Here is a 98,396-nt window from a genome sequence, read left to right as displayed (position 1 = left end):
GCTTAAAATGAGTAATTAATAATTCTGGTAATAAAATCTTAAGTAAGTCAATATAGGGCCTCCAATACTTTTAATTTAAGAAAACAAAAATCAACCTATTATTTCAATTCGCACACAACTTTTGAGATTTATCCCTAAAGACCGTATTTCTGCTGAAGATATTGTGCAACAGAGTTTTATCAAGCTTTGGGGAAAAAGAAAAGAATTGCCAAGTGATACTATTATTTCAGCATTTCTTTTTACTGTTTCTCGAAATCTATTTATAGATATTTATCGTAAAGAGCGTAGAAAAATTTCGATATCAGATGAAATTCATTTAGAAGCTGTTTTAGATGGAGAATCAGAAAGTAGCGAAACACTTAATATAAGACGACAAAAATTAAAAATTGCAGTTGAAAATCTGCCAGCTAAATGTAAAGAGGTATTTAAGCTGCGTCAAAAAGATAATCTTAAAATAAAGAAATTGCCTTATTTTCAGGTATTTCTGAAAAAACTGTTGAAGATCATATGTCAAGAGCATTACGATTGCTTAGGGAGCAACTTTTAATTGCTTTTATGTTCTTTGTTATGAATTAATTAGCGATTTGGCTAAATCTATATTTCATAACTTTTGCCTGTTAATTTACAGTAGTATTGAATGATATTTTAAAGCTAACCCTAAATTTAAAAACTTCGTTTTATCCCTATGATTTTTTTCAATAGCTATTTTAATTAACTCTTAATGAGTCTTAGTTAGATTTGAAAAGTATACTATTTTTTAATAGCTAAATTTCCATAAAATGAGAGTAGAGCGTAGAATGCTTTCTATAATTAATCAAGCATTATTCTAATTCGTACATAACCTTAGAGAATGATCCGCTTATATTGTAGAACATAAGCATATTTTGGTAAAAGCTTAAATTGCCTAAATCGTCTTCAAGACAAGATTTTAAAAATTCTTCAAAATTTTTATAGTTAACAATAACATTTGCGTATTGCGCTTTTTTAACCATAAGTTTTAAGTGAATTTCTTGATTAGGTTTGTCTATCTTTACTTCTACTGCTGCGAAATATTTTTTTATAAGAGCTTCTTGAAATTTTTCGAGTTGTTGATTATTTTCGGTACAACTAAAATGAATTAGGTTATTCATTTCTTGAATAATCTCTTGATTGTCGTAAGTAGTTTTCATGGTTAGAGAATTAATAATTCTTTTTAAATTTAAACTATAGTTTGTTAAATAAGTTATAATAAAATATTGATTAGTAAATAATTAACTTCTATTTTAGGAAAATTGGCTTAATTGGTGAAGTTTAGTGTTATAGGCATGTTAATGAAGTTTAGGTCTTTAAAAAAAGAAGTAGCATTAATGTAGGTAGTGTATTGAAGTTTTACTGTTCCGTAGTTTTCGTGCAAATGACCAAATACATGAACTTTTGGTTTTTTGTTCAAAATTTCTTTTGCTAATGCTGGACAACCAATTTCTACTTGACGATTGGTTTCATCTAAAATACCTTTAGGTGGGGTATGAGTGATGAGAATATCAACATTATCAGGAATTTTTTCCCAATGTGCTTCCATTTTATTTACTGGTTTGGTAAATGCCCATTTATCTTGAGACGGGATGTATGGTGATCCCCAAAATTTAACACCTTCTATCGTAATTCCGTTATCTTTAAGATAGGTTACGTTTTTAGGGATTAATCTGTGAAGTTCTGGGGCAGAAATGTTTTCTAGAAAAAAATCATGATTGCCAGCTATAAATATTTTGTGCTTAAATGGTAATGCAGAAAACCATTTCAGAAAATTTTTAAGTTCTCTTTTGGTTCCGCCTTCGGTGCTGTCTCCAGCATGAATAATTACATCTCCTTCAGTAGGTAGAATAATTTTTTCGTGAAGATTGTGAGTATCTGAGACACAGGTGATTTTCATAAATTAGCAGGAAATATGATCTATGGTGAATATACTTAATCTTATGCTTCTTTAATTTTAGATCTTCTTTTCACTATTTTATTTCTTTTATCATCCTCAGGAAGCAGTTTATTAGATATTTTTATAACTATCGTGCAAACAATAAATGCACTTAATATAAAAAATAAAAACCTAGCTAATAAACTCTCGCTAATAGCCAAGCTGTAAATGCCTAGGGTGATTTCGGCAATAATAAACAGAGAGAAAAGTAAAAACTTGGCGATCATATAATTTTTTGGTTTTCACAAATATAATATGAATGTCAAGTGAAATTTCTGCATTTATTATATTTAGCTAAAATTTAACCTCTGATCTTAAAATTTTGCTGTTTTTAAGTTAAAAACTCCTAAACAAAATGCCTTTATTGAAAAAGTATAATACATTACTCTTTTAAATATATTATAATGAAAAAAACTTTTATAGTTATCATTTGTTTTTTTGTTGTTTTAGTAGTGGGGTATTTTGTAGCCCAAGAAATCACTATAAATAAAATAGAAAATATATTAGCTTCAGAAATTAAATTTGAAGAAGTTGAGCTTAGTCTCATCTCTTGCTCTGCAAGTATAATTGAACCTATTTTCGATAAAAGAGGAAAGTTTTTTTCGGCAAAAAAAGTACAAATTTCAGGGATTAATTATTGGAAACTTTTGTGGAATGGTAAGGTTGAAATAAATAAAGCAGTTGTTAAAAATGCTAACGCTAGGTTAGAAAAGTTGTCTAATGGCCAAAACAAATCAAATCCACAATCTCCAAAAAAGAAATTTGATAAAGACATTCTGGTTAATAAAGTTGAATTGGACGGTAGTTTTGTTTTTGAGCAAGATTCGTTAAGAATATTAAAGTTAGAAAAGTTTAATATTGAAATAGATTCTGTTGGTGTTACTAGTAAAACCTTAACAAATAAAATACCTTTTGAGTATAAAAAATTTAATATTCAACTTTCGGGTATTTCTTACCGCGTAAGTAAACTGCAAGAACTTCAGGTTGAGAAAATGTTACTTCAGCCTAATTTAATCGAGTTGAATAATCTGGTCTATTTGCCTAAATTTTCTAGAAAAGATTATGTGAATGTAATTCCGTATGAAAAAGATTTAATGGATTTAAAGTTGAAAAATCTAAAAATTAATAACTATTCTTTTGATTTAAATAAAAGCCAAAATTCTTTTTCCAGCAATTTTGTAGAGTTGAATGACATGAATTTTTCTATTTACAGAGACAAATCTGTAAAAGATGATACGCGTAAAAAGCATCTCTACAGTAAAATGCTTAGAGATATGAATTTAAAGCTCGATATAGATAGTTTAGCCATAAAAAATATGCATCTAGAATATGAAGAGCTTATTAATAAAGATAGGGAGCCTGGCAGAATTGCATTTGAAAATCTTTCGATGAAAGCTTATAATATCACCAATGTAGATTTAGACAAAGCAAATTTTCCTGAGACAAAAGTAAATATAGAAACCCAATTTATGGGCAAGTCTAAGCTTAGCGTAGATTGGCGATTTAAAGTAAATAATAAGAGAGACCTTTTTACGATAAAAGGTAGTGTGTTTAAAATACCTGAAAGCTCTATAAATTCGTTTTTTGTGCCAGCTTTTGGTATGCGAACCTTAGGCGAGGTTGAAGAGTTGTATTTTAATTTTAAAGGAGACAAAGACCAAGCTCGTGGAGAACTCAAAATTGCATATAATGATTTTAAAGTTGAGGTTCTGAAAAAAGACAGCGCACAAAAAAATAACTTTTTAAGCGCGCTGGTAAATGTTGTGGTGAAGAAAAACTCTAGAAAGAATGGAGAAACCATTACAAATCCTAAAAACATAGAAAGAAATAAAACAAAATCTTTTTGGAATTACTTCTGGACATGCTTGCAAGCTGGTCTTCGTGAAGCGATTACTGTATTTTAAAGGTAACGACTGCTTTCTTAGAGTGATTAACTAAATCTTCACTTACGCTTCCGTTTAGAAAATGAGCAAGTCCCTTTCTTCCGTGAGTACTAATGCCAATTATCCCTGCCTTTTTTAAAGCAGCAAATTTTAAGATCCCTTTCTCTATAGATTCTGCATTATAAATGTTTAGAGTATAATTAGAAAACTCTACATTATCTACAAATGCTTTCATTTTTTTATCTAAATGCTCTGTAGTTTTAAACTTATTGGCAGTATTAATGTATACTAAGTGCATTTTAGCACCTATGGTTTCTGCAAATTTAGTTGCTTCAATGAATGATTTTTTTACATGTGGTACAAAATCACTAGCGAAAACAAAATCTTTATTTTCAAAAATAGACTTATTGTCTTTAATTACTAATACTGGTACCTCTGAGTTTCTAACCACTTTTTCTGTATTAGAGCCAATAAAAACATCTTTAAGGCCTTCAGCACCATGAGACCCCATAACGATTAGATCACAATCATTCTTTTTTGCAACTTCCATAATACCGCTAAAAGCGCCATGAAACATGACAGTTTCATATACTGGAATACCTGTTAAGAAGTCTTTATTTTTAATATTCTCAAATCTTTCGTGAGCTTTTTTCATAAAGTAAATTGCCTCTGGTACTTGATTGTCGCTTGCTCCAGCAAGATCTATAAGTTGAGTAGGAAGCTCTAACATATGTAACAGGTAAATTTCACTTTGGTATTTTTTAGCTAACTCTGCAGCTACTTTTAATGCATTATTAGCTTGTTCTGAAAAGTCCGTTGGGACTAAGATTTTTTTCATTTTAAATGAATTTTATTGGTTGTTTTTCCTATATATATTAAAGTTACAAATAATTTAGTTCAGAATCAGATTTCTAAACTCAAAAATTATTATTATATTTGCAATCAGAAGTTAAAGATTGTTGGAGGGGACGTAAAGTCCCCTCTTTTTATAAAAGTTTTCATGCTATACGAAGAAGTTAAACGATTAATAGAGGAAGCCTTAGAAGAAAATCCATCTTTGTTTTTAATACAATTTGAAATCAAAGAGGATAATCAAATTCTAGTGGTGATTGATGGTGATCAGGGCGTTTCAGTGAATGATTGTATTGCAGTCAGTAGAAAAATTGAGCACAATTTAGATCGTGATGAGCAAGATTTTTCATTAGAAGTGACCTCTGCTGGTGCAGCTTCTCCTTTAGAATTACCAAGACAATTCAAAAAAAATATAGGAAGAAAGTTAAGTGTGAAAACTCAAGAGCAGCAATTTGAAGCTAAGCTTGAAGAGGTGACTGATGAAGAAGTGACCTTGCGATGGAAAGCTAGAGAGCCTAAACCAGTAGGTAAAGGTAAAGTTACAGTAAATAAAGAGGCTGTGTTGAAATACGCAGATATTGTAGAAGCAAAAGTGATGATAACATTTTAATCTTTTTTTGACATGGAGAATATCGACCTAATTAATTCTTTTTCAGAATTTAAAGACGATAAATATATTGATCGTGTAACGTTAATGGCGATTTTGGAAGATGTATTTAGAAATGCATTGAAAAAGAAGTTTGGAGAAGATGATAATTTTGATATAATTATAAATCCAGATAAAGGCGATTTAGAGATTTGGAGAAATAGAGTAGTAGTTGCCGATGGTGAAGTAGAAGATGAGAATCAAGAAATTTCATTAACTGCAGCTCGAAAAATTGAGCCAGATTTTGAAGTTGGAGAAGATGTTTCTGAAGAGGTGAAGTTAATAGATTTAGGGCGTAGAGCTATTTTAGCATTACGACAAAATCTAATTTCAAAAATTCATGAACACGATAATACTAACATTTATAAACAATTTAAAGAGCTTGAAGGTGAAATTTATGCTGCAGAAGTGCATCATATTCGTCATAGAGCTGTAATTTTGTTAGATGATGAAGGTAACGAGTTGGTAATGCCTAAAGATAGACAGATTCCTTCAGACTTTTTTAGAAAAGGAGAGAATGTTAAAGGTGTTATTGAAAGTGTGGAGTTAAAAGGGAATAAGCCTGTTATTATTCTTTCGAGAACAGCTCCTGTTTTCTTAGAGAAGTTGTTTGAGCAAGAAATACCAGAAGTTTTCGATGGTTTAATTACGGTTAAAAAAGTAGTGAGAATTCCTGGGGAAAAAGCAAAAGTAGCGGTAGATTCTTATGATGATAGAATTGACCCTGTTGGAGCTTGCGTGGGGATGAAAGGTTCTCGTATTCACGGGATTGTTCGTGAATTAGGAAATGAAAATATAGATGTTATTAATTATACGACTAATAATCAGTTGTTAATTACAAGAGCATTAAGTCCTGCTAAAGTAATGTCAATAAAAATTGACGATGAAAACAAGACTGCTCAAGTAATGTTGAAACCAGAAGAGGTTTCTAAAGCAATTGGTAGAGGTGGGCATAATATTAGATTGGCAGGTCAGTTAACAGGTTATGAGATAGACGTTTATAGAGACGGTCAATCAGATGAAGATGTTGAGCTTAAAGAATTTGCAGACGAAATTGAAGACTGGGTAATTGAAGAATTATCAAGAATAGGTTTAGATACTGCAAAAAGTGTGCTTGAAAAAGATGTTAGTGATTTAGTTAAAATTACAGACTTAGAAGAAGAAACTATAAAAAGTGTAATTCGGGTCTTAAAAGAAGAATTTGAAGATTAATTGTTTTGTAAATGATGAAATAGTTAGTCAAATAATTAAAGAATAAGAGGTTAATTTAGAGGCAATTTATGGCTGAAGCAAAAAAAATGCGATTAAATAAAGTATTACGTGAATTTAATATTTCATTAGATCGTGCTGTAGAATTTCTAACAGCACAGGGACATGATATTGATGCGCGTCCTACTACAAAAATTTCAGATGAAGTCTACCAAATCTTGTTTGATAAATTTCAGACAGATAAAAGTAAAAAAGTGGCTTCAAAAGAAGTAAGTGAAGAGCGCAAAAAGGAAAAAGAAGAACTTCGTTTAGCTCGAGAAAAAGAACAGCAAGAAAAACTTGTGAAGTTAGAAGAAGAGCGAAAGAAAGAAGAGCTTAAGAAGAAGGAAGAGGAAGAGAGAATTGTGAAGGCTAAGAATAAATTAGAAGGCCCTAAGCAAGTAGGAAAAATTGATCTTGATAAAGGTAAAAAGTCAAGTCAAGCTAAAAAAGAAAACCCTGCCGAGAAGAAACCTGCTGAAAAAGCTAAGGAATCAGACCAAAAGCAAGCCTCTAAACCTGCTCCCCAAAAACCTGTAGTTTCTTCAGATAAAAATAATGAAGAGAAAGAGAAATCTACTTCAGAGCAACCACAAGAAGAAGATCGTTTAGAGACCAAATATCAAAAATTAAATGGTCCTAACTTTACTGGTGAAAAAATTGATCTTAGTAAGTTCAAAAAACCAGTTAAGAAAAAAGACGATAAGAAAGACGATAAATCTGCGGCTAGTGCCAATAAGAAAAAACGTCGAAGAAGAATAAATAAAGACGGTAGTGCTTCTCCAGGTCCTAGAGCTAATGTTAAAAAGGCGAATTACAACAAAGGTAATAGTCGTCGTAGACCGGTGGCTGCCGTTAAAAAAGAAGATCCTACAGAGGAAGAAGTACAAAAGCAAGTAAGAGAAACTTTAGAAAAACTTCAAGGGAAGTCATCTAAAGGTAAAGGTGCTAAGTACAGAAGAGATAAAAGAGATCAGCACCGTCAAAAAACAGAAGTAGAGCAGGCAGAACAAGAACAACAAAGTAAGACTTTAAAAGTAACTGAATTTGTTACAGTTAGTGAAGTTGCTACGATGATGGATGTTCCTGTAACTAAAGTAATTTCTGCTTGTATGTCTCTAGGAATGATGGTGACAATGAATCAGCGTTTAGATGCAGAGACATTAAGTATCGTTGCAGATGAATTTGGTTATGAAGTAGATTTTGTTACTGCAGATATAGAAGAAACTGTAGAAGAGATTCCTGATGCTCCAGAAGATTTAATTACACGTGCTCCTATCGTTACAGTAATGGGTCACGTAGATCACGGTAAAACGTCATTGCTGGATTATATTCGTAAAGAAAATGTAATCGCAGGTGAAAGCGGGGGTATTACTCAGCATATTGGAGCCTATGCAGTTAAATTGGATAATGGAGAGAAAATATCTTTCTTAGATACACCAGGTCACGAAGCCTTTACGGCAATGAGAGCTCGTGGGGCGCAAGTTACAGATATCGCAGTAATTGTAATTGCAGCAGATGATGATGTGATGCCTCAAACTAAAGAGGCTATCTCTCACGCACAAGCTGCAGGGGTGCCAATTATATTCGCAATTAACAAGGTTGACTTGCAAACTGCGAATCCTGAAAAGATTAAAGAAAAACTGGCTGCGATGAATCTCTTAGTTGAAGATTGGGGTGGTAAAGTTCAATCTCAAGATATTTCAGCTAAAAAAGGAGACGGTGTAAAAGAATTATTAGAGAAAATTTTATTAGAAGCTGAAATTTTAGAATTAAAAGCTAACCCAGAACGATTGGCTAATGGTGCTGTAGTAGAAGCATTCTTGGACAAAGGTAGGGGTTATGTTTCTACTATTTTAGTACAAACAGGTACGCTTAAGATAGGTGATTATGTGTTAGCGGGTACCACTAGTGGTAAGATTAAAGCGATGCATGATGAGCGTGGAAATAATATTAAAGAAGCTGGCCCATCGACTCCTGTTTCTATTTTAGGGTTAGACGGCGCGCCACAAGCAGGTGATAAATTCAAGGTAATGGATGATGAACGTGAAGCGAAAGATATTGCTTCTAAGCGTACACAACTTCAGCGTGAACAAAGTGTGAGAACACAGCGTCATATTACATTAGATGAAATTGGAAGACGTATTGCTTTAGGAGACTTTAAAGAATTAAATATTATCTTGAAAGGTGATGTTGATGGTTCTGTAGAAGCTTTAACAGATAGTTTCCAAAAACTTTCAACTGAAGAGATTCAAGTGAATATTATCCATAAAGGAGTTGGTGCCATTACAGAAAGTGATGTGTTATTAGCTTCGGCATCAGATGCAATTATTATAGGGTTTAATGTAAGGCCAGCTGGTAATGCAAGTCAAGTTGCTGATCGTGAAGAAATAGATATTAGAACTTATTCTATTATTTATGCTGCGATTAATGATCTTAAAGATGCGATGGAAGGTATGCTTTCGCCAGAACTTAGAGAAGAGGTGACAGGTAATGCAGAGATTAGAGAAACCTTTAAGATTTCTAAAATTGGTACTATTGCTGGTTGTATGGTAACTAGCGGTAAGATCTATAGAAATAGTAATATTAGATTGATTAGAGAAGGAGTGGTTGTGTATACTGGAACTCTATCTTCTTTAAAACGATTTAAAGACGATGTGAGAGAAGTTGCTAAAGGATATGATTGTGGTATTCAAGTTAAAAACTACAATGATATTAAAGAAGGTGATGTAATCGAAGCATTCCAGGAAGTAGAAGTAAAAAAGAAATTGAAATAAAATAAATTTCAATTGAACATAAAAAAAGCGGCTTGTTTTAACAAGCCGCTTTTTTGGTTTTAAATCTTACATTAAGGTTTAAATATAATAGCACTTTTAAAATATTTTTTAAGCTTTATAAATGCTCTCTCTGCTTCTAAACGAGTTCTAAAATCTCCAATCCAGACTTTATAATTCGGGGTCTCAAAAACAATGTCAGAAGGCCACTCATTAAATTTGCTTTCAAATTCGTTTCTAATTTTATTAGCTTCACTAAGGTTTATGCCGTAAAATAACTGAACCTTGTAGCGCTCGTTTAATTCATTGTTTTCTGTCATTTTTGCTTTCAATATGACGAGTTCTTGAACTAGCGGATCAACTTCTATCGAACTTTGAGCAACTGACTGATTAATGCTGAAAAAATAACAACATGTCATAATAAGTAAAGATGCTATGACTCTAATTTTCTTTTTCATTTCAAAAATTTTTTTATGCAAAAATAGAACTTATTATTAAGACCAAATCACTAATTTTTATTTAGAAATATTATAAATTAGCTATTAACAATACTGTAACATTCCTAAAATCATCTTTAAGTATTACTTTTGCTGTGGAAATTTACGGGATTTTAGGGGTTTGTTGAGCTAACTTATTCATTATAAAAACCGTACCAAACTAAGAAGATAATTCAGCTGTAATATGGAAAAGGTGAATACCCGCCATTCAATTTTAAGATTACTACTAATTTCGATAGTAGTTCTATTTTCGTTTTCTCAAAATTTACTCGCACAGGATGAAGCTGCTCCGGCTGATCAAGAAGAATCAGCTGATGCGAAAGCTGCTGCTAGTTCTGCAGGTGGTGATGCTGCTAAGGGTAAAGAATTGTTTAATTCGCTTTGTGCATCATGTCATAAAAGATATAAGAGATCTACAGGTCCTGCGTTAAACGGAGTGACTAGTAGACACGATAAAGATTGGCTTTATCGTTGGGTGAAAAATAGTCAAGCCTTAATTGCGGCAGGTGATGCTGAGGCAGTGGCTATATATGAAGAATTTAATGAAACGGCAATGACTCCATTTCCTCAGCTTTCAAATGAGGATATTGATAATATACTCGCTTATGTTGAGCAGCCTAAGCCGGAGCCTACTGCGAATGTGCAGGCTAATGCTGGTGGAGGTGAGTCTTCAGGCGGCGGGGTTTCTAGTGATATTATTTTAGGGGTGCTTGCATTTGTGTTATTGCTTTTAGTGGTTGTTCTTGTCTTAGTGAATAAGACATTGAATAGATTTGCTGCTGCAAGCGGAGTTCAGGTTCAGGAAAAAGAATCAAGAAAGCCAATTTGGAAAGCTTTTGTAGAGAATCAATTTTTAGTGATTGTTACTGCAGTGTTTTTATTGTTGGCAGGTGGATATTTTGTGTATGGATATTTAATGCAGGTTGGGGTAGATCAAGGTTATGCTCCAGTGCAGCCAATACATTATTCGCATAGAATTCATGCTGGAGATAATGAAATTGAGTGTAAATATTGTCACTCTTCAGCTCGTGTGAGTAAAACTTCTGGAGTGCCGTCGTTGAATGTTTGTATGAACTGTCACAAATCAATAAGTGAGGTTGCAGATGCTTCAAGTCCTAATACATCGGTGACAGAGGAGTATTCTAAAGAGTTTTATGATGGTGAGATTGCTAAGCTCTACGATGCTGTAGGTTGGGATCCGTCTACGCAATCTTATACGGGTGAGTCTAAGCCAGTAAAATGGGTGAGAATACATAATCTACCAGACTTTGCATACTTTAATCACTCTCAGCACGTAAGTGTTGCTGGTGTAATGTGTCAAGAATGTCATGGTCCAGTAGAAGAAATGGAAATTATGAGACAGTACGCTCCGTTAACTATGGGGTGGTGTATTAACTGTCATAGAAAGACAAATGTGAAAATGGAGGGTAATGAATATTACGAGAAGATTCACGATGAATTGTCTAAAAAATATGGTGTAGAAACATTAACTGCTGCTCAAATGGGAGCGACAGAATGTGGTAAGTGTCATTATTAATTTATTAAGAAGCTAATTTTATTTATATATGTCATCAAACAAAAAATACTGGAAGAGTGTTGAGGAGCTAAACGAAAATAGCCCTGTTGTTGAGAAGCTTCGACAGAATGAATTTGTGGAAGAAATTCCTACAGATAAATTTTTGGGAGATAAGGATTCTCTAGAGAGTTCAGCTACTTCGAGAAGAGATTTTTTGAAATTTGTCGGGTTTAGTACTGCTGCAGCTTCATTGGCAGCTTGTGAAGGACCTGTAACTAAAACAATTCCTTATGTGGTTCAGCCAGAACGTATCGTTCCTGGTGTAGCAAACTACTATGCGACAACAATGGCAGATGGTTTTGATTTTGCTAGTGTTTTAGTTAAAACTAGAGAAGGAAGACCTATTAAAATTGAAAGTAATAAACTAGCTAAAGCTTCATTAGGGGCTAATGCGAGAGTTCATGCTTCAGTTTTATCATTGTATGATAATAAAAGATTAAAGCGTCCTCAGATTGATGGTGAAGATGTTTCTTGGGAAGAGTTAGATCGTCAAGTAGGTGGTGCTTTGCGGAGTGTGGGTGGTCAAAAAGTGTTGTTAACATCAACAATGGCAAGTCCTTCTACTTCTAAATTGATAAATGAATTTTCAGCTAAATATGCTAATGTTAAGCATGTGGTTTATGATGCGATTTCTGAAGATGCTGCATTAGATGCTTATCAGATGAAATACGGAACACGTGCGTTGGCAAATTATGATTTTTCTAAGGCTGGTGTTATTGTTTCTGTAGGAGCAGATTTTCTGGCAGATTGGCAAGCAGGTGGAAATGATGTGAGTTATGCTAAAAGTCGTATTCCTAAAAATGGAAAAATGTCCCGTCATATTCAATTTGAAGGAAATATGACTCAGACTGGAGCTAAAGCAGATAAGCGTGTTCCTGTAAAACCATCTCAGCAGAAAGCTGTACTTGCTGCTATCTACGGTTATATTGTGGGTGGGGCAAAAAGCAATCTTTCTCCTAGATTAGATGATATTGTTGTTAAAGCTGTACGTCAATTAAGAGATGCTGGTTCTAAAGCGGTTGTTGTTTCTGGAATTACAGATGTTAATGCTCAACTATTGGTTCTTGCTATAAATGATGCCTTAGGAAGTGAAGTGATGGATAAAAGCAATCCAAAACTGGTACGTCAAGGTAATGCAAAGCAAGTTCAGCAATTAATTAAAGATATGAATGCGGGTAATGTTGGAGCCTTGATGGTTGCTGGTGTTAACCCTGCTTATAGTTTACCTAATGTAGAGGCTTTTAAAGCAGGTTTAAGGAAAGTTGATGTTTCTATTGCTTTTTCAATGAAAAAAGACGAAACAGCAAAACTTTGTAAATATATAGCGGCTACTTCTCATTATCTAGAAAATTGGGGAGATGTGCAATTAACTAAGAAAGATTTTAGTTTAATGCAGCCTACTATTCGTCCGTTATTTGATACGAGACAATTTCAGGATACTTTATTAAAATGGAGTGGTTCAGAAACAAATTATAGAGATTATATTAAACAAACATGGTCAGGTAGTATTTCATCTTGGAATGAAGCTCTTCATGACGGTGTGTTCGAGGCGTCTTCTCCTGTAGTTTCAGAAGAAGAATTAGGTGCTGTAGCGACTCCAAATTATTCAACAGCACTTCGTGACCTTGCAACTTCAGAAGAAAGTGAGTTTGAGCTTACTTTATATACAAAAGTTGGTATGGGTGATGGTCAACAGGCTAATAACCCTTGGTTGCAGGAGTTTCCAGATCCGTTAACGCGAGTTTCTTGGGATAACTATTTAGTCATTTCTAAAGCAGATGCAGATAAGTTAGATTTAGAAAATCCGACTGTTTCTAATGGAGCTTTAAATGGAAGTTATGTTAACTTAAAGGTTGGTGATAACGTAGTTAAAAATGTACCAATTCTTATTCAGCCAGGTCAGGCAAAAGGTGCGGTAGGTTTAGCGCTAGGATACGGGAAGAAAGAAGCAGTTCAAAAAGAAATGCAGGTAGGAGTAAATGCTTACCCTTTATATAAAGATTTTAATGCTTTTCAGAATGTAACTATTGAAAAAGCAGATGGAATACATGAGTTTGCTTGTGTGCAGTTACAGAGCACAATGGCCGGTAGAGATGATATCGTTAAAGAAACAACTTTAGAGATATTTAATACAGAAGATAAACATCATTGGAATCCTACTCCTGAAGTAGATTACGATCACAATGAAATTTCAGTAAGAGAAGAAAAAGCTAGTCTTTGGAATGAATTTGATAGAGAAATTGGTCATCATTTTAACCTATCTATCGATTTAAATGCATGTACAGGTTGTGGAGCTTGTGTGATTGCTTGTCATTCTGAAAACAATGTTCCTGTAGTAGGTAAAGACGAAGTGAGAAAATTTAGAGATATGCACTGGTTGCGTGTCGATCGTTATTACTCTTCTGCAGATACATTTAAACAAGAGCAGAAAGATTTAGAAGATTTACCAGCATTCGAAACTTACGACAAGATAGAAAATGCTTCTTACGATAATCCAGAAGTTGCATTTCAGCCGGTTATGTGTCAGCACTGTAATCACGCTCCATGTGAAACAGTTTGTCCAGTAGCGGCAACTTCTCACGGTCGTCAAGGTCAAAACCATATGGCGTATAACAGATGTGTGGGTACAAGATATTGTGCTAACAACTGTCCTTACAAAGTGCGTCGTTTTAACTGGTTCTTGTATAATGAGAATGAAGAGTTTGATTATCACATGAATAATGACTTAGGTAGAATGGTGTTAAACCCAGATGTAACCGTAAGATCACGTGGAGTTATGGAGAAGTGTTCTATGTGTATTCAAATTACGCAGAAAACAATACTTGATGCTAAACGCGATGGTAGAGTAGTTGGGGATGATGAGTTCTTTACTGCTTGTTCTAGAGCATGTGATCAAGGCGCAATGACCTTTGGTGATATAAATAATAAAAACTCCGAAATAGTTGAGAAGAAGAACGATGAGCGTATGTATCATTTGTTGGAAAGTATAGGTACAAAACCAAATGTGATGTATCAGACTTTAGTGAAGAACACAGGAGATTTATAAAATTAGTTAAAGAATCAATTATTAATTAAGAATATGTCGTCACATTACGAAGCACCCATAAGAGAACCTTTAGTTACTGGTAATAAGTCTTATCACGATGTAACTGTAGATGTAGCAGCTCCTGTAGAAGGAAAAGCAAACAAGTCTTGGTGGCTTGTTTTCTCTATCGCCCTAGTGGCATTTTTATGGGGATTAGGTTGTATTATATATACTGTTTCTACCGGGATTGGATCTTGGGGTCTAAACAAAACCATTGGTTGGGCCTGGGATATTACTAATTTTGTTTGGTGGGTAGGTATTGGTCACGCTGGAACATTAATTTCTGCTGTATTATTACTTTTCCGTCAAAAATGGAGAATGGCAGTAAACCGTTCTGCAGAAGCAATGACAATTTTTGCGGTAGTTCAAGCGGGACTTTTCCCAATTATTCACATGGGGCGTCCTTGGTTGGCTTATTGGGTGTTACCTATACCAAACCAATTTGGTTCATTGTGGGTAAACTTTAATTCGCCACTACTTTGGGATGTGTTCGCAATTTCTACTTACTTATCTGTTTCATTAGTTTTCTGGTGGACAGGTTTGCTTCCTGATTTTGCAATGATTCGAGATCGTGCTACAAAGCCTTTTCAGAAGAAAATATACGGTATTTTAAGTTTTGGTTGGAGTGGTCGTGCTAAAGACTGGCAACGTTTTGAAGAAGTCTCTTTGGTGCTTGCAGGTTTAGCAACTCCATTGGTATTGTCAGTGCATACTATTGTATCTTTTGACTTTGCTACATCATTAGTTCCTGGTTGGCACTCTACGATATTCCCTCCATACTTCGTGGCTGGAGCGATTTTTTCTGGTTTCGCTATGGTACAAACGCTTCTTATTACGATGAGAAAAGTTATTAATCTAGAAAATTACATTACCATACTTCATATTGAATATATGAACAAAGTAATTGTGTTAACTGGAGGTATTGTAAGTGTTGCCTATATTACAGAGTATTTTATCGGATGGTATTCAGGAATCTCTTATGAGAATTATACATACCTATCTTTTGGTGCAGCTACGGGTCCTTATGCATGGGCTTTTTGGGCACTAATTACTTGTAACTTTATTGTGCCCCTAACATTATGGATTAAGAAATTAAGAAGAAATATTGTTTGGACATTCTTTGTTGCTTTGGTAATTAATATAGGAATGTGGTTTGAGCGTTTTGATATTATTGTAATATGTCTAAGTAAGGGTAGAACACCTTCTTCTTGGGCAATGTTCTCTCCAACATTTATAGATATTGGTACATTTGTAGGAACTATAGGTTTTTTCTTTGTATTGTTTTTATTATATGCGAGAACTTTTCCTGTAATTGCACAAGCCGAAGTAAAAACGATCTTAAAATCTTCTGGAGATAAGTATAAGAAACTTAGAGAAGAACATGTAAGTGATGATCATATTGGTGAGGTAGAAGAGTTTCCTGCTTCTGGAGGTCCAGCAGCAAATACAGAGGCTCATGAAGGTGAAGATGATTTAAATTCAGAAGATAAAAACAATAAAAATAACTAGTATGTCAGCAAAAGTTATTCAGGCTATCTATAATGATGACGATTTAGTTTTACAAGCTGTAAAACAAATAAGAGAAGAGAATTATTATGTATCTGAAGTTTTCTCTCCTTTTCCTATTCATGGGTTAGATAAAGCTATGGGCTTAGCGCCTACTAGGTTAGCAATAACTTCATTTTTGTACGGTCTTACCGGATTAACGGTTGCTATAACAATGATGAACTTTATGATGATACAGGATTGGCCTCAAAATATTGGGGGTAAACCAAGTTTTAGTTTCTTTGATAATATGCCTACATTTATTCCTATTATGTTTGAGTTAACTGTATTTTTTGCAGCTCACTTAATGGTGATTACTTTTTATATGAGAAGTAAAATATGGCCGTTTAAAAAAGCTGAGAATCCAGATCCTCGTACTACAGATGATCATTTTTGTGTTGAAATTGAAGTTGCAAACCATAGTGAAGAAGCTTTAGTTAAGTTTATTAAAGATACAGGAGCTTCTGAAGTAAAATTAATAGATTAATAAATCCATGAAAAGTTTATTTCGCATAATAACATTAATCGCTGTTTCTTTAGTTGCAGTTTCATGCTTTCAGGAAAAAGGTAGAAATTACCAATATTTTCCTAATATGTATAAGTCTGCTAGTTACGAAACGTATTTAGAGTACGATGGCGATTTATTTGAAAACGGTCAAGAAGCAAAGTTGCCTGTCGAAGGAACCGTCTCTAGAGGATGGATGCCTTATGAATATGAAGATTCTAACGAAGGCTATCAAAACGCAAAAGCTAATTTATCAAATCCACTTCCTTATACAGAAGACAATGTTAATGAAGGTAAGGCCTTGTATACCATTTACTGTGCTATTTGTCATGGTGATAAAGGTGATGGTAAAGGAACCTTGGCACAAAGAGAAAAAATATTAGGGATTCCTGCATACAATGATGCTGGAAGAGCAATTACAGAAGGTAGTATTTATCACGTGATGTTTTACGGTTTAAATAATATGGGATCTTATGCTGTTCAAACCAATGAGTTTGAGCGTTGGCAAATCGCACATTATGTATTAGATCTTAAGCGTAACCTTAACGGTGAGCCACAGCGTGAATTTGAAGATGCTGAAATAGAAAATGCATCAAGTATGAAAAAAGGAATTGCATTACGTGATGCTCAAGTTGAGCATTCTAATGAGAAAGATTCTTTAGCTAAAGGTCAAGATGAAAACTCTGCCTCTGCAACGGATGATCATGAAGCCTCAGAAATGAGTAATCATGAAACTTCAGAAAATAATTAATTAAGATTAAACTGCATTATATTTTTAGATATGTACAAGCAATCTGGTAAAGTAAAATTAATTTCTATTATTCTAATCGTTTTAGGCGCATTAGGAATAGGTTATGGTTTTATAACTGCTCCTTCTACGATAGATGAAGCCAAAGAAATTTTAGCTGCTGAACATGGCGGCCACGGTGAAGATCATTCTGCAACAGCTAATGAAGATCATCACACAGCAGAAATCAATTCTGCTGGTCACGTTAAACATGTTGAAAAGTCTGAAGCTCACGGTGAAGAAGTTCATAGTGAATCTCACGAGGATGAACATTTAGAGCATGTCTTACATCAATTACAAACAAAGCCATGGTCTGCTACTTTTGTTGCTGGCTTTTTCTTTTTAATGATTGCTTTGGGAGTATTGGTTTTTTACGCTATCCAATTTGTAGCTCAGGTAGGCTGGTCACCAGTTTTATTTAGAGTAATGGAAGGGATTACGGCGTATATTTTACCCGGTTCTATTATAGTAGTTTTAATAGTTCTTTTTGCTGGAGAACATTTTTATCCTTGGCAGAACCATGAGCTGGTCGCTGGAGATAAAATATTACAAGGAAAATCAGGTTATTTAAATTTTCCATTTTTTGTAATAAGAGCAATTGTATATCTTTTAATTTGGAATACCTATAGATTCTTTGCTGTTAAAAACTCTAGAGATCAAGATGATTCTGTAGCGATTAAGCCTTATAGAAAAAACTTTAAATTTTCTGTAATCTTTTTATTGTTCTTTATGATTACAGAATCTACAATGGCATGGGATTGGTTTATGTCTATGACACCACACTGGTATAGTACATTATTTGCTTGGTATATTTTTGCAACAATGATAGTTTCAGCATTAACAGTAATAGCAATCACGACCATTATTTTAAAGAAATTAGGACACTTGCCATTTGTAAATAATAGTCACTTACACGATGTTGCTAAATTTATGTTCGGCTTCAGTATATTTTGGACTTACCTTTGGTTTAGTCAATTTATGCTTATTTGGTACGCAAATATTCCAGAAGAGGTTACCTATTTTACATTAAGAATGGAAGAATATAATTTGCTATTCTTCGGAATGGTAGTTATTAACTTTGTATTTCCTATTCTAATATTGATGAATAGTGATTTTAAACGTATACCTTGGTTTGTAGTTATTGCAGGTTGTTTTATTTTAGTAGGACACTACATAGATGTTTACTTATTAGTAATGCCTTCTACTGTAGGATCTCATTGGTCTTTTGGAATCACTGAATTTGCTGCAATATTATTTTTCTTAGGCTTGTTTTTATTAGTTGTTGGCTTTGGTTTAGGTAAAGCGCCACTTAAAATTAAAAACAATCCATTCTTAAAGGAAAGTGAAAATTACCATTACTAAATAAATTATTTAAAGAAGATAATATCACAATGACTGTATTTTTAATCATAGTAGTTATAGCGCTGTTGGGAGTAACTTTCTGGCAGATGTCTAAAATTCTAAACTTGTCTAAATCTGGACACGAAGATGCTAGCCAGATAGCAAACGATAATGATAATAAAAATCAAGCTTACATTATGTTTGGTTTTGTTATCGCTCTTTACATGTTCATGTTCTATAGTTTTGTTGAATGGGGAGATTTATACCTCCCAGAAGCCGCTTCAGAACATGGTGCAGATTACGATAAACTAATGTTTATCTCTGTAGCATTAATTATGACGGTTCAGTTAATCACGCAATTTTTACTTTTCTTTTTCGCCTACAAGTATCGTGGGGTAAAGGGTAAAAAAGCTTTGTTCTACGCAGATAATGATAAATTAGAATTTATTTGGACAATTATTCCAGTAATTGTTTTAGCAGGTTTAATTATCTATGGTCTATTTACATGGTCTGATATCATGAATATTGATGAAGATGAAGATACTTTAGTTGTTGAAATTTATGCTTATCAATTTGGTTGGAAAGCTAGATACGCTGGTGAAGATAATACTTTAGGTCAAGCTAACGTGCGTTTCATTCAAGGTACTAATACAGTTGGGCTAGATGAAAGTGATGGTTATGGTATGGATGATAAAATAACTACTGAACTTCACCTTCCAGTAGATCGCCCAGTTTTATTTAAATTTAGATCACAAGACGTACTTCACTCTGCTTACTTTCCGTTTTTTAGAGCTCAAATGAATGTCGTTCCAGGAATGGTAACTCAGTTTAGTTTTACACCTACAATCACCACAGAAAAGATGAGAACATCAGAATTTATGGTGGAGAAAGTAGACGAGCTAAATAGAATCAGAAAAGAACGTAGTAAAGAATTAGAAGCTAAAGGAGATGTAGCTCTGGATCCTTACGAGTTTGAATATTACCTTTTATGTAATAAAATTTGTGGTATCTCTCACTTCAATATGCAAATGAAAATTGTAGTAGAAGAAGAACAAGAATTTAATTCTTGGATTAGCGAACAAGGCACATTTGGAGAGACACTTAAGAAAGAAGAAGAGTAGAAAGTAATAAGCATTAATTAAAGCAATATAATACTAGATATGTCAGCAATAGCAAACGCAACAGTAGCTCACGATCATCACGATGATCATGGACATCATCATAAAGAGACTTTTATTACCAAGTACATTTTTAGTCAAGATCATAAGATGATTGGTAAGCAGTTCCTAATTACCGGTTTGATAATGGGAGCTATAGGTATTTTAATGTCTATTTTATTTAGAATTCAATTAGCTTGGCCAGAAGAAGCTTCTTGGGTTTTCGAATTATTTTTAGGAGATAAATATGCTACCGATGGAGTGATGAATCCAGATGCTTATTTAGCATTGGTTACCATTCACGGTACTATTATGGTTTTCTTTGTACTTACTGCAGGTTTAAGTGGTACGTTTAGTAATTTACTTATTCCATTGCAAATAGGAGCACGTGATATGGCTTCAGGATTTATGAACATGCTTTCTTACTGGATTTTCTTTTTATCTAGTGTGATTATGTTAAGTTCATTATTTGTAGAATCAGGACCAGCATCTGCAGGTTGGACAATTTACCCTCCATTAAGTGCGTTACCCGAAGCTATTCCAGGTTCAGGAACAGGAATGACTTTATGGTTAATAGCCATGGCTCTTTTTATTGCACAGTCACTAATGGGATCTCTTAACTATATTGTTACCGTAATTAACTTGAGAACAGAAGGAATGTCTATGACAAGACTTCCACTTACAATTTGGGCGTTGTTTGTAACTGCTATTATTGGTGTGGTTTCTTTCCCTGTTCTTTTATCAGCAGCATTAATGCTTATTATGGATAGAAGTTTTGGTACTTCTTTCTTCTTAAGTGATATTTATATAAAAGGTGAGGTATTAGCACATCAAGGTGGTTCTCCGGTATTGTTTGAGCACTTATTTTGGTTTTTAGGTCACCCAGAAGTTTATATTGTAATTCTTCCAGCAATGGGGTTAGTTTCAGAAGTAATGGCTGCAAACTCACGTAAACCTATTTTTGGATACCGTGCCATGATTGCTTCTATTTTAGCAATTGCATTTTTATCTACTATTGTTTGGGGGCATCACATGTTTGTATCTGGTATGAATCCTTTCTTAGGTTCTGTATTTACATTTACAACCTTATTAATTGCGATACCTTCTGCAGTTAAAGCATTTAACTGGATTACGACCTTATGGAAAGGTAACCTTCAAATGAATACAGGAATGTTGTTCTCTATAGGTTTTGTATCTACGTTCATTACGGGAGGTTTAACAGGAATTATTTTAGGAGATAGTACCTTAGATATTAATGTTCACGATACTTACTTTGTAATTGCTCACTTTCACTTAGTAATGGGTATATCTGCACTTTATGGTTTATTTGCGGGTGTTTATCATTGGTTCCCAAAAATGTTTGGTAGAATGATGAATAAGAAACTTGGTTTTGTTCATTTTTGGATTACAATTATAGGTTCTTATGGCGTATTTTTTCCGATGCACTTTATAGGTTTGGCAGGTTTACCAAGGCGTTATTACACCAATACAAATTTTCCTTACTTTGACGATTTAGCAGATGTAAATGTATTAATTACTGTTTTTGCAATTATTACAGCTTTAGTACAATTAGTGTTTATTTATAACTTTATTCACTCTATTTTCTTCGGAAAAAGAGCAACACAAAACCCTTGGAACGCAAATACTTTAGAGTGGACAACTCCAGTAGAACACGTTCATGGTAACTGGCCGGGTGCAATTCCTTCAGTATACCGTTGGTCTTATGATTATAGTAAATTAAATAATGATGAAACAGATTATGTGATACCGGGGCAAGATTTTATCCCTCAAAATGTTCCTCTTCAAGAAAATGAAGAAGAAATGAATCACTAAGATTTTTCAATCAACATATAGAAAAGCCTTTCCAATTCGGAAAGGCTTTTTCTTTATATTTGTTTTATGAATGAAAACCTAGATGCTACCGGAGAAAATTTTACTCCAGAAGAATTTGATATAGAAAGAGCTTTGCGGCCGTTAAGTTTTGATGATTTTGCGGGTCAAGACCAAGTATTAGAAAATCTCCAGATATTTGTGAAAGCAGCAAACCTTAGAGATGAAGCTTTAGATCATACTTTATTTCACGGTCCTCCGGGTTTAGGAAAAACAACTTTAGCCCACATTTTGGCTAATGAACTAAATGCAGGGATAAAAGTTACCTCAGGTCCTGTATTAGATAAACCAGGAGACTTGGCAGGGTTGTTAACTAATCTCGATGAACGTGATGTTTTATTTATAGATGAAATACATCGGCTAAGTCCTGTTATTGAAGAGTATTTATATTCTGCCATGGAAGATTTTAAGATCGATATTATGATCGAATCTGGACCTAATGCACGTTCTGTTCAGATCAATTTAAATCCGTTTACGTTAGTAGGAGCTACTACGCGTTCAGGATTGTTAACAGCACCAATGCGAGCAAGATTCGGAATATCAAGTCGGCTGCAATATTATACCACAGAGCTGCTATCAGATATTCTTCAGCGTAGTGCACATATTTTAAAAGTACCTATGACGATGGAAGCTGCTATAGAGATAGCGGGTAGAAGTAGAGGTACACCGCGTATTGCAAATGCCTTATTGCGTCGTGTTCGTGATTTTGCACAAATTAAAGGGAATGGTAAAATAGATATAGAAATTTCTCGCTACAGCCTTAAAGCGTTAAATGTAGATGCAAATGGTTTAGATGAAATGGATAATAAGATTTTAACCACCATCATCGAAAAGTTTAAAGGTGGCCCAGTCGGGATTACAACACTCTCTACAGCGGTAAGTGAAAGCGCAGAAACTATAGAAGAAGTGTATGAGCCATTTTTAATTCAGCAAGGTTTTATTGTAAGAACACCACGCGGACGAGAAGTAACCGAAGCGGCATACAGACATTTAGGTAAAACTAAACACAACTCGCAAGGAGGTTTGTTTTGAAAAAGTCACAAAAAATACCAGAAGTTTCCGTGTTTAAGTTTTTAAAACACGCTACACAAATTGTCGAAAATCCACTTCCTTTTCATTTGAATAATTTTCAAAAGTTGGGAGACATTTTTAGACTCAATTTGGGTTTCGGAAAATCGGTCATCTTTTCTAGAGATCCTGTAATTGCACAGCATTTGCTTCAAAAAAATCAAAAAAATTACCATAAGTCTCCAATACAAGCTAAAGATTTAGCTAAATATGTAGGTCAAGGATTGTTAACCACCAATGGTGAGCATTGGCAAAAACAAAGAAAATTAATTCAGCCAGCTTTTCATAAAAAGCAATTGGAAAAACTAATGGGAACGGTTCATTTGGCTATTCAAAAAGAATTGGATAAGATTAAAACCGATAGAGAATTTGATATTTTTCCTATTTTCAACGATTTGGCTTTTCAGACGGTGGTCAAATCTTTATTTAGCAGTGCGATAGGTGAAAAAGAAATTAACCGTTTACAATACATTACAGAGGCTGCTCAAAAAATGTTAGTGAGTGAGTTGCGACAACCTTATAGAAACTGGTGGTTTAGGTTAAGTGGTAAAATTCAGCAACATTTAGATCTAACTCAAGAAGCCCGACAAATTTTAAAAGCTATTGTAGAAAAGCGTAAAAATTCTTTACAACGAGAAGACGATTTACTTGATATGCTACTGGATGCTCGTTATGATGATGCTACCGCCATGGATGAAGAGCAACTTATCGATGAGATTTTAATTCTTTTTACCGCAGGTCACGAGACTACATCTAATGCGCTTACGTTTACCTGCGAATTGTTAGCAAGACATCCTAAAATTCAACAAAAATTATATGAAGATATTCTTCTGGCAAAAGAAAATTCTAGCAACTTAATGCAATTTCTTCAGCAATCAGCTTATGCTAATTTGGTAATAAGTGAGTCGATGCGCTTGTATCCGCCAGCATATTTTATAGACCGTATTAGTCTTGCAGCAGACGAAGTAGCAGGAGTGAAAATTGGAAGTGACGAAAGTTTGTTGTTGTCTATTTATGAGATTCATCGTCATAAAGATCATTGGGAACAACCAGAACAGTTTATACCAGAACGCTTTGCCGAAGGCAAACAGCGTAAAAATATAGCTTATTATCCGTTTGGCGCCGGACCCCGAAAATGCATTGGTAATAATTTTGCGATGTATGAAATGATTTTGGCTGTTTCAGAAGTAATGCTTAAGTTCAAAATTAAACCTAAAAAAGCACCAATTCAAATTTTACCTTTAATTACACTAAAACCGAGAAACGCCTTTTTAAATTTTACCAAGCGCTAGTATGTTTAATAATGCTGAGAAATACACAAAGCTTATCAAAGATGAAGCTGCTCGTTTGGGCTTTATGTCTTGCGGAATTAGTAAAGCTGAATTTTTAGAAGACGAGGCACCTCGTTTAGAAAAATGGCTTCATGAAAATCGAAATGGTGAAATGAGTTATATGGAAAATCATTTTGATAAGCGCTTAGATCCCACGCTTTTGGTTCCTGATGCTAAAAGTGTAGTATCTTTATTATTAAATTATTATCCACACGAAGTGCAGCAAGATAATTCATACAAACTCAGTAAGTACGCTTACGGTAGAGATTATCATTTTGTAATTAAAGATAAATTGAAAAATTTGCTTCACTTTATTCAAGAAGAAATAGGAGAAGTAGGTGGTCGGGCTTTTGTAGATTCTGCACCTGTGTTAGATAAAGCATGGGCTGCCAAAAGCGGTTTGGGCTGGATAGGTAAAAACTCTAATTTACTTTCTAAAAAAACAGGATCTTTCTTTTTTATTGCTGAATTAATTATCGATTTAGATTTAGAATACGATACGCCAGTGACCGATCATTGCGGGACTTGTACCGCTTGTTTAGATGCTTGCCCTACAGATGCCATTTACGAACCTTATAAAGTAGATGGGAGCAAATGTATTTCATATTACACCATCGAGTTAAAAGATAGTATTCCAAGTTCAGAAAGAGGAAAGTTTGAAGATTGGATGTTTGGTTGTGATATCTGTCAAGACGTTTGCCCTTGGAATAGGTTTTCTAAACCTCATAACGAACCATTATTCGATCCGCATCCAGATTTATTACAAATGACCAAACACGATTGGGAAGAAATTACCCGAGAAACTTTTAATGAAATTTTTAGAAAATCTGCCGTAAAAAGAACCAAATATCAAGGATTAAAAAGAAACATCAACTTTTTAGATTAGTTATTTTTCTATTGTAAATGGTTAACTACCTTTGCTACTCATCTAAACTATAAACGATGAGTAACGAACGTAAAAGAAGAGAAGCATTAGTATACCACGCAAAGCCAAAACCTGGTAAAATAGAAGTAAGGCCTACTAAAAAATACAGTACTCAACGTGATTTATCGTTGGCGTATTCTCCAGGTGTGGCACAACCTTGTTTAGAAATAGCTAAAAACAAAGAGAATGTTTATAAATATACCACTAAAGGAAATTTAGTGGCAGTAATTTCTAACGGAACTGCGGTTCTGGGTTTAGGCGATATTGGTCCCGAAGCTTCGAAGCCTGTGATGGAGGGAAAAGGTTTGTTGTTTAAAATATTTGCAGATATAGATGTGTTTGATATTGAGGTAGATACTAAAAACATTGATGATTTTGTAAATACGGTTAAAAATATTGCTCCCACTTTTGGAGGGATTAATTTAGAAGATATAAAAGCTCCAGAAGCTTTTGAAATCGAAAGAAGACTAAAGAAAGAATTAGATATCCCAGTCATGCACGATGATCAGCACGGGACAGCAATTATTTCTTCTGCAGCATTATTAAACGCATTAGAGCTTGCTGAAAAAGATATAAAAAAAGTAAAAATAGTGGTTTCAGGTGCAGGTTCTGCTGCGATGGCTTGTGTTTCTTTATATTGTTCTTTAGGAGTGAAAAAAGAAAACATCGTCATGTTTGATGTAAAAGGAGTGCTTCATAAAGACCGTGAAGATTTAGCTGAAATACAAAAAGAATTTGCGGTTAGCAAAAACTATAATTCGTTAGCAGATGGAGTAAAAGATGCCGATGTATTTTTAGGGCTTTCTGTGGGTGATGTATTAACGCCACAAATGCTAAAAACGATGAATGATAATCCTATTGTTTTCGCAATGGCTAATCCTGTATCAGAAATAGATTACGATTTAGCGATGAAAACGCGTGATGATATCATTATGGCGACAGGAAGAAGTGATCATCCTAATCAGGTAAATAATGTACTTGGTTTTCCTTATATTTTTAGAGGAGCTTTAGATGTTAGAGCCACCGCAATTAATGAAGAAATGAAAATGGCAGCTGTTCGTGCATTGGCTAATTTAGCAAAACAAAATGTACCAGAGCAAGTAAACATTGCCTATGGAGAAACGAAATTAAATTTTGGTAGGGATTATATTATCCCTAAACCTTTCGATTCTAGGTTGCTAACAGAGGTTCCGCCGGCAGTAGCTAAAGCGGCAATAGAAACTGGTGTAGCTAAAGAACCAATTTATGATTGGGCACGTTACGAAGAAGAACTTTACGAGCGAATGGGGAATGATAATAAAATAACACGCTTGTTAATTAATCGTGCTAAAACGAATCCAAAACGTGTTGTATTTGCAGAAGCAGACCATTTAGATGTATTAAAAGCAGCTCAAATAGTTAATGATGAAGGAATAGGAAAACCCATACTTTTAGGAAGAAAAGATGTTATCCTAGAGCTAATGGACGAGCTGGAGTTTGATAGTGAAGGTGTAGAAATTATAGATCCTAAATCTGACGATCAAAAAGACAATACCGTAAAATATGGAGACGTATTCTGGAAATCACGTCAGCGTAACGGAGTAACACAATTAGATGCTCATAAACTTATGCGTCAGCGTAATTACTTTGCGGCTATGATGGTAAATGAAGGAGATGCTGATGCTTTATTAACAGGATATTCTAGGGCTTATCCTGGCGTGGTAAGGCCTATGTTAGATTTGATAGGTATGGAAAAAGGAGTTTCTAGAATTGCAGCGACTAATCTTATGAATACTTCACGCGGACCTTTATTTATAAGTGATACCTCTATAAATATAGATCCAGATGCTAAAGATTTAGCAAGAATTACCCAAATGACAGCCCATACCGTTAAAATGTTTGGAATGGAGCCTGTTGTGGGTATGATTTCTTACGCCAATTTTGGATCTTCAAAAAATCCTAGTGCAAAAAAAGTGAAAGATGCAGTGGCTATTTTACATGAGCATAGTCCAGAAATTACTGTAGATGGAGAGTTGCAGGTAGATTTTGCATTGAATAAGAATATGTTACAAAGCAAATTTCCTTTTTCAAAATTAGCAGGAAGAAAGGTAAATACATTAATTTTCCCTAACCTCGATTCTGCAAATTCAACTTATAAATTAATTAAAGAACTCAATAATACAGATTCTATAGGTCCTATTATGATGGGTTTAAGAAAACCAGCACATATTTTACAGTTAGGAGCAAGCGTAGAAGAAATGGTGAATATGGCTGCAGTAGCTGTAGTAGATGCGCAAGGAAAAGAAAAAAAGAACGCAATTCCTGTAACGCTATAAAAATTGAACGTGTTAAACTAAAGAAGTGAATTTTGGTATGTAAATAATTTTCCTACATTTGAGGGATTTTAACTTTTACTTAACCAATGATTGCACACTTAAGAGGTAAGCTAGTTGAAAAAAATCCAACAGATATTACAGTAGAATGTGGTGGTGTTGGATATTTTTTAAATATCTCATTACACACATTTTCTCAAATTGCTGCGGAAGAAAGTATTTTTATTTATACCTATCTACAAGTGCGAGAAGATGCACAAATCTTATTTGGATTTATGCAGAAATCTGAACGAGAGATATTTAAAAAGTTAATTTCTGTTTCGGGTATTGGGGCAAGTACCGCCAGAACTATGCTGTCATCTTTAACCCCGGGGCAAGTAGTAGAGGCGATCACGCAAGAAGATGTGGCAGTGATTCAGAGTGTAAAAGGTATTGGTGCTAAAACAGCACAAAGAGTTATTATAGATCTTAAAGATAAATTATCAGAATTTACTGAAGATGTTAATGAAATTATAACGTCTTCACGCAATACCTATAAAGATGAAGCGTTATCTGCTTTAGAAACCTTAGGTTATACCAGAAAGCAATCTGAAAAAGTTGTCACTAGAATTATTAAAAATGATGCGGAAGCTTCTGTAGAAACAATTATAAAGCTTGCTTTAAAAAATCTTTAATATCTTGAGAAAAAATAACTTCTTCAATTTTAATTTTTCTTTTTTTGCGATTACCTTTTTTATGGCAACCGTTGGTGTTTTTTCTCAGGAGGAAGAAAATAGCACAGCGCAAGATTCAACTAAAACAGGATATAAATTAGGGCAAATTAAAATGCAAAACCCTAATAGTATTGTTAGTAAATATACTTATGATCCTACTTTAGACCGTTATTTATATACCGAAATGATAGGTGATGTAAATGTTTCTTACCCTATGGTGCTAACTCGAGAAGAGTTTCAAGAGTTAGTATTAGAGCAGCAAATGAAAGATTATTTTAAACAAAAATCTAATGCGGTTTCTGGTAGAGATGAAGATGCTGAAGAACAACAACGAAATTTATTACCTATTTTTTATGTAGATAATCAGTTTTTTGAATCTGTATTTGGAGGCTCTGAGATTGAGTTAATTCCGCAAGGTTCTGTAGAAGTAGATCTAGGGTTATTATATTCAAAACAAGATAATCCATCACTTTCTCCAAGAAATAGGCAAAGTTTAACTTTCGATTTTGAACAGCGTATAAGTTTGAGTATGTTGGGAAAAGTAGGGAAACGCTTACAGGTCGCATTTAATTACGATACAGAATCTACCTTCGATTTTCAAAATCAGATTAAATTAGAATACACACCAACCGAAGATGATATTGTTAGAAAAATAGAGGTGGGTAACGTAAGTATGCCTATCAATAATTCATTAATACAAGGATCTCAGAGTTTATTTGGTGTTAAAACACAATTGCAGTTTGGTAAAACGACTATTACTGGTGTTTTTTCTGAGCAGAATTCTGAGCGTCAAACTACAAATATTCAAGGTGGTGGTGCAGTGCAAGAATTTGAAAAGTTTATTTTAGATTATGATGAAAATAAACATTTCTTTTTATCACATTATTTTAGAGATCATTATAATGAAGCCTTGCAAAATTATCCGTTTATTACGAGTAATATTCAGGTAACTAGAGTTCAGATTTGGGTTACCAATAGAACTAATAATACACAGGCTTTAACTAACGCTAGAAATATTGTTGCTATTCAAGATTTAGGTGAATCTACACCTGAGAATGTGGGAGTTTTGCGAGATGCAGATGGTAACCCTAGTAATAACCCTGCCTTTTCTGGATTTCTTAATGTAACTGCAGGTGCTTATCCAAGTAATGCCAATAACGATTTTAACCCCTTAGGAATAAATGGTCCTCAACAAACTGTTTTAACTGCTGCAATTAGAGATATCTCTACGGTAGATCAAGGTTTTGGTTTAAATTCTAGCGATGTTGATGAAGGCGTAGATTATGCTAAATTAGAGAATGCGAGACAACTTCAACCTACAGAATATACGTTACACCCACAACTAGGGTATATTTCATTACAACAACGTATTACTAATGATGAGATTTTAGCAATAGCATACCAATACACAGTAAATGGTCAAGTGTTTCAGGTTGGTGAATTTGCGAATGACGGAGTAGAGGCGACTACAAGTCGACAAGGTGCAGACCCAAATAATGTTAACGATCAAGTGGCGGTTAATCAAAACTTGGTAGTGAAAATGCTCAAAAGCCCAGTCACTAACGTTAATGAGCCAATTTGGGATTTGATGATGAAAAACATCTATAGTTTAGGAGCGTATCAATTAGAGCGAGAAGATTTTAGGTTTAATATTCTTTATACAGATCCGCAACCTTTAAACTATATTTCTTCTGCTGAAGGAAGCGCTACTCCTTTGCCTGGTGATGTAGAGCAAACCAACCTTTTACGAGTCTTTAATTTGGATAACTTAAACTTAAATAATGATCCCGTTGTTGGAGGAGATGGCTTTTTCGATTTTGTTCCACAACAAACTATTGATGTAGAAAACGGACGTATAATCTTCACCACAGTAGAGCCTTTTGGAGAATATTTATTTAATAAATTAGATAATAATCCTAACGGAGGAACAGAAGATTATAACAATCCAAATACTTATAACGATAACCAAACAAAATATGTATTTAGGTCGTTATATAAAACAACCAAAACACAGGCAGAACAAGAGCAAGCCCAGAAGAATAAATTTCAATTAAAAGGAAGTTATAAATCTTCAGGTCAAGATGGGATTCCTATTGGAGCGTTTAATGTTCCGCAAGGTTCGGTAACCGTTACTGCAGGTGGGCGTGTACTTCAAGAGGGAGTGGATTTTACGGTAGATTATCAGCTAGGTAGAGTTAAGATTTTAAATGAAGCATTATTAGCTTCAGATACACCTATACAAGTTTCCACAGAAAACAATGCAATGTTTGGGCAACAAACCAAACGTTTTACGGGTATTGATATTCAGCATCAATTCAATGAGAATTTCTTGATTGGAGCTACGTATGTAAATCTAAATGAAAGACCGTTAACTCAAAAAGCAAATTATAGTTATGAGCCTATTAATAACTCTATTTATGGGTTTAATTTAAATTATTCAACAGAGGTTCCTTTTTTTACAAGATTAGTGAATAAGTTACCTAATATAGATACCGATGTAGAGTCTAATTTTTCTGTACGTGGTGAATTTGCTTTTCTTCAGCCAGGTTCTCCAAAAGCAGATAATTTTAACGGAAAAGCCACCAGTTACATAGATGATTTTGAGGCATCGCAAACTTCAATATCTGTGTTAACGCCTTTGTCTTGGTCATTGTCTAGTGCTCCCTTAGGGTTTGGAGGTGAATTAACAAATAACGATTTAGCGTCAGGTTATAAAAGAGCGCATTTAAACTGGTATACAATAGATCCAATTTTTTATACCAGCCAGCGCCCCAGTGGTTTGAGTGATCAAGATTTATCTACTTACGCCACACGACGTGTGTTTATCGATGAAATTTATCCAAATACAGATATTGTTCAAGGCCAACCTCAGGTAATCTATACCTTAGATATGGCGTATTATCCAGGACAGCGAGGTCAATATAATTTTAATCCAGCAGCAGCTGGAGGAAATACATTGCCTAGTCCAGAAGATAATTTCGGGGGAATTATGCGTGGAATAACCACTACAAATTTTGAACAATCTAATGTCGAATTTATCGAGTTTTGGGTGATGGATCCGTTTATCTATGATGAAAATTTAAATATAGATGAAGGTAGAATAACATTCAATTTAGGAAGTATTTCTGAAGATGTCTTAAAAGATGGAAGAAAGCAATATGAAAATGGATTGCCAGCTAATGGTTCTGCAGAAGGAACTTTAGAAACCGCTTTTGGTCGAGTACCTTCTAATCAGTCTTTAGTATATGCTTTTGATTCTGAAGGGCAAGAACGAACAAATCAAGATATAGGCTTAGATGGTTTGAGCGATGAAGATGAGAGTCTCCTGTTTCCAAATTTCGCAGGCCTCGAAGACCCTTCTAACGATAATTATGAATATTATTTAGCTCGAGATGGTGGTATTTTAGAAAGGTATCTACTTTATAATGGTACCCAGGGCAATTCACCTACAGAAGTAGGTCAAAATAATAGAGGGAATAGTACAGTTCCTTCTGTTGAAGATGTAAATAGAGATAACACCATGAATACTATTGATAGTTACTTTGAATATGAGGTTCCTGTCTTTAGAGATATGAGTGTAGATAACAATACAAGTTCAATTGCAGGGATTAATGAAGATTATATTACCGATGTAAAAACATTAAATACAACCATGCAAAACGGACAGGAAATTCCAGTAAGATGGGTTCAATATAAAGTGCCATTAAGAACAGATAGTGAGTTTGCTGTAAATGGTATTGCAGATTTACGTTCTGTAAGATTTATGAGAATGTTTCTTTCTGGTTTTGAAGATGATGTAGTATTACGTTTTGGGGCATTAAACTTAGTAAGAGGTGATTATCGAAGATACAATCAGGCTTTGTTGCCTGACGGTTCAGATCCAGATAATACGCCAGGAACAGTATTAGAGGTTACAGCGGTGAGTACAGAACAAACTTCAGATTATGTGACGCCTCCAGGAGTTGTGAGAGAAGAATTGGTGAATAATAATCAAACCATTAGAGAAGATGAGCAGTCTCTATCTTTAACAGTAAAAGGACTAAGACCTAACGATTCCCGTGCGGTTTATAAAAACTTTCAAGTAGATATGCGTCAGTATGAAAACTTAGAAATGTTTTTGCATGCAGAAAGTTTACCAGCACCAACAGCTAATATTCAAGATGGAGAGCTTACGGCCTTTATAAGAATGGGAACCGATGTAACTGATAACTTTTATCAAATAGAAATTCCTTTAGCGGTAAGTGATTTAAATACAAATAACCCACGAGATGTTTGGCCAGAGGTTAATGATTTAAACCTACCCTTGTCACTTCTGCAAGAAATTAAATCTATAATTATAGGTAATAATAGTTATAATAGTGGCGATTTAAACTTTTTTACTTCAGACTTACAACCTTCAAATACCAGTAATACAGGTGAGTTGAGAGTAGGTATTAAAGGAAATCCTAGTTTTGGGAATATACGTCTTATGATGCTGGGTGTTAAAAATTCAGGAACAACCAATGCATCTGGAGAAGTTTGGTTTAATGAGTTACGCTTATCAGAGCTTAAAAATCAAGGAGGTTGGGCAGCAGTTGTAAATATGGATACTAATCTTGCCGATTTTGCTAATCTTTCAGCAACCGGTAGAAGAAGCACCGTTGGCTTTGGTTCTATTGAGCAAGGACCTAACCAGCGAAGTAGAGAAGACTTAAAACAATATGATATAGCGACAAATGTAAACGTAGGGCAGTTACTACCCAAAAATTGGGGCGTAAATGTTCCTTTAAGCTATAGTAGAGGGGAAGAATTAATTACGCCACAATATGATCCTGAATATCTAGATCTAGAGTTAGAAACTTTACTTGATAATACACAAAGTGAAGCCCGAAAAGATGAATTAAGAGAACGCGCAGAAGATTATACTCGAAGACAGAGTGTAAGTGTTATAGGTTTAAGAAAAGATAGGGTGACGCCAGAAAACCAAGAAGAAAGAAAACCAATGCCATATGATGTTGAAAACTTTGCTTTTTCGGGAACATATAATCAGGTAGATCACCGTGATTTTAAAATTGAAGAGGCGCTAGATCAAAATGTGAATGTGGGGGCAACTTACGATTATGGTTTTAGACCATTTAAATTAGAGCCATTTAAGAATATTAAATATTTAGATAGTAGTGAGTATTTTAGAGCTATTAAAGATTTCAATTTAAATTTATTACCTACAAGTCTTTCAGCAAGCTCTAACATTACCAGACAATATAATGAACAGGTTTATCGAGAGATTAATTTACCACCGGGTTCATTAGGTTTACCTAAATTATATCAGAGAAATTATACGTTTGATTGGCAATATACAGTAAATCATAATCTAACGGAATCACTGAGATTTACATTTAATTCTGCTAACAATCGTATTGTTAGAAATTATATAAATGATGAAAATGAGCAAGACAATTCCATAGGGGTTTGGGATGGTTTTTTTGATATGGGGCAGCCTAATCAACACTATCAGAGTTTACAGTTAAACTATGATGTGCCTTTTGATAAGATACCTGTTTTAAAATTTCTGCGTACACAATATTCGTATACAGGTAATTTTCAATGGCAAAAAGGTTCTGAAATTAGAAGAAGTTTACCAAATATTCCAGATTTAGGTAACGATATTCAAAATTCTAATACTCATCAAATTAATGGAACCCTAGAAATGGGGACGCTCTATAATTATATAGGTTTAAAGAAAAAAGGTAAGCCTAAGAATAGATTGTCGAGGTCAGTAAATAATGGAAATAGACTTGGTTTTTCTAGAAATGATAATTCATTAAGCGATAATCAAGAAAAAAAGCCGATAGGTAATTCAGATAAATTATCAGCATTAGATAAGACTACCAACACTCTAATAGGTTTGGCTACGGCTGTAAAAAGATTAACTGTAAATTATCAAGAAACCAACGGTATGTATTTACCTGGCTATACTAACGATGTTGGTTTCGCAGGAACATTAAAGCCAACTACAGGGTTTACATTTGGGAGCCAGTCTGATGTAAGAGAGATTGCAGCTAGAAATGGCTGGTTAACGCTCTACCAAGAATTTAATGAGCAGTATACCGAAAATGAAATGCGTACACTAACGCTGCAAGCTCAACTAGACCTATTGCCAGATCTAACTATAGATTTAAACGCAAACAGGACATATTCTGAAACCTATACAGAGAATTATCGTATAAACCCGCAAGATTTACAATATAGATCGCTAACGCCAAATTCTTACGGTAATTTTAGTATTACTAATGTGATGATAGGTACTGCGTTTAGTGAGAGTACACAAGAGTTTTCAGAAGTTTTTGATCAATTTAGAAATAACAGATTAACGGTTGCTAATAGGCTGGCGCAAGAAGCAGGTATAGATACAAATAATCCCGATAATTTAGATGCAGAAGGTTACCCTGAAGGATTTGGTAAAAATAGTCAAGCAGTATTACTGCCATCATTTGTTTCAGCCTATACAAATCAAGATCCAACGAAGGTTGGTTTAGGCATTACTAAAAGTACGCCTTTGCCTAATTGGAATTTAAAATATACGGGTCTAATGAGAATAGGCTGGTTTAAAGAACGCTTTAAAAGGTTTAGTTTGCAGCATGGCTATTCTTCAATTTATAATGTAAACCAGTTTCAAAGTAACTTAGATTATAATAGAACCGCACCTTATAGTGAAATTAATAAAGACCAATCTGGTAACTTTAAAAATGAATACTTTATTTCAACTGTAAATTTAGTAGAGCAATTTTCTCCGTTAATTAAAGTAGATATGGAGTTAAAAAGTTCTGTAAAAATTCTTGCAGAAATTAGAAAAGATAGAGCACTGTCTTTAAGCTTTAGTAATAATTTATTAACTGAAACTCAAGGAAATCAATATACTTTTGGACTTGGCTATAGAATCAAAGATTTAAAAATAGCAACGCGTTTAGCAGGGCAGCCAAGAATACTAAGTAGCGATTTAAACTTTAAAGCTGATATTTCCCTTAGGAGAAATGAAACAATAATACGATATTTGGACCTTAATAATAGTCAGACCACGGCGGGTCAAGATATTTGGACAATAAATTTCACAGCAGATTACGCTTTATCTAAAAATTTGACAGCTATTTTCTATTATGATCATACCTTTGCAGAATATGCAATTTCAACAGCATTTCCGCAAACAACCATTAGGTCAGGAATTACGTTGAGATATAACTTTGGAAATTAATAAATAACAACTAATAGATATAAAATATGGGAGCTCCTAACGATTTAAAGTATACTAAAGACCACGAGTGGGTTAAAATTGAAGGAGATGTAGCTACTGTTGGTATTACCAACTTTGCGCAAAGCGAATTAGGCGACATCGTTTATGTAGAAGTAGAAACTTTAGATGAAACATTAAACAGAGAAGAGGTTTTTGGTACAGTTGAAGCTGTAAAAACCGTTTCAGATTTATATTTGCCTCTATCAGGAGAAGTAATTGAATTTAATGAGTCGTTAGAAGACGAACCTGAAAATGTAAATACAGATCCGTATGGTGAAGGTTGGATGATTAAAATAAAAATTTCTAATCCCTCAGAAATAGATGATCTTTTAGATGAAGCAGCTTATAAAGCACTTATTGGATCCTAAGCTATCGCTTTTATATGCTTTAGCTTATACTCTTTTTATTTTTGTATTTTCTCTTATTAATTTAAAAGATGTGCCTACTCCAAAATTCGATAACTCAGATAAAGTTATGCATTTAGTAGCTTATTTCGGAATTATGATTTTATGGAGTTTATACTATTTTAGTAAAAAAGATTGGAAAAAAGTACAAATGAAGTCTTTAACTATAATTTGTTTGTTAATTATAGCCTTTGGCATTTTTATTGAAGTGTTACAAGGAACCTTGACAAATTACAGATCTATGGATAGTCTAGATGTTCTAGCAAATTCTATAGGTGTTTTTAGTGGTTTTTTATTAATTTTATCAATGAGAAAACGACTAGAAAAAGTTAAAAGCATATTATAATTTAATTTTTTATAAAAAATAATTACTTTAGCAATCCGATAATAACAATTTATGGAACCAAAGAAAAATCCTAAAAAAGACATGAGAAAGAATAGCGTGCTATACTTTCAACTTGGTCTTGCTCTAATGCTCCTTCTCGTATGGAGAGCAATTGAATGGAAAACATACGAAAAAGAAGAGATACAACAAGAAGTTGTTCAGTTTGATCAACTTTCTGAAGAAGAAGAAGTAACCATGGTGATGCCGCCAAACACACCACCGCCACCACCGCCACCGCCACCAGCTCCAGAAGTTATTGAAGTGGTAGAGGATGATGTAGAGATAGAAGAAGAGGTGATAGAGTCTACAGAGGTTACAGAAGAGCCTCCTGAGATCGTTGAGGTTTCTGAAGTAGCTGAAGCCCCTAGTGAAGAGCCAATTGCAGACGTTCCTTTTACCGCAATTGAAGATGTGCCTATCTTTCCAGGTTGTGAGAAATATAAAACTAATGACGAGCGTAAAGCTTGTATGAGTGAGAAAATTAAAGACTTTGTAAACAATAAGTTTAATACAGATCTTGGTTCAGAATTAGGATTAAGTGGTGTGAATAGAGTTTATGTAAGATTTAAAATTGATAACAAAGGAAATATTGTAGGAGTACAAGCAAGAGCACCTCACCCTAGACTTCAAAGGGAAGCAGAGCGTGTAGTGAAAATGTTACCAAGTATGATTCCGGGTAAACAACGAGGTAAAGCTGTTGGAGTTTTGTATTCTTTACCTATTGTTTTTCAAGTTCAAGATTAGCTATAAGTTATTATATAGTTTCAAAAAAGCCTTCAAGTTTACTTGAAGGCTTTTTTAATTATTAAAATTGGCACAATAACTGATATTCTTCATAATTTTAAACTTTAAAACTTATAATTATGAAGAATTTTAACAAAAAACCTACTTTAAAAAGCAATTCCGTATATCTTCAAATCGGGCTTATTGTAGCATTAGTATTAGCGCTATTTTTTATAGAACATACTACAGAAATAAAATCTTATAAAGCGCAGAAAGTTGATGATGATGTCTTTCAGCTGGAAGAAAATTTTAGCCAAACTGTTGTTATTGAAAAAGAAAAAAAAGTGAAGAAGGCGAAGGTTAAACTGCCTGAAACTCCATCGCTGCCAACAGAACCTAACGATAATTTAAATGAAGATGAATTATTTAAAACTTCAGAATCTAAAAAAAATCTAGAAGGAGAAATAACTTTAGAAGATCCCAGTGACGGTGAAATTGATTTTGAACCTGAAAATAATAATCCAGTAGGAATTAATTTTGTTTCGGAAGTTCCTGTGTTTCCTGGTTGTGAAATTTATAAAACACGAGATGAAAAAGTAAATTGTTTTTCAGATAAAATTAAACAATTAGTACAACGAAAGTTTGATCATGGTTTAGGGTCAGAATTAGGATTGCATGGCGAACAAAGAATTTATGTGAATTTCACGGTAAACAAAGATGGTAAAATTATAGATGTGGTTGCACGGTCTAAAAGTATACAACTCCAAAAAGAGGCGGTTAGGGTTGCAAAATTATTACCAACAATGAAACCTGGGAAACAAAATGGTAAAAGTGTAAAGGTGAACTACTCTTTGCTTATAGTTTTAAATATACAATAATCTACAATTAATAACTGTAGGCTTTAAAACACTCATAATATTATAACCTTGTGATAATTTGAGTGTTGTGGTATTGTAAAGCAATTTAATCCAGATAAGAAGCTGGATTTGTAAATCTCATTTTATCTTTAAAAAGTTAAATAGAATAATATCCTGAATTTCTGCCTTGTAAAAAGTGTTTTTAACCCTATCTTTGCAGGCGCAAAATAGATATCTATTGAATAAGGTTTTGACTGAAAGCACTCCTGTAAATTTAACTTCAGATTTTAAAGAAATCACTAAGATGCGTCTTGCAGTTAGTGTTGTATTTTCTTCTGTGGCAGGATATTTTTTGGGCGCAGATGTAGTAGATTTTGTAACCGTTCTGCTTTTGGCTATTGGTGGCTATTTAATGGTGGGGGCTTCTAACGCTTTTAATCAAGTGATTGAGAAAGACTTAGATGCTTTAATGAATAGAACAAAAAATCGTCCTATTCCTGCGGGTAGAATGTCTGTTACCAAAGCTTTAATTATTGCGATCTTGTTTACGGTAGTAGGAGTGGGAGTTTTGTATTTTATAAACCCAGTTACTGCTATGTTTGGTGCCGTCTCTATCGTGCTTTATGTTGCTGTTTATACTCCATTAAAGACAAGAACTCCTTTGTCTGTATTTGTGGGAGCTTTTCCTGGGGCTATTCCTTTTATGTTAGGCTGGGTCGCTGCAACCAATCATTTTAGCATCGAACCTGGAACTTTATTTATGATTCAGTTTTTTTGGCAGTTTCCTCATTTTTGGGCATTGGGTTGGTGGTTGTATGATGACTATGAACGCGGTGGTTTTTTTATGCTTCCCACAGGAAAAAGAGATAAAGGGACTGCGGTTCAAATTATACTATATACCATTTGGACTATTATTATTTCTTTAGTTCCGGTAACGGGAGCTACAGGCTCTTTGTATTTAACACCTATATCTGGAGTGCTAATTTTCTTGTTGGGGCTGCTTATGCTTAAGTATGCTGTTCAACTTTACAAAAAAAGAGATGAAAAAACAGCAAAACAATTAATGTTTGCAAGTGTTACATATATTACTTTACTACAAATTATTTACGTTTTAGATAAATTTATTAGGACATGGATTTAACCAAAGGTACGGGAGAAGAAAAAATTAAACGCTCTAAAAAAATGATGCTTTGGTTTGCTATCATTAGCATGGGGATGATGTTTGCAGGTATCACAAGTGCCTACATCGTAAGTAGAAATAGACCAGATTGGATTAATGATTTTCAATTGCCATCTTCATTTCTTTGGAGTACGGTAGTAATTCTATTGAGTAGTATTTGTATGTATGCTGTGAAGCCTTTAATGATTAAAGGTAAACGAACAAATGCTACAGTAATGTTATTGCTTACTTTTATACTTGGAGCTTTGTTTATTGGTTTACAGTTTCATGGCTTTAAACAAATTTTAGCTGAAGGCTATTATTTTACAGGAAGCGCAAGTTCAATTAATACAACTTTCGTTTATTTAATTGTTGTTGCTCATATTGTGCATGTTGCAGCAGGATTAATTGTGCTTTCAATATTAATTTATAATCATTTTAAACAACGCTATAAAGTAGGACAAATGCTTGGATTAGAACTCGGTGCAACATTTTGGCATTTTGTAGATGTTCTATGGATTGTGTTGTTTTTATTTTTATATTTTATTAGATAATAAAAATAACTATTTTTGCTTAATATTTAACAATAATTTCTTTTTATGGAAGCTACTGTTGTAAGAACAGGTACCGAGGGTAAGACTTGGGGTGGAGGTTCTAAATCTCCGTTAAAAGCTAGCTATGGTAAAATGATGATGTGGTATTTTATCACTTCTGATGCTTTAACATTTTCAGCTTTTCTTGCTGCCTACGGTTTTTCAAGATTTAAATTTGAAGACTCTTGGCCAATCGCAGATGAAGTGTTTAGTCACTTTCCATTTTTACATGGGGTAGATGCTCCTATGTATTATGTGGCATTAATGACTTTTATACTTATTTTTTCTTCTGTAACTATGGTTTTAGCTGTAGATGCAGGACATCATATGAAAAAAGGTAAAGTAACTCTTTATATGTTTCTCACTATTATTGGTGGGATGATATTTGTTGGTTCTCAGGCTTGGGAATGGAAAAATTTCATTCAAGGTGAATATGGAGCGGTGGAGACAAGAGGCGGAAATATAATTCAATTTGTAGATAAAGAAGGAGAGCGTGTAGCGTTAAGTGATATCGCTAAAGTTTTACCACAAGAACGTGTTGAACACGAGAGTAAAAACGGCTTATGGTTTGTTGAAGATGATAGCTCATTACCTACTTATTCTTTAGAAGAAATTAAAAAAGGTTTTCAGGAAAGTGATTATTTAGTGAGAACGCAAAAGTTAAATAAAGACGGCGCAAAAACTATACTTTCAAGAGCAGAATCACTTGCTGTAATTAATAATCAAACAGTGAGAGTTGTTGAGGGAGCTAATCTTACACGTAATGAGTATGGTAGACCTCTATTTGCAGATTTCTTTTTCTTTATCACAGGTTTTCACGGTTTTCACGTGTTTAGTGGGGTGATTATCAATATTATCATTTTTATTAATGTAATATTAGGTACCTATGAAAGAAGAAGAAGTTATGAAATGGTAGAGAAAGTAGGTCTATACTGGCACTTTGTAGATTTAGTATGGGTTTTTGTATTCACATTCTTCTATTTAGTTTAATTCAAAGAATTTAAAGAAATGGCAAACGAAGCTTCAACACATGGGCATCATTCCGCAACAAAGAGAATTTGGACAGTATTTGTAATTCTGTCTGTAATAACTCTTGTAGAAGTAATTTTAGGAATTATAAAACCTAAAATTTTAATAGAAACTACATTCATCTATTTACACCTTTTAAATTGGATATTTATTGTTTTAACCATTGTTAAAGCTTATTATATTACTTGGGCTTTTATGCATATGGAACAAGAAGCTAAAGGGTTGAGAAGGTCTGTAGTTTGGACAGTGGTATTCTTAATTGCTTACTTAGTTTTTATTTTACTTACTGAAGGAGATTACATTTATGAAGTTTACAACAACGGCTATGTTACTTGGGATTTCTAAAAAATATATTAGTTAAAAGTTAAGAAAAGACGGTTTTTTGAACCGTCTTTTTTATTTTTGTACCTCAATTACAATTTAAGGTAATGAAGAAGTTTTTAGTTTTAGGAGTGCTTTTTATCCTTCCAATCGTAGCTTATCTTTTCTTTGCATCGGGAGTAAATAATTTCGCAAAATTGCCAGTACTAACTCCAGCAATTTCAGATGTTACTAATTTTAAATCTTTATCGGAAGAAAATGTCTCTTTAGAAGGAAAAATAACCGTGCTTTCTATTTACGGTGATAATGTAGAAGGTCGCGAAGGAAATGCTTTTAATCTAAATGAAAAAATTTACGATAAGAATTACAATTTTAAAGATTTTCAGTTAGTAGTTATAGCACAAGATGGGCAACAAGAGCAGGTGAAAAGTTTATTAAACGAATTATCTAGCACTATAGATATAAAGAAGTGGAAGTTTGTTTTTGGTAGCAAAGAAGAGATCATTAAATTTTATAAAAGTTTAGATACAAATTTAAAGCTTGATAAGCATTTAAGTACTTCTCACGCATTTATTATCGATAAAAATAAAAGCCTAAGAGGTCGTCAAGAAAATAACAATGAAGAAGTTCGTTATGGTTACGACACCTCTTCTGTAGCAGATCTAACAAATGCTATGGTAGACGATGTAAAAGTTATTTTAGCTGAATATAGATTAGCATTAAAAAAATATAATAAAAAAGAAGGTTTAAAGTGAAACGTAAATATTCTTACATAGGGTTGGCGGTAATTATTCTTGTTTTCGGAGTTATTGTAATTCCAAAAATTGTAGAAAGGACTGCTCATAATCAAGTTGTTAAAAATGATAGGTTAAATAATAATCCATCTGCTGCAGATGAGAGTTTGTCTTATATTGTTTTAAATAATGAAAAAGCTAAAGTACCCAATTTTAAATTTGTAGATCAACATCGAGATACAATTACCAATGCAAGTTTAAAAGGAAAAGTATATGTAGTAGATTTTTTCTTTACAACTTGTCCAACCATCTGTCCAAAAATGACAGCAAACATGATGCGTTTACAAAAGAAATTTAGAGCGAATCCAAATTTTGCTGTAGCTTCTTTTAGTATAAATCCAGAAGATGATACTCCTAAAGTTTTAAAAGACTATGCAGATGAATATAATGTGAAAAATCCAAATTGGCATTTTTTAACTGGAGAACGAAAGAAAATTTATGATTTAGCAAATCAGGGATTTAATTTATATGTCGCAGAAGACGATGCTGCAAAAGGAAATTTTCAGCACTCAGGGTATTTCGCTTTAGTAGATGAAGAAGGTTACCTGCGTTCTAGACTCGATCAGTTTGGTAATCCGATTATTGCTTATAATGGTTTAGAAGAAGACGATTTGAAAATGTTAAAAGAAGACATCAATCAATTATTAAAAAATGACTGAATTAAGAAAAGATAAAGTAGCTGTTCCTATAATCGTGATACTTTCGGTTTTAGTGCCGATAATTGTTTTAGTATTAATGAATTTGCCAGAACGGTATAATTTTTTAGGAATAGAGTTAGGTACATTTCCTCTCTTTCATGCCATTTTGAATGCGCTAACAGCAATTTTATTAATGATGGGTTTTTTCTTTATTCGAAAAGGAAATATGAAAATGCATAGAAACTCTATGATCTCAGCATTTTGTTTGTCTGCTATATTTTTAGTGAGTTATGTTATTTCAAAAATAAGTAACGATCCTGTTCCTTTTGGCGGTGAAGGTTTTTTAAGACCTCTTTATTTCTTTATATTAATTACTCATATAGCACTTTCTGCTATTATTGTTCCTTTAGTGCTGTTCACTATGTATAGAGGTTTAACTAAAGAATATGAAAAGCATAGAAAAATTGCACGTTGGACATTTCCTGTTTGGTTGTATGTTGCAATTACTGGAGTATTAGTATATTTGTTTATGATGCCTTATTATTAAGATGAAATTATTTCAAAAAATATCGTTTTTGTTTCTTTTAAGTCTTGTGCCACAACTAACAACAGCACAATGCGCGATGTGTAGAGCGGTGCTAGAAAGTGAAGCAGATGGTGGTGCTGCAGAAGCTATAAATGATGGAATTGTTTACTTAATGGTATGGCCTTATATACTCATAGGCGGGGTTGCGTTTTTTATCTATAGAATGCTGAAAAAAGCTTCTTAAATTAAAAATGTTAATTTTAACATATACTAATGTAACAATAAGCAAATTTTATAGTCATATGTGTAAATACTTCCGTTAAGTAAAATTTACGCATTTATGATTGAAATAAAAGACCTTCACAAATCTTATAAAACAGGAGCAAGTTCGCTTCACGTATTAAAAGGAATTAACTTCAGTGTAAAAGAAGGAGAATTGGTTTCAATTATGGGCTCTTCAGGTTCAGGTAAATCTACATTGTTAAATATTCTGGGAATGTTAGATGAAGCCGATGAAGGCACATATACCTTAGATAATTTCCCTATTAAAAACTTAAATGAAAAAGTTGCGGCCAAGTACCGGAATAAATTTTTGGGTTTTATTTTTCAGTCTTTCAATCTTATAAATTATAAATCTGCTTTAGATAACGTTGCCCTTCCTCTATATTATCAGGGAGTAGGTAGGAAAGAACGTATGGATAAGTCTTTTGCTTATTTAGAAAAAGTAGGTTTAGCAGATTGGGCAAATCACTTGCCTAATGAACTTTCTGGTGGTCAAAAGCAAAGAGTTGCCATAGCGCGAGCTTTAGCTAGTGAGCCTAAAGTTTTACTAGCAGATGAGCCTACGGGAGCCTTAGATACAAAAACTTCTTACGAGGTGATGGACTTGATACAGGGCATTAATGATGAAGGAAAAACTATCTTGGTGGTAACCCACGAAGATGATATTGCCCATATGACAAAGCGAATCGTAAACCTAAAAGACGGATTGATTATAGACGATTCATACGTAAATCAAGTTAGAGCTATAGAGAATGTTTAATCTAGAACGCTGGGAAGAAATATTTGAAACCATTAGAAAAAATAAGCTAAGAACTTTCTTAACAGGAGTTTCTGTAGCTTCAGGTATTTTTATTTTGGTTATACTCTTAGGTGTAAGTACAGGAATGCAAAATGGGGTACAGCAACAATTTCAAAGAGATGCAGCTAATAGAATATCTGTATGGACGGGCGCTACCTCTATAGAATATAAAGGCTTAAATCCAGGCCGAGATATTCAATTAACAAATAATGATTACGATTTAATAGATAGAAAATATCAAGATCAATTAGAGTATAAATCTAGTATATATAGAATATGGGGTGGTTTAGTTAATTATAAAAATGAATCTGGTAGCTATCGCGTAGAAGGCGTTTTGCCAGATTATCAGTTTTTAGAAAGTGCAACCCTTACAGATGGTAGGTTTATAAATTATGCAGATAATAAACGCTACGAAAAAATAGCTGTGATTGGCTTAAAAGTCTATAAAGATTTATTTAAAGATAAAAAATCTGCCATAGGTAAAAGTATAGAAGTTCAAGGTATTTTATTTAAAGTTGTGGGTGTTTATACAGATCCGGGAGGAGAAAGAGAAGAATCGAGGGTATTTGTTCCGTTAAGTACAGCTCAAAAAGTATTTGGAGCAGGTCAAGATGTAGGTAGTTTAGCTTTCACTTTGCCACAAGAAGATAATTTTGAACAAGCAGTAAAAACATCTAAAGCATTTACAGATAAATTAGAAAAGCAATTAAAAGAAGCACATACTATTGCACCAGAAGATGAGAGCGCTATCGATATTAATAACTCATTAGAAAACATGAAAAATGTTTATGATATGATGCGTAATATCAGGTTGTTTTTCTGGTTTGTAGGGATTGCTACCATATTAGCAGGAGTTGTTGGAGTAAGTAATATTATGCTTATTATCGTAAAAGAACGTACCAAAGAAATAGGAATTAGAAAAGCTTTAGGGGCACAACCACTTTCTGTAGTGGGAATGATTTTACATGAGTCTGTGTTTGTAACTACTATTGCAGGCTTTTTTGGTTTGCTTTTTGGAATGCTTTTATTAGAATTTGTTGGACCTATGGTAGAAACAGATTTTATTAGCAATCCTACTGTAAATTTTCAAGTAGCAGTTTCAACAGTTTTTATTTTAATTTTTGCAGGAGCAATTGCTGGTTTTTTTCCAGCGTGGAGAGCTTCTAGAATAAAGCCAATTGTAGCATTAAGAGACGAGTAATATGTTTAGCAGAGATACTTGGAATGAAATATTAGAATCGTTAAGTGCCAATTGGTTTAGAACGTTGATGACTTCTTTTGGAGTGCTTTGGGGTATCTTCATTTTGGTAATCTTGTTAGCGGCAGGAAAAGGCTTAGAGAACGGAATTAAACAAGGGTTTGGTGGTATGGCTACTAACTCTATGTTTATGTGGGCTCAGTCTACTTCTAAGTCGTATAAAGGTATGCCTAAAGGAAGAAGTTATAATTTTAAAAAAGGTGATGTTCAGGCTATTAAAGATAATGTAAATGGATTGCGATTTGTTTCTCCAAGAAACCAGTTAGGTGGTTTTGGAGGTAATAATAACGTAGTGAGAGGTTTAAAATCTGGTGCGTTTAATGTTTATGGCGATTATCCAGAAATTATTAATCAGCAACCCATGAATATTACTTCTGGTAGATTTTTAAATCAGAATGATCTTAAAGAAAAACGGAAAGTAGCTGTTATTGGAGAATCTGTAAAAAGTACCATGTATGATGCTCATGAAGAAGTTTTAGGTTCTTACATTAAAGTAAACGGAGTTAACTTTCAAGTAATAGGCACTTACTCTAAAAAAGGTGGCGGTGGCGGTAGTGTAGAAGAAGCGCAAAAAGAAATCTATGTACCTTTCACGACATTTTCTCAAGCATTTAATATGGGAGATGTCGTAGGTTGGATGGCCATTACCGCAGACGACAATCATTCTATTACCAGTTTAAAATCAGAAGTTTTCAATGTAATAAAAAAGCGTCATAACATAGATCCTAAAGACGATAGAGCGGTTGGTAACTTTGATTTATACCAAGAGTTTAATAAAATTACAGGCTTATTTACAGCTTTAAATGCTGTTGCTTATTTTGTAGGGGTTTTAGTGTTGCTTTCTGGTATAATAGGCATTAGTAATATTATGCTTATTGTCGTAAAAGAACGTACTAATGAGATAGGAGTGAGAAGAGCTTTGGGGGCAACTCCAGGAACAATCAGAGGGCAAATTTTAATGGAATCTATTGTGCTAACCATAATTTCAGGTATGGCAGGTATTATATTCGCAACACTAGTGTTGTGGGGAGTAAATACATTATTAGACTCTATAGATTCTTCAAAAATGATGTTTGTTAACCCGAGTGTGAATATAGGTGTAATTATAATAGCGTTATTAATATTGGTTATTTCAGGTTTATTAGCAGGATTAATACCTGCGCAAAATGCCATTAGAATTAAGCCTGTAGATGCTTTAAGAACAGAATAAAATTAGAACATAATTCAATCAAAATAGAGATGAAAAGAGTTTTTACCGTAATCATTTTACTTGTTATCGTTATCGGTTTTGGAGGTGCTTTATACTACGTGTATCAAAAAAATCAAGAAAATCCAGTGGTTTATCAAACCGAAAAACCAACTACTCAAACCATAGTGAAGCAAACGGTTGCTACGGGTAGCATTGTGCCTAAAGAAGAAATTTTAATTAAGCCAAATATTCCTGGTATTATCGATAAAATTTATATTGAAGCAGGAGATCAAATTAAAGTTAATGATCTTATTGCTCAGTTAAAAGTGGTGCCTAATGTATCTAATTTAGCGAGTAGTAAAAATCAAATAACTTCAGCTAAAATCGCTTTAGATAATCAAACTAAAATGTACAATCGTCAAAAAGAACTTTTTGATAAAGGCGTCATTTCTGCCAATGATTTTGATCAAGCTGAAGTAGCTTACAAACAAGCACAGCAAACCTACGATGCAGCGAGACAAACTTATGAAATTGTAAAAACAGGAACGGCTAGTGGTGTAGGAGCTACCGCTAACACACAAATTAAAGCTACAATTTCTGGGATGGTTTTAGATGTTCCAGTAAAAGAAGGAAATCAAGTTATAGAATCTAATAACTTTAATGAAGGAACTACAATTGCTACTTTAGCCAATACAGATAAAATGATTTTTAAAGGTAAAGTAGATGAATCTGAAGTGGGGAAAATTACAGAAGATTTGCCACTAGAAATCACCATCGGAGCAATTGAAGATAAGAAATTTGATGCAGTACTCGATTATATTGCTCCTAAAGGAATTGATGAAAACGGAGCTATTCAGTTTGAAATTGAAGGAACTCTAAAAAACAAGGACAGTATATTTATTCGTTCAGGTTTAAGTGCAAATGCATCTATTATTTTAGATCGCGCTGACGATGTTTTAGCGGTAAAAGAATCTTTATTACAGTTTGACTCAAAAACACAAGAACCTTATGTAGAGGTGAAAGTTGGTGAACAAAAATTTGAAAGAAGAGAAGTAGAATTAGGCTTAAGTGATGGAATTTATGTTGAAATAAAAAGCGGAATTTCTAAAGATGATGAAATCAAGGTTTGGAATGAAGTGAAACCAGTTAAAAACTTTGATAAATAATCTTTGCTAAATTCGAGTAGCACTACAAATTAGAAATACATCAATCTGATGAAAAAAATAACAATCATAGCCTTAGTTTTTGGTTTTGTCTTTTCAGCTTCAGCGCAAGAAGCTAAAAAGTGGACTTTAGAAGAATGTGTCACCTACGCTTTAGAGCATAATATTTCTGTAAAACAGTCGCAGTTAGATGTAGCCTCAGCAGATTTAGATAAAATGGATGCGATAGGTAATTTAATTCCTAGTTTAAACGGTTCAGCCTCTTATACTACAAATACGGGTTCTAGTATTAACCCAACCACCAACCAGTTTGAAAACGACATATTTTCTTCTTTTACCACTGGAGTGTCTTCTAATTTAACGCTTTTTAATGGCCTTAGAAATGTTAGGCAACTGCAAAGAGCTAAGTTATCCCAATTGGCTAGCCAATATAAATTAGAGAAAATGGAGAGTGATATCGCATTGGCGGTAGCTAATTCTTACCTGCAAGTACTCTTGAACAAAGCAAATCTAAAATCTATAAAATCTCAAAATGAAATCACTAATAAACAGTTAACACGTACACAAGATTTAGTAGATGCGGGAACATTACCGCAGGGAGATTTATTAGAAATTAAAGCCACTAATGCTAATGAGCGACAACAAATTTTAGTTGCAGAAAACAATGTAAAAATTTCACTCATCAGTCTAGCGCAATTATTATTAGTAAAAGAGTATGAAAATTTTCAAATTGTAGATGAAGGTTATGAAATTATTTCTACAGATATAGCTAATTTATCTCCGCAAGAAATTATACAAAAAGCTCAACAAGAACGTCCAGAAGTTAAAATCGCAGAAAAAAATGTTGAATTAGCAAAGAAAGATGTACAAATAGCTAAAGGCTCTTATTACCCAACTTTATCTGCTTTTTTTAATTACAATACCAGGTATTCTGATAATGACTTCTTAAATAGAAATTTTACAGATCAATTATGGCAAAATGATGGTTTAGGTTATGGCTTGCAACTAAGCGTTCCTATTTTTAATGGACTTTCTGTGAGAACAAATGTAAAAAGAAATAGAATTAATTTTGAACGTTCAGAATACCAATTAGAGCAAGCAAAGCTAGATTTAGAGTCTAATGTTTATCAAGCTTATGTAGATGCAAAAGGATCTGCAGAAGCCTATGAGGCAGCTTTATCTGCTTTAGAATCTCAAAAACTTGCTTTTGAATATGCAACCGACAGATACGAGGTAGGCTTAACTAATGCGTTTGATTTTAGTCAATCTAAACAACGCTTAGATAACACTAAAGTAAATGTGAATCAAGCTAAATACGATTATATTTTTAAATTAAAAGTATTAGAATTGTATTTTGGAGTAAATCCCGAAGATCTTAAATTATAAAATATTCATTTAAATAAATAAATTTTGGCTACCATATTAAGTTTAGAGACAACTACGACTAATTGTTCTGTTGCGTTAGGGATTAATGGAGAAATTGTAGCGATAAAAGAAGATAAAAAAGGAGGTTATTCACATGCTGAAAAACTTCATGTATTTATAAATGAAGTTTTAACTGAAGCAAAATTAGCGCTGAAAGATTTAGATGCGGTTTCAGTAAGTAAAGGTCCTGGTTCTTACACGGGTTTACGTATTGGTGTTTCTGCGGCAAAAGGCTTGTGTTACAATTTAGATATTCCATTATTAGCGATTTCAACCTTAGAAGCTTTAGCACATCAAGTACAAGCAAAGGCAGAAGAGGTAATTGTGCCTATGTTAGATGCAAGAAGAATGGAAGTTTATATGGCTGTTTATTCTTCAGAAAAGCAACTAATATCACCTGTTGAAGCCAAGGTCTTAGAAGAAAATTCTTTTGAAAGTTACTTTAGTAATTTTTACCCAGTTTATTTTATAGGAAATGGCGTCGAGAAATTTAAAGAAATTTGTTCGGTAAAAAATGCTTTTTTTATAGATACTTTGCCTTCTGCAAAAGAAATGGTAAAGTTAGCAGAGCATAAATATAAAATAAGCGACACCGAAGATGTCGCTTATTTTGAGCCTTATTATTTAAAAGACTTTGTTGTTAATCGTAAGTAATTAAAGCGTATTGTAATACTCAACCAATTTAATTAGATCTGATTCTTCATCATTACCTCTAAATTTTATTTTATTATCTTTAATGTATTTATCAAGTTTACTATTATGATTAGGGAAAGCATCGGCAGCTTTCTTTCTATTCGGTTCTATTTGTAAAATTTTATCATCTATTGCTATAAAATAATACTCTTCATTAACTAATCTAGATTTAGAATTAGAATAACTATTAGCCTTCTTTTTTGCTTCAATATATTGTTGTATGATTCTTTTATATAGAACTACGCCGTCTTTAGGGTCATTATTATTAGATAAAATTAATACATAACCATTATAAACACCTTTCATTTTTATTGGAAAATTTTCCACAAATACGAAGGATTTATTATTTATTTTAATTGAATAATTTTTTGATCTTTTTAATACTGATAATTCTTCTGAATCTGAGTTGGCTTGTATTTCGAACATATCATCAAATATTCTATACCTTAAATTCGTTGTTATAATTTTATCATTTTGTAAGTTTTTTATAGCTCCATTTTTAAATTTATCTTCTAAATACGGAGATCCTTGAATTACTGAAGTGTTAACGAATTTACCATCAACCATTAGTTTGTCTCTTTCCGCATTCATATTGGAAAATATAGCTAAATCTTGATGGTTCTCTAATGACATCACTTGACAGTCAGCTGAATTACTTAAAATTAAAATGGCTGTAAATATAGATAATAGGTGTATATGTTTCATAATATTGTTTTTATTAAAAATAATTTGTATATCCGTTTAATGTCCAGTTGCTGTAATGCTTGCTATGACTAACCTGTCAAATATTTTATCCCCAAAATACCGTCTATTTAACTTATAAACGAACTCATTGAGATATAATTGCAGGTATTTCTTCTTGATTTTATGGTAGGTTCCAGCGAAATTACGCTTTGCATTACTAATGGCAATGTGTACCCATTTAAGTGTTTCTTTGGTGATTTTCTCGTTTGATTTTTCAGTAATATGTAGTTCTACATAATCTGCTATATCAAGATAGGAGGTGCTTTTATGTGTAAAAACAATAACTTGTTCTTCATCAATTGCCTGTTTCAATGTGTGGTCAGTTCCTTCAGCTTTGTGATCCTCCAGGACTTTTGCCTTAAAATACCTGCTTTGCCTATCAACTTTACCAGTATCGATATCCTTGAGTACAGTACTTTCAGCCAATACCATAACATTGGATTTTGTTTTGCTGCCACGGCCGGCTTTCTGAGTTTTGTGCTCGTGCTTGCTTGCCTCAATGGTAAAATAACCTTCATCCATTTCAATCATACCTTCCAAGGTATAGCGTTCATCTCTTTTTCCCATTGCTTTTCGGAGTTTATGAACCATTGCCCATACCGGCTCGTAACGCTTCAGGCCAAGTTGCCGTTGGATCTCCTTACTGGAAAACCCTTTTTTTGTAGTGCTTAAAAGAAAAATGGTTTTATACCAGATCATAAAGGATAACTTGGAACTCTCCAGGACAGTGCCACTTCGCAAAGAAATCCTAGCCGCACAAGACTTACACTGGTAGCTCCATTTATTTTGAAGCCAATAATGATCGGTAGATCCACATCGATTGCATAACACCCCTTCTTTGTCTCGCTGCTCTTTAAAATGCAACCGACAACTTTTTTCGTCTGTAAAGTGAACTCCAAATGAAAATATATCCATGGTTAAACTAGTTAAGGTATTCAAATATAGGGTATTTTCCATTAATTAGGAATATTTACGGACATGCAAAAAATAATAAATTGAATTTTTAAATGTAAAGAATTAAGCTTCTTTTTTATTCTCTTTCTCTACCGTTCCGTTCATTTTTGTTTGGTCATAGAAATAAACATCTCGTTGTGGGTAAGGTATCGTCATCCCAGCTTCTTCTAATCTTAATTTTCCTTGTTCAATCATATTCCAGTGAATGTCCCAAAACTTATCATTAGAAGCAAAATAACGTACAGAGAAATTAACAGAGCTATCGGCTAATTCTGCAACTAAAACTTGCGGAGCTGGATCTTCCATGATTCCATCTTGGTCTTTTACGAGTTGCATAAGTATCTCTTTAGCTTTTTTAATATCATCATCATAAGAGATACCAAAAGATAAGTTTTCTCTACGCTTACCATTAACGGTGTAATTTATAATATTATCATTAGCTAAGCTTCCATTAGGAATAACCGCTTCTTGATTGCCAAAAGTATCTATTTTGGTATAGAAAAGACTAACTTCTTTTACACTACCAGAAACACCTTGTGCTTCAATCCAGTCACCAATTCTAAAAGGCTTTAAAATGATGATTAAAACACCACCAGCAAAATTAGCTAAAGAACCTTGTAGGGCTAAACCAATAGCTAAACCAGCGGCACCTAAAACAGCAACTAAAGAGGTAGTTTCAATACCTACCTGAGATATAGCTACAATAATAACAAGTATTTTTAAAGTCCACGTAATTAAAGTACTTAAAAAATCTTCTAAAGCTTTGTCATAATCTCTTTTGGCCAAAGCCTTTTTCATGTAGCTAACTACTTTTTTTACAATCCAAAAGCCGACTATAAGTATTAAAACTGCAGCAATAAGATCGGGTAAAAAATCAATAAATTTTTTAATGTATTCTTGAGCTAACTCAGAAAGGTCGTTAAATTTGTCCATTTATTATGTTTTATTAAGCTAATTAGCAAAAAAATAAAAAAATGTTAATATTTTGTCTTTTTCTTAGTTTAAATTTTGTTAAAATTCATTTTTAAGCTTACTAATAACTTCATTTGTATTTTTTAGCGGAGCTTCACAGTAATTCTCTTTACATATATAAAAGCTGATGGTGTTGGAAGTTTTGCCTTCGGTTAAACTAATTTTTGAAGACGGTCGGGCAATAATTGAATTAGCTAGATGTAAACTTTGTAATTCTTTAATTTCCTGCTCAGCTTTTTCTCCAGTAATAACAACTTCATAAAAAGGATAGACATTTTTTAAATATAACGATAACCAATTGCTATAATTAGAAGGGTAATCTTTGATGTGAGGTTCAATGGTTTTTAGCATATCTTTAGAAATAGTAAGCCATTCTTTTTGAAGAAAATACTTTCCTAAAAAGAAAAAGTTTTTCGCCATTACAGAGTTTGAAGACGGAATGACATTATCTTGAGTTTCTATACTTCGCTGAATTAATTTTACATATTTTGATGTGTAAAAGAAAAGGCCGCTCTTTTCATCGTAAAAATCAACAATTACTTTTTCTGTTAGTTTTTTTGCTAATACGAGCAGTTCTTCTTTAAAATTAGCCTGATAAAGTTCAATTAAAGCGGCTATAAAAAGTGCGTAGTCTTCAAGACACGCTTCATTTTTTTTATACTTTTTAAAATTTCTGTAAAGCTTATGATGATCGTCAAATAAATTTTTAATAATAAAATCTGTAGCAAACTCTGCCGTTTTTAAATAGCTGTTTTTTTTAAATATGCGGTAAGCTTTAGCGTAGGCTTTAATCATTAAAGCGTTCCAAGAGGTAATACATTTATCATCTAGACTTGGGTAAGCTCTTTGTTGGCGATGCTGAAATAATTTATTTTTTGATTGCTCAATACGTTCTTTAAGCTCTTTTACAGAAATATTGAATTGATGAGCAATAGTTTCTTCGGTTTCAGTTTGAAAGAGTATATAGTGGTTGTTTTCCCAATAACCTTTGGTGTTAATGTTGAAAAATGCTGAAAAAACATCAAAATCATCTTTTAAGATAGACTGAAGCTCTTCTTTTGTCCACCTATAAAAAGCACCTTCTTCTTTTTCATGATTATCATTTAGGCTATCAGCATCTAAAGCCGAAAAGAAATAACCTTTTTGATGTGTAAGTTCATTTTCTATAAACGATAATGTTTCTCCAACAACTTGCTTAAATTTTTCATGATTAAATACCGTGAAAGCATCACTATAAAGGTCTACAAGTTGGGCATTATCATAAAGCATTTTTTCAAAATGTGGGATGTGCCATTTTTCATCTACAGCATACCTAGAAAAGCCTCCGCCAATTTGATCGTAAATTCCTCTTTGTGCCATTTGAAGTAATGAGAATTCTACAAAATTTAAAACTTCATCATTTTTTTGTTGCACCGCATATTCTAATAAGAAAGATAAATTGTTGGGCATCATAAATTTAGGTGCGCTTTTAAAACCGCCATTGGTTAGATCAAATTTATTTTTCCAAGAGTTTACGAGTGATGTGATCTGGTCTTTATGAAAAACTTGTTTACTGGAATCATTTTTCACAATACTATTGAGTTGTTGCATTCCTGTTGAAAGCTTTTCTGCATAATCTTCTATGTGTTCGGGAGCTTTTATATATAGATCTTTTAGTTGGTTTAGCGATCCCATCCATTTTTTTTTGGGTAGATACGTGGCACCCCAAACTGGCCTACCGTCGGGAAGAGCAACAATATTTAATGGCCAGCCTCCGTGACCTGTCATAATCTGTAAGGCACTCATGTAAATTTGATCTATATCGGGGCGTTCTTCTCTATCTATTTTTATGTTTATAAAATTTTGATTCATTAGCGAGGCAACCTCTTGATCTTCAAAACACTCTTTTTCCATCACATGGCACCAATGACATGCAGAATATCCTATACTTATGAGTAAAAGTTTATTATTATCTTTACTAAATTGTAGGGTAGAATCACTCCAAGGCTGCCAGTGTACTGGGTTTTTAGCATGTTGTAATAAATAGGGGCTAGTTTCTTTTGAAAGTAGATTTTCTAGTTGTCTCATAAATCTGTAATATTGGCGTCAGTAATCATAAAAAATACAAGGTAAAAATTAATAATTTGTGTAGCTTCAATTTAATGTTTTGATAACAATAGAAGTCTGAAAATTCCGAATTATTGAAACATTTTTGCAGATTGTAAAAAAGAATATTTATGGAGAATATTTATATTGTAATGCTTGTAGTACTTTTTGCTCTTGCCATTACAGATTTAATAGTAGGGGTTAGTAATGATGCTGTTAATTTCTTAAACTCTGCTATTGGGTCTAAGGCTATTTCTCTTAGAACCATTATGATCGTGGCTAGTTTAGGGGTTGCTGTAGGAGCAATTTTTTCTAGCGGTTTAATGGAAGTAGCAAGAAAAGGTATTTTTATGCCTAGTCAATTCTATTTTGATGAAATCATGATCATCTTTATGGCGGTTATGATAACCGATGTTTTACTATTAGATTTCTTTAATAGTTTAGGCTTGCCTACTTCTACAACTGTTTCAATAGTTTTTGAATTATTAGGGGCAGCAGTCAGTATTGCTGTGATTAAACTTTATACGCAAGGAGAAGATTTATCTCTTTTAACAAATTATATTAATACCTCAAAAGCCACAGAAATTGTTTTAGGTATTTTGCTGTCGGTGGTCGTCGCTTTCAGTATTGGTGCTTTTGTGCAATATATTTCTAGGTTAATATTTACTTTTCAGTATGAAAAGAAACTTAAATATGTAGGAGCTGTATTTGGCGGAGTATCATTAACAGCAATCACTTACTTTATTTTTATAAAAGGAATGAAGAGTATCTCATTTCTTCCAGAAGGCTTTAAAATCTTTGTAGATGAACATACTTGGCTAATTATTTTAATAAGTTTAGTGTTTTGGGGAATTATCTCACAACTTTTAATGTCTGTTTTTAAAACTAACATTTTAAAAGCTATAATTCTTGTCGGTACTTTTGCTTTAGCACTTGCTTTTGCGGGGAATGATTTGGTAAATTTTATAGGAGTGCCTATTGCAGCTTGGCAATCTTTTGGGTTGTGGCAAACAGCTTATCAAGCCACTGGAGTTTTACCTTCAGAATTTACCATGAATGGTTTAGCTGGAAGCGTACAAACTCCCGAATTTTTATTAATTATTGCAGGTGGAGTTATGGTACTTACTCTTTGGCTTTCTAGTAAAGCTAGAGCTGTTGTAGATACAGGTGTTAATTTAGCGAGACAAGGAGATGGAGCAGAGCGTTTTGAGCCTAATACATTAGCGAGAGTGTTGGTGAGATATTCGGTAGTGGTGAGTAATGTGTTAACCAGTATTTTACCAGGTCGTGTAAAAAACAAAATTGAATCCAAGTTTGAAAAACCTAACAGCGCTCTAGCAGATCGTAGAGTAGACGCACCAGCCTTTGATACGGTAAGAGCTTCAGTAAATTTGGTAGTAGCAAGTATATTAATATCTATAGGTACAAATTTAAAATTACCATTATCAACAACATATGTAACTTTTATGGTTGCAATGGGGTCATCTTTAGCAGATAGGGCTTGGGATCGTGAAAGTGCAGTATACCGTGTAGCAGGTGTTGTAAACGTAGTGGGAGGTTGGTTTGTTACTGCAGGTGTAGCTTTTTTAGCAGCAGCGATTTTTGCAGCTATAATTTGGTATGGCGGAATGATAGCTTTAGCTGTTTTGATCGTTGTAGCTATAGGATTGATTATAAGAAGTGCGATTATTCACTCTAAAAAAGTAAAAGAAGAGAAAAGTAAAAAGCGTTTTAATAGGCACGATATTATTACTATAAATGAAATTACCATTGAAACTTCTCAGAATATCTCCAGTGTAATCAAGGGTATTAATAAAAGGTATAGCAAAACGATAGACCATTTAGGTTATCATGATCTTGGAAAACTTAGAAAAGATTCAAAAAAATTAAATGATCTTGAAGATGAGGTAGATGAGTTAAAAGATAATGTCTTTTATTTTATAAAATCATTAGAAGATAATTCTGTAGAAGCAAGTAAGTTTTATATTTTATTTCTGGATACGCTGCAAGATATGGTTCAATCTATTGCACAGATTACAAGATCTAGTTATAAGCATGTTAATAACAATCATAAGAATTTAAAATTCAATCAAATTAGAGATTTAAAAAGTATAGATCGTGAGATGCAGGTACTTTTTGATGAAATTATAGAAACTTTTGATAATCATTCTTTTGCAAGAATAGATCAAATTTTAAATGACAAGCAAACGCTTTTAGATAAAGTTTCAGGATTAATTCAGAAACAGATTGAACGTATTAGAACTTCAGAAACAAGCCCTAAAAATACTAAATTGTATTTTGGTTTACTCTTAGAAACTAAAGATTTAGTAACATCGACAATGAGCTTATTGCAGTTGTTTAAAGAGTATTATGAAGATGCTAAGCGTGAGTTTTAATTAAATATACCATAGTATATAAAACCAAAAAGGAGAATCTAAACGATTCTCCTTTTTGGTTTTGTCAATCAATTAAATTTAGTTGAAGTGTCTATCCGTTAATAGCTTCTACACTTTCTACTTTTCCGTGAAGCATATCTTTTAACATTGTTTCAATTCCGCTTTTAAGGGTAAATGTAGAAGATGGGCAACCACTGCAAGCACCTTGTAAAATAACACTTACTTTTTTGGTTTCAGGATCGTACGAATTAAACATAATATTGCCTCCGTCGCTAGCAACAGCAGGTTTAATATATTCATCTAAAATTGCTACAATTTGTTTTGAGATATCATCTAAATTATCAAATTCACTGGATGTAGCGTTTTCTTCACTTTTAGTAGAAGTTGGTGTTGCGCTTTCTTCAGTAATAATAACATTTCCTTCTTGAATATAATTTCTAATAAATTCTCTAATCTCCATAGTGATTTCTTCCCATTCCGCAATGTCAAATTTGGTAATAGAAATATAATTCTCATCAAAAAAAACTTCTTTTACAAATGGAAAGTGAAAAAGTTTTTGTGCTAAAGGAGCATTTTTAGCTTCATCTATATTTTTAAATTCTGTAGTGTTGATCACTAATTTTTTATTAGCAACAAACTTCATCACTTTTGGATTAGGAGTACTTTCGGCATAAACAGTTACTGGAATCGTTTTTTTGCTTTCAGCTTCTGCTTTCACTACTTCTTTACCAGAATTTAAAAAAGTAGTAATCTGTGCAGCTACTTCTTCTTCAACTTCTTCCCATTTTACAATGTTAAATTTTTCTATAGCCACAAAATTTTGTGAGATATATATTGTTTTAACGAAAGGCAGATAGAATAATTCTTGCGCTATAGGCGACTTTGAAGCCTCGTCAATATTAGTAAATTCGTAGCCTTCACCTCGAATTAAAAATGAATTGGCTTCAAATTTTCGGATAGATTCATTATTGGTAGCCTTTATTTCGATAGAATATTTACTCATAGCATAAATTTTCTGCAAAAATACTAAAAGAAATACAATGAAATGAATATATTTACGCCCAATATTTGATTAGTAAATTTGTTAAAACCTTTATTTATCTACTTTTAACTAAGAAGACAACCTAATATTCTTAAATATTTTATGCTTGTTTGTTTAACATTTTTTAAACAAATTTTGCAAAGCTTATATTAAAGTTTATTTTAGTGATGAAATAACCATTGAACACTCATGAAAAAAAATAACTCCTTATTAATACTTTTATTTCTATTTATATCTGCTAACTTTTATGCTCAAGAAAGAGGTATTCCTGTTTATACAGATTATTTAACAGATAACTTGTATTTATTACATCCTTCTATGGCTGGGGCTGCTAGTCAAACCAAATTGCGTTTAACCGGAAGAAGACAATGGTTTGGTGTTAATGATGCACCTGCATTAGAAACTGTGAGTTTAAATGGAAGAGTGGGAGATAAAGTTGGTTTAGGAGGAATTTTTTATAATGATAGCAATGGTCGTTTTTCACAACAAGGAGTTTATGCAACATTTGCTTATCACTTATTGCTTTCTAGAAATACCATAGATTTAAATCAATTGTCTTTTGGTTTAAGTGTGGGGGTGATGCAAGAAAAATTAGATGAAACTCAATTGATAGGTGGTCCTAATCCAAATGATCCAAATATTTCTGGAGTAGAACAGCGTGATTCTTTCTTCAATATAGATTTTGGAATGTCTTATTACTTATTTGAATTTTATACGCATTTCACAGTTAAAAACTTAATACCCCAACAACGAGATATTTTTTCTCAACAGTTTGAGACTGACAACCAACGACAATATTTACTTTCTGCGGGTTATATTATAGCTCCTTATGGCTCAGAATGGTCTTACGAGCCTTCTATAATGTTTCAAATGAAAGAAGAAACTTCTGAAGCTTCTATAGATGTAAATGCTAAAGTTTACAGAGATTTTGATTTTGGTAAATTATGGGGCGGCCTTTCTTATAGAAGAAGTTTTGATGGGGCCGAATATACTACAGACGGAGCATCTTCTGTTTCTAATCAAAAACTACAATACCTTTCTCCTTTTATAGGTATAAATTATAAAAACTTTATGTTTGCTTATACTTACGCTTATCAAGCTAACTCTATTGTCTTAGCAAATTCAGGCTTTCATCAAATTACTTTAGGGTATAATTTTGGAGAAAATAAAGAGCCGTACGAGTGTAATTGTCCGGCAATTAATTATTAAAAGTCTAAATAACTAACTTTAAATTCAGGAACGAATTTTTTTAAAATATTCTCGCTTCTATTGGTGTAAAATCTAATAGAAGCTTTTTTTTGGTCTTTTTCAAGTAAACCTAAGCTATGAAGTATAAATTTAGTTTGCTTAGCTACAGCTTTTCCTGAATCTATAATAACAATATATTTAGGTAAGATTTGTTTTAAAAGTGGTATTAAATAGGGGTAATGACTGCATCCTAACACCAAATAGTCTATGTTTTTGTCTAACATAGGCTGTACGAGTTGCCTTACTAATTTTTTTGTTGAAGTATTTTCTATTTCACCGGCTTCAATGGCTTCTACTAAACCTGCGCCGATAACTTCGACTATGGCTGTATTTTTTGCAAAAATTTCAGAGGTCTTAGCAAATAATTCACTAGATAGAGTTCCTTTTGTAGCTAAAATGCCTATAGCTTTGTTTTTAGACATTAACGCTGCTGGTTTAATAGCTGGTTCAATTCCTATAAAAGGTATACTATACGTTTCTCTTAGGGTTTCTATGGCGTTTGTTGTGGCTGTATTACAAGCGACAATAATTAGTTTACAGTTTTGGGCTAAAAGAAGTTCTGTATTTTTTTTGCATAAAGCGGTAATCTCTTCTTTAGATTTATAGCCATAAGGTGCATTTTTGCTGTCTGCTAAATAAATAATATCTTCATGAGGTAAAAGGGAATGTACTTCTTTAAAAATAGAAGTGCCGCCAATACCAGAATCAAAAATGCCAATGGGTTGTGAAGGATTGTTGTTCATATAAAATAAAAAAGCACTTTCAAAATTAATGAAAGTGCTTCAATATATAATAAGTTTAGAGAGCTTAAATTCCTAAGTCTTTCTTAACATCTGTCATTAAACTATAACCGTCTGCTAAGATTACTCCTCCAGCTCCTGTTGTAGAGTCTAAAACATAATCATAACCCTTTGCTCTAGCAACTTTTTGGATAGAGGTACGTGCTTTTTCGTAAACAGGTTTTAATAAATCACTTTCTTTTTTCTGAAGTTCTTTTTGAGCATTTTGTTGAAATTGAACAATCTTTTGTTGTTGTTGTTGTAGCTCTTGTGCTCTTTTAGCGTTTTCTTCTTCAGTTTGGTTTACAGCTTCTTGTTGGTAACGTTGGTTTTTACTTTGCGCTTCTTTATACATATCATCGATGTCTGCTCTATACGTACTTTCAAGTTTTTCAAGTTGTGACATTGCAGATTTATATGCTGGCATAGATTCAATTAACTCTTGTGTGTTAATGTGAGCCACTTTAGAAGTTTGTGCTTGAGTTAAAGCTACTGTCCCAAAAACGAATGATAGTGCTATTAATACGGTCTTAAATTGTTTCATTTTGTTTAAATTAAGGTAATTAGATTATTGTAATTGATTATTTAAAATTATTTATTATTTCGTGCTTCTCTTATGTTTCGTAAAGAATCTCTTGTTTTTGCTTGCTGTTCTCTTTCTTTTAAAAGTTTAGCTCTGCGTTCTTCAAATTTTTGTTGACGTACATCTCTAATAGAATCTCTTCTTCTTTGACGTTCATTAAGTAGTTGCTCTCTTTCATTAACTTGTGCTTGTCTTTTAGCTTCTCTTTCTACAGTTTCTTGCTTGTCTTTTGCTGCTTTCTCTACAGATTTGTATGGTTCAGTAGCAACTTCTTCTTGTTTTGCTTTTTGATCTCTTCTGTTTTCTAATTCTAATTTTCTAGAAGAACGTTGAATGATCGACAAAACTTGGTCGCTAATATCGTGCCTTTCTGCGGAATATAGCAAGAGTGCGTCTGCAGAATTTTCAAAAATAAAGTCATATTGTCTTTTTTCTCCAATTTCTTGAACAGCGTTGAATACTTGATCTTGCACAGGCTGAATTAGTTGTCTCTTCTGAACAATAAACTGACCTTGTGGTCCAAATTTTTCTTGTTGATAGTCTAAAATCGCTTTTTCTTCATAGCTGATTTCTTCTTCTCTTTCTTCAATTAATTCTTTAGTTAAAAGTGCTCGTTCATTTTCTAAATTTTGCTTCATGTCTTCTACATGCTGCATTTTACCTTCTACCTCTGCTCTCCACTTTTGTGTTCTTGATTCAAGTTGCTGGCTGGCCTCTTTATATTCAGAAACATTGTCTAAAATGTATTCCATGTCAATATAAGCTACCTTAATTCCTCTCTGCGCTTGAAGGTTAACCGCGGTAATTAAAAGAAATGATAGGTATAAAAATACTTTTTTCATCATATATTTTGTTTATAGAAAATATCGTGCCAAACCAAAATTTTTAGAATTGTTGACCTATAATAAAGTGTGTTTCCCAACCGTTTGGTCCTGTGTTTGTTCCTGGAATGGGGTCGAAACCATAACCAAAATCAATTCCTAACAATCCAAATGCTGGCATAAATATACGAACACCAAAACCGGCAGATCTATTCAATTGAAAAGGATTAAAATCTTTAAAGCCATCATAAGATGCTCCTCCTTCAGCAAAAGTAAGGGCATATATAGAAGCCGATGGCTTTAAGGTAATCGGGTATCTTAATTCTAGACTGTATTTATTATAAATGGTTGCTCCGTCATTTCTTGTTACCCCAGCGGTACTTGCTGTGTAATTTCTATCTATAGGAACTAAAGATTGATTAGGGTAACCTCTTAATCTAATCGTTTCACGACCATCTAAGCTGTAACCACCAAGACCATCACCACCTAAATAAAATCTTTCAAAAGGTGGGATACCTCTGTCGTTATTGTAAGCTCCTAAGAAACCATATTCTACATTTGTTCTTAGAACAAATTTATCGATGATTTGATTGTACCAATCTCCATTAAATTTTAATTTATAATATTCTAACCAATTGAAACGCTGTTGATCGATTTTGGCTAAATCTGCATCACCATTTTCGTCTTGATAAGCGGGTTTGTTTTTTAAATCTGCATAATCTATACCATTCCAAGCTGAATATGGTGGAGTGAATTTAGCGGTAATACTAAATTTAGATCCTCCCATTGGGTAAATAGGGTTAGTAAATGTATTATCACGACTTATACCAAGTGTTATAGCAAAATTATTGGCGTGACCATTAGGGAAATTAAATAACCCAATGTTATAATTTTTTAGGTTATAATGCTGAAAGCTCACTGCCGATGAAAGCGTAAAGTAATCATCTGGTATGGTTAAACGTTTTGCTAAACCAATAGAACCTCCTGTAATTAAAAACTTTCTATCTTTATTAGCTTCTCTAGCATATGCATCATAATAATATTGTACTGTATGAGATAAAGAAGTTGTAAGTCTAATTGGTTTTTTACCTCCTAACCAAGGTTCTGAAAATGATAAGCTGAAAGTCCTGTAAAACGTAGAGGCTTGTAGTCTTAACGATAAAGTTTGACCGTCACCCATAGGTAGGGGTTTGTATGCTTCTTTATCAAAAATTCCTTTTAAAGAGAAATTATTAAAAGATAGACCTAGAGTACCAACAAAACCTCCGCCGCCATAACCACCTTGTAGTTCAATTTGGCTTGCACCACTTTCTACAACGTTATATTCTAAATCTAACGTTCCGTCGTTTGGATTTACATTTTTAAATTCAGGAGAAAGACGTTCTGCGTCAAAGAAACCTAATTGCCCTAATTCACGAACGGTTCTTACAACATCTTCTTTGCTGTATTTTTGTCCAGGTTTTGTTCTTAAGTTTCTGTAGATAACATGGTCATTAGTTTTGTCATTTCCGTTAATGACGATGTTATCAAAATAAGCAACTTTTCCTTCGACAATTCTTATTTCAAAATCAATAGTGTCATTGTAAACTCTTGTTTCTACAGGGTTGATTTGAGAGAATAAATAACCGTTGTTTTGGTATAAATTTGTTAAATCATTTGCATCTGGCCTCTCGTTATCTGCAATTTTTTTCTTCAGAAGTATTCCGTTATAAACGTCGCCTTTGTTAATGCCTAATACTTGTTTTAATTGCTGATCTGTGTAAACGCTATTTCCTAAGAAATTAATGTTTCCGAAGTAATATTTGTCACCTTCTTCTAGATTAAGGTTAATCGCTATATTTTTATCATTTTTTTTGATGATTGAATCTGAAACAATTCGTGCATCACGAAACCCTTTTTCTTTGTATTTCTTTATGATCTCTGTTTTATCATTTTCGTAATCTTCTTCTATAAACTTAGATCGTTTCCAGAGGCGTAAAAAGTTTTTACGCTTGGTTTTCATTTGTCTTCTTACTTTAGCATCAGAAAACACATTGTTTCCTTCAATGTTGATAGAAGAAATTTTTACTTTCTCTCCTTTATTGATTTTCAAAATCATATCCACCTTAGAGGTTTCAGAAGAAATGCTGTCTTTTATTTCACGTGTTCTAATGTCTACACTAGCGTTTAAAAAACCTTCACTGGTGTAGTCTTCTTTTATATTTGCGCGTGTTTTAGCGATTAAGTTTTCGGTAACTTTTGTTCCTGCTTTAAGTTTATTGTTTTTAATAATCTCCTCGCGGCGTTTTTTCTTTTTTAGACCACTAATGGTTACTTCATGAAGTTCTGGTACTTCTTGTATTTCTAGTTCTAAATAAGCTTGATTTCCTTCAATTTTGGTAATATAGAAGTTAATGTCGCTAAAAAGACCTAGGTCCCAAAGCTTTTTAATGACGTTACTCATTCTATCTCCTGGGATGAATATTTGATCTCCTTCTTTAAGTCCTGTAAAAGCAATTACGGTCTGTTCGTTATAATTAGAGGTGCCTGTTACATTTATTTCTGCAATAGTATATTCTTTACTATTAGCAATAGGAATATCATTTTGGGCTATACCTTTAAAACCAAATGTAATGGTGCATAATAAAATTAAAAATAGTTGTTTGTTCATCATTACATTAACTAAGTTGCTCACTTGTTTTTCCAAATCTTCTTTCTCTGTTTTGATAATTTAATATGGCTTCAAATAAATTTTCTTTTCTAAAATCTGGCCATAGGGTTGGGGTGAAATATAATTCTGCATAGGCAATTTGCCAAAGCAAGAAGTTGCTAATTCTTTGTTCCCCGCTTGTTCTAATTAATAAATCTACATCTGGCAAATTATGCGTATATAGATTTTTATTGACAATATCGTCGTTTATTTCTTCTATTGTTAATTCTTCTTGCTGTACTTTTTTGGCAATAGATTTTATGGTGTTCACCAATTCTTCTCTAGAACCATAACTTAGCGCTAAAGTAAGTGTCATTAAAGAATTTGAAGAGGTTTTCTCGATGACTTCTTGAAGTTCTTTTTTTGCTTTGTTAGGTAAATTATCAAGGCACCCAATAGCATTAAGTTTAATGTTATTTTTCATTAATGTATTAATTTCTTTTTTTAAAGAAGAAACTAAAAGATTCATTAATGTTTTAACTTCAAGTTTTGGTCTATTCCAATTTTCTGTAGAAAAAGCAAATAGGGTTAAATTCTTGATACCTATTTCTGCACAAGTTTCTACTGTTTCTCTTACCGCTTTAGAACCTCTTTCATGACCTTTTACTCTTAAAAAGCCTTGCTTTTTTGCCCACCTCCCATTACCATCCATAATGATCGCAAGATGCTGAGGTAATTGTGTATTATTTATTTGTTGTTTTAAATTCATTAAAAATTACAATAACAAGGTTTTCTCCCAAAGGTATATGTTAAGGTAATACCAGTAAACATATACCAGTCATTGGTATTTGGATTTCCAAAGGAAGTTAAATTTTTTCCATCATCAAACTCTTCGGGGTTACTTCCGTCTAAATTATCTGTAAAAGTGTATCTAGCGCCAATTTCTGCAGCAAGAATAAGATCTGTAGTCAGCGTATATTTAGCTCCAAAAACCATGGGGATGGCGAAGTCTAATTTCCTTTTTTGGGTGCTAATTTCTCCGTTACTGTTTAGTCCCATGTCATGGGCTAAAAAGCCAGTGATACCAGTATATAAATAAGGAGTAAATTGTTTTTTAAACGTATGTAAATTCCATTCTTTAAAGGTGAATTCTAACCCTAACGAGCCTTCTATCATCGAATTGTCAAAAGAATAACCTCGTTGTTTTCTTCTAGCTTCATCTGAATCTGCATCATTAGCACTAAGTTGCGTATATAATAAGCTAGCTCTAAATGAATGTCTGTCGCTACGGTTCCATTTTGCAATTCCGCCTATAGCTAATTTGTTAGGAGAGATATAGTTGGTCTTGCCTACATCACCTATGTAATTAATTCCACCAAACATCACACCTATTTCATAGGTTTGTGCTTCTAATGTGTTGTTGAGTAGGACCATTATTATAACTGCCGTTAAATACCTCATAAATTTCTAAAAGTTTGCAAATATATGAATTAAGTTATCACTCACTTAATTATATAGGTGTATTTGGTATAAAAACACTTTTCAGCAAATTTTATTGTTTTTGATTACGCTTATCTTCACCCCAAAGTAATTTTTGGCGAAGGGTTTGAATAAAACTGTCTTCTTTTAAAGAAACAATGCCAATTTTAAAGGGCGCCTTCTCTATGTAAATTGTTGTATCTTCTTTTAAAGTAGAGAGTCTAGAGTCTAATGAAACCAAATATTCTCCGGCTCTACCCGAAACTTCTAGCTTAATCTTAGTTTTGTTGGGGATAACTAGAGGTCTAGCATTTAAATTATGCGGTGCTATTGGGGTTAATGCTAACGCATTTGTTTCGGGAGTTATTACGGGGCCACCACAGCTTAATGAGTATCCTGTAGAGCCTGTTGGTGTGGTAATAATTAGACCATCTGCCCAATAGGCAGTAAGGTATTTATCATCTAACCAAGTCTTAATAGTGATCATAGATGTCGTGTTTTTTCGGCTAACTGTAATTTCATTTAAAGCGAAATTGACATCAGAAAGACTTTTGTAATTTGGAGTTGTTGCAATGCATAGCAATTCTCTTTCAGAAATAGTGTAATTTTTTTGAAGTATAGAAGAAATGGTTTCTGAAATTTCTTCTTTTTGTATGGTCGCTAGAAAACCTAATCTACCCGTATTTATGCCTACGATTGGGATGTCTAAATCTTTAACATAGTAAACACTTTTTAAAATAGTACCGTCACCACCAATGCTAAAAAAAAGATCGTAAGAGTTATCGAGTTGAGAAAAAGTTTTAAACTGATTGTATTCTTTTTTGATTACTTCGTTTTCTCTAATAATTTCTAGAAACTGTTCTTCTATAAATACCGTGATATTTTTTCTCTCTAATGCGTCCAATAATTGCTGAACGTATTTTTCTGAGTTTTGGTGGTAAAATTGACCATAGATGGCTACTTTCATAACTATATATTGAGGTATTTATCTAAATAATCAGATCTTTCCTTTAAGTTTTTAAGAAAGACATCTTCTTGGTGTGTACTCACTACTTTATAACTATATCTTCTAAATGTTTGTATAATTTCATTTAAGCCTAATAAGCCAATTTTAATGGTTATTTGTGCGATATCATTATCTATATTGCTAACAAATGCACCAAGAAGCCTACCTTCATTAGATTCTACAATTTGACATAGTTCACTAAAAGCATAATCTTTTAAGCCTTTTTCTACCACTACAATAGCTCCAGGAGAATCCATAAATGGGGTTTCGCTAAAATAAGATAGTACATCACTTATTTCAAGGTAGCCTAAATAGTTATTCTCTTCAGTAGAAAGAACAGGCATTAAATTGGTGTTGTTATTGGTGAATGTCTCTAATACATCTAACCAGTTATCTGTTTCTCTAACAAAAAAGGTTTCTAGAGAATACTCATATTCCGTCAAAGGCTTATTGTTCTCAAAACAACGCACATCATTTTCTGCAATACAGCCCATAAAAATTCCGTTTTTTGAAATAGGAATATGAGTGTATGTTAATTCATTAAAAAGTTTTTTTAATGTTTCAATTTTTTCTGTAACAGATTGAATAGCTACATCATTGATAATGTAATGAGTAATATTCATAGCAATGGGTTTTTCTGCAAATTAAGGAAAATATAGCATAAGAAAGCTTTTCTACTTTGTATTTTTGTGACTTAAATATACAGAAATGACAAAATTAAGCGTAAATATTAATAAAATAGCCACTTTAAGAAATTCTAGAGGGGGTGATGTACCTAACGTTTTAAAAACAGCTGCAGCAATAGAAGGCTTTGGAGCGCAAGGAATTACTGTTCATCCAAGACCAGACGAGAGACATATTACCTATCAAGATGTTCGCGATTTAGCACCTGCTGTAACTACAGAATTTAATATAGAAGGTAATCCTATTCCACAATTTATAGATTTAGTATTAGAAAATAAGCCTACGCAGGTGACATTAGTGCCAGATGCTGAAGATGCTATTACTTCTAATGCGGGTTGGGATACGGTAAAACATAAAGATTTTCTAGTAGAAGTGATACAAGAATTTAAGCAAAACAATATTAGAACTTCTATTTTTATAGACCCTAACCCAAAAATGATTGAGGCGGCCCAATATACGGGTGCAGATAGAATTGAATTATATACAGAAGCTTACGCGGAAAATTATGCGAATGGTAATAAAGATGGTATTCTGCCTTATGTAGAATGTGCTAAAATAGCCAAAGAGGTAGGTTTAGGTTTAAATGCAGGTCATGATCTATCGCTTCAGAATATTCAATTTTTCAAAGAAAATATTCCTGCTTTAGCCGAAGTTTCTATAGGGCATGCGTTAATTGCAGAGTCTTTATATGAAGGTTTAGAAACTGTGATAAAAAAATACCTTTCACTTTTAAAATAAAATATAAAATGGAATTATATGCTAACGTACTAGGAGGAGGAAAACCTTTTTTAATTTTACATGGTTTTTTAGGAATGAGTGATAACTGGAAAACTCTTGGAGCTAAATTTTCAGAGGCTGGTTATCAAGTTCATCTTATAGATCAGCGCAATCACGGTAGAAGTCCGCATACAGATGAGTTTAACTATCAGGTTATGGCGAAAGATATTAACGAATACTGCAAAAAAAATAAACTTGAAAATATTATCCTTTTAGGACATTCTATGGGTGGGAAAACCGCTATGAAAACGGCTTGTGAATTTCCACAATTAATAGAAAAACTAGTAGTTGCAGATATAGCGCCCAAATATTATGCGCCACATCATCAAACCATTTTAGATGGATTAACCATGTTGAGTAATTCAGAATTAACAAGCCGTGGTCAAGCAGATGAAAAGTTAAAAGAATATATTGAAGAATGGGGTGTTCGTCAATTTTTGTTGAAAAATCTTTATTGGAAAGAAAAGGGTAAGTTGGCTTTAAGAATGAATTTAGAAGTATTAAAAGATAAAGTAAATGAGATAGGACAGGCATTAACTTCTGAAGAAATATTTAAAGGGGATACTTTATTTTTAAACGGAGGAAATTCAAAATATATACAGGAAGGCGATAAAGATTTACTAAAAGAACATTTTCCTACATCAGAGTTAATCACAATCAAAGGCGTTGGACATTGGTTGCACGCAGAAAAACCAGATGAGTTTTATCAAACAGTAATAAATTTCATTAATAAATAACTAAAAAAATGCTATGCTAGCATAATATTTCGTAATTTTAGTTGTATTAAATTATTATTCTATTAAATTTGTGTATATAATTGTTAGAATAATATAATCAACTTTAATTATGAAGAAACTTTCAATAGCAGTGATGCTCTTGTTTTGTGCAGCTGCAACTTACGCTGGCGGGTATCGTGTAAGTACACAGGGACAAAGAGCTTTAGCGATGGGTCATGCCGGTGTGGCTGTAGTGAATAGCGCAGAATTAGCATTTTTTAATCCCGCAGGATTGGTTTATTTAGAAAATAAACTAAATATTTCTGCCGGAGTAACAGGGGTAATATCAAATGTAAAATGGCAAAATGAAACGACTGGAGGTTTTGCTAAAACAGATAGCGGGGTAAGTACACCATTTTATTTGTACGCTTCATATAGACTTTCAGAACAATTAGCCTTAGGCTTAAGTATTTATACACCATACGGAAGTAATGTAGAATGGCCAACAGACTGGAAAGGGTCACATTTAATTAATAATATAGATTTACAAGCAATTTATATTCAGCCTTTAATTTCTTATAAAATTGCAGATAACTTAAGCGTTGGTGGTGGGCCAATTTTTGTTACGGGTTCTGTAAACTTTAATAGAAATCTCAATAGAACGCTTACGAATGAAGAAGGTGATCGCTCAAATGTTGAGGTAGATGCTAGTGGTGTGAACAGTTGGGGCTGGTCTGCTAGTGCGATGTATACGCCTATCGAAAATCTTAGAATAGGGGTTAATTACAGGTCAGAAATTATTTTAGAAGCTGAAGATGGCGATGCTACTTTTAGAAATGTTCCTAATTCACCTTTAGCTCCTGTTTCTAACGGAGTAGTCGCATTTGATGCCGAATTACCTATGCCAGCAGAATTAACTATTGGTGCTTCTTATACTTATAATAAGTGGTTGTTTGCTTTTGACTATAACAGAGCTTTTTGGGGCGTTTATGAGTCTTTAGATATAGATTTTGCTCCAGATAATATTCCAACATCAGTAAATCCTAGAAATTACAAAGACGCTTCAACCTATAGATTCGGAGTTCAATATTCAGCTTTAAGCAATTTAGATGTACGTGTTGGTTATTATTTTGACGAGTCTCCAGTTCAGTCGGGTTATTTTGCTCCAGAAACTCCGCGTAACGATTCACATGGTTTTACAACAGGTTTTTCTTATCAAATTTCTAAAAGCGTAGCTATAGATGCTTCATTTGCTTACTTAAAATTTAAAGAAGTAAAAGAATCTTACGATCATTATCAAGAAAACGGTCAAGAAGTAACTTTTGGAGGTACCTACAAAAGTAATGCATTCTTACCAGGACTTGGAGTTACTGTGAAATTATAAATACTATGAAGAAGATGAAAAATACAATAAAATATATGGCACTACTGGCCTTGGGCTTGGTAGCTTGTGAACCAGAATTTGATAACTCTGTTAAAGATAATGACGGGTTTTATAGTAATGGTAGTGCAGATTTTAGTACTTATGTAGCTTTAGGAAATTCTTTAACTGCAGGTTTTGCAGATAATGCACTCTATATTCAAGGACAAAAAAATTCTTATCCTAATATTTTAGCAACGCAATTTAAACACGTAGGAGGGGGTGAATTTACCCAACCTCTAATGAATGATAATTTAGGAGGACTTTTACTTAATGGAAATCAAATTCAAGGTACCCGTTTGATTTTAGAATTAGGAGAAGATGGTGCGCCATCACCAGTAAATATTCCTGGTAATCCAACTACTGATATTACCAATACACTTTCGGGTCCTTTTAATAATATGGGGGTTCCAGGAGCAAAGAGCTTTCATTTGGTAGCTCCTGGTTATGGTAATGTTGCTGGAGTTGCTACAGGGCAAGCTAACCCTTACTTTGCGCGTTTTCGTTCTTCAAAGGATGCAACTGTTTTAGAAGATGCGTTAACCCAAAACCCAACTTTCTTTTCACTTTGGATTGGGAATAATGATGTATTGAGTTTTGCAACTTCTGGCGGTGTTGGGGTAGATAGAACAGGAGATTCTACTTTACCTGAAAACTATGGCGGCAACGACATTACAAATCCACAGGTTTTTGCTCAAGTTTTTTCTAGTCAAGTAGAAGTATTAACAGAGTCAGCTTCTGGAGGTGTAGTGTTAAATATACCTAATGTAACTGATACGCCTTTCTTTAATAGAGTTCCTTACAATCCAATTACACCAGCTGCTTTAGAGGGGCAATTAGAAACTTTGAATGCTACTTATGCTCAATTGAATCAAGCTTTTGCATTTTTGCAAGTTCCGGAAAGATCCATTCAATTTTCAGCGACAGGAGCAAGTGGAGTGGTGGTAAGAGATGAATCTTTGGCAGATATTTCTGCACAATTAACGCAAGTTTTAATAGGTGCAGGTTTAGATGCGCAAACAGCTACAATTTACGGAATGCAATACGGGCAAGCACGTCAGTCAAATTCTTCAGATTTAATCCTGCTTACCAGTTCTTCCGTAATTGGTGAAGTAAATACAGCTAGAGTTCAAGAACTGATGGCTTTAGGAGTTCCTCAAGCAACAGCGGGTCAACTAGCTGTAAATGGAGTTACATATCCTTTAGAAGATCAATATGTGCTTATCTCAGAAGAACAAGAGATGGTAGCTCAGGCCACGGCAACATTTAATGCAACAATTAAATCGGTAGCTGAAGCTAATGATTTAGCTTTTGTAGATGCGAATGCATTGTTAGCGCAGTTGGCTAATGGAGGAGTTGTTTATGACGGAGGAATGGTAACAGCAGAATTCGCAACAGGAGGGGCCTTTTCTTTAGATGGTATTCATTTAACACCAAGGGGTTATGCGATTATGGCTAATAAAATTATTGAAGCGGTAAATAGTCAATATAATGCAACAGTGCCTAGGGTAAACGTAGGAGATTATAATGGTTCTCCTTCTATAGGAAGCGGAATTCAGTAAAATTGTTTTTAAAATTGGTTTTAAAGTCAGTACATTTTGTGCTGACTTTTTTTATTTTTAAAATTTCATTAAAACTAATCGAGTTTATAATTCTCTTTTATAATTTTATAATAAAAATATGCGAACTATATTAAAAATTTTAATAACTGCCTTTATCGTAGTGGCTTTAGCTAATTTGTTGCCAGGTGTTGGGATTCATAATTATTTTACAGGCATACTAGTGGCGGCTGTTTTAGGTCTTTTAAATTTAATTGTTAAACCAATTATAGTACTTTTTACCTTGCCGGTAACTATAGTTACTTTAGGTTTGTTTTTATTAGCTATTAATGCTTTTATTGTGTTAATGGTAGATGGTCTAATAGGTGGCTTTTATGTAGATGGTTTCTGGTGGGCATTATTTTTTAGCTTACTCCTTTCTTTTTTTCAAACCATTTTATTCTCAGTTTTTAAAGACAAGAAATCATAAAGTTTAAAAACTTGGTTGGCAGATAAATAAATTGTAATTTTGCACACCAATTTTTTAGAAGAATAAAGAATGAACATCACAAGAGAAAATATTGACGAGCTTAATGCTGTAGTGAAGGTTGAAATCGCAAAAGATGATTACAGCCCAAAAGTTGAAAAAATCTTAAAAGATTACCGTAAAAGTGCTAATATTCCAGGTTTTAGAAAAGGGCATGTGCCTATGGGATTAGTGAAAAAACAATACGGGCAAGCAGTACTTGTAGATGAAGTAAATAAGCTTCTTCAAGAAAACCTAAATAAATACCTTACCGAAGAAAAACTTGAGGTGTTAGGAAATCCGCTTCCTAAAGAGCAAGAAAATTTTGACTGGGATAAAGATGATTATGCTTTTGAATTTGAATTAGGTCTTTCTCCAAAGTTTGAGGTAGATGTAAAAACAGAAAAGCCAATCACTCACTACAAAATTGTAGCAGATGATGAGATGATTGAGAATCAAATCAAAACCATTCAAAAGCAATACGGGAAATTAGTTGCTAAAGAAGAAGTAGAAGAAGAAGATTTAGTAGCTGGAATTTTCAAAAATGAAGAAGAAGGCATAGAAAATACCACAACACTTCCTTTAGAAAAGTTAAAAGGAAAGCGTAATCTTAATAAATTTTTAGGTGCAAAAGTAGGTGATGTTGTTACTTTAAAAACAAAAAGCTTATTTGAGGATGATCACGACTTAATCGAATATTTGAAAGTAGAACATGATCAAGCACACGATTTAGATGTTGAGGTGACTTTTGAGATTACAGAAGTAAACAAACAAGAACCTGCAGAATTAGACCAAGAACTTTTTGATAAGTTGTTTGGTGAAGGTAATGTGAAATCTGTAACAGAGTTAAAAGAAAAAATTAAGGAAGACGCAGAAAATCAATTCAAACAACAGAGCGATCAGCAGTTGTTGAATGATGTTACTGAAGCTTTAATTGAAAAAACAAACTTCGATCTTCCAGCAGAATTTCTTCAGCGTTGGATTATGGTAAGTGGTGAAAAAGAACTTACCGAAGACGAAGCAAAAGAAGAATACGAAAAAAGTGAAAAAGGATTGCGTTTTCAATTAATTGAAGGAAAGTTAATTCAGGAGAATGAGCTTCAAGTTCAATTAGATGAAATCAAAGAAATGACAAAAGAGCGTATCAAAATGCAGATGGCTCAATTTGGTCAGATGGATCCTTCAGAAAAAGATTTAGAAGACATTACTGCAAGAGTACTTTCTAACCAAGATGAGGTGAAGAAGTTATCTGAACAGGTAATGAATCAGAAATTATTAGATTTCTATAAAGAGAACATTAACTTAGAAGAAAAAGAACTTACTTACGAAAATTTTGTTAAGGAAGTTTATAAGTAGTCTTTTATAGATTTTATAGCTATCTTTAAGGCGTTAACCAGTTTTGGAATAACGCCTTTTTTAGTCAATAAGAACACGAATTTTGTGTAAAAATCAGAAAGGAAATTAATTATGGATTTTGGAAAAGAATTTGAAAAATTTGCTGTAAAAGATCAAGGAATCAACAGTAATTATTATAATAAAATTGTAAGCACAATGATTCCTCAGGGAATGACGCCTAATATTATAGAAGAGCGTCAAATGAATGCTGTGGCTATGGATGTTTTTTCTCGTTTAATGATGGACCGTATTATTTTTATGGGTACAGGTATTAACGATCAAATCGCTAACATCATTCAAGCTCAGCTATTATTTTTAGAAAGTACAGATGCTAATAAAGATATTCAAATTTATGTAAACTCACCAGGAGGTAGTGTTTATGCAGGTTTGGGTATTTATGATACGATGCAGTTTATTAAACCAGATGTGGCAACCATTTGTACAGGGATGGCGGCATCTATGGGAGCTGTTTTACTTTGTGCGGGTGAAAAAGGTAAGCGAAGTGCATTACCACATTCAAGAGTGATGATTCACCAGCCATTGGGTGGCGCTCAAGGACAAGCTAGTGATATTGAAATTACTGCTCGCGAAATCTTAACCTTAAAAGAAGAATTGTATAACATCATCGCTAAGCACAGTGGTCAAACTTATGATCAAGTGCATAATGATAGCGACCGTGACTATTGGATGAAAGCAGATAAAGCCAAAGAATACGGAATGATTGATGAAATTTTAGTTAGAGAGAAAGAATAATTTATGGCGAAAGAAGAATTAGAATGTTCCTTTTGTGGAAGAAAAAAAGCAGAAACCAGTTTACTAATCGCAGGTCTTGATGCGCACATTTGTGATCGTTGTATCGAGCAAGCTCACGGTATTGTGGTTGAAGAATCTAAGCAAGAAGGCGAAGAAGAATTAAGTTCAGAATTAAAACTACGTAAACCTAAGTCTATTCATACTTTTTTAGAAGATTATGTAATTGGTCAAGATTACACTAAAAAAGTACTTTCGGTAGCAGTTTATAACCATTACAAGCGATTATTGCAGCCAAAAGATGAAGATGATATTGATATTCAAAAAAGTAATATCATCATGGTAGGGCAAACAGGTACAGGTAAAACGCTAATGGCAAAAACCATTGCTAAAATGCTTAATGTTCCTTTAGCTATTGTAGATGCTACGGTGCTGACAGAAGCTGGTTATGTAGGTGAAGATGTAGAAAGTATTTTGACGCGTTTACTACAAGCGGCAGATTATAATTTAGAAAAAGCACAGCAAGGAATCGTTTTTATCGATGAGATTGATAAGATTGCTCGTAAAAGTGATAACCCTTCCATTACGCGAGATGTGAGTGGAGAAGGTGTGCAGCAGGCTTTATTAAAACTTTTAGAAGGGACAACTGTAAATGTTCCGCCTAAGGGAGGGAGAAAGCACCCAGATCAAAAGTTTATCGAAGTAGATACGAGTAACATTTTATTTATCGCTGGTGGAGCTTTTGATGGTATTGAGCGTAACATTTCTAAGCGTTTAAATATTCAGGCGGTAGGATATTCTGCTTCTAGAAGTGAAGATAATATTGAAAAAGAAAATCTCTTAAAATATATTATTCCAAAAGATTTAAAAGATTTTGGTTTAATACCAGAAATTATAGGTCGTCTTCCAGTATTAACGTATATGAATCCTTTAGATGCAGAAACGCTAAGAGCGATCCTTACTGAACCTAAAAATGCTTTGGTAAAACAATATAAAAAGCTTTTTGCGATGGATGATATCGAATTTGATATTACAGACGGAGCTTTAGATTACATTGTAGAAAAAGCAATCGAGTATAAGTTAGGAGCAAGAGGTTTACGTTCACTTTGCGAAGCAATTTTAACCGATGCAATGTTTGAATTGCCAGAAAGTAAAGAAACAAAATTTAAGGTAACTAAAACTTATGCTGAAAATGCTTTACAAAAATCTACCATTAAGAAATTGAAAGCAGTTTCTTAGAGATTAGGTTAATATATCAATAAAAAAGTCCGTTTCACAACGGACTTTTTTATTTTCTGAAGCAATACAAGTTAAACAAAAAAGCCTACTCAATCGAGTAGGCTTTTCAAATTTATTAGCAAATGATATTACATCATTCCTGGCATACCGCCACCCATTCCTTGAGGCATAGCTCCACCACCTTTATCTTCTTCAGGTAAGTCGATTAATGCACACTCGGTAGTTAAGATCATTCCAGAAACAGACGCTGCATTTTCTAAGGCAACACGTGTTACTTTTTTAGGATCAATAATTCCTGCCTTCAACATATCAACGTATTGATCTGTTTTAGCATCGTAACCAAATCCTTTTTTACCTTCTAAAACTTTATTGATTACTACAGAACCTTCTCCTCCTGCGTTTTCAACAATTGTTCTTAGCGGAGCTTCAATAGCACGGTTTACAATTTGAATACCAGTTTCTTCATCTTGGTTTTCAGCTTTTAGTTTTGCTAATACTTCTTTAGCTCTTACTAAGGCAACACCACCACCTGCAACAATACCTTCTTCTACTGCAGCTCTAGTTGCGTGAAGTGCATCATCTACACGGTCTTTCTTTTCTTTCATTTCAACTTCTGAAGCTGCTCCTACATAAAGTACTGCAACACCACCAGAAAGCTTAGCTAAACGCTCTTGAAGCTTTTCTCTATCGTAGTCTGAGGTAGTGCTCTCGATCTGAGCTTTAATTTGGCTTACTCTAGCTTTAATATTTTCATCTTCACCAGCTCCGTTTACTACCGTAGTGTTATCTTTATCGATACTTACTTTTTCTGCAGTACCTAATTGGTCGATTGTAGCGCTTTCTAAAGTAAATCCTCTTTCTTCAGAAATTACAGTTCCACCAGTTAAGATGGCAATATCTTCTAACATTGCTTTTCTGCGGTCTCCGAATCCTGGAGCTTTAACTGCGGCAATTTTTAAAGAACCTCTTAGTTTATTTACCACTAACGTAGCTAAAGCTTCACCATCTACATCTTCAGCAACAATTAATAAAGGCTTACCACTTTGAGCAACAGGCTCTAAAATTGGCATTAAATCTTTCATTGTAGAGATTTTCTTATCGTAAATAAGAATGTAAGGATTCTCTAAATCGGTTGTCATTTTTTCGCTATTGGTAACGAAGTAAGGAGATAAATAACCTCTGTCAAACTGCATACCTTCTACAACATCTACGTAAGTATCTGTTCCTTTAGCTTCTTCAACAGTAATTACTCCTTCTTTACCAACTTTATTGAAAGCTTGAGCGATTAATTCACCAATAACTTCATCGTTGTTAGCAGAAATAGAAGCTACTTGTTTAATTTGTTCAGAACTACTACCTACTTCGATGCTGTGTTTAGCTAACTCTTCCGTAATAGAAGCTACTGCTTTGTCGATACCTCTTTTAATATCCATTGGGTTTGCACCTGCAGCAACGTTTTTAAGTCCTTCTTTTACGATAGCTTGTGCAAGTACGGTAGCAGTAGTAGTACCATCACCAGCAAGATCGTTAGTTTTAGAAGCTACTTCTTTAACCATTTGCGCTCCCATATTTTCTAAAGGATCTTGAAGCTCAATCTCTTTAGCTACAGAAACACCATCTTTAGTCACTACTGGTGCACCGAAAGATTTACTGATAATAACGTTACGACCTTTTGGTCCTAAAGTAACTTTTACTGCGTTTGCTAATGCATCTACACCGCGTTTAATACCATCTCTTGCTTCGAGATCAAATTTTATATCTTTTGCCATTTTTTTATTTTTTATTAATTATTTGTTGAATAGAGATTAATTAAAGAATACCTAAAATTTCAGATTCTTTCATGATTAAATAGTCTTTTCCTTCTAACTTAAGTTCTGTTCCAGAAAATTTACCATACAATACTTGATCACCTTCTTTAACAGTCATATCGTGGTCTTTAGTGCCATTACCTACAGCAACAACTTTTCCGTATTGAGGTTTTTCTTTTGCAGAATCTGGAATATAGATTCCAGAAGCAGTTTTAGTTTCTGCAGCAACAGGTTCAACAACAACTCTGTCTGCTAAAGGTTTAAATTTTAATCCCATATTTTTTATCTTTTAATGATTATATTGTTTTGGCTTTTTAATATTCGAAAATTATGCCAATGAGATTTTGCTGCCAGAACGCAAAAAAAAATGCCAACTTGTCACGGGACAGTTGGCATTTTATAAAGTTGTATAGTGTTAACTACTCTGCGTCTTCTGTTGTATTAGTTTCAGCAGGAATCGTTGTGTTTTCTTGTGCAGGAATTTCTGTAGCTGGAGCTGCATTATCACCTCCAATTACTCTAGATTCTGTAGAGTTGTTACCCATAATAGCAACATTAGATAATAAGATAAGTACTAATAATACTGTAGCAAGCGTCCAAGTACTCTTGTCTAAAAAGTCGGTTGTTTTTTGAGCTCCACCAATTTGAGCTCCGCCACCGCCAAAAGAAGATGATAGTCCACCGCCTTTAGGGTTTTGAACCATAATTACAACGATTAGCAAAAAAGCTACGATAACGATTAAAGTTAAAAATATTGCAAACATTACTTATGAGTTTTTATTTTCTTGTATTTTTTCTATTTCCTTGATTTGGTCTGCAAATAAACCACTTTTTTCGGGATTTTTCAAAATTAATATTTTATATGCTTGTATGGCTTTGCTATAATTCTTTTGTTCTAGGTAAACTCGCGCTAATGTTTCTGTCATTAACTGGTTGCTAGGCCCTTTGTCTGCTAGCTTCACTTCTTTAGACTTGTGCTCTTTTGAAGGTGAAATTTTTGGATTATTAGCAATAAAATTATCTATTAAATCAAACTTTTTAGATTGATTTTCATTTAATGGCTCTTCTGAAGAAGTTGCTATTTCTCTATTAATTTCTTTAGTATGAGTTAATTTTAACCATTCAGAAAAAGAATATTCCTCTTTTTTGTTAAATTCTAGTGGTTTGCCTAAAGCTAATTTCTCTTCTCTACCTAATTCTTTTAATTTTTCTTTAGTTGTAGTAATTTCAAAAAGTTCTGGGTCTAACACTTGATTAGCTTCTAAGATGTTCATCTCTAATGCTTCATCAAAAGTTTCGGTTTGTTGGTTTTTTGCACTTCTATGCTTGATTTCTGAAGAAATACTATGCTGATTAAAGTGCTTAGCGGTTATGTAATCAAATAAAACTCTACGGTCTGTAGTATAAGCGGCTACTTTTTTTAATTCAGCATTGTAAGAAAAATGATGATTTTGTTTTAACCCTTTTAAATAAATAGCTCTTGCTGCTTGAAAATATGGATATTCATTTACCAGATCAGCTAGTTGATGAGTTTGCGATTGTGTAACCGCTTCTTCTTTTGCTATGATATGTAGAAAATCTGGTGAATTCATTACCAATCGGTTAGGGAAGCATTAAAAATATCTTGCGTAAGTCTCGTGAAAATTTCATCTAAAGCAGTATCTAAAGTAGATCCTGTAAGCTGTGAATTTGCAGGATAATCATAATAAAAAGAAAAACGTTTTTCGAAATCTTTCTCAGGATCTGTGTTGTTGTAATACCTAACATTTACGGCAATAGTGAGTCGGTTTTGTGCTGCAGTATTTTGACTGGTTGCTGTCATTGGTGCTACGTAATATTGAACGATTTCTCCTTCATATATTAAATCTGCTCCATTATTTTGTAGGCTTAAACTGGTTTGATTTTGAATGAAATCTTGCAGTTGATTGGTAAATGTTCTATCGATACCTGGCTCTATTAATTCTGCGTTATTTTGAAAAAAGTTTACCTGAAAGGTTTCTGCTTCTCCTACACTAGCTCCAGAAAGTGAATATACTCCGCAGCTATTTAAAGTTGCCGTAACAATGATTAACGCAATGAGGCTAAAAAGGCGATATTTTTTTTTGAATATGAGCATATTACAAGTCGTACTGTTTAATTTTTCGGTAAAGGGTTCGTTCGCTAATTCCTAATTCTTCAGCAGCAGCTTTGCGCTTACCATTGTGTCGCTCTAACGATTTTTTTATCAATTCTATTTCTTTGTCTTGAAGTGATAAAGTTTCTTCTTCTTGAATTTCTTCAGCAAAAGAATATTTATCTTCTATGGTTTGCTGTGAAGTAGCTTTGTTTTCGCTTTTTTCTGGAATTTGAAGTACTTCCATTTGTTCTTCTAGTTCTTCTTCATATTGTTCTTGCTCTTCATCGTTCCCGTAAATTTTTTCGATAAGGCTTTCGTTGTCACTTCTTACTTGATCGCTATCTCCGTTTCTCATAAGCTCTAAAGTAAGTTTCTTAAGATCGTTTAAGTCACTTTTCATATCAAAAAGTACTTTATAGAGAATCTCACGCTCGTTGCTAAAATCACTTTCACTTTTTTTATTATTTACCACTGCTGGTAAATTATTTCCTGCATTGGGTAAATAAGAACGTAAGGTGGAAGCGTCTATAGCTCGAGTTTGTTCTAATACAGAGATTTGTTCAGCAATATTACGTAATTGTCTAATATTTCCACTCCATCTGTATTTTAAAAGAGAAGAAACCGCATCTTCGTCTAACCGAATAGATGGCATTTTATATTTTAAGGCAAAATCTGAAGCAAATTTTCTGAAGAGTAAATGAATATCTTCATTTCGCTCCCGAAGTGGCGGAAGATGAATTTCTACGGTACTTAATCTGTAGTATAAATCTTCTCTAAATTTTTCTTTTTGTATCGCTTCAAACATATTCACATTAGTAGCAGCAACAATGCGAACATTTGTTTTTTGTACTTTAGAAGAACCTACTTTTATAAACTCTCCATTTTCTAATACACGAAGTAGTCGTACTTGTGTGGTTAGAGGAAGTTCACCAACTTCATCTAAAAAAATGGTACCATTATCGGCTTCTTCAAAATAACCACTTCTATTTTGTGTGGCTCCAGTAAAAGCTCCTTTTTCATGTCCAAAAAGTTCGCTATCAATAGTGCCTTCAGGAATAGCGCCACAGTTTACGGCAATATATTTACCGTGTTTGCGGTGGGATAACGAATGTATAATTTTAGGAATACTTTCTTTACCTACACCACTTTCACCAGTGACTAATACAGAAATGTCTGTAGGCGCTACTTGTATAGATTTTTCTATCGCTCGGTTAAGGCCTTTGTCGTTACCAATAATACCAAAGCGTTGTTTAGTTGCTTGAACTGATTCCATTTTTTCTTAATTATTATCTGAATAGCCTACAGGTTCGCCAATAAGTGTAGCGGTGGTGCAGTCAAGAATCTTTACATTTACAAAGTCACCTACTTTATAATTTTCTTTAGGGAAAACTACGGTAGTACTTTGTGAGTTTCTTCCGCTCCAATGTAAATCAGATTTTTTAGACTCTTTTTCGATTAACACTTCTTCTATTTTGCCTAGATGCATTTGCGTGCGGTAATGCGAATGTTTTTGCTGAAGATCGATTACTTCTTGTAACCTTCTTTTCTTCACTTTCTCAGGTATATCATCTTCAAATTTTCTTCCGGCCATCGTTCCTGGTCTTTCTGAATAGGCGTACATAAATCCGAAATCATATTTTACATGCTCCATTAGCGATAGTGTATCTTGATGATCTTCTTCTGTTTCTGTTGGAAAACCGATAATCATATCTTGAGAGATACCACAATTAGGGATAATTTTTCTAATGTTATCGATCAATTCAAAATATTCTACACGTGTATGCAGTCGGTTCATTTTATTTAAAATACGATTGCTACCGCTTTGTACTGGTAAATGAATATGGTTGCAAATATTTCTATACTTAGCCGTGGTTCTAATTACATCAAGCGTCATGTCTTGTGGGTTTGATGTAGAGAAACGAATACGCATTTTAGGTTGAGCTTTTGCTACCATCTCTAATAAATCTGAAAAACCTACCGCTGTAGCTTTTTGTATTTCTGTAGCTTTGATAAAGTCTTTTTTAAGACCGCCGCCATACCATAGATAACTGTCTACATTTTGTCCTAACAGGGTGATTTCCTTAAAACCTCGTTCAGCTAAATCATTAACTTCTTCTAAAATGCTTTGTGGGTCACGACTGCGTTCTCTTCCTCGGGTAAAAGGTACCACACAAAACGTACACATATTATCGCAACCACGGGTAATCGATACTAAAGCAGAGACACCATTGCTTTGCAAACGAACAGGGGAAACATCACCATAGGTTTCTTGTTTAGAAAGAATGACATTCACCGCGTTTCTACCTTCTTCAACTTCATCGATTAAATTGGGTAAATCTTTATAAGCATCTGGACCTACAACGAGGTCAACTATTTTTTCTTCTTCTAAAAATTTTTCTTTTAAGCGTTCTGCCATGCAGCCTAAAACGCCTACTTTCATTTTAGGATTAATTCGTTTTACAGCATTATATTTTTCTAAACGTTTTCTAACCGTTTGTTCTGCTTTGTCACGAATAGAACAAGTGTTTACCAAAACTAAATCTGCATCTTCAAGTTTATTGGTGGTGTTAAAACCTTCTTTAGCTAAAATGGAAGCTACAATTTCACTGTCGCTAAAATTCATTTGGCAGCCATAGCTTTCAATAAAAAGCTTGCGGCTGTTGTCTTTTTTCGGCTCTATTGCTAAAGTGGTTCCTTGTTTTTTTTCGTCAATTACCTTCTCCATGAATCAAGGTTCTTATTAAAAGTTGAACGGCAAAGATACGTTTAAATACAAATTCTGACAAACTGACAGCTTTAAGATTTTTCGAATTTTTTGAACAATTTTTTCTTCATATAACAATCTTATATTTATTTTTTAAGTGAAGACTAAAAGATATTTTTTTTAGAAAAGTAAAAATGATTTCTTTGGCAATCTAAATAATGATTGTTTTATGAATTTAAATTTACTGGAAGAAAAAGTAAATAATGCTCCAGAATTAGATTTTGGAGATATTTTTAATGAATCTATAGCTTTGTTTAAAAAAGTTTGGGTGCAAGGCTTCGTGATGAATTTGTTAACAACGATTATTATAATGCTGTTTATTTTTATAATGTATCTTCCGTTCATGTCTTTTGCTTTTTTAAATCCAGAAGTGTTTAGTGGAGATAAAACACCACCTGTGTGGATTTTTTTAATCTTGATAATATATTTAATAATGATGTTTTTAGTGTTTGTAGTTAATTTATTAATGCAAGCATCATTTTATAGAATATGTAAACATCAAGATTTAGGGTTGTCGGTAAGAGATAATTATTTTTATTATTTTAAAAAAGTATATATAATAAAAGCATTTAAATTAGCTTTAATTTCTATAGGTATTTTTGTTATTTCATTTTTACTTTGCGGATTTCCATTTCTTTATGCAATAGTTCCTCTTTATTTAATTCCTTTGTTTTTTGCTTTTAATCTAGAGTTAACCTCTAAAGAGATTGTAAAAATGAGTTTTAAATTAGGGACAAAAAAGTGGTTAATTACATTTGCTGTCACGATGATAGCGGCCATTGCAGCACAGTTTGTAGGTATGATGTTGTGTTTTGTTGGGGTTTTTATAACCATGTCTTTCGCTTTTATACCGCAGTATTTTATTTATAAAAAGACAATTGGTTTTGAAGAAGCTCAAAATGAAAAATTTTTAGAGAATAACGCTGAAGAAAACATATTTTTAAAGTAAATTTTAATTGATGTTGAAGTAAGTATTTTAGAATTTTAACCAGAAAAAAATTCAAATTAAAAAATTCAATTACTTTTGCAATCAACAAATTATTGATCTATGGCTAAGAATTTAGTGATCGTTGAGTCACCAGCGAAGGCAAAAACAATAGAAAAGTTTCTAGGAAAAGACTATAAAGTAGAGTCGAGTTTTGGGCATATTGCTGACTTGCCTACCAAAGAGTTAGGTGTAGATGTAGAAGGAAATTTTAAGCCTAAATACGTTGTTAGTAAAGACAAGAAAGATATTGTTAGAAAACTAAAAAATCTTGCTAAAAAATCTGAAATGGTCTGGCTTGCGAGTGATGAAGACCGCGAAGGAGAGGCGATTGCTTGGCATTTAGCAGAAGAGTTAGATCTTAAAGCAGAAAATACAAAGCGTATAGTTTTTCATGAGATTACTAAAAATGCAATTTTAAAAGCTATAGAAAATCCTCGTAGCATAGATTATAATTTGGTAAATGCTCAACAGGCAAGAAGAGTTTTAGATCGTTTAGTGGGTTATGAGCTATCTCCTGTATTATGGCGAAAAGTAAAAGGAGGGCTTTCAGCAGGACGGGTGCAATCAGTTTCAGTTCGATTAATTGTTGAGCGTGAACGTGATATTCAAGGTTTTGAAAGTAAAGGGAGTTACAGGGTCGATGCTGAATTTTCTACCGCTGAAGGAAAATCATTCAAAGCAAAATTACCTAAGAATTTTGATACTAGAGAAGAAGCAGAAGATTTTCTTCAGCAAAATAAAGGAGCTAATTTTAAAGTAGCAGATTTAACGAAAAAGCCTGCTAAGAAAACTCCGGCGCCACCATTTACTACGTCAACCCTTCAGCAAGAAGCAGCAAGAAAGTTATATTTTTCAGTAAGTAAGACCATGAATATGGCGCAGCGACTTTATGAAGCGGGGCATATTACTTATATGAGAACCGATAGTGTAAACTTGTCTAATGAAGCAAAACAAGGTGCTGCGCATGAGATAAATCATGCTTACGGTGAGAAATATTTAAAAGCGAGAAATTATAAAGGAAAAGCAAAAGGAGCGCAAGAAGCTCACGAAGCGATTAGACCTACACATTTTGAAAATCACACTATAAATGTAGAGCGAGATCAGCAGCGTTTGTATGAATTAATTTGGAAACGTGCCATAGCTTCGCAAATGAGTGACGCACAATTAGAGCGTACCAATGTAAAAATTGAAGCCGATAAGCACAATAAGCAATTTACGGCAAACGGAGAGATTTTAAAATTCGACGGTTTCTTGAAAGTTTACTTGGAAGGAACCGATGAAGAAGAAGAAGAACAAGCAGGATTGTTACCCGCAATGAAGGTGAACGATGCGCTTAAAAATAAATACATTACCGCTACCGAGCGTTTTACTAGACCGCCTTCAAGATATACCGAGGCTTCTTTAGTGAAAAAACTAGAAGAATTAGGAATAGGTAGACCTTCTACGTATGCGCCAACTATTTCAACTATTCAGAATAGAAAATATATAGATAAAGGTGCTGTAGATGGTAAAGAGCGGGAATACTTAAAGTTTACTCTGAAGAGTGATAAAGTTTCAGAAAAAACGCTTACAGAAATGGTAGGTTCAGATAAAGGAAAATTAATTCCGACTGATGTTGGGATGGTGGTGAATGATTTCTTAGTCCAACACTTTAGTAATATTCTAGATTATAACTTTACTGCAAAAGTAGAACAAGATTTTGATGATATTGCAGAAGGGAATGAGAAGTGGACAGAGATGATGACCGAGTTTTATAATGAATTTCATCCCACCGTACAAGATGTAGCAGAAAATGCCGAGCGTGAAGTAGGAGAGCGCGTTTTAGGTAAAGATCCTAAAACCGGAAAACCAGTAAGTGCACGTTTAGGTAAATTTGGACCTATGGTGCAAATTGGTTCTGTAGAAGATGATGAAAAACCTCAGTTTGCAAGTTTAGGGCCAGATCAGACCTTAAATTCTGTAACCTTTGAAGAAGCACTAGATTTATTTCAGCTACCTAAAGAATTAGGTGAATATAAAGACGAAAAAGTAGAAGTGAATAACGGTCGTTTTGGTCCGTATGTAAAATTTGGAAAAAAATATGTCTCTTTAGAAAAAGGAGAAGATCCGTTAGATGTTTCTTTCGACCGTGCTTTAGAATTGATCAAAGAGAAAGAAAAAGCAGATGCGCCTATTTATAATTACGAAGGCAAAGATGTGCAAAAAGGTGTAGGGAGATTTGGACCTTATTTAAGGTGGAATGATATTTTTATTAACGTTAATAAGAAATACGATTTTGATAACCTTTCTGAAGATGACATTGTAGAGTTAATAGAAGATAAGAAAAAGAAAGAACGTGATAAGCTAATACATCATTGGGAAGAAGAAGGTATTAAAGTAGAAAAAACACGTTGGGGTAGAAGTAAAATTACCAAAGGAAAAACAAAAATTGAACTTCCAAAAACGGTAGATGCGACCAAGCTTACGCTAGATGAGGTGAAAGAGATGATCGCTAAAAAAGCTCCTAAAAAGAAAGCTGCTAAAAAAACAACGAAGAAAAAGACAACTGCAAAAAAGAAAACAAGTAAAAAGTAATTGTTAATGAGTTTTGAATTTCTTCACCCCATTGCAGAAGATGTATTAGAAAACATAGAGAGACTACATAAATCTACATTAGGAAAACAAATAAGTTTTCATACTCCTAATAACTTTCCTGATTTAGCCAAAATAAAAATAGCTATAATAGGAGTAGTTGAGAATAGACGCAGTGTAGATTCTGATAAAATTTCATTTGGATTTGATCATATTCGAAAAGAATTTTATAAACTTTATGCTGGCAATTGGCATGAGAATATTGCAGACTTAGGCAATATTCATGCAGGAGACACGGTAGATGATACTTATTTTCTATTAAAGCAGATCTCTAAAGATTTGCTCAATAAAAATGTTATTCCAATCATTTTAGGCGGTAGCCAAGATTTAGCTTATGCGCAATACAGAGCTTATGATGATTATGGCCAAATGGTTAATTTGGTAAATGTAGATGCGCAATTTGATTTAGGCGATACAACCCAAAACTTATGCAATAAATCTTATGTAGGTAAGATGATTGTAAACGAGCCTTACAACCTCTTTAATTATGCTAATATTGGTTATCAAACCTATTTTAATGCACAAGAAGAAATTAACTTAATAGAGAAGCTCTTCTTTGAAGCTTATCGATTGGGAGAAATATCTTCAGATATTACTTTGGCAGAGCCGGTGATGAGAGATGCGAATTTAGTGAGTTTAGATGTATCCTCTGTAGCGATGACTAATGTTAATCCGAAAATGCCAAACGGTTTTAGCGGAAAAGAAATTTGTACTTTAGCTCGATATGCTGGGATAAGCGACAAAGTGAGTTCATTTGGAATTTATGAAATTCAAGATTTGGATTTAACTAAAAATAGTGCTATGTTGGTATCCCAAATTATATGGTACTTTATTGAAGGTGTAAATCTCAGAAGAAAAGAATACAATAGCTCCTTTTTAAGAGAGTTTACTAAATTTACCGTTCCTCTAGAAAACGAGCATTTAATTTTTTATAGAAGTGAAATTTCTGGAAGATGGTGGATTGAAATACCTAAATCAAAAAATTTTAACAATAAATTAAAGAAACAATCGTTATTGTCATGTAGCCATCAAGATTATTTAGATGCTTGTAATCAGATGATTCCAGAAAGATGGATTAAAGCATATCGAAAAAACGAAATTTAAAATTGTGATTTTTTTAAACCTATTTAACAAATAAATTTAGTAAAAAATTGTTTTTTAGGAAATAAATAAATAGGTTTACGCCCCTAAATTAAGATCACCTTAACCTGAAATAATATGAAGAAAATATTTTTACTTATTACGATAGCCTCATTTTTAGCTAGTTGTAATAGTGGGCCTCAAGGTCAATTAGTAGGAGCAAAGGGTAAAAAATGGCATCCCGTAAAGCCTTATGGAATGACAGAAGTTCCTGGAGGTTCTTTTATTATGGGTAAAGCAGATGATGATATTGCAGGTCTTAATAATGCCCCTACTAAAACAGTAACCGTTCGTTCTTTTTATATGGATGAAACAGAGATTACTAATTCTGAGTATCGTCAGTTTGTTAAATGGGTAAGAGATTCTATCGTAAGACAAAAACTTGCTGAAGCTGCAGAACTTGGTGGCGGTGGCGGTGAAGCAGATGGAGGAAACGGTGGTTCTATTCAAGATTTTGCATTCAAAAATTCAGCTCAAGGCGATGATGAAACTACAGAAACTCCTTATCAGCAATATTCTATTCATTACGATCCTACAAGACAACGTTTAAATTGGGATCCTGAAATTTTATGGGCAACTGCAGATTATCCAGATCAAGATTATGTCGCGGTAATGGATGAGGTTTTTCTTCCTGCAGATCAGTCTTATAATGGTGAGCGTTTAATGGATGTGACTAAATTTGAATATAGCTATAAAACGATGGATATTGAAGCGGCAGCGCGTTCTAACGGTGATCGTTCTCAATTTATAAATGAACAAAAAGTACAGGTTTATCCAGATACTACAGTTTGGATAAAAGATTTTAGTTATTCTTATAATGAGCCTATGCATAACGATTATTTCTGGCATGCAGCTTACGATGATTATCCTGTAGTTGGGGTGAGTTGGACGCAGGCGAAAGCTTTTTGTAACTGGAGAACTTTACTTCATAATGGGTATAGAAAATCAAAAGGAGATTCAAATGTAAATACTTACCGATTACCTACAGAGCCAGAATGGGAATATGCTGCTAGAGGTGGACTAGAATCTGCAACTTACCCTTGGGGTGGTCCTTATGCAAAAAATGATAGAGGTTGTTTTTTAGCTAATTTTAAGCCTTTAAGAGGAGATTATGCTGCAGATAATGCATTGTATACAGTAGAGGCAGACTCTTATGAGCCTAATGATTATAACTTGTATAATATGGCAGGGAATGTTGCTGAATGGGTAGACTCTTCTTATGATGCAGGTTCTTATGAGTATTATTCTTCTATGAACCCTAACGTAAACGATAAAAAGAACAAACGTAAAGTTGTTCGAGGAGGTTCTTGGAAAGATGTAGCTTATTTCTTACAGGTGAGCTCAAGAGACTATGAGTATGCAGATTCTGCAAGAAGCTATATTGGTTTTAGAACCGTGCAAGATTACTTAGGAAGTGAAGTAGATTTAAATCAGCCTCCAAGATAATTTAAACAATATGCTATTGAGATGGCATGAAAATCTCAAATTTTAAACTTAACTTAACTTAAACAATTAAAACTTTTATTATGGCAAAGTCAAAAAGCAGTAAAAAAATTATGAATATGGTCTATGGTCTTGGTGCGGCTGTAGTTATTTTAGGTGCATTATTTAAAATTATGCACTGGCCTGGTGCAGGTCCAATGCTTATTGCTGGTCTTATAACAGAAGCTTTAGTTTTTACCATTTCAGCTTTTGAGCCTGTAGATAACGAATTAGACTGGGCTTTGGTTTATCCTGAGTTAGCAGGAGGAGCTACAGCGCCTGGTAAAATGGCAAAAAAGCAAGATGTTAAAGAAGCTGAGGTATCATTATCAAAAAAATTAGACGAGATGCTTAGAGACGCTAAAATTGACGGTGCTCTAATGTCTAGCCTAGGAGAAAGTATTAAGAATTTTGAAGGTGCAGCTAAAGGAATTGCTCCTACTACAGAGGCAATGGCTTCTCAGAAAAAATATAGCGAAGAGATGACTTTAGCAGCTTCTCAAATGGAGTCTTTGAACAATCTTTATAAGGTTCAAGTAGAATCTGCTGGTAAACAAGCTGAAGTGAACCAGGCTGTTGCAGATAATGCAGTAAAACTTAAAGTTGAAATGGAGTCATTAACTTCAAACCTATCTTCATTAAATAATGTTTATGGAGGAATGTTAACGGCAATGAGACCTCAAGCCTAATTAATAATTTATAATTAAAAAAATTACTTAATATGGCAGGAGGAAAACAGACCCCAAGACAGAAGATGGTAAACCTAATGTACCTGGTTTTCATCGCAATGATGGCACTTAACATGTCAAGAGAGGTGCTTACCGCATTTGGTTTAATTAACGAAAGTTTAGTTGAAGCAAATGAAAACGCAGAAACTCGTAATTCAGCTTTTATGGCTGGTTTAGCTGAAAAGGCTGGAGAACAACCAAAAACATACAAGCCTTTACAAGAAAAAGCTCAGAAAATTCAAACTATTTCATCTGATTTGAATAATTATATAGCTCAGCTTAAAGAAGGGGCTTTAGCTACGCAAGAAAATCCTAAGAGTTACGAAACGATGGATAATTCAAATTATTTTGATGAGAAGTTTTATCAAAGTAAAGTAACTAAAGAAGGTCAAGAATTTGTAGATAAGGTAGATGCTTATCGCAATCAAATGATTGCTTTAGTAGGTGAAAATTACCCTCAAATCGCAACCGAATTAGAGAACAAATTTTCAACTAAAGAAATTGAAGATAGTGAGGGGGTTAAAAAAGAATGGATTTATTATAATTTTATAGGCTATCCTTTAATTGCATCGTTAACACAATTAACTAAAATGCAAAGTGACGTTAAAACTATTGAGAATGAAATTTTCTCAATTATGTTGCAAGGTGAGCAAGCAAGTCAATTATCGATGAGTAATTATCAGGCTATTGTGGTTCCAACTAAAACTGCATTTTTTAGTGGAGAACAATTTCAAGGTAAAGTTGTTTTAGGTCGTTTTGATAATAGCCTTACTTTTGATAAAGTTATAGTAAATGAAAATGAATTAGAAGGGCAAACTGGTCAAGTTAGTTTAGACTTTCCAGCAGGTAATGTTGGTGAACAAAAAATTAACGGTGAGTTACAATTTAAAGAAGGAGATTCGATAGTTAAGATACCAATCAATAGTTCTTATACAGTAATTCCTAAACCAAATGCAGCAGTTATTTCTGCAGATAAAATGAATGTGGTGTATCGTGGAGTTAAAAACCCAATGACTATTTCTATTCCTGGAGTTCCTTCTGTGAGTGCTAATGCACCAGGATTATCTCCAAGCGGCGGTGCTGGTAGTTATGTGATGGATGTGACTAACGTGAAGTCTAGAGAAGTTACGATTAGTGTCTCAGGTAAGTTACCTAATGGAGAAACGGTTTCAGATAATAAGAAATTTAGAATTAAAGAAATACCTAGACCTGTAGGAGTTATTGGTGTAAAAGATGGTGCTGATGGAATCATTAGAATGCCTAGAAATCAAGTAGAAATTAGTCCTGTTGGTGCTAAATTGCCAGATTTTGATTTTGATTTAAACCTTGCGGTTTCAGGATTTAAATTTCAGGTTACTGGTAAACCTGCTGTGCAAGTTAACGGTAGTCGTTTAACAGGTTCTGCTAAAGCAGCTTTAGCGGGAGCAAAAAGAGGTTCTACGGTTCAGATTTTTGACATTCAAGCAAAAATTGCTGGTAATAGTTCTTACAAATTACCTAAAGTAGCACCACTTGTGATTGAATTAACTAATTAAGAAAAGAGAAGTAATGAAAAAGAGTTGTTTATTAACATTTATTTTATTTTCTGCAATATCTTCTTATGCGCAGTTAAATATTTTAAATGCGACAAAGCCTGAAGAAATAGGTAAGAAAAGCGAAGCTGCTATTCAAGCAGATAATGATGATAAACCACTTCCTTATGGGTACGTTGGTGAGCGAGATATTTTATGGGCTAAAACAACTTGGGAAGAGATAGATCTTGATCAACGTGTTAATTTTCCATTACTTTATCCTATAGATGCAATAAGTGACGGGAGAAGACCTTTGTTTAATTTATTAGTAGAGGCTGTTACTAAAAATAATGTCGAAGCTTATAGAGATTCTTATTTTAAACAGAAAATGTCTGTTGAAGACATTAACCTTAACTTAGAGGCAAAAGATCTTAGTGAAGCTGGTTTGGCAGCTCAAAATGCAGGTGAAGAAGTTGCAGATTGGATGTACAATTCAGCCAAGGCAGATGCTAATGCAGTACAAGCCTACAGAATTAGAGGTTATTGGTATTTTGATAAGCGCCAAGGCGAATTGAAATATCGTTTGTTAGCAATTGCTCCTGTAGTATATTCTGCGCAAAACTTACTTCAACAGCAAGAGAATCCAGATTTAGATATTGAAGCAGTTGAGTTGTTTTGGGTATTTTATCCAGAAGTAAGAGGTATTTTACATGAAAACTATGTGTTTAACGGTAAAAACTCTGCAAACCCTGTAACTTTTGATCATTTATTAAACTCTAGAAGATTTGATGCAACAATTTATAAAGAAGATAATGTGCAAGGCGATAGAGCGGTAGATGATTATATTCCAGATAATTCTTTAATGCAATTATTAGAATCTAATAGAATTAAAGAAAACATCAGAAACTTTGAGTCTGATATGTGGAATTACTAATAAATTCAATTAAATAAATTTTATAACGCCCTTTATCTTTAAAGGGCGTTTTTGTATACGTATATGAATGTAGATTATATTATAGTAGGTTTTGGTTTAGCAGGTTTAAATTTTGCAGAAAAATTACGTCAAGAAAAAAAGTCTTTTGTTGTTTTTGATAATGAATCTGAAGACGCATCTTTAGTAGCAGGTGGTATTTTTAATCCGGTTATTTTAAAGCGTTTTACCTTAGCTTGGAATGCCGATGAACAATTAAGCTATGCAAAACAGAATTACGAAAACATAGAAAATTTTTTAGAGGAGACATTTCTTACTTCTAAAAAAATTCTACGAAGATTTAATTCTGCAGAAGAACAGAATAATTGGTTTACTGCAGGCGATAAAAATAGATTAGCTCCGTTTTTAAACTCTAAATTAATACCTAAAGTAAATGGTATGTCTTCAGAATTTTCATTTGGTCAAGTAGATCAAACAGGTCTTATTAACACCAATAAATTAATTTCTAGTTATAAATCTTTTCTGAAAAAAAATCTTCAACTTATAGAAGAAGCATTTAATTATGAGTCTTTAGACATTCAAGAAAATTCTTATAGAGATTTAAAGTTTAACCATATTGTCTTTGCTGAAGGCTACGGATTAAGAAACAATCCTTTTTTTAATCACCTGCCTTTAGTGGGAAATAAAGGTGAATACATTACCATTAAATGTGAAGGTTTAAATTTAGAAGAAATGATTAAGTTTTCTTTATTTATTCTTCCGCTCGGCGAAAATTTTTATAAAGTTGGGGCTACTTATGAAATAAATTTTGAAGATCGTCTTCCTACAGAAAAAGCCAAACAGTTAATTAAAGACAAACTAGATGCTGTTTTAAAATTGCCATATACAGTTGTTAAACAAGAATCTGGTGTAAGACCGACCACCAAAGACCGCAGGCCTTTTATAGGACGACATCACCAATACGCTAATATCTATATTAATAATGGTTATGGAAGCAGAGGTATAATTATATCACCTTCTGCAGCTCATTGGCTTTATAATTTTATAGAAAATAACGAAGACCTACCAGCAGAAGTGAACGTAGATCGTTTTAATTAAACGTTTTTTTTATACTTAAAAAATAAGTTAATCCAAATATTTCTTGAAAGTCTTACAATAATTGGTAATAAAAAAATCAGGGTAAATACAATGCTTAGAAATGATCCCAAAAGACCTAGGCCAAGAAAATAATGTGCAATTATAAATGTTGCTACAGAGAAGGCGACACCTACCGCATAGCTTACATACATTGCTCCATAAAAAAAAGAAGGTTCAATTTTATATTTTGTACCGCAATGGCTACAGCGTTCGTGCATCTCTTGTAACTTCCCTAACTTATAAGGATTTTTTTCTAAATACATACTTTCTTCTTGACAAACAGGGCAATTTCCTGTAAAGATGCTGTAAATTTTTGTTCCTTTCAATATGCTCATGTCTATGGATTTTTTTTCCAACACAAAATTAAGCATCTTTGCACATAATCAATGCAATTTTAGTTACACATATGCTCAATATTCATAATTTGTCCATCTCCTTTCAGGGAGAATTTTTATTCGAAGAAATTACTTACCGTCTAGGTGCTGGTGACCGCATTGGTTTGGTGGGTAAAAATGGTGCAGGAAAATCTACGATGCTTAAAATATTAGCAGGAGATTTAAAACCAGATACAGGTCAAATTGCTAAAGAAAAAGATATTAGCATTGGTTTTTTAAGGCAAGATATCGATTTTGTAGAAGGAAGATCGGTTCTTGAAGAAGCTTATCAAGCTTTTGAAAAAATTAAAACCCTAGAATTAAAGCTTGAAGAAATTAATGTGCAATTGGTAGAGCGTACCGATTATGAGAGTGAATCGTACAATCAATTAATGATCGATTTAAATGACGTTCAACACCAATACGAGATTTTAGGCGGTTATAATTACCAAGGTGAAACAGAACGTATACTTCAGGGATTAGGATTTAAAAGAGAAGATTTTAATAAGCAAACCGATACCTTTTCCGGTGGTTGGCGTATGCGTATAGAATTGGCTAAACTGTTATTGCAAAGCAATGATATTTTGTTATTAGATGAGCCTACCAACCACTTAGATATCGAAAGTATTATTTGGTTAGAAGGTTTTTTGAAAACTTTCACTGGTTCTGTAGTAATAGTTTCTCACGATAAAATGTTTTTAGATAATGTGACTAATCGTACCATCGAAGTTTCTCTTGGTAGAATTTACGATTATAATAAACCTTATTCAAAATATTTAGTATTAAGAGAAGAGCGTAGAGAGCAACAATTAGCAGCACAAAAAAACCAACAAAAAGAAATTGAACAAACTGAAAAATTAATAAGTAAGTTTAGAGCGAAAGCAAGTAAGGCTTCTATGGCTCAATCTCTAATTAAAAAATTAGATAAAGTAGATAGAATAGAAGTAGATGAAGACGATAACGCTGTAATGTCTTTAAATTTTCCTATTTCAATTAATCCTGGGAAAGTAGTTTTAGAAGCAGAAGCTGTCTCTAAATCTTATGGAGATAAAAAGGTTTTGCACGATGTAGATTTGTTGGTAGAACGAAATACAAAGACTGCATTTGTAGGGCAAAATGGCCAAGGAAAATCTACTTTAGCGAAAATTATAGTAGGTGAATTATCTTACGAAGGAAATTTAAAGCTTGGGCATAATGTGCAAATCGCTTATTTCGCCCAAAATCAAGCAGAATACCTCGATGGCGAAAAAACTGTTCATCAAACCATGATTGATGCCGCAAATGAAACAAATAGGTCTAAGGTTAGAGATATTTTAGGTACCTTTTTGTTTAGAGGTAATGAAGTAGATAAATATGTAAAAGTACTTTCTGGAGGAGAGCGAAATAGATTAGCACTTGCTAAAATGCTTTTACAGCCCTTTAACGTCTTGGTGATGGATGAACCTACCAACCACTTAGATATTCAGTCTAAAAATGTTTTAAAAGAGGCATTGGCTAATTTTGAAGGAACTTTAATTCTAGTTTCTCACGATCGCGATTTTCTTCAGGGATTAACCAAAACGGTTTTTGAATTTAAAGATCGTCAAATTAAAGAATTTTTAGGCGATATAGATTACTATCTAAAAGAGCGTAGTATTGAAGATTTGCGTGAAGCTGAAAAGAAAACGGTAAATAAAAAAGAAAAAAAAGAGTCAAGCGGATCTTCTAAGAAAGATTACAAAGATCAAAAGAAATTAAAATCTTTAAATAATAGATTAAGTAATATAGAATCTAGTATTAATAAGCTAGAGAAAAGTATTAAAGCTACAGATGCTGAGCTAGCTGCTAATTACGATAAAGTGGTTGCTAAACCTTCTTTTTTTGAAGACTATGAGTCAAAAAAGAAAGAATTATCAGCATTGATGAAAGAGTGGGAAAAAGTTCAGTTAGAACTCGAAAAATATAATTAATTAGTTAACTCATGATAGAACACTTTTTTCAATGTCCTTATTGCTGGGAAGAGATCTCTATGTTATTAGATCCTTCAGTGAATCAAACTTATGTTGAAGATTGTGAAGTGTGTTGTAATCCTATTAAAATTCATGTAAGTTTTGAAGCAGGAGCGTTGACTAGTTTTCAGGTTGAAAATTTAGAGCAATAAAAAAGAGGCATTTGCCTCTTTTTTATTCAATGTTTCTTTTATTATTTTCTAAAAGCCCGTGCTAGTAAAGATATTACTAATAGAACAATAAAGATGTAAAAGATTATTTTTGCGATTTCGGCTGCTCCATCGGCAATTCCACCAAATCCAAAGATTGCCGCTACTAAAGCGATAATAAGAAAAATAACGACCCAACGTATCATAATAATTAATTTTTAGAGGTTAGTATAGTTTTATTTTTATTTCTAAATCCTTTTACTTCATTGTAAAAAGAAATGTCACTTTTTCGTAAACAAGAAAGTAATAGCTTGCGTAAGTTGCTATAATGAACTTCTACAATTCGAGTGTTTGCTATTAATATTCTTTCATCAGTAATTTGATGATTAGAATGACTAAATTGTAAATATGCTATTTTTTGATGGTAAGCGATTAAAACATTTTCTGCTTTAAAATATTTTTTTAAAATAAAGCAATACAATTTATCAGAAGTTTTTTTGACAGCAGAAACTTCATCAAAAAGAGAATTTTTTAAACTTTCTATTCTCTTTTCTTCATAGTAAAACTCTTTTACCTTCATTGTTTTTTTTCTAAAGATAAATTTTTTACAGATATAAGTATATTGTAATGAGTGGTTTGGCTTTAATTTAACAATGAAGTTGTAAAAACTTAAAAAAATTAAGAATCTAAGATTTGATTTGTTTTAGTCTTACTTCTGCGGTATTGGTTAGGGGTGATTTTATATTTTTCTTTAAAGACTTTAGAAAAATAACTAGGATTAGTTAAGCCTATTTTATCTGTAATTTCAGCAATACTAAAATCAGTTTCTAATAAATAATCTTTCGCTTTTTCTAATCGCAAAGCTTGTATGTAATTATTTACGGTGTCGTTATAAAGGTATTTAAAGCCTTCTTGTAATTTATTAATGTTAATACCAATAGAATCTGCTAATTGCTGTACAGTATAAGGGGTGTAAAGTTCACTGCTTATCTTTTCGGTAAGGTGTATAATTTTCTCAATTTCATTTTTTCTAATCACCGATTGATTTTTATTTAATTTTAAGTCATCTGCATATTGTTCTACCTGCACGGCAAGTATGTCTAAGGCTTTAGATTCTAATTTAAGTGCACGTAAAAAGTCTGAAAATAAATCGGTATTAATCTCTTTAATAATATCTGCAGTTTGTAAACTGTAATTTCCTTGGTAATAGAATAATTTAGTGGCTTCTACGTCACAGAATAAAGCTTTTAGTGGATGCTCAAATTTAGACAAACTACACAGGTAATGTTTTTTAAATTCTTTTCTATTAATTTCTAAACTATTTATATGAACTTTTTTATTTTTTTCAAAATGTAAAATGTGTCCATTAAATGCACTGCTGGCAACCAAAACATTCTGATAGCAATCTATAGAGCTCTCTTCTCCCAATTCTTCAAAACAATGTTTTATACTACCTTTACTACAAAAAATAAATTTTAGTGGATGAATTTGGCTAATAGAAAAGTGTATTTGTAAATCATCAAAAAAAATGCAATTATATTCTATAACTCCAAGACCTTTGCCAAAATTTATAGCTCTGATAAATCCTTCTCCTTTTTCTTTAGGAATTTCCAAAACAAACTCATCACAATGCTCAATAATCTCGCAATTAAATTCTTGAGCTAGATCGGATATAACCTCTTTTAAAGGAAGAGATTTAACGTATAAATTTTTCATTTAAGCTAATGTGATATTTATAATTTGAAATGAGTTGACTGAAAAATAATTTTCTTGTGAACTTTGGAAACAAAGTTAATAAAATTTAATTTGTTCATCGTTAATGAAAATAGCCTTATTAGGACCAAGTGAGTATGTGATAAAATCACAAACAGAAAATTTTGTACAAGAATATACTTATGCTTTAGTTACAGAGCTAGTTAGAAAAGGATATGAGGTGACTTTTTTTGGACAATATGGCTCTAAGTTACCCTGTGAAGTTTTTAGTTTAAATTTAGACTCGATAGATTGGAGTTATGATCACGAGGTATCTTCTGAAGTAAAAAGTTACGCTGAAATACAACATGCTTATTTTGAAATTTTTAAATATTTACAAGAATCAAACTTTGATTTAATACATAATCTTTCAGATCAACAAATTCCTGTTTTTACCGCCCAATTTTTAAATATACCTACGGTAACCACTTTGTTTAATAAACCAAATGGCTTATTGCAAAGCTCTGTAAAATTAAATCAGACTCAAAAAAATTATTATATAGCTATTAATCATGAGATAGCACATAGTTGGTCTGGCCATAGCAAAATAGATGATATTGTTTATAACGGGATTAATTATAATGATTGGGTGTACAATGCTAGTGCTGAAACGAATACTGTAATACTTCTGCATGATATTAATCACCAAAGTGGAATAGAAAATATAATTGAAGCAGTTAAGCAGAGTGGTTTTCAATTAAAAATTTATGGAGACCTAAAAGATGAAGATTATTATCAAAATAAATTGAAACCCTTATTTAATAAAAATATTAGTTATATAGGAGAAGCCTCTAAAAGTAATTATCAAGAAGAACTTCAAAAAGCAACTATAGCTGTAATTTCTAAAGAATTATTTGATAGAAAAAGTCATTTTGTATTAGAGTCTTTGAGTAGTGGTACACCAGTAACCATCCTTGCAGATACTATGAATACAGATTATTTGCCTGATAAATGTGGAGTTCAAGTAAAAAGTGATAATGAACAAGTACTAAGAAATGCATTAATTAGTACGACAAGAAAATCAAGGCAAGCTTGTAGAGATTATGTAATAGATAATTTTAATTTTGATAAAATGGTTGAAGAGTATATCGCTTTCTATCATAAGGTTTTAGCTGTAGAAGTAGCTTCGTTAGAGAATTAAATTTAAAAAATATGAAATTTTATTTGGTAATAACTTAAAAAAAGTCTTATATTTGCATCCCGATAGTGAAACAATAACTATCAAAACATACTGAAATAGAGATATTAAATATATATCGCGGGATAGAGCAGTAGGTAGCTCGTCGGGCTCATAACCCGAAGGTCACTGGTTCGAGTCCAGTTCCCGCTACTAGATTTTAAAAACCCTTGTATTTGCAAGGGTTTTTATATTTTTAAGCTTAATTACTGGTTCATATTTGGGATCAAGTCTAAAATCTGGGTTTTTACGATTTTAAGAATATAATTTAATCAATCGATATAAGAAGTATTCGGTATTCCTCACTCCTCTAAATTGTGATCTAAAAGCCTTTACTTTGGCATTAAAG

The 98,396-nt window shown here is 33.2% G+C and carries 87 protein-coding genes and 1 tRNA gene; 59 read left to right on the top strand and 29 right to left on the bottom strand.

Annotated elements, in window-relative coordinates; translation table 11 throughout:
• Positions 1-121 precede the first annotated feature (121 nt).
• Positions 122-547 carry an RNA polymerase sigma factor gene (locus tag KW502_RS11735; protein ID WP_219040746.1) on the top strand — a complete coding sequence of 142 codons (426 nt, stop codon included), beginning with the start codon at positions 122-124 and terminating at the stop codon, positions 545-547.
• Positions 548-821: 274 nt separating this feature from the next.
• Here the strand turns inward: KW502_RS11735 and KW502_RS11730 are convergent, their stop codons facing one another.
• The 3 genes from KW502_RS11730 to KW502_RS11720 form a co-directional block, all read right to left on the bottom strand.
• Positions 822-1,169 (bottom strand): DnaA ATPase domain-containing protein, encoded by a 348-nt coding sequence (locus tag KW502_RS11730; RefSeq protein WP_219040745.1) that lies wholly within the window; start codon positions 1,167-1,169, stop codon positions 822-824.
• A 107-nt stretch (positions 1,170-1,276) separates the two neighbouring features.
• A complete protein-coding gene (locus KW502_RS11725; protein WP_219040744.1) occupies positions 1,277-1,909 on the bottom strand; it encodes a metallophosphatase domain-containing protein in 633 nt (210 codons plus the stop codon).
• A gap of 41 nt (positions 1,910-1,950) precedes the next feature.
• A complete protein-coding gene (locus KW502_RS11720) occupies positions 1,951-2,175 on the bottom strand; it encodes a hypothetical protein (protein ID WP_219040743.1) in 225 nt (74 codons plus the stop codon).
• Positions 2,176-2,352: 177 nt separating this feature from the next.
• Here KW502_RS11720 and KW502_RS11715 point away from each other — a divergent pair, with 177 nt between their 5' ends.
• Positions 2,353-3,852, top strand: coding sequence for an AsmA family protein (locus KW502_RS11715; protein ID WP_219040742.1), 1,500 nt, complete (start codon positions 2,353-2,355; stop codon positions 3,850-3,852).
• On the opposite strand, the gene KW502_RS11710 is transcribed toward KW502_RS11715, so the two are convergent.
• The gene (locus tag KW502_RS11710) at positions 3,839-4,669 is read right to left on the bottom strand and encodes a universal stress protein (protein WP_219040741.1); all 831 of its coding nucleotides are present in this window, start codon (positions 4,667-4,669) and stop codon (positions 3,839-3,841) included. The two genes, KW502_RS11715 and KW502_RS11710, sit on opposite strands and share 14 nt — an antisense overlap.
• A 162-nt stretch (positions 4,670-4,831) precedes the next feature.
• Here KW502_RS11710 and rimP point away from each other — a divergent pair, with 162 nt between their 5' ends.
• The 3 genes from rimP to infB all read left to right on the top strand — a co-directional run bounded on the left by rimP (position 4,832) and on the right by infB (position 9,354).
• Positions 4,832-5,293 (top strand): ribosome assembly cofactor RimP, encoded by a 462-nt coding sequence (gene rimP / locus KW502_RS11705; RefSeq protein ID WP_219040740.1) that lies wholly within the window; start codon positions 4,832-4,834, stop codon positions 5,291-5,293.
• Positions 5,294-5,305: 12 nt separating this feature from the next.
• Positions 5,306-6,541, top strand: a complete 1,236-nt coding sequence (nusA, locus tag KW502_RS11700; RefSeq protein WP_219040739.1) for a transcription termination factor NusA — start codon at positions 5,306-5,308, stop codon at positions 6,539-6,541.
• 68 nt (positions 6,542-6,609) lie between these two features.
• A complete protein-coding gene (infB, locus tag KW502_RS11695; RefSeq protein WP_219040738.1) occupies positions 6,610-9,354 on the top strand; it encodes a translation initiation factor IF-2 in 2,745 nt (914 codons plus the stop codon).
• Between the two features lie 71 nt (positions 9,355-9,425).
• Here the strand turns inward: infB and KW502_RS11690 are convergent, their stop codons facing one another.
• A complete protein-coding gene (locus KW502_RS11690; RefSeq protein ID WP_255554218.1) occupies positions 9,426-9,809 on the bottom strand; it encodes an SPOR domain-containing protein in 384 nt (127 codons plus the stop codon).
• A gap of 223 nt (positions 9,810-10,032) precedes the next feature.
• Between KW502_RS11690 and KW502_RS11685 the strand changes: the two genes are divergently transcribed.
• From KW502_RS11685 to tsaB, 32 genes are all read left to right on the top strand, one after another.
• Positions 10,033-11,385 carry a c-type cytochrome gene (locus tag KW502_RS11685; protein WP_219040737.1) on the top strand — a complete coding sequence of 451 codons (1,353 nt, stop codon included), beginning with the start codon at positions 10,033-10,035 and terminating at the stop codon, positions 11,383-11,385.
• Between the two features lie 28 nt (positions 11,386-11,413).
• The gene (locus tag KW502_RS11680; protein WP_219040736.1) at positions 11,414-14,470 is read left to right on the top strand and encodes a TAT-variant-translocated molybdopterin oxidoreductase; all 3,057 of its coding nucleotides are present in this window, start codon (positions 11,414-11,416) and stop codon (positions 14,468-14,470) included.
• 33 nt (positions 14,471-14,503) lie between these two features.
• On the top strand, positions 14,504-16,018 hold the full coding sequence (gene nrfD, locus KW502_RS11675) for an NrfD/PsrC family molybdoenzyme membrane anchor subunit (RefSeq protein WP_255554217.1): 1,515 nt from the start codon (positions 14,504-14,506) through the stop codon (positions 16,016-16,018).
• 1 nt (position 16,019) lies between these two features.
• Positions 16,020-16,541 carry a DUF3341 domain-containing protein gene (locus KW502_RS11670; RefSeq protein WP_219040735.1) on the top strand — a complete coding sequence of 174 codons (522 nt, stop codon included), beginning with the start codon at positions 16,020-16,022 and terminating at the stop codon, positions 16,539-16,541.
• Between the two features lie 7 nt (positions 16,542-16,548).
• The gene (locus KW502_RS11665; protein ID WP_219040734.1) at positions 16,549-17,310 is read left to right on the top strand and encodes a c-type cytochrome; all 762 of its coding nucleotides are present in this window, start codon (positions 16,549-16,551) and stop codon (positions 17,308-17,310) included.
• A gap of 30 nt (positions 17,311-17,340) precedes the next feature.
• A complete protein-coding gene (locus KW502_RS11660) occupies positions 17,341-18,708 on the top strand; it encodes a quinol:cytochrome C oxidoreductase (protein WP_219040733.1) in 1,368 nt (455 codons plus the stop codon).
• 29 nt (positions 18,709-18,737) lie between these two features.
• On the top strand, positions 18,738-19,808 hold the full coding sequence (locus KW502_RS11655) for a cytochrome c oxidase subunit II (RefSeq protein ID WP_219040732.1): 1,071 nt from the start codon (positions 18,738-18,740) through the stop codon (positions 19,806-19,808).
• Positions 19,809-19,847: 39 nt separating this feature from the next.
• Positions 19,848-21,677, top strand: a complete 1,830-nt coding sequence (locus KW502_RS11650; protein WP_219040731.1) for a cytochrome c oxidase subunit I — start codon at positions 19,848-19,850, stop codon at positions 21,675-21,677.
• Between the two features lie 66 nt (positions 21,678-21,743).
• Positions 21,744-22,766 carry a Holliday junction branch migration DNA helicase RuvB gene (gene ruvB, locus KW502_RS11645; RefSeq protein WP_219040730.1) on the top strand — a complete coding sequence of 341 codons (1,023 nt, stop codon included), beginning with the start codon at positions 21,744-21,746 and terminating at the stop codon, positions 22,764-22,766.
• Positions 22,763-24,094 (top strand): cytochrome P450, encoded by a 1,332-nt coding sequence (locus KW502_RS11640; protein WP_219040729.1) that lies wholly within the window; start codon positions 22,763-22,765, stop codon positions 24,092-24,094. Before ruvB ends, KW502_RS11640 begins: the two co-directional genes overlap by 4 nt.
• A gap of 1 nt (position 24,095) precedes the next feature.
• Positions 24,096-25,019, top strand: a complete 924-nt coding sequence (gene queG / locus KW502_RS11635; RefSeq protein WP_219040728.1) for a tRNA epoxyqueuosine(34) reductase QueG — start codon at positions 24,096-24,098, stop codon at positions 25,017-25,019.
• A gap of 56 nt (positions 25,020-25,075) precedes the next feature.
• Positions 25,076-27,373 (top strand): NADP-dependent malic enzyme, encoded by a 2,298-nt coding sequence (locus tag KW502_RS11630; RefSeq protein WP_219040727.1) that lies wholly within the window; start codon positions 25,076-25,078, stop codon positions 27,371-27,373.
• An 86-nt stretch (positions 27,374-27,459) separates the two neighbouring features.
• Positions 27,460-28,044, top strand: coding sequence for a Holliday junction branch migration protein RuvA (gene ruvA / locus KW502_RS11625; RefSeq protein WP_219040726.1), 585 nt, complete (start codon positions 27,460-27,462; stop codon positions 28,042-28,044).
• 61 nt (positions 28,045-28,105) lie between these two features.
• On the top strand, positions 28,106-35,311 hold the full coding sequence (gene sov, locus KW502_RS11620; protein WP_219040751.1) for a T9SS outer membrane translocon Sov/SprA: 7,206 nt from the start codon (positions 28,106-28,108) through the stop codon (positions 35,309-35,311).
• Positions 35,312-35,337: 26 nt separating this feature from the next.
• Positions 35,338-35,718 (top strand): glycine cleavage system protein GcvH, encoded by a 381-nt coding sequence (gcvH, locus tag KW502_RS11615; protein WP_219040725.1) that lies wholly within the window; start codon positions 35,338-35,340, stop codon positions 35,716-35,718.
• A complete protein-coding gene (locus KW502_RS11610) occupies positions 35,684-36,100 on the top strand; it encodes a VanZ family protein (RefSeq protein WP_219040724.1) in 417 nt (138 codons plus the stop codon). Before gcvH ends, KW502_RS11610 begins: the two co-directional genes overlap by 35 nt.
• Positions 36,101-36,151: 51 nt before the next feature.
• Positions 36,152-36,883: an energy transducer TonB gene (locus KW502_RS11605; protein ID WP_219040723.1), complete on the top strand. Its 732-nt coding sequence runs from the start codon at positions 36,152-36,154 to the stop codon at positions 36,881-36,883.
• A 119-nt stretch (positions 36,884-37,002) separates the two neighbouring features.
• Entirely contained in the window at positions 37,003-37,740 is a 738-nt protein-coding gene (locus KW502_RS11600) for an energy transducer TonB (protein ID WP_219040722.1), read from the top strand.
• 217 nt (positions 37,741-37,957) lie between these two features.
• The gene (gene cyoE, locus KW502_RS11595) at positions 37,958-38,860 is read left to right on the top strand and encodes a heme o synthase (RefSeq protein WP_219040721.1); all 903 of its coding nucleotides are present in this window, start codon (positions 37,958-37,960) and stop codon (positions 38,858-38,860) included.
• On the top strand, positions 38,851-39,432 hold the full coding sequence (locus KW502_RS11590) for a cytochrome c oxidase subunit 3 (RefSeq protein ID WP_219040720.1): 582 nt from the start codon (positions 38,851-38,853) through the stop codon (positions 39,430-39,432). Before cyoE ends, KW502_RS11590 begins: the two co-directional genes overlap by 10 nt.
• A gap of 45 nt (positions 39,433-39,477) precedes the next feature.
• Positions 39,478-40,461: a cytochrome c oxidase subunit 3 gene (locus KW502_RS11585; RefSeq protein WP_219040719.1), complete on the top strand. Its 984-nt coding sequence runs from the start codon at positions 39,478-39,480 to the stop codon at positions 40,459-40,461.
• Between the two features lie 18 nt (positions 40,462-40,479).
• The gene (locus tag KW502_RS11580) at positions 40,480-40,845 is read left to right on the top strand and encodes a cytochrome C oxidase subunit IV family protein (RefSeq protein ID WP_219040718.1); all 366 of its coding nucleotides are present in this window, start codon (positions 40,480-40,482) and stop codon (positions 40,843-40,845) included.
• Between the two features lie 83 nt (positions 40,846-40,928).
• Entirely contained in the window at positions 40,929-41,576 is a 648-nt protein-coding gene (locus tag KW502_RS11575; protein ID WP_219040717.1) for a hypothetical protein, read from the top strand.
• On the top strand, positions 41,573-42,274 hold the full coding sequence (locus KW502_RS11570) for an SCO family protein (RefSeq protein WP_219040716.1): 702 nt from the start codon (positions 41,573-41,575) through the stop codon (positions 42,272-42,274). Before KW502_RS11575 ends, KW502_RS11570 begins: the two co-directional genes overlap by 4 nt.
• Positions 42,267-42,800 (top strand): DUF420 domain-containing protein, encoded by a 534-nt coding sequence (locus tag KW502_RS11565; RefSeq protein ID WP_219040715.1) that lies wholly within the window; start codon positions 42,267-42,269, stop codon positions 42,798-42,800. The genes KW502_RS11570 and KW502_RS11565 overlap by 8 nt, the downstream gene beginning before the upstream one ends.
• A gap of 1 nt (position 42,801) precedes the next feature.
• On the top strand, positions 42,802-43,023 hold the full coding sequence (locus KW502_RS11560) for a hypothetical protein (protein WP_219040714.1): 222 nt from the start codon (positions 42,802-42,804) through the stop codon (positions 43,021-43,023).
• Positions 43,024-43,119: 96 nt separating this feature from the next.
• Entirely contained in the window at positions 43,120-43,821 is a 702-nt protein-coding gene (locus KW502_RS11555; RefSeq protein WP_219040713.1) for an ABC transporter ATP-binding protein, read from the top strand.
• Complete coding sequence (locus KW502_RS11550) at positions 43,814-45,061, top strand: ABC transporter permease (RefSeq protein WP_219040712.1); 1,248 nt, start codon at positions 43,814-43,816, stop codon at positions 45,059-45,061. Before KW502_RS11555 ends, KW502_RS11550 begins: the two co-directional genes overlap by 8 nt.
• 1 nt (position 45,062) lies before the next feature.
• Positions 45,063-46,328, top strand: coding sequence for an ABC transporter permease (locus KW502_RS11545; RefSeq protein ID WP_219040711.1), 1,266 nt, complete (start codon positions 45,063-45,065; stop codon positions 46,326-46,328).
• Between the two features lie 29 nt (positions 46,329-46,357).
• Entirely contained in the window at positions 46,358-47,473 is a 1,116-nt protein-coding gene (locus KW502_RS11540) for an efflux RND transporter periplasmic adaptor subunit (RefSeq protein ID WP_219040710.1), read from the top strand.
• A 48-nt stretch (positions 47,474-47,521) separates the two neighbouring features.
• Positions 47,522-48,856 carry a TolC family protein gene (locus KW502_RS11535; RefSeq protein ID WP_219040709.1) on the top strand — a complete coding sequence of 445 codons (1,335 nt, stop codon included), beginning with the start codon at positions 47,522-47,524 and terminating at the stop codon, positions 48,854-48,856.
• A 24-nt stretch (positions 48,857-48,880) separates the two neighbouring features.
• Entirely contained in the window at positions 48,881-49,549 is a 669-nt protein-coding gene (gene tsaB, locus KW502_RS11530) for a tRNA (adenosine(37)-N6)-threonylcarbamoyltransferase complex dimerization subunit type 1 TsaB (RefSeq protein WP_219040708.1), read from the top strand.
• On the opposite strand, the gene KW502_RS11525 is transcribed toward tsaB, so the two are convergent.
• The 4 genes from KW502_RS11525 to KW502_RS11510 form a co-directional block, all read right to left on the bottom strand.
• Complete coding sequence (locus KW502_RS11525) at positions 49,550-50,293, bottom strand: hypothetical protein (protein ID WP_219040707.1); 744 nt, start codon at positions 50,291-50,293, stop codon at positions 49,550-49,552.
• A gap of 36 nt (positions 50,294-50,329) precedes the next feature.
• A complete protein-coding gene (locus KW502_RS11520) occupies positions 50,330-51,247 on the bottom strand; it encodes an IS1595 family transposase (protein WP_219040750.1) in 918 nt (305 codons plus the stop codon).
• 102 nt (positions 51,248-51,349) lie between these two features.
• Positions 51,350-52,219 carry a mechanosensitive ion channel family protein gene (locus KW502_RS11515; protein ID WP_219040706.1) on the bottom strand — a complete coding sequence of 290 codons (870 nt, stop codon included), beginning with the start codon at positions 52,217-52,219 and terminating at the stop codon, positions 51,350-51,352.
• Between the two features lie 78 nt (positions 52,220-52,297).
• On the bottom strand, positions 52,298-54,325 hold the full coding sequence (locus tag KW502_RS11510) for a thioredoxin domain-containing protein (protein ID WP_219040705.1): 2,028 nt from the start codon (positions 54,323-54,325) through the stop codon (positions 52,298-52,300).
• 149 nt (positions 54,326-54,474) lie between these two features.
• Here KW502_RS11510 and KW502_RS11505 point away from each other — a divergent pair, with 149 nt between their 5' ends.
• Complete coding sequence (locus KW502_RS11505; RefSeq protein ID WP_219040704.1) at positions 54,475-56,739, top strand: inorganic phosphate transporter; 2,265 nt, start codon at positions 54,475-54,477, stop codon at positions 56,737-56,739.
• Positions 56,740-56,830: 91 nt separating this feature from the next.
• On the opposite strand, the gene KW502_RS11500 is transcribed toward KW502_RS11505, so the two are convergent.
• A complete protein-coding gene (locus KW502_RS11500; RefSeq protein ID WP_219040703.1) occupies positions 56,831-57,742 on the bottom strand; it encodes a NifU family protein in 912 nt (303 codons plus the stop codon).
• Positions 57,743-57,970: 228 nt separating this feature from the next.
• On the opposite strand from KW502_RS11500, the gene KW502_RS11495 reads away from it, so the two are divergent.
• The gene (locus KW502_RS11495) at positions 57,971-58,990 is read left to right on the top strand and encodes a PorP/SprF family type IX secretion system membrane protein (RefSeq protein WP_219040702.1); all 1,020 of its coding nucleotides are present in this window, start codon (positions 57,971-57,973) and stop codon (positions 58,988-58,990) included.
• Here KW502_RS11495 and murI read toward each other — a convergent pair.
• The 8 genes from murI to KW502_RS11455 form a co-directional block, all read right to left on the bottom strand.
• Complete coding sequence (gene murI / locus KW502_RS11490) at positions 58,987-59,772, bottom strand: glutamate racemase (RefSeq protein ID WP_219040701.1); 786 nt, start codon at positions 59,770-59,772, stop codon at positions 58,987-58,989. The genes KW502_RS11495 and murI overlap by 4 nt on opposite strands.
• A gap of 64 nt (positions 59,773-59,836) precedes the next feature.
• Positions 59,837-60,352, bottom strand: a complete 516-nt coding sequence (locus tag KW502_RS11485; protein ID WP_219040700.1) for an OmpH/Skp family outer membrane protein — start codon at positions 60,350-60,352, stop codon at positions 59,837-59,839.
• Between the two features lie 47 nt (positions 60,353-60,399).
• A complete protein-coding gene (locus KW502_RS11480) occupies positions 60,400-61,236 on the bottom strand; it encodes an OmpH/Skp family outer membrane protein (protein ID WP_255554216.1) in 837 nt (278 codons plus the stop codon).
• 40 nt (positions 61,237-61,276) lie between these two features.
• Positions 61,277-63,862 carry a BamA/OMP85 family outer membrane protein gene (locus KW502_RS11475; protein WP_219040748.1) on the bottom strand — a complete coding sequence of 862 codons (2,586 nt, stop codon included), beginning with the start codon at positions 63,860-63,862 and terminating at the stop codon, positions 61,277-61,279.
• A 7-nt stretch (positions 63,863-63,869) separates the two neighbouring features.
• On the bottom strand, positions 63,870-64,610 hold the full coding sequence (uppS, locus tag KW502_RS11470; RefSeq protein WP_219040699.1) for an undecaprenyl pyrophosphate synthase: 741 nt from the start codon (positions 64,608-64,610) through the stop codon (positions 63,870-63,872).
• A complete protein-coding gene (gene porG / locus KW502_RS11465) occupies positions 64,610-65,302 on the bottom strand; it encodes a type IX secretion system protein PorG (RefSeq protein ID WP_219040698.1) in 693 nt (230 codons plus the stop codon). The genes uppS and porG overlap by 1 nt, the downstream gene beginning before the upstream one ends.
• A gap of 91 nt (positions 65,303-65,393) precedes the next feature.
• A complete protein-coding gene (locus KW502_RS11460) occupies positions 65,394-66,287 on the bottom strand; it encodes an NAD kinase (protein ID WP_219040697.1) in 894 nt (297 codons plus the stop codon).
• 2 nt (positions 66,288-66,289) lie between these two features.
• A complete protein-coding gene (locus KW502_RS11455; RefSeq protein ID WP_219040696.1) occupies positions 66,290-66,949 on the bottom strand; it encodes a CBS domain-containing protein in 660 nt (219 codons plus the stop codon).
• 85 nt (positions 66,950-67,034) lie between these two features.
• Here KW502_RS11455 and KW502_RS11450 point away from each other — a divergent pair, with 85 nt between their 5' ends.
• The 8 genes from KW502_RS11450 to clpX all read left to right on the top strand — a co-directional run bounded on the left by KW502_RS11450 (position 67,035) and on the right by clpX (position 75,371).
• Positions 67,035-67,748, top strand: coding sequence for a pyridoxine 5'-phosphate synthase (locus KW502_RS11450; protein WP_219040695.1), 714 nt, complete (start codon positions 67,035-67,037; stop codon positions 67,746-67,748).
• 8 nt (positions 67,749-67,756) lie between these two features.
• Complete coding sequence (locus tag KW502_RS11445; protein WP_219040694.1) at positions 67,757-68,524, top strand: alpha/beta fold hydrolase; 768 nt, start codon at positions 67,757-67,759, stop codon at positions 68,522-68,524.
• A 109-nt stretch (positions 68,525-68,633) separates the two neighbouring features.
• The gene (locus tag KW502_RS11440; RefSeq protein ID WP_219040693.1) at positions 68,634-69,887 is read left to right on the top strand and encodes an OmpP1/FadL family transporter; all 1,254 of its coding nucleotides are present in this window, start codon (positions 68,634-68,636) and stop codon (positions 69,885-69,887) included.
• A gap of 14 nt (positions 69,888-69,901) precedes the next feature.
• Positions 69,902-71,485, top strand: a complete 1,584-nt coding sequence (locus KW502_RS11435) for an SGNH/GDSL hydrolase family protein (RefSeq protein ID WP_219040692.1) — start codon at positions 69,902-69,904, stop codon at positions 71,483-71,485.
• A gap of 118 nt (positions 71,486-71,603) precedes the next feature.
• Positions 71,604-71,951: a phage holin family protein gene (locus KW502_RS11430; RefSeq protein WP_219040691.1), complete on the top strand. Its 348-nt coding sequence runs from the start codon at positions 71,604-71,606 to the stop codon at positions 71,949-71,951.
• A gap of 69 nt (positions 71,952-72,020) precedes the next feature.
• On the top strand, positions 72,021-73,343 hold the full coding sequence (tig, locus tag KW502_RS11425) for a trigger factor (RefSeq protein ID WP_219040690.1): 1,323 nt from the start codon (positions 72,021-72,023) through the stop codon (positions 73,341-73,343).
• A 111-nt stretch (positions 73,344-73,454) separates the two neighbouring features.
• Positions 73,455-74,135 carry an ATP-dependent Clp endopeptidase proteolytic subunit ClpP gene (gene clpP / locus KW502_RS11420; protein WP_219040689.1) on the top strand — a complete coding sequence of 227 codons (681 nt, stop codon included), beginning with the start codon at positions 73,455-73,457 and terminating at the stop codon, positions 74,133-74,135.
• A gap of 3 nt (positions 74,136-74,138) precedes the next feature.
• On the top strand, positions 74,139-75,371 hold the full coding sequence (gene clpX, locus KW502_RS11415) for an ATP-dependent Clp protease ATP-binding subunit ClpX (protein WP_219040688.1): 1,233 nt from the start codon (positions 74,139-74,141) through the stop codon (positions 75,369-75,371).
• 128 nt (positions 75,372-75,499) lie between these two features.
• On the opposite strand, the gene groL is transcribed toward clpX, so the two are convergent.
• The 7 genes from groL to miaB all read right to left on the bottom strand — a co-directional run bounded on the left by groL (position 75,500) and on the right by miaB (position 82,020).
• On the bottom strand, positions 75,500-77,140 hold the full coding sequence (gene groL, locus KW502_RS11410; RefSeq protein WP_219040687.1) for a chaperonin GroEL: 1,641 nt from the start codon (positions 77,138-77,140) through the stop codon (positions 75,500-75,502).
• A gap of 40 nt (positions 77,141-77,180) precedes the next feature.
• A complete protein-coding gene (locus tag KW502_RS11405; RefSeq protein WP_219040686.1) occupies positions 77,181-77,456 on the bottom strand; it encodes a co-chaperone GroES in 276 nt (91 codons plus the stop codon).
• Between the two features lie 142 nt (positions 77,457-77,598).
• A complete protein-coding gene (secG, locus tag KW502_RS11400; protein WP_219040685.1) occupies positions 77,599-77,943 on the bottom strand; it encodes a preprotein translocase subunit SecG in 345 nt (114 codons plus the stop codon).
• Positions 77,944-77,946: 3 nt separating this feature from the next.
• Positions 77,947-78,771 (bottom strand): DUF8458 domain-containing protein, encoded by an 825-nt coding sequence (locus KW502_RS11395; RefSeq protein ID WP_219040684.1) that lies wholly within the window; start codon positions 78,769-78,771, stop codon positions 77,947-77,949.
• Positions 78,771-79,295 (bottom strand): LptE family protein, encoded by a 525-nt coding sequence (locus tag KW502_RS11390; protein ID WP_219040683.1) that lies wholly within the window; start codon positions 79,293-79,295, stop codon positions 78,771-78,773. The genes KW502_RS11395 and KW502_RS11390 overlap by 1 nt, the downstream gene beginning before the upstream one ends.
• 1 nt (position 79,296) lies before the next feature.
• Positions 79,297-80,568 (bottom strand): sigma-54 interaction domain-containing protein, encoded by a 1,272-nt coding sequence (locus KW502_RS11385; RefSeq protein ID WP_219040682.1) that lies wholly within the window; start codon positions 80,566-80,568, stop codon positions 79,297-79,299.
• Positions 80,569-80,574: 6 nt separating this feature from the next.
• A complete protein-coding gene (gene miaB, locus KW502_RS11380; protein ID WP_219040681.1) occupies positions 80,575-82,020 on the bottom strand; it encodes a tRNA (N6-isopentenyl adenosine(37)-C2)-methylthiotransferase MiaB in 1,446 nt (481 codons plus the stop codon).
• A 208-nt stretch (positions 82,021-82,228) separates the two neighbouring features.
• Between miaB and KW502_RS11375 the strand changes: the two genes are divergently transcribed.
• From KW502_RS11375 to KW502_RS11340, 8 genes are all read left to right on the top strand, one after another.
• A complete protein-coding gene (locus KW502_RS11375) occupies positions 82,229-83,008 on the top strand; it encodes a hypothetical protein (protein WP_219040680.1) in 780 nt (259 codons plus the stop codon).
• Between the two features lie 99 nt (positions 83,009-83,107).
• On the top strand, positions 83,108-85,621 hold the full coding sequence (gene topA, locus KW502_RS11370; protein ID WP_219040679.1) for a type I DNA topoisomerase: 2,514 nt from the start codon (positions 83,108-83,110) through the stop codon (positions 85,619-85,621).
• Between the two features lie 6 nt (positions 85,622-85,627).
• Positions 85,628-86,782, top strand: coding sequence for a formimidoylglutamase (locus tag KW502_RS11365; RefSeq protein ID WP_219040678.1), 1,155 nt, complete (start codon positions 85,628-85,630; stop codon positions 86,780-86,782).
• A gap of 114 nt (positions 86,783-86,896) precedes the next feature.
• Positions 86,897-88,264 carry a T9SS ring complex lipoprotein PorK/GldK gene (gene porK, locus KW502_RS11360; protein ID WP_219040677.1) on the top strand — a complete coding sequence of 456 codons (1,368 nt, stop codon included), beginning with the start codon at positions 86,897-86,899 and terminating at the stop codon, positions 88,262-88,264.
• An 80-nt stretch (positions 88,265-88,344) separates the two neighbouring features.
• Positions 88,345-88,989, top strand: coding sequence for a type IX secretion system motor protein PorL/GldL (gene porL, locus KW502_RS11355; RefSeq protein WP_219040676.1), 645 nt, complete (start codon positions 88,345-88,347; stop codon positions 88,987-88,989).
• 32 nt (positions 88,990-89,021) lie between these two features.
• Positions 89,022-90,563, top strand: coding sequence for a type IX secretion system motor protein PorM/GldM (gene porM, locus KW502_RS11350; RefSeq protein WP_219040675.1), 1,542 nt, complete (start codon positions 89,022-89,024; stop codon positions 90,561-90,563).
• A 13-nt stretch (positions 90,564-90,576) separates the two neighbouring features.
• Complete coding sequence (gene porN / locus KW502_RS11345; RefSeq protein WP_219040674.1) at positions 90,577-91,473, top strand: type IX secretion system ring subunit PorN/GldN; 897 nt, start codon at positions 90,577-90,579, stop codon at positions 91,471-91,473.
• A gap of 51 nt (positions 91,474-91,524) precedes the next feature.
• Entirely contained in the window at positions 91,525-92,568 is a 1,044-nt protein-coding gene (locus tag KW502_RS11340; RefSeq protein WP_219040673.1) for an NAD(P)/FAD-dependent oxidoreductase, read from the top strand.
• Here KW502_RS11340 and KW502_RS11335 read toward each other — a convergent pair.
• Positions 92,565-92,942 carry a DUF983 domain-containing protein gene (locus KW502_RS11335; RefSeq protein ID WP_219040672.1) on the bottom strand — a complete coding sequence of 126 codons (378 nt, stop codon included), beginning with the start codon at positions 92,940-92,942 and terminating at the stop codon, positions 92,565-92,567. The two genes, KW502_RS11340 and KW502_RS11335, sit on opposite strands and share 4 nt — an antisense overlap.
• A 71-nt stretch (positions 92,943-93,013) precedes the next feature.
• Here KW502_RS11335 and KW502_RS11330 point away from each other — a divergent pair, with 71 nt between their 5' ends.
• Positions 93,014-94,930 carry an ABC-F family ATP-binding cassette domain-containing protein gene (locus KW502_RS11330; RefSeq protein WP_219040747.1) on the top strand — a complete coding sequence of 639 codons (1,917 nt, stop codon included), beginning with the start codon at positions 93,014-93,016 and terminating at the stop codon, positions 94,928-94,930.
• Between the two features lie 11 nt (positions 94,931-94,941).
• On the top strand, positions 94,942-95,121 hold the full coding sequence (locus KW502_RS11325; RefSeq protein ID WP_219040671.1) for a CPXCG motif-containing cysteine-rich protein: 180 nt from the start codon (positions 94,942-94,944) through the stop codon (positions 95,119-95,121).
• A 41-nt stretch (positions 95,122-95,162) separates the two neighbouring features.
• On the opposite strand, the gene KW502_RS11320 is transcribed toward KW502_RS11325, so the two are convergent.
• The 3 genes from KW502_RS11320 to KW502_RS11310 all read right to left on the bottom strand — a co-directional run bounded on the left by KW502_RS11320 (position 95,163) and on the right by KW502_RS11310 (position 96,834).
• Entirely contained in the window at positions 95,163-95,324 is a 162-nt protein-coding gene (locus KW502_RS11320; RefSeq protein WP_219040670.1) for a DUF1328 domain-containing protein, read from the bottom strand.
• Positions 95,325-95,329: 5 nt separating this feature from the next.
• Entirely contained in the window at positions 95,330-95,698 is a 369-nt protein-coding gene (locus KW502_RS11315) for a hypothetical protein (RefSeq protein WP_219040669.1), read from the bottom strand.
• A gap of 98 nt (positions 95,699-95,796) precedes the next feature.
• Positions 95,797-96,834: a helix-turn-helix domain-containing protein gene (locus KW502_RS11310; RefSeq protein ID WP_219040668.1), complete on the bottom strand. Its 1,038-nt coding sequence runs from the start codon at positions 96,832-96,834 to the stop codon at positions 95,797-95,799.
• Between the two features lie 103 nt (positions 96,835-96,937).
• Between KW502_RS11310 and KW502_RS11305 the strand changes: the two genes are divergently transcribed.
• Together KW502_RS11305 and KW502_RS11300 are read left to right on the top strand one after the other, a co-directional pair.
• Complete coding sequence (locus KW502_RS11305; RefSeq protein WP_219040667.1) at positions 96,938-98,011, top strand: glycosyltransferase; 1,074 nt, start codon at positions 96,938-96,940, stop codon at positions 98,009-98,011.
• A gap of 116 nt (positions 98,012-98,127) precedes the next feature.
• Positions 98,128-98,200, top strand: a tRNA-Met gene (locus KW502_RS11300).
• Positions 98,201-98,396: the final 196 nt, after the last annotated feature.

Origin of the sequence: Mesonia aestuariivivens, assembly GCF_019311235.1 — a bacterium.
GTDB lineage: Bacteria > Bacteroidota > Bacteroidia > Flavobacteriales > Flavobacteriaceae > Mesonia > Mesonia aestuariivivens.
This window is presented reverse-complemented; position numbering and strand designations above follow the sequence as displayed.

Coding starts and splice junctions, on each gene's coding strand:
- KW502_RS11730 (WP_219040745.1), bottom strand. CDS start 1,169: ATGAAAACTACTTACGACAATCAAGAGATTATTCAAGAAATGAATAAC.
- KW502_RS11725 (WP_219040744.1), bottom strand. CDS start 1,909: ATGAAAATCACCTGTGTCTCAGATACTCACAATCTTCACGAAAAAATT.
- KW502_RS11720 (WP_219040743.1), bottom strand. CDS start 2,175: ATGATCGCCAAGTTTTTACTTTTCTCTCTGTTTATTATTGCCGAAATC.
- KW502_RS11715 (WP_219040742.1), top strand. CDS start 2,353: ATGAAAAAAACTTTTATAGTTATCATTTGTTTTTTTGTTGTTTTAGTA.
- KW502_RS11710 (WP_219040741.1), bottom strand. CDS start 4,669: ATGAAAAAAATCTTAGTCCCAACGGACTTTTCAGAACAAGCTAATAAT.
- rimP (WP_219040740.1), top strand. CDS start 4,832: ATGCTATACGAAGAAGTTAAACGATTAATAGAGGAAGCCTTAGAAGAA.
- nusA (WP_219040739.1), top strand. CDS start 5,306: ATGGAGAATATCGACCTAATTAATTCTTTTTCAGAATTTAAAGACGAT.
- infB (WP_219040738.1), top strand. CDS start 6,610: ATGGCTGAAGCAAAAAAAATGCGATTAAATAAAGTATTACGTGAATTT.
- KW502_RS11690 (WP_255554218.1), bottom strand. CDS start 9,809: ATGAAAAAGAAAATTAGAGTCATAGCATCTTTACTTATTATGACATGT.
- KW502_RS11685 (WP_219040737.1), top strand. CDS start 10,033: ATGGAAAAGGTGAATACCCGCCATTCAATTTTAAGATTACTACTAATT.
- KW502_RS11680 (WP_219040736.1), top strand. CDS start 11,414: ATGTCATCAAACAAAAAATACTGGAAGAGTGTTGAGGAGCTAAACGAA.
- nrfD (WP_255554217.1), top strand. CDS start 14,504: ATGTCGTCACATTACGAAGCACCCATAAGAGAACCTTTAGTTACTGGT.
- KW502_RS11670 (WP_219040735.1), top strand. CDS start 16,020: ATGTCAGCAAAAGTTATTCAGGCTATCTATAATGATGACGATTTAGTT.
- KW502_RS11665 (WP_219040734.1), top strand. CDS start 16,549: ATGAAAAGTTTATTTCGCATAATAACATTAATCGCTGTTTCTTTAGTT.
- KW502_RS11660 (WP_219040733.1), top strand. CDS start 17,341: ATGTACAAGCAATCTGGTAAAGTAAAATTAATTTCTATTATTCTAATC.
- KW502_RS11655 (WP_219040732.1), top strand. CDS start 18,738: ATGACTGTATTTTTAATCATAGTAGTTATAGCGCTGTTGGGAGTAACT.
- KW502_RS11650 (WP_219040731.1), top strand. CDS start 19,848: ATGTCAGCAATAGCAAACGCAACAGTAGCTCACGATCATCACGATGAT.
- ruvB (WP_219040730.1), top strand. CDS start 21,744: ATGAATGAAAACCTAGATGCTACCGGAGAAAATTTTACTCCAGAAGAA.
- queG (WP_219040728.1), top strand. CDS start 24,096: ATGTTTAATAATGCTGAGAAATACACAAAGCTTATCAAAGATGAAGCT.
- KW502_RS11630 (WP_219040727.1), top strand. CDS start 25,076: ATGAGTAACGAACGTAAAAGAAGAGAAGCATTAGTATACCACGCAAAG.
- ruvA (WP_219040726.1), top strand. CDS start 27,460: ATGATTGCACACTTAAGAGGTAAGCTAGTTGAAAAAAATCCAACAGAT.
- sov (WP_219040751.1), top strand. CDS start 28,106: ATGGCAACCGTTGGTGTTTTTTCTCAGGAGGAAGAAAATAGCACAGCG.
- gcvH (WP_219040725.1), top strand. CDS start 35,338: ATGGGAGCTCCTAACGATTTAAAGTATACTAAAGACCACGAGTGGGTT.
- KW502_RS11610 (WP_219040724.1), top strand. CDS start 35,684: ATGAAGCAGCTTATAAAGCACTTATTGGATCCTAAGCTATCGCTTTTA.
- KW502_RS11605 (WP_219040723.1), top strand. CDS start 36,152: ATGGAACCAAAGAAAAATCCTAAAAAAGACATGAGAAAGAATAGCGTG.
- KW502_RS11600 (WP_219040722.1), top strand. CDS start 37,003: ATGAAGAATTTTAACAAAAAACCTACTTTAAAAAGCAATTCCGTATAT.
- KW502_RS11590 (WP_219040720.1), top strand. CDS start 38,851: ATGGATTTAACCAAAGGTACGGGAGAAGAAAAAATTAAACGCTCTAAA.
- KW502_RS11585 (WP_219040719.1), top strand. CDS start 39,478: ATGGAAGCTACTGTTGTAAGAACAGGTACCGAGGGTAAGACTTGGGGT.
- KW502_RS11580 (WP_219040718.1), top strand. CDS start 40,480: ATGGCAAACGAAGCTTCAACACATGGGCATCATTCCGCAACAAAGAGA.
- KW502_RS11575 (WP_219040717.1), top strand. CDS start 40,929: ATGAAGAAGTTTTTAGTTTTAGGAGTGCTTTTTATCCTTCCAATCGTA.
- KW502_RS11565 (WP_219040715.1), top strand. CDS start 42,267: ATGACTGAATTAAGAAAAGATAAAGTAGCTGTTCCTATAATCGTGATA.
- KW502_RS11560 (WP_219040714.1), top strand. CDS start 42,802: ATGAAATTATTTCAAAAAATATCGTTTTTGTTTCTTTTAAGTCTTGTG.
- KW502_RS11555 (WP_219040713.1), top strand. CDS start 43,120: ATGATTGAAATAAAAGACCTTCACAAATCTTATAAAACAGGAGCAAGT.
- KW502_RS11550 (WP_219040712.1), top strand. CDS start 43,814: ATGTTTAATCTAGAACGCTGGGAAGAAATATTTGAAACCATTAGAAAA.
- KW502_RS11545 (WP_219040711.1), top strand. CDS start 45,063: ATGTTTAGCAGAGATACTTGGAATGAAATATTAGAATCGTTAAGTGCC.
- KW502_RS11540 (WP_219040710.1), top strand. CDS start 46,358: ATGAAAAGAGTTTTTACCGTAATCATTTTACTTGTTATCGTTATCGGT.
- KW502_RS11535 (WP_219040709.1), top strand. CDS start 47,522: ATGAAAAAAATAACAATCATAGCCTTAGTTTTTGGTTTTGTCTTTTCA.
- KW502_RS11525 (WP_219040707.1), bottom strand. CDS start 50,293: ATGAAACATATACACCTATTATCTATATTTACAGCCATTTTAATTTTA.
- KW502_RS11520 (WP_219040750.1), bottom strand. CDS start 51,247: ATGGATATATTTTCATTTGGAGTTCACTTTACAGACGAAAAAAGTTGT.
- KW502_RS11515 (WP_219040706.1), bottom strand. CDS start 52,219: ATGGACAAATTTAACGACCTTTCTGAGTTAGCTCAAGAATACATTAAA.
- KW502_RS11510 (WP_219040705.1), bottom strand. CDS start 54,325: ATGAGACAACTAGAAAATCTACTTTCAAAAGAAACTAGCCCCTATTTA.
- KW502_RS11505 (WP_219040704.1), top strand. CDS start 54,475: ATGGAGAATATTTATATTGTAATGCTTGTAGTACTTTTTGCTCTTGCC.
- KW502_RS11500 (WP_219040703.1), bottom strand. CDS start 57,742: ATGAGTAAATATTCTATCGAAATAAAGGCTACCAATAATGAATCTATC.
- KW502_RS11495 (WP_219040702.1), top strand. CDS start 57,971: ATGAAAAAAAATAACTCCTTATTAATACTTTTATTTCTATTTATATCT.
- murI (WP_219040701.1), bottom strand. CDS start 59,772: ATGAACAACAATCCTTCACAACCCATTGGCATTTTTGATTCTGGTATT.
- KW502_RS11485 (WP_219040700.1), bottom strand. CDS start 60,352: ATGAAACAATTTAAGACCGTATTAATAGCACTATCATTCGTTTTTGGG.
- KW502_RS11480 (WP_255554216.1), bottom strand. CDS start 61,236: ATGATGAAAAAAGTATTTTTATACCTATCATTTCTTTTAATTACCGCG.
- KW502_RS11475 (WP_219040748.1), bottom strand. CDS start 63,862: ATGAACAAACAACTATTTTTAATTTTATTATGCACCATTACATTTGGT.
- uppS (WP_219040699.1), bottom strand. CDS start 64,610: ATGAATTTAAAACAACAAATAAATAATACACAATTACCTCAGCATCTT.
- porG (WP_219040698.1), bottom strand. CDS start 65,302: ATGAGGTATTTAACGGCAGTTATAATAATGGTCCTACTCAACAACACA.
- KW502_RS11460 (WP_219040697.1), bottom strand. CDS start 66,287: ATGAAAGTAGCCATCTATGGTCAATTTTACCACCAAAACTCAGAAAAA.
- KW502_RS11455 (WP_219040696.1), bottom strand. CDS start 66,949: ATGAATATTACTCATTACATTATCAATGATGTAGCTATTCAATCTGTT.
- KW502_RS11450 (WP_219040695.1), top strand. CDS start 67,035: ATGACAAAATTAAGCGTAAATATTAATAAAATAGCCACTTTAAGAAAT.
- KW502_RS11445 (WP_219040694.1), top strand. CDS start 67,757: ATGGAATTATATGCTAACGTACTAGGAGGAGGAAAACCTTTTTTAATT.
- KW502_RS11440 (WP_219040693.1), top strand. CDS start 68,634: ATGAAGAAACTTTCAATAGCAGTGATGCTCTTGTTTTGTGCAGCTGCA.
- KW502_RS11435 (WP_219040692.1), top strand. CDS start 69,902: ATGAAAAATACAATAAAATATATGGCACTACTGGCCTTGGGCTTGGTA.
- KW502_RS11430 (WP_219040691.1), top strand. CDS start 71,604: ATGCGAACTATATTAAAAATTTTAATAACTGCCTTTATCGTAGTGGCT.
- tig (WP_219040690.1), top strand. CDS start 72,021: ATGAACATCACAAGAGAAAATATTGACGAGCTTAATGCTGTAGTGAAG.
- clpP (WP_219040689.1), top strand. CDS start 73,455: ATGGATTTTGGAAAAGAATTTGAAAAATTTGCTGTAAAAGATCAAGGA.
- clpX (WP_219040688.1), top strand. CDS start 74,139: ATGGCGAAAGAAGAATTAGAATGTTCCTTTTGTGGAAGAAAAAAAGCA.
- groL (WP_219040687.1), bottom strand. CDS start 77,140: ATGGCAAAAGATATAAAATTTGATCTCGAAGCAAGAGATGGTATTAAA.
- KW502_RS11405 (WP_219040686.1), bottom strand. CDS start 77,456: ATGGGATTAAAATTTAAACCTTTAGCAGACAGAGTTGTTGTTGAACCT.
- secG (WP_219040685.1), bottom strand. CDS start 77,943: ATGTTTGCAATATTTTTAACTTTAATCGTTATCGTAGCTTTTTTGCTA.
- KW502_RS11395 (WP_219040684.1), bottom strand. CDS start 78,771: ATGAATTCACCAGATTTTCTACATATCATAGCAAAAGAAGAAGCGGTT.
- KW502_RS11390 (WP_219040683.1), bottom strand. CDS start 79,295: ATGCTCATATTCAAAAAAAAATATCGCCTTTTTAGCCTCATTGCGTTA.
- KW502_RS11385 (WP_219040682.1), bottom strand. CDS start 80,568: ATGGAATCAGTTCAAGCAACTAAACAACGCTTTGGTATTATTGGTAAC.
- miaB (WP_219040681.1), bottom strand. CDS start 82,020: ATGGAGAAGGTAATTGACGAAAAAAAACAAGGAACCACTTTAGCAATA.
- KW502_RS11375 (WP_219040680.1), top strand. CDS start 82,229: ATGAATTTAAATTTACTGGAAGAAAAAGTAAATAATGCTCCAGAATTA.
- topA (WP_219040679.1), top strand. CDS start 83,108: ATGGCTAAGAATTTAGTGATCGTTGAGTCACCAGCGAAGGCAAAAACA.
- KW502_RS11365 (WP_219040678.1), top strand. CDS start 85,628: ATGAGTTTTGAATTTCTTCACCCCATTGCAGAAGATGTATTAGAAAAC.
- porK (WP_219040677.1), top strand. CDS start 86,897: ATGAAGAAAATATTTTTACTTATTACGATAGCCTCATTTTTAGCTAGT.
- porL (WP_219040676.1), top strand. CDS start 88,345: ATGGCAAAGTCAAAAAGCAGTAAAAAAATTATGAATATGGTCTATGGT.
- porM (WP_219040675.1), top strand. CDS start 89,022: ATGGCAGGAGGAAAACAGACCCCAAGACAGAAGATGGTAAACCTAATG.
- porN (WP_219040674.1), top strand. CDS start 90,577: ATGAAAAAGAGTTGTTTATTAACATTTATTTTATTTTCTGCAATATCT.
- KW502_RS11335 (WP_219040672.1), bottom strand. CDS start 92,942: ATGAGCATATTGAAAGGAACAAAAATTTACAGCATCTTTACAGGAAAT.
- KW502_RS11330 (WP_219040747.1), top strand. CDS start 93,014: ATGCTCAATATTCATAATTTGTCCATCTCCTTTCAGGGAGAATTTTTA.
- KW502_RS11325 (WP_219040671.1), top strand. CDS start 94,942: ATGATAGAACACTTTTTTCAATGTCCTTATTGCTGGGAAGAGATCTCT.
- KW502_RS11320 (WP_219040670.1), bottom strand. CDS start 95,324: ATGATACGTTGGGTCGTTATTTTTCTTATTATCGCTTTAGTAGCGGCA.
- KW502_RS11315 (WP_219040669.1), bottom strand. CDS start 95,698: ATGAAGGTAAAAGAGTTTTACTATGAAGAAAAGAGAATAGAAAGTTTA.
- KW502_RS11310 (WP_219040668.1), bottom strand. CDS start 96,834: ATGAAAAATTTATACGTTAAATCTCTTCCTTTAAAAGAGGTTATATCC.
- KW502_RS11305 (WP_219040667.1), top strand. CDS start 96,938: ATGAAAATAGCCTTATTAGGACCAAGTGAGTATGTGATAAAATCACAA.